The organism is Pseudoalteromonas sp. AS84, from assembly GCF_038900255.1.
Lineage (GTDB): Bacteria > Pseudomonadota > Gammaproteobacteria > Enterobacterales > Alteromonadaceae > Pseudoalteromonas.
In genome coordinates this window covers 1-115,343 of sequence record NZ_JBBMQY010000011.1, presented here as the reverse complement: position 1 = coordinate 115,343, position 115,343 = coordinate 1, and the positions used below count along the sequence as shown (strand labels likewise).

At 40.3% G+C, this 115,343-nt stretch carries 96 protein-coding genes (1 of these 96 running past the window's edge); 50 read left to right on the top strand and 46 right to left on the bottom strand.

The genetic code is table 11. The features are described from left to right. The 6 genes in view from WNY79_RS12840 to cyaY are tightly spaced (at most 35 nt apart) and all read right to left on the bottom strand, a layout consistent with a single transcriptional unit that may run on beyond the window. Positions 1 to 1,021 carry the 5' portion of a heme biosynthesis HemY N-terminal domain-containing protein gene (locus tag WNY79_RS12840; RefSeq protein ID WP_342876040.1) on the bottom strand. Its footprint begins 89 nt before the window's first position, so the window shows 1,021 of its 1,110 coding nt (coding positions 1–1,021); it begins with the start codon at positions 1,019 to 1,021; its stop codon lies beyond the left edge, outside the window. Beyond that, the gene (locus WNY79_RS12835; RefSeq protein WP_342876039.1) at positions 1,018 to 2,859 is read right to left on the bottom strand and encodes a uroporphyrinogen-III synthase; all 1,842 of its coding nucleotides are present in this window, start codon (positions 2,857 to 2,859) and stop codon (positions 1,018 to 1,020) included. The genes WNY79_RS12840 and WNY79_RS12835 overlap by 4 nt, the downstream gene beginning before the upstream one ends. Further along, entirely contained in the window at positions 2,860 to 3,798 is a 939-nt protein-coding gene (gene hemC, locus WNY79_RS12830; protein ID WP_024598828.1) for a hydroxymethylbilane synthase, read from the bottom strand. A 35-nt stretch (positions 3,799 to 3,833) separates the two neighbouring features. Further along, positions 3,834 to 4,811 carry a DUF2914 domain-containing protein gene (locus tag WNY79_RS12825; RefSeq protein WP_342876038.1) on the bottom strand — a complete coding sequence of 326 codons (978 nt, stop codon included), beginning with the start codon at positions 4,809 to 4,811 and terminating at the stop codon, positions 3,834 to 3,836. A 22-nt stretch (positions 4,812 to 4,833) separates the two neighbouring features. Then, positions 4,834 to 5,490, bottom strand: coding sequence for a dienelactone hydrolase family protein (locus tag WNY79_RS12820; protein WP_101217675.1), 657 nt, complete (start codon positions 5,488 to 5,490; stop codon positions 4,834 to 4,836). Next, positions 5,487 to 5,810: an iron donor protein CyaY gene (cyaY, locus tag WNY79_RS12815; RefSeq protein WP_002960979.1), complete on the bottom strand. Its 324-nt coding sequence runs from the start codon at positions 5,808 to 5,810 to the stop codon at positions 5,487 to 5,489. Before cyaY ends, WNY79_RS12820 begins: the two co-directional genes overlap by 4 nt. A 168-nt stretch (positions 5,811 to 5,978) precedes the next feature. Between cyaY and WNY79_RS12810 the strand changes: the two genes are divergently transcribed. The 8 genes from WNY79_RS12810 (at position 5,979) to WNY79_RS12775 (ending at position 12,097) form a co-directional block, all read left to right on the top strand. Continuing rightward, positions 5,979 to 6,173, top strand: coding sequence for a lipoprotein (locus WNY79_RS12810; protein ID WP_076925567.1), 195 nt, complete (start codon positions 5,979 to 5,981; stop codon positions 6,171 to 6,173). Next, positions 6,174 to 7,427 carry a diaminopimelate decarboxylase gene (lysA, locus tag WNY79_RS12805; protein WP_342876037.1) on the top strand — a complete coding sequence of 418 codons (1,254 nt, stop codon included), beginning with the start codon at positions 6,174 to 6,176 and terminating at the stop codon, positions 7,425 to 7,427. A 64-nt stretch (positions 7,428 to 7,491) separates the two neighbouring features. Then, positions 7,492 to 8,322: a diaminopimelate epimerase gene (gene dapF / locus WNY79_RS12800; protein WP_024589649.1), complete on the top strand. Its 831-nt coding sequence runs from the start codon at positions 7,492 to 7,494 to the stop codon at positions 8,320 to 8,322. Next, on the top strand, positions 8,319 to 8,930 hold the full coding sequence (locus WNY79_RS12795) for a DUF484 family protein (protein ID WP_024598822.1): 612 nt from the start codon (positions 8,319 to 8,321) through the stop codon (positions 8,928 to 8,930). Before dapF ends, WNY79_RS12795 begins: the two co-directional genes overlap by 4 nt. After that, positions 8,927 to 9,871 (top strand): tyrosine recombinase XerC, encoded by a 945-nt coding sequence (locus WNY79_RS12790; protein ID WP_294114292.1) that lies wholly within the window; start codon positions 8,927 to 8,929, stop codon positions 9,869 to 9,871. Before WNY79_RS12795 ends, WNY79_RS12790 begins: the two co-directional genes overlap by 4 nt. A gap of 8 nt (positions 9,872 to 9,879) precedes the next feature. After that, the gene (locus WNY79_RS12785; RefSeq protein WP_342876036.1) at positions 9,880 to 10,587 is read left to right on the top strand and encodes an HAD-IA family hydrolase; all 708 of its coding nucleotides are present in this window, start codon (positions 9,880 to 9,882) and stop codon (positions 10,585 to 10,587) included. Between the two features lie 28 nt (positions 10,588 to 10,615). Further along, positions 10,616 to 11,719 carry a retroviral-like aspartic protease family protein gene (locus tag WNY79_RS12780; protein ID WP_342876035.1) on the top strand — a complete coding sequence of 368 codons (1,104 nt, stop codon included), beginning with the start codon at positions 10,616 to 10,618 and terminating at the stop codon, positions 11,717 to 11,719. Between the two features lie 21 nt (positions 11,720 to 11,740). Beyond that, positions 11,741 to 12,097: a HopJ type III effector protein gene (locus tag WNY79_RS12775; RefSeq protein ID WP_182721006.1), complete on the top strand. Its 357-nt coding sequence runs from the start codon at positions 11,741 to 11,743 to the stop codon at positions 12,095 to 12,097. A gap of 9 nt (positions 12,098 to 12,106) precedes the next feature. On the opposite strand, the gene WNY79_RS12770 is transcribed toward WNY79_RS12775, so the two are convergent. Both WNY79_RS12770 and WNY79_RS12765 read right to left on the bottom strand, forming a co-directional pair. Then, on the bottom strand, positions 12,107 to 12,514 hold the full coding sequence (locus tag WNY79_RS12770; protein WP_342876034.1) for a GNAT family N-acetyltransferase: 408 nt from the start codon (positions 12,512 to 12,514) through the stop codon (positions 12,107 to 12,109). A gap of 41 nt (positions 12,515 to 12,555) precedes the next feature. Continuing rightward, positions 12,556 to 12,861 carry a DUF6482 family protein gene (locus WNY79_RS12765; protein WP_076925562.1) on the bottom strand — a complete coding sequence of 102 codons (306 nt, stop codon included), beginning with the start codon at positions 12,859 to 12,861 and terminating at the stop codon, positions 12,556 to 12,558. Positions 12,862 to 12,951: 90 nt separating this feature from the next. On the opposite strand from WNY79_RS12765, the gene WNY79_RS12760 reads away from it, so the two are divergent. The 3 genes from WNY79_RS12760 to WNY79_RS12750 all read left to right on the top strand — a co-directional run bounded on the left by WNY79_RS12760 (position 12,952) and on the right by WNY79_RS12750 (position 15,354). Further along, positions 12,952 to 13,650, top strand: coding sequence for a pseudouridine synthase (locus WNY79_RS12760; protein ID WP_342876033.1), 699 nt, complete (start codon positions 12,952 to 12,954; stop codon positions 13,648 to 13,650). Positions 13,651 to 13,758: 108 nt separating this feature from the next. Further along, positions 13,759 to 14,133, top strand: a complete 375-nt coding sequence (locus WNY79_RS12755; RefSeq protein WP_007377323.1) for a BlaI/MecI/CopY family transcriptional regulator — start codon at positions 13,759 to 13,761, stop codon at positions 14,131 to 14,133. A gap of 9 nt (positions 14,134 to 14,142) precedes the next feature. Next, positions 14,143 to 15,354, top strand: a complete 1,212-nt coding sequence (locus tag WNY79_RS12750; protein ID WP_342876032.1) for a TonB family protein — start codon at positions 14,143 to 14,145, stop codon at positions 15,352 to 15,354. Between the two features lie 74 nt (positions 15,355 to 15,428). Here WNY79_RS12750 and WNY79_RS12745 read toward each other — a convergent pair whose 3' ends face one another. Then, positions 15,429 to 15,812 (bottom strand): MAPEG family protein, encoded by a 384-nt coding sequence (locus WNY79_RS12745; protein WP_342876031.1) that lies wholly within the window; start codon positions 15,810 to 15,812, stop codon positions 15,429 to 15,431. 238 nt (positions 15,813 to 16,050) lie between these two features. On the opposite strand from WNY79_RS12745, the gene WNY79_RS12740 reads away from it, so the two are divergent. Continuing rightward, positions 16,051 to 16,920 (top strand): DMT family transporter, encoded by an 870-nt coding sequence (locus WNY79_RS12740; RefSeq protein ID WP_342876030.1) that lies wholly within the window; start codon positions 16,051 to 16,053, stop codon positions 16,918 to 16,920. A gap of 338 nt (positions 16,921 to 17,258) precedes the next feature. Here WNY79_RS12740 and WNY79_RS12735 read toward each other — a convergent pair whose 3' ends face one another. The 7 genes from WNY79_RS12735 to WNY79_RS12705 form a co-directional block, all read right to left on the bottom strand. Next, entirely contained in the window at positions 17,259 to 18,524 is a 1,266-nt protein-coding gene (locus WNY79_RS12735) for an ATP-binding protein (protein WP_342876029.1), read from the bottom strand. A gap of 77 nt (positions 18,525 to 18,601) precedes the next feature. Continuing rightward, positions 18,602 to 19,315: a response regulator transcription factor gene (locus tag WNY79_RS12730; RefSeq protein ID WP_342876028.1), complete on the bottom strand. Its 714-nt coding sequence runs from the start codon at positions 19,313 to 19,315 to the stop codon at positions 18,602 to 18,604. A gap of 93 nt (positions 19,316 to 19,408) precedes the next feature. Beyond that, the gene (locus WNY79_RS12725) at positions 19,409 to 20,458 is read right to left on the bottom strand and encodes a hypothetical protein (RefSeq protein WP_342876027.1); all 1,050 of its coding nucleotides are present in this window, start codon (positions 20,456 to 20,458) and stop codon (positions 19,409 to 19,411) included. A 369-nt stretch (positions 20,459 to 20,827) separates the two neighbouring features. Then, on the bottom strand, positions 20,828 to 21,145 hold the full coding sequence (locus WNY79_RS12720) for a multidrug efflux SMR transporter (protein WP_076925559.1): 318 nt from the start codon (positions 21,143 to 21,145) through the stop codon (positions 20,828 to 20,830). Continuing rightward, positions 21,145 to 22,677 (bottom strand): bifunctional GNAT family N-acetyltransferase/carbon-nitrogen hydrolase family protein, encoded by a 1,533-nt coding sequence (locus tag WNY79_RS12715; protein ID WP_342876026.1) that lies wholly within the window; start codon positions 22,675 to 22,677, stop codon positions 21,145 to 21,147. The genes WNY79_RS12720 and WNY79_RS12715 overlap by 1 nt, the downstream gene beginning before the upstream one ends. 88 nt (positions 22,678 to 22,765) lie before the next feature. After that, positions 22,766 to 23,614 carry an MBL fold metallo-hydrolase gene (locus tag WNY79_RS12710; protein WP_342876025.1) on the bottom strand — a complete coding sequence of 283 codons (849 nt, stop codon included), beginning with the start codon at positions 23,612 to 23,614 and terminating at the stop codon, positions 22,766 to 22,768. A 58-nt stretch (positions 23,615 to 23,672) separates the two neighbouring features. After that, entirely contained in the window at positions 23,673 to 25,958 is a 2,286-nt protein-coding gene (locus tag WNY79_RS12705; RefSeq protein ID WP_342876024.1) for a penicillin acylase family protein, read from the bottom strand. A gap of 157 nt (positions 25,959 to 26,115) precedes the next feature. Between WNY79_RS12705 and ycaO the strand changes: the two genes are divergently transcribed. The 7 genes from ycaO to folX all read left to right on the top strand — a co-directional run bounded on the left by ycaO (position 26,116) and on the right by folX (position 34,795). Continuing rightward, positions 26,116 to 27,876 (top strand): 30S ribosomal protein S12 methylthiotransferase accessory factor YcaO, encoded by a 1,761-nt coding sequence (gene ycaO, locus WNY79_RS12700; RefSeq protein ID WP_342876023.1) that lies wholly within the window; start codon positions 26,116 to 26,118, stop codon positions 27,874 to 27,876. A gap of 107 nt (positions 27,877 to 27,983) precedes the next feature. Then, positions 27,984 to 31,343, top strand: coding sequence for an ATP-binding protein (locus tag WNY79_RS12695; RefSeq protein ID WP_342876022.1), 3,360 nt, complete (start codon positions 27,984 to 27,986; stop codon positions 31,341 to 31,343). A gap of 43 nt (positions 31,344 to 31,386) precedes the next feature. Further along, a complete protein-coding gene (locus WNY79_RS12690; protein WP_024598806.1) occupies positions 31,387 to 32,016 on the top strand; it encodes a YceH family protein in 630 nt (209 codons plus the stop codon). A gap of 68 nt (positions 32,017 to 32,084) precedes the next feature. Further along, positions 32,085 to 32,915 (top strand): ammonia-dependent NAD(+) synthetase, encoded by an 831-nt coding sequence (nadE, locus tag WNY79_RS12685; protein ID WP_342876021.1) that lies wholly within the window; start codon positions 32,085 to 32,087, stop codon positions 32,913 to 32,915. Between the two features lie 222 nt (positions 32,916 to 33,137). Then, complete coding sequence (gene folM / locus WNY79_RS12680) at positions 33,138 to 33,857, top strand: dihydromonapterin reductase (protein ID WP_342876020.1); 720 nt, start codon at positions 33,138 to 33,140, stop codon at positions 33,855 to 33,857. Between the two features lie 22 nt (positions 33,858 to 33,879). Then, on the top strand, positions 33,880 to 34,434 hold the full coding sequence (gene folE, locus WNY79_RS12675) for a GTP cyclohydrolase I FolE (protein WP_024598803.1): 555 nt from the start codon (positions 33,880 to 33,882) through the stop codon (positions 34,432 to 34,434). 4 nt (positions 34,435 to 34,438) lie between these two features. Beyond that, positions 34,439 to 34,795: a dihydroneopterin triphosphate 2'-epimerase gene (gene folX, locus WNY79_RS12670; RefSeq protein WP_007377309.1), complete on the top strand. Its 357-nt coding sequence runs from the start codon at positions 34,439 to 34,441 to the stop codon at positions 34,793 to 34,795. Between the two features lie 16 nt (positions 34,796 to 34,811). On the opposite strand, the gene WNY79_RS12665 is transcribed toward folX, so the two are convergent. Both WNY79_RS12665 and WNY79_RS12660 read right to left on the bottom strand, forming a co-directional pair. Continuing rightward, positions 34,812 to 35,246, bottom strand: a complete 435-nt coding sequence (locus WNY79_RS12665; protein WP_342876019.1) for a YqaA family protein — start codon at positions 35,244 to 35,246, stop codon at positions 34,812 to 34,814. 135 nt (positions 35,247 to 35,381) lie between these two features. Next, the gene (locus tag WNY79_RS12660) at positions 35,382 to 35,747 is read right to left on the bottom strand and encodes a DUF4870 domain-containing protein (RefSeq protein ID WP_024598801.1); all 366 of its coding nucleotides are present in this window, start codon (positions 35,745 to 35,747) and stop codon (positions 35,382 to 35,384) included. 185 nt (positions 35,748 to 35,932) lie between these two features. Between WNY79_RS12660 and WNY79_RS12655 the strand changes: the two genes are divergently transcribed. The 4 genes from WNY79_RS12655 (at position 35,933) to WNY79_RS12640 (ending at position 39,665) form a co-directional block, all read left to right on the top strand. Further along, entirely contained in the window at positions 35,933 to 36,634 is a 702-nt protein-coding gene (locus tag WNY79_RS12655; RefSeq protein WP_170072739.1) for a spondin domain-containing protein, read from the top strand. A 10-nt stretch (positions 36,635 to 36,644) separates the two neighbouring features. Next, positions 36,645 to 37,379, top strand: a complete 735-nt coding sequence (locus WNY79_RS12650) for a spondin domain-containing protein (RefSeq protein WP_024598799.1) — start codon at positions 36,645 to 36,647, stop codon at positions 37,377 to 37,379. 62 nt (positions 37,380 to 37,441) lie between these two features. Further along, positions 37,442 to 38,167: a response regulator transcription factor gene (locus WNY79_RS12645; protein ID WP_007580488.1), complete on the top strand. Its 726-nt coding sequence runs from the start codon at positions 37,442 to 37,444 to the stop codon at positions 38,165 to 38,167. Between the two features lie 10 nt (positions 38,168 to 38,177). Then, positions 38,178 to 39,665, top strand: coding sequence for a HAMP domain-containing sensor histidine kinase (locus tag WNY79_RS12640; protein WP_170072738.1), 1,488 nt, complete (start codon positions 38,178 to 38,180; stop codon positions 39,663 to 39,665). Between the two features lie 43 nt (positions 39,666 to 39,708). On the opposite strand, the gene WNY79_RS12635 is transcribed toward WNY79_RS12640, so the two are convergent. Both WNY79_RS12635 and WNY79_RS12630 read right to left on the bottom strand, forming a co-directional pair. After that, on the bottom strand, positions 39,709 to 41,883 hold the full coding sequence (locus WNY79_RS12635) for a S9 family peptidase (RefSeq protein ID WP_342876018.1): 2,175 nt from the start codon (positions 41,881 to 41,883) through the stop codon (positions 39,709 to 39,711). Between the two features lie 204 nt (positions 41,884 to 42,087). After that, a complete protein-coding gene (locus tag WNY79_RS12630; RefSeq protein WP_342876017.1) occupies positions 42,088 to 45,561 on the bottom strand; it encodes a S8 family serine peptidase in 3,474 nt (1,157 codons plus the stop codon). A gap of 235 nt (positions 45,562 to 45,796) precedes the next feature. Here WNY79_RS12630 and WNY79_RS12625 point away from each other — a divergent pair, with 235 nt between their 5' ends. Both WNY79_RS12625 and WNY79_RS12620 read left to right on the top strand, forming a co-directional pair. Further along, entirely contained in the window at positions 45,797 to 46,267 is a 471-nt protein-coding gene (locus WNY79_RS12625; RefSeq protein WP_024589627.1) for a DUF2721 domain-containing protein, read from the top strand. Positions 46,268 to 46,359: 92 nt separating this feature from the next. Further along, entirely contained in the window at positions 46,360 to 46,812 is a 453-nt protein-coding gene (locus WNY79_RS12620; RefSeq protein ID WP_007580483.1) for a cytochrome c, read from the top strand. A 256-nt stretch (positions 46,813 to 47,068) separates the two neighbouring features. Here the strand turns inward: WNY79_RS12620 and WNY79_RS12615 are convergent, their stop codons facing one another. After that, positions 47,069 to 50,191, bottom strand: a complete 3,123-nt coding sequence (locus WNY79_RS12615) for an efflux RND transporter permease subunit (protein WP_342876016.1) — start codon at positions 50,189 to 50,191, stop codon at positions 47,069 to 47,071. 12 nt (positions 50,192 to 50,203) lie between these two features. Next, positions 50,204 to 51,382, bottom strand: coding sequence for an efflux RND transporter periplasmic adaptor subunit (locus tag WNY79_RS12610; protein ID WP_024598792.1), 1,179 nt, complete (start codon positions 51,380 to 51,382; stop codon positions 50,204 to 50,206). 288 nt (positions 51,383 to 51,670) lie between these two features. On the opposite strand from WNY79_RS12610, the gene WNY79_RS12605 reads away from it, so the two are divergent. Further along, on the top strand, positions 51,671 to 54,178 hold the full coding sequence (locus WNY79_RS12605) for a zinc-dependent metalloprotease (RefSeq protein WP_342876015.1): 2,508 nt from the start codon (positions 51,671 to 51,673) through the stop codon (positions 54,176 to 54,178). A 69-nt stretch (positions 54,179 to 54,247) separates the two neighbouring features. Here the strand turns inward: WNY79_RS12605 and WNY79_RS12600 are convergent, their stop codons facing one another. The 4 genes from WNY79_RS12600 to WNY79_RS12585 all read right to left on the bottom strand — a co-directional run bounded on the left by WNY79_RS12600 (position 54,248) and on the right by WNY79_RS12585 (position 57,035). Beyond that, positions 54,248 to 55,036: a PhzF family phenazine biosynthesis protein gene (locus WNY79_RS12600; protein ID WP_342876014.1), complete on the bottom strand. Its 789-nt coding sequence runs from the start codon at positions 55,034 to 55,036 to the stop codon at positions 54,248 to 54,250. Positions 55,037 to 55,055: 19 nt separating this feature from the next. Continuing rightward, the gene (locus WNY79_RS12595) at positions 55,056 to 55,529 is read right to left on the bottom strand and encodes a pilin (protein WP_342876013.1); all 474 of its coding nucleotides are present in this window, start codon (positions 55,527 to 55,529) and stop codon (positions 55,056 to 55,058) included. After that, positions 55,526 to 56,350, bottom strand: a complete 825-nt coding sequence (locus tag WNY79_RS12590; RefSeq protein WP_342876012.1) for a hypothetical protein — start codon at positions 56,348 to 56,350, stop codon at positions 55,526 to 55,528. The genes WNY79_RS12595 and WNY79_RS12590 overlap by 4 nt, the downstream gene beginning before the upstream one ends. Before the next feature lie 70 nt (positions 56,351 to 56,420). Further along, the gene (locus WNY79_RS12585) at positions 56,421 to 57,035 is read right to left on the bottom strand and encodes a PQ-loop repeat-containing protein (RefSeq protein WP_342876048.1); all 615 of its coding nucleotides are present in this window, start codon (positions 57,033 to 57,035) and stop codon (positions 56,421 to 56,423) included. 287 nt (positions 57,036 to 57,322) lie between these two features. Here WNY79_RS12585 and WNY79_RS12580 point away from each other — a divergent pair, with 287 nt between their 5' ends. Next, complete coding sequence (locus WNY79_RS12580; RefSeq protein ID WP_342876011.1) at positions 57,323 to 58,456, top strand: PepSY-associated TM helix domain-containing protein; 1,134 nt, start codon at positions 57,323 to 57,325, stop codon at positions 58,454 to 58,456. Between the two features lie 220 nt (positions 58,457 to 58,676). On the opposite strand, the gene WNY79_RS12575 is transcribed toward WNY79_RS12580, so the two are convergent. Continuing rightward, on the bottom strand, positions 58,677 to 59,396 hold the full coding sequence (locus WNY79_RS12575; protein WP_342876010.1) for a DUF6445 family protein: 720 nt from the start codon (positions 59,394 to 59,396) through the stop codon (positions 58,677 to 58,679). A gap of 309 nt (positions 59,397 to 59,705) precedes the next feature. Here WNY79_RS12575 and WNY79_RS12570 point away from each other — a divergent pair, with 309 nt between their 5' ends. Beyond that, on the top strand, positions 59,706 to 60,866 hold the full coding sequence (locus WNY79_RS12570; RefSeq protein WP_170072727.1) for a tetratricopeptide repeat protein: 1,161 nt from the start codon (positions 59,706 to 59,708) through the stop codon (positions 60,864 to 60,866). A 16-nt stretch (positions 60,867 to 60,882) separates the two neighbouring features. Here the strand turns inward: WNY79_RS12570 and WNY79_RS12565 are convergent, their stop codons facing one another. From WNY79_RS12565 to WNY79_RS12550, 4 genes are all read right to left on the bottom strand, one after another. Then, positions 60,883 to 63,699: a hypothetical protein gene (locus WNY79_RS12565; protein ID WP_342876009.1), complete on the bottom strand. Its 2,817-nt coding sequence runs from the start codon at positions 63,697 to 63,699 to the stop codon at positions 60,883 to 60,885. Positions 63,700 to 63,821: 122 nt separating this feature from the next. Then, entirely contained in the window at positions 63,822 to 65,369 is a 1,548-nt protein-coding gene (locus tag WNY79_RS12560) for a PH domain-containing protein (RefSeq protein ID WP_342876008.1), read from the bottom strand. Next, entirely contained in the window at positions 65,362 to 65,895 is a 534-nt protein-coding gene (locus WNY79_RS12555) for a PH domain-containing protein (protein WP_342876007.1), read from the bottom strand. The genes WNY79_RS12560 and WNY79_RS12555 overlap by 8 nt, the downstream gene beginning before the upstream one ends. Positions 65,896 to 65,924: 29 nt before the next feature. After that, on the bottom strand, positions 65,925 to 66,773 hold the full coding sequence (locus WNY79_RS12550) for a D-hexose-6-phosphate mutarotase (protein ID WP_076925537.1): 849 nt from the start codon (positions 66,771 to 66,773) through the stop codon (positions 65,925 to 65,927). A gap of 427 nt (positions 66,774 to 67,200) precedes the next feature. Between WNY79_RS12550 and WNY79_RS12545 the strand changes: the two genes are divergently transcribed. The 10 genes from WNY79_RS12545 to WNY79_RS12500 all read left to right on the top strand — a co-directional run bounded on the left by WNY79_RS12545 (position 67,201) and on the right by WNY79_RS12500 (position 80,343). Continuing rightward, on the top strand, positions 67,201 to 67,683 hold the full coding sequence (locus WNY79_RS12545) for a MarR family transcriptional regulator (protein ID WP_024598783.1): 483 nt from the start codon (positions 67,201 to 67,203) through the stop codon (positions 67,681 to 67,683). Positions 67,684 to 67,782: 99 nt separating this feature from the next. Beyond that, positions 67,783 to 69,108, top strand: a complete 1,326-nt coding sequence (locus WNY79_RS12540) for a carbohydrate porin (protein WP_342876006.1) — start codon at positions 67,783 to 67,785, stop codon at positions 69,106 to 69,108. 128 nt (positions 69,109 to 69,236) lie between these two features. Continuing rightward, positions 69,237 to 69,632 (top strand): YbaN family protein, encoded by a 396-nt coding sequence (locus WNY79_RS12535; protein ID WP_076925536.1) that lies wholly within the window; start codon positions 69,237 to 69,239, stop codon positions 69,630 to 69,632. Between the two features lie 122 nt (positions 69,633 to 69,754). After that, positions 69,755 to 70,387, top strand: coding sequence for a PepSY-associated TM helix domain-containing protein (locus WNY79_RS12530; protein WP_342876005.1), 633 nt, complete (start codon positions 69,755 to 69,757; stop codon positions 70,385 to 70,387). Next, on the top strand, positions 70,387 to 70,896 hold the full coding sequence (locus WNY79_RS12525) for a DUF2271 domain-containing protein (protein WP_342876004.1): 510 nt from the start codon (positions 70,387 to 70,389) through the stop codon (positions 70,894 to 70,896). Before WNY79_RS12530 ends, WNY79_RS12525 begins: the two co-directional genes overlap by 1 nt. A gap of 34 nt (positions 70,897 to 70,930) precedes the next feature. Continuing rightward, complete coding sequence (locus WNY79_RS12520; RefSeq protein WP_170072720.1) at positions 70,931 to 71,776, top strand: DUF4198 domain-containing protein; 846 nt, start codon at positions 70,931 to 70,933, stop codon at positions 71,774 to 71,776. A gap of 268 nt (positions 71,777 to 72,044) precedes the next feature. Then, positions 72,045 to 74,576, top strand: a complete 2,532-nt coding sequence (locus WNY79_RS12515) for a TonB-dependent receptor (protein WP_342876003.1) — start codon at positions 72,045 to 72,047, stop codon at positions 74,574 to 74,576. 204 nt (positions 74,577 to 74,780) lie between these two features. Then, entirely contained in the window at positions 74,781 to 75,674 is an 894-nt protein-coding gene (locus WNY79_RS12510; RefSeq protein WP_342876002.1) for a hypothetical protein, read from the top strand. 220 nt (positions 75,675 to 75,894) lie between these two features. After that, the gene (locus WNY79_RS12505; RefSeq protein WP_342876001.1) at positions 75,895 to 78,291 is read left to right on the top strand and encodes a PKD domain-containing protein; all 2,397 of its coding nucleotides are present in this window, start codon (positions 75,895 to 75,897) and stop codon (positions 78,289 to 78,291) included. Positions 78,292 to 78,453: 162 nt separating this feature from the next. Continuing rightward, the gene (locus WNY79_RS12500) at positions 78,454 to 80,343 is read left to right on the top strand and encodes a monovalent cation:proton antiporter-2 (CPA2) family protein (protein ID WP_170072716.1); all 1,890 of its coding nucleotides are present in this window, start codon (positions 78,454 to 78,456) and stop codon (positions 80,341 to 80,343) included. An 83-nt stretch (positions 80,344 to 80,426) separates the two neighbouring features. Here the strand turns inward: WNY79_RS12500 and WNY79_RS12495 are convergent, their stop codons facing one another. From WNY79_RS12495 to WNY79_RS12455, 9 genes are all read right to left on the bottom strand, one after another. Continuing rightward, on the bottom strand, positions 80,427 to 80,735 hold the full coding sequence (locus WNY79_RS12495; protein WP_342876000.1) for a hypothetical protein: 309 nt from the start codon (positions 80,733 to 80,735) through the stop codon (positions 80,427 to 80,429). Positions 80,736 to 80,739: 4 nt separating this feature from the next. Continuing rightward, positions 80,740 to 81,102, bottom strand: coding sequence for a hypothetical protein (locus WNY79_RS12490; RefSeq protein ID WP_024594894.1), 363 nt, complete (start codon positions 81,100 to 81,102; stop codon positions 80,740 to 80,742). Positions 81,103 to 81,435: 333 nt separating this feature from the next. Continuing rightward, positions 81,436 to 82,149 (bottom strand): hypothetical protein, encoded by a 714-nt coding sequence (locus tag WNY79_RS12485; protein ID WP_342875999.1) that lies wholly within the window; start codon positions 82,147 to 82,149, stop codon positions 81,436 to 81,438. A 138-nt stretch (positions 82,150 to 82,287) separates the two neighbouring features. Next, positions 82,288 to 84,078: an alkaline phosphatase gene (locus WNY79_RS12480; RefSeq protein WP_342875998.1), complete on the bottom strand. Its 1,791-nt coding sequence runs from the start codon at positions 84,076 to 84,078 to the stop codon at positions 82,288 to 82,290. Between the two features lie 11 nt (positions 84,079 to 84,089). Continuing rightward, positions 84,090 to 85,679, bottom strand: coding sequence for an alkaline phosphatase (locus WNY79_RS12475; protein ID WP_342875997.1), 1,590 nt, complete (start codon positions 85,677 to 85,679; stop codon positions 84,090 to 84,092). 209 nt (positions 85,680 to 85,888) lie between these two features. Continuing rightward, complete coding sequence (locus WNY79_RS12470; RefSeq protein ID WP_342875996.1) at positions 85,889 to 88,324, bottom strand: TonB-dependent receptor; 2,436 nt, start codon at positions 88,322 to 88,324, stop codon at positions 85,889 to 85,891. A gap of 208 nt (positions 88,325 to 88,532) precedes the next feature. Beyond that, positions 88,533 to 90,272, bottom strand: coding sequence for a solute:sodium symporter family transporter (locus WNY79_RS12465; RefSeq protein WP_197174109.1), 1,740 nt, complete (start codon positions 90,270 to 90,272; stop codon positions 88,533 to 88,535). 101 nt (positions 90,273 to 90,373) lie between these two features. Next, a complete protein-coding gene (locus tag WNY79_RS12460) occupies positions 90,374 to 92,434 on the bottom strand; it encodes an alpha-xylosidase (protein WP_342875995.1) in 2,061 nt (686 codons plus the stop codon). Positions 92,435 to 92,541: 107 nt separating this feature from the next. Continuing rightward, on the bottom strand, positions 92,542 to 93,309 hold the full coding sequence (locus tag WNY79_RS12455; protein ID WP_342875994.1) for a sulfite exporter TauE/SafE family protein: 768 nt from the start codon (positions 93,307 to 93,309) through the stop codon (positions 92,542 to 92,544). A 180-nt stretch (positions 93,310 to 93,489) separates the two neighbouring features. On the opposite strand from WNY79_RS12455, the gene WNY79_RS12450 reads away from it, so the two are divergent. From WNY79_RS12450 to WNY79_RS12415, 8 genes are all read left to right on the top strand, one after another. Continuing rightward, positions 93,490 to 94,239 (top strand): GntR family transcriptional regulator, encoded by a 750-nt coding sequence (locus WNY79_RS12450; protein WP_342875993.1) that lies wholly within the window; start codon positions 93,490 to 93,492, stop codon positions 94,237 to 94,239. 215 nt (positions 94,240 to 94,454) lie between these two features. Beyond that, entirely contained in the window at positions 94,455 to 95,417 is a 963-nt protein-coding gene (locus WNY79_RS12445) for an aldo/keto reductase (RefSeq protein ID WP_342875992.1), read from the top strand. 9 nt (positions 95,418 to 95,426) lie between these two features. Further along, on the top strand, positions 95,427 to 96,422 hold the full coding sequence (locus WNY79_RS12440; protein WP_342875991.1) for a TauD/TfdA family dioxygenase: 996 nt from the start codon (positions 95,427 to 95,429) through the stop codon (positions 96,420 to 96,422). Further along, complete coding sequence (locus WNY79_RS12435) at positions 96,422 to 97,426, top strand: YeiH family protein (protein ID WP_342875990.1); 1,005 nt, start codon at positions 96,422 to 96,424, stop codon at positions 97,424 to 97,426. Before WNY79_RS12440 ends, WNY79_RS12435 begins: the two co-directional genes overlap by 1 nt. Before the next feature lie 425 nt (positions 97,427 to 97,851). After that, complete coding sequence (locus tag WNY79_RS12430) at positions 97,852 to 98,061, top strand: cold-shock protein (protein ID WP_024595869.1); 210 nt, start codon at positions 97,852 to 97,854, stop codon at positions 98,059 to 98,061. Positions 98,062 to 98,247: 186 nt separating this feature from the next. Continuing rightward, the gene (locus tag WNY79_RS12425; protein ID WP_007580429.1) at positions 98,248 to 98,457 is read left to right on the top strand and encodes a cold-shock protein; all 210 of its coding nucleotides are present in this window, start codon (positions 98,248 to 98,250) and stop codon (positions 98,455 to 98,457) included. 231 nt (positions 98,458 to 98,688) lie between these two features. Then, a complete protein-coding gene (locus WNY79_RS12420; RefSeq protein WP_002963088.1) occupies positions 98,689 to 98,937 on the top strand; it encodes a DUF3297 family protein in 249 nt (82 codons plus the stop codon). A gap of 216 nt (positions 98,938 to 99,153) precedes the next feature. Next, positions 99,154 to 100,056 (top strand): homocysteine S-methyltransferase family protein, encoded by a 903-nt coding sequence (locus WNY79_RS12415; protein WP_342876047.1) that lies wholly within the window; start codon positions 99,154 to 99,156, stop codon positions 100,054 to 100,056. A 168-nt stretch (positions 100,057 to 100,224) separates the two neighbouring features. Here the strand turns inward: WNY79_RS12415 and WNY79_RS12410 are convergent, their stop codons facing one another. Both WNY79_RS12410 and WNY79_RS12405 read right to left on the bottom strand, forming a co-directional pair. After that, a complete protein-coding gene (locus WNY79_RS12410; protein ID WP_342875989.1) occupies positions 100,225 to 101,076 on the bottom strand; it encodes an alpha/beta hydrolase-fold protein in 852 nt (283 codons plus the stop codon). 126 nt (positions 101,077 to 101,202) lie between these two features. After that, on the bottom strand, positions 101,203 to 101,619 hold the full coding sequence (locus tag WNY79_RS12405; protein WP_342875988.1) for a MerC domain-containing protein: 417 nt from the start codon (positions 101,617 to 101,619) through the stop codon (positions 101,203 to 101,205). 141 nt (positions 101,620 to 101,760) lie between these two features. Between WNY79_RS12405 and WNY79_RS12400 the strand changes: the two genes are divergently transcribed. The 3 genes from WNY79_RS12400 (at position 101,761) to WNY79_RS12390 (ending at position 108,985) form a co-directional block, all read left to right on the top strand. Beyond that, complete coding sequence (locus WNY79_RS12400; protein ID WP_342875987.1) at positions 101,761 to 104,163, top strand: TonB-dependent receptor; 2,403 nt, start codon at positions 101,761 to 101,763, stop codon at positions 104,161 to 104,163. Between the two features lie 32 nt (positions 104,164 to 104,195). Continuing rightward, entirely contained in the window at positions 104,196 to 105,596 is a 1,401-nt protein-coding gene (locus WNY79_RS12395) for a 5-methyltetrahydrofolate--homocysteine methyltransferase (RefSeq protein ID WP_342875986.1), read from the top strand. A gap of 155 nt (positions 105,597 to 105,751) precedes the next feature. Beyond that, entirely contained in the window at positions 105,752 to 108,985 is a 3,234-nt protein-coding gene (locus WNY79_RS12390) for a S41 family peptidase (protein ID WP_342875985.1), read from the top strand. 86 nt (positions 108,986 to 109,071) lie between these two features. Here WNY79_RS12390 and WNY79_RS12385 read toward each other — a convergent pair whose 3' ends face one another. The 4 genes from WNY79_RS12385 to WNY79_RS12370 form a co-directional block, all read right to left on the bottom strand. Continuing rightward, complete coding sequence (locus WNY79_RS12385) at positions 109,072 to 110,373, bottom strand: DEAD/DEAH box helicase (RefSeq protein WP_342875984.1); 1,302 nt, start codon at positions 110,371 to 110,373, stop codon at positions 109,072 to 109,074. A gap of 208 nt (positions 110,374 to 110,581) precedes the next feature. Beyond that, entirely contained in the window at positions 110,582 to 111,769 is a 1,188-nt protein-coding gene (locus WNY79_RS12380; RefSeq protein WP_342875983.1) for an alpha/beta hydrolase-fold protein, read from the bottom strand. A gap of 111 nt (positions 111,770 to 111,880) precedes the next feature. Next, on the bottom strand, positions 111,881 to 113,701 hold the full coding sequence (gene glmS, locus WNY79_RS12375; protein WP_024597898.1) for a glutamine--fructose-6-phosphate transaminase (isomerizing): 1,821 nt from the start codon (positions 113,699 to 113,701) through the stop codon (positions 111,881 to 111,883). A 40-nt stretch (positions 113,702 to 113,741) separates the two neighbouring features. Further along, positions 113,742 to 114,506: a DeoR family transcriptional regulator gene (locus tag WNY79_RS12370; protein WP_024597897.1), complete on the bottom strand. Its 765-nt coding sequence runs from the start codon at positions 114,504 to 114,506 to the stop codon at positions 113,742 to 113,744. A gap of 159 nt (positions 114,507 to 114,665) precedes the next feature. Here WNY79_RS12370 and WNY79_RS12365 point away from each other — a divergent pair, with 159 nt between their 5' ends. After that, the gene (locus WNY79_RS12365; RefSeq protein ID WP_342875982.1) at positions 114,666 to 115,193 is read left to right on the top strand and encodes a sugar O-acetyltransferase; all 528 of its coding nucleotides are present in this window, start codon (positions 114,666 to 114,668) and stop codon (positions 115,191 to 115,193) included. Positions 115,194 to 115,343 lie beyond the last annotated feature (150 nt).

Genomic DNA, 115,343 nt, shown 5'->3' with positions numbered 1-115,343 from the left:
TATTCAGTGCTTTATCAAAAATCCTAGCTGCTAAGTCATAATCACCTTGCGCGTTGGCCAGGCAAGCCAATGCAAGTAATAATGAGTTATTTGAATCATCCTTTTTAAGACGATCTTGGATGCTTACTTGCAGTTTAGCTACATCGGCAGACGTCGCTTTACTTAATATATTAGCCAGTTGCGCATGCTGTTCGTTGTGTTTAACCATTTTAATTAGGTCACCCTCAATAACAGCCAATTGACCTACTTGCGCCATTTGCATTAAATAAGCAGTGTGGGCATGAACTTGCAGTTTTTTAGGTAGCTGTTTATATTTTTCACTCAGTTGACCTGCATCTAACGCATTAAAGTAAGCACTAAATAACTGCGTCCACTGTGCATCAGTAAGTGCTTTTTTGCGTAGTAAACGCGGTAAAAACTCTTCAAGCGCACTAAAGTGTTGTTGCTGTACCAATACTTCTGCATAAAGTTTTAACTCAAGTGCGGTGGCTTTTTTAGCTTCTGCGCTAATACGCATTTGTGATTCAATCGCGCTACTGTCGCCACTTGCCAACCATAGCTTTGCTACTTTTAATTGATGTTCTGGGCTTATTTCAAATAAACGCTCAAGTGCTTTATCTGTTTGATTATTAGCAAGCGCTGCTTTTGCAAGTAATGCTAAGCGAATATCTTCAAACTTATCTGGTACGCTATTACCCGATAGAGCCTTTTCTACGTGCTCGTAATCATCATTAATAGCACTCCACAGAGCCTGCTCAATAGCTGCTTGTTTGCGCTCTTGGCTACGTGCAAAAAAGCCATGCTTAGTATTATGATAAATCGATAATAAATAACGAATTAATTTATATGTTAAATATAAAACAACAGCGGTAATGACTGCCATTATACAAAACGATACTATCGTGCCTTCTATCGTCGTGTTGTTAAATGAAATAAGTACATAACCTTTTTCATCTAGCACAAATGGAGTAACCGCTAGTACGACAACAATAGCTACAATTAAAATAATTAGCCCTATCATTGCGCCCACTCCTTAACCTTTTGTGTACTGTTTAAGGTTACTTTTGGATTAAAGTTAAGCTGCTCTTTTTCAAGTTTAGACAACGCTTTAAGTACCGTTTTAGTTGTATCATCGTCTTGCTTAAAGTACTCACCAACTAAACGTTTTGCTTCACTTAAGGCGCTAAAGAAAATACTCGCCTGCTTACTCATAAGTGCATCTTGTGCCTGAGTTATATTAAGCTTTATACGTTGATTTAATAAATGGCGCTCTTGATCCGTAAGTAATGGCTCAATGGAAACACCTTCGTGCTGGCGAATAGTAATAAAGCTATCCACAATTTTATTCCAACTATTACTCAGGTTTTGCTGCCAATCACTCACGTCATCACTTAAAGCGTTTTCATCTATTGCAGCCGCTTCTTCTGGCAAGTTAACCGCATTAAAAGCTAAGTTATCAACACTAGTTAACACACTATTTAACTGTAAATAAATAGCCTCTGTTGCTATAGGTTTAAGGCTATCAAGTGTTTGTATGTCTTGCATAATAGCTTGGCGAACTTCAACTGTTCCTGGATGTTCGCTAAGTAATGCATCTAAGCGCTTTAAAACAGCACTAGTGCCTTGGTAATCTTTTTCAGCCCATAGTTTAAATTCAGCCATACGCTGCAAACTGGTCACTTCTTGTGGATTTAAAGACGAACCTTGTTGCTGCGCTTTTTGCAAAGCTGCTTTTAGTTCTTGCTGATTTTGAGTTGCACTTTCACTGAGTGCTGCGGCAACTTTTTTCTCACTATTAAATAGCGCTTGCTGCAAATTAGATTGTGCTGACTTAAGTGCTTGCAGCTCTTGGGCGAGTGACTTATTTTGCTCACTCAACTCATTCGCGGCCAGGTTTTGAGCCTTACCCGCATTTAATTTTTGATAAAACTCGTAACCCACGCCTGAGGCCACAATTAGCGAAATAAGAAGTGCAAGCACTGCAACTTTGCTAACTTTTTGTTTATTTTTATTTGCAGTGTTTTTAGCGGCTGCTGGCTCTTGCTTAGCTGATTTAGCTGAGGCCGTGTTAGCTATTGTTGGTGTGGCTTTTTCTGCCGTAACTGGCTTTGACTGTTCGCTCATGTTGCTACCTTGCTGATTTATGCAGGTAAACATAGCATTATCGCTTGCCCCTGCTGCAATGTGTATATTAGCCGAACTTACCTGTTGCAACTTTAAATAAGCGGCTATCCGCTCGCTTGCAACATAAAATCGGCACTGTTGTAACCATTGTAGTTGGTGTGCAGTAAGGCTTTTAAATATAGCATCAACTGCTGCATTACTTGTTATGACTATACCGTGTACATTCTGGCTTTTCCAGTGGTCTGTCCAGTTAGGAGTAATACTCTCTGTGGGTTCACGCTTATACACAATACAATTATTTAAAAAAGCACCGCGCTCTTTCAGCGTTTTAGCTAACTCAGGGCGGCCACCTTGCCCCTTAACTAACACTATATTACTGCCATCAACCTCGGCGAGTGATTTAAGCGCAAGTAACCCTTCTGAATCATACTGCTTCGGTACTGCTGCGCGCACACCAAATTGCTCATATATAATGTCGGCTGTTTGTTGTCCAACTGCATAAAACTGCGCTTTGGTATTTATATCGGGTTTTAATTGCGAAAGTGCACTGACTGCATCTTGCGATATAAATATTATTTTATCTGCATTTAACAGCGGACTAAGTTCAGTGCTGGAGGGTGTTAAATGCGTTATTTTTAATACCGGAAATAAAGACGCCTGATAACCCGCTTGCTCTAATTGCTGTGCAAGGGCTGCGCCTTTTCCTTCGGGCCGAGTTATCAGAATATGTGTCATTTATGCGTCTCTATAAACTTCAGCTAATATTTTGTCTGCGCCTTGAGCTAATAATTTTTTAGCAAGCTCAATACCTAGTTCTTCTGCATCATTTACATGACCTGTTACTTCGTCACGTAAAATTTCGCTGCCATCAACAGCACCAACTAAACCACGCAAATGTACCTGCTCGCCATCAACTAATGCATAAGCACCAATAGGAACTTGGCAACCACCTTCTAAATAGCGGTTCATTGAACGTTCTGCGTTTACGCGAATACGTGTTTGGGTATGCTCAAGTGGTGCAAGTAATGCTTTTGTTACTTCATCATCAATACGGCATTCAATACCTACAGCACCTTGACCATTTGCCGGTAATGACACTTCTGGCTCAATGTAGTCAGCAATACGCGACTCCATTTTCAAACGAATAAGCCCTGCAGCCGCTAAAATAATAGCATCATATTGGCCGTCATCTAATTTACCTAAACGCGTATTTACATTACCGCGCAAATCACGAATATCTAAATCAGGGCGAAGTGCTTTAATTTGGCACTGACGGCGTAAGCTAGAAGTACCCACAATGGCGCCCTGTGGTAGCTCGTTTAAATTAGCAAAATTGTTTGATACAAACGCATCACGCGGATCTTCACGCTCACAAATAGTATACAGCTCTAATCCTTCTGGGAACTCTACTGGCACGTCCTTCATAGAATGTACGGCAATATCAGCTCGGCCATCTAACATTGCTTGCTCTAGCTCTTTAACAAATAAGCCTTTACCGCCTATTTTTGCCAATGGCGTATCTAAAATTATATCCCCTTGCGTCGACATTGGGACTAATTCTACGCGCACATCTGCATGAAAACGCTCAAGCTCTGCTTTCACAAATTCGGCCTGCCAAAGTGCTAAGGCGCTTTTGCGCGTTGCAATGCGTACTAATTTTGTTTTTTCTATCATAGGGGTATCCAATTAATTACTGCGTTTAGCTAGCTTTATTCAGCTAAAATTCTAAATTCTTTTTGGGCAATTAAATTGCCTTGCTCATCAACTACATCAACACGCCAATGGCCTGTTTGTGAGTCCATGATATTTTTTGTTGAGTACGTTCTGTAGCGAGGCGAAGTAACATCAAGTGTAATTTCAGCCATAATTTCACCTTCAAACGACCAAATATGCTTAACTTGCTGGCCTTGAAGATTTTTAATCTCGCTAAAAAACGATAGTCCTTCATCAAACTGACTTAATCTAATATCAGCAGCAAACACATTAGTAGGTTCACGCTTACTTACTTTGCGAGTCAGTACTGCACGGCTAATTTTACCTGTGTCTATTTGCGCGCCCAATGCCACACTTGCCACTTGTGCTGTTGGTGAAAAACCTTCAGTGCCACTCAATGCACCATCATCACTTTCTAAATCTAAAAGTAACTCTGTTTGATTAGCAGGTTCAGCTACGTTTTGAGCTTCTTCGGTTTCTTCTTGTAGATCATTATCAAGGTCTGAGTTTAACTCAGTATTAATACTCTCACTTTGATCAATCACAATATCGTTGTTAGCTAGTAAAACTGTATCAGTATTTACAGGATCCGCTTTAGCCGGTGCATTAATTGATATGTTTTGCTCAACCTCATTTTGCTCAGCTGACAACGGTTCAATCCGAGCTTGCATTACCTCTGCAGGCTCATTAGGGCTATTGTTTACTGATGATTGAGGCTCAACATCGGTAACTTCAACGCTTGCCTGGTTTTGAGCGTTACTACTAAAGCTTAAAAATTGTTCCTGCTCATTTGGATGCTCACCTTGCTCTGCACTGGCTGACGTTGTTAAGCCATACACAACTGCTGCAGAGGTCATTAATACCAACATAGCAATACTCACAATACGACGCCAATTCCACTCGTAGCTTACCGTTGGTACACTCTCTTGTAGTTCGCGTTTAACATTTGCTTTAATAACTATTTTTTGACTCATATTGACCTCAGCGGTTCCAAAATTAGCTTAAACGAGCAATTAACCATTGGCGAATAGCTTGCAATTCTTCTGCGCAAACTTGGTGAGCCATTGGATATTCTTGCCAGCTTACATCCATGTTATGTGCTGTTAATACTTCAAACGCACTTTTACCCGCACTATGCGGTACAACGTTATCTTGGCTGCCATGAGCCATAAATACATTTAAATCGGTATGCTTTGCTTCATCAGCAAATTTTTGCGGCACACACATATAAGTAGAAAGCGCCATAACACCCCCAAGCTTTTGCTCAAAGCGCGGCGCTAAATGCAGAGACACAACACCACCTTGAGAAAAACCAGCTAAAATAATTTTATTAGCAGGTATGCCATTAGCAATTTCTTTATTAATTAACTCTTCTACCTTTGCAGCCGAATCCCTTACGCCTTGTTCATCGGCACGCTTATCTAATTCTATAGATTTAATATCGTACCAAGAGCGCATTTCCATGCCACCATTTATGGTGACCGGTTGTACTGGTGCATGCGGAAAAACAAACCGTATACCAAGCTCACTTGGTAAATTAAGCTGCGGAGCTACTGGTGCAAAACCATCCCCAGAGTCACCTAAACCATGTAACCAAATAACCGTTGCTTTGTGCTCACTTTGGGCTGCATATTCTACAAATTCTAAACTCATAGTGATGATTGCCACTTAACTTCTTGGCCTGCTTGACGAGTTGAGGCTTCATTTATAAATGCCCAAAATTCAGCGCCAGAGCGGTTATCAATCCATAACCCATCACGCATTTCAAAATGATGTCCGTTAAACTTAGTCGCAACCCATACTTGATGAAGAGGTGCTTGCTTGTTAATCACTATTTTACTTTTATCAGGAAAAATAATTTCTAAAATACCTTGTGCCGATTCGTAATCTAAATCAGCTTCGCAATCATCAACTTGCTCTTCAATAGTGAACATAAGAGCTTCGGCTAATTGGTGATATTCGTGTTCAGTCATTGTTATTTCCTTTGCAGGCGAGCCGCCTAATATTGGGTACGTTTTAGCTTTGAATTAGCTTTAAAAATGTGCAGCTAGTGTAACAGGAATAAAATCATCCGCGAATAGCTGCATTTTTTAGATATTCTGTTACTCTGCGATTATAAAGCCAGCAACCGTATTAATCTAATGAAAGCGACACATACCTTACAATTAAAAAAACTATTAATAAGCACTGTACTGTTAAGCGCCTTAGCTGGCTGCGGACAAAGCGGTCCGTTATATTTACCAGAGCAACAAACAGAGCAAAACCAACCTCAAAATACAGCTCAGCCAGTCACTACTGCTGAACAAGCCAAAACATTGCAAAGTCAGGAGCAATAAATGGATTATTTTAACTACAAAAACAACCAATTATTTGCCGAAGACGTAAGTGTGGCAAGCATAGCGCAGCAATACGGTACGCCGTGTTATGTGTACTCGCGTGCTACATTTGAGCGCCATTACTTAGCGTTTGCTAACGCCACTAAAAATCATAAAAGCTTGGTATGCTACGCAGTAAAAGCAAACTCAAATATTGCCGTGCTTAATATATTAGCGCGCCTAGGATCGGGTTTCGATATTGTATCCAAAGGCGAACTTGCACGTGTAATTAAAGCGGGAGGCGATGCTTCTAAAGTGGTTTTTTCAGGCGTGGCTAAAACAGCCGACGAAATAGCTTACGCATTAAAATTGGGGATTAAATGTTTTAATGTAGAGTCGGCCTCTGAGCTTGAGCGTATTTCTGAAGTGGCTTGCGAGCTTAACCTAGAAGCGCCTATCTCTATTCGCGTAAACCCAGACATAGATGCAAAAACACATCCGTATATTTCTACTGGTTTGAAAGAAAATAAATTTGGTATTGATATTCAGACGGCTATAAGTGTTTATCAACAAGCAGCTGCTTTACCGGGCTTAAAAATTATTGGTGTTGATTGCCATATTGGCTCTCAATTAACTGAAGTAAGACCATTTTTAGAAGCCCTTGATAAATTAATGGCGCTTATTGATGAGCTAAAAACTAATGGTATTGAGCTAACTCACTTAGATATTGGTGGTGGTTTAGGCGTACCATATAACAACGAGCAACCACCGCACCCAAGTGAATATGCAGCGCAAGTTACCGAGCGCTTAGCTAACTATAAACACCTTGAACTAATTTTTGAACCAGGGCGCGCTATTGCAGCTAACGCAGGTATTTTAGTTACTCAAGTTGAATTTATTAAACAAAACCAAGACAAATTTTTTGCCATTGTAGATGCAGGTATGAACGACATGCTTCGCCCTGCGCTTTATCAAGCGTGGCAAAAAATTATTCCGGTATCAGTTCGCGACGACGAAACACCTACTCACAACTTTGATATTGTGGGCCCTGTGTGCGAAACCGGCGACTTTTTAGGAAAAGATCGTGAGCTAGCGCTTAAACAAGGCGACTTACTCGCACAGCGAAGTGCGGGTGCATATGGCTTTACCATGAGTTCAAACTACAACTCGCGCCCGCGTGTTGCAGAAATAATGGTAGATGGTCAGCAGCATCATCTTATTCGTGAACGCGAAACTATTGAAAGCCTTTATCAAGGTGAGAAAGTTTTACCATAAACGTTTTTGTCTACTAGCAGCTCTGTGGCATGATTAGCACAGAGCAAAACCGAATTAGAGCGCTATGTTAGTTAATTTTTCCAAAATGCACGGCTTAGGCAACGACTTTGTTGTGATTGATAACATTACACAAAATGTTTTTTTGTCGCGAGATCAAATCAAAAAATTGGCAGATCGCCATTTTGGCATTGGCTTTGACCAATTGCTGATGGTTGAAGCGCCGTACTCTCCCGATCTCGACTTTCATTATCGAATATTTAATGCCGACGGTACCGAAGTAGAACAATGTGGTAACGGCGCACGCTGCTTTGCACGCTTTGTACGCATGAAAGGCCTTACTAACAAGCATAAAATTACTGTGTCGACCAAGTCGGGCAACTTAACTCTCTACATTGAAAAAGACGGTCAAGTAACCGTTAACATGGGTCATCCTAATTTTGAGCCAAGTAAAATTCCGTTAAAAGCCAGCAAACGCGAGCTTACTTATATTATTAGAACCGAAGAACACACTGTATTTAGTGGCGCGGTATCTATGGGTAACCCGCATTGTGTGCTAGAGGTTGACGACGTAACCACCGCACAAGTTGATATATTGGGTCCATTACTTGAAAACCATGAACGTTTTCCACAAAAAGCGAACATTGGCTTTATGCAGGTTGTATCGCAAGAACATATTAAATTAAGAGTGTGGGAGCGCGGCGTTAACGAAACCCTAGCTTGTGGCACAGGTGCGTGTGCAGCAATGGTTATTGGTCATATGCAAAATAAGTTATCAACAACCGTTCAAGTAGATTTACCAGGCGGTAGCTTACAAGTACGTTGGAGTGGTGAAGGTCATCCTGTACGTATGACAGGCCCCGCAGAGCATGTGTTCGACGGGCAAGTAGCGCTATGAGCGAGCTAAGTAAAGAACAGGTTATTGCTTACTTACAACAACATCCTGATTTTCTAGTTCATCATCCTGAGCTGCTTGCACAACTTGAGCTGCAACAACAAGCTCAAGGTGCAACGTCGCTAGTACATATTCAGCAACGCCAATTACGCGAGCACAACACGCTTTTAAAAAGCCAAATAGACGCTATGAGCAAGCATGCAACGCAAAACGAGCTTGTATATCGTTTGTTTAGCCAGTGCCATCGCCAGCTTTGGAATCATGACAATTTTGACACTCTTGCAAATAATCTACGTAATATAATCTGCTCAAGTGAAGATGTTAACGACTGCAAACTAGTAAAATATAACCCCGAGTACGGCGAGCTTATTGCGCATCGCCTTACCCATTCAGGGCATTATTTAGGACGTATTAATCAGCAAGAGCGCGAACAATTATTTAGTGAAGATACACAATCTGCCGCAATTTATTTAATTGGCGACACTAAGCACCCTATCGCTATTTTGGCGTTTGGTAGCAGTAACGTAAACCATTTTGAGCCCGCTCAAGATAATCTTTTTGTACTCGACTTTATAAACGCATTACATCTGCGGTTGCAAAAACTAGCATGAGTGACGATGCGCCTAATACCACTGAGTTAAGCGACAACTGGCGCACACCCATAACGCTATTTAGCGATTATTTAAAGTTTGAAAAACAATATTCAGCGCACACAGTTAACCAATACGTAAGCCAACTTGGCTTTGCTGCCCTTTATTTTAGCAAATTGTGTGACGACTGGTTTGGCGTGCAAGGCGAGCATATTCGCCGCTACAGCATGGCGCTGCGCTCAAAACAATTAAGTGGCCGTACAATTAGCTTAAAGCTCAGTTGTATTCGCAGCTTGTATAAGTTTTTAAAAGCAAAAAATATTGCCGAGCAATCGCACTACCATAATCCGGCAATAGGTATAAAAGGCCCTAAGTTTGCAAAGCCTCTACCTAAAAATCTCGATGTAGATCAAATGGCACGCTTACTCGAAATACCCGACGACGAACCTCTCGCAATTAGAGATAAAGCGATGATGGAGTTGATGTATTCATCAGGGCTGCGTATAAGCGAGTTAGTTGGCGCTAACATGCAAGATATTAGCGCTGCCAATGGCGAAATTTTAGTGCGTGGTAAAGGCAATAAAGAGCGGTTAATTCCGGTGGGTAAAAAAGCGTTAGACGCACTAAAAAAATGGCTCACAATACGCCCTCAGTTTGCAAAGCCCGATGAAATAGCCGTATTTTTAAGTAGCCAAAAAAACCGTATTTCGATTCGCCAAGTGCGTCTGCGTATGCAAGAGTGGGGAATGAAACAAGGTATTAGCTCGCAAGTTCACCCGCATAAGCTACGCCATTCGTTTGCGTCACATATTTTGGAATCATCTGGTGATTTACGCGCCGTGCAAGAGTTATTAGGGCACAGTAGTTTGTCGGCTACACAAGTGTATACGCATTTAGATTTTCAACATTTAGCCAAGGTGTACGACAACACCCATCCTCGCGCAAAAAAACGAACTGATTAGGAAGTAATATGATCCGATTTAATCGTGCTATTAAGCCATTTTCTGTCATGAGCTTTGATTTAGACGACACGCTATACAGCAACCATCCTATTATAAAAGCAGCCGTTAAAGCCCAGCAAAATTATTTAAACGCAGTACCACGCTACCAAGAACAAGGTCCAAAGTACTGGCAACTATGCCGTAACGAAGCCGTATTACAATCACCAGAACTTGCCGATAACGTCACTAAATGGCGCCAACATACACTGCGTTTAGCGCTTTCCAAGTTAAATTTAAACGTCGATGATGTAGAGCTTCATGCAGATGCAGCGTATAACGCCTTTGCCGATGCACGTAGCAACATAGTGGTTAGCGATGACATACTTAACCTGCTGGATAACTTGGCAAAACATTTCACTCTTATTGCAATTACTAACGGTAACGTAGAAATTGAACGCTTTAATTTACACAATAAATTTGAGCTAGTACTGCAAGCGGGTATGCACGGTAAAGCAAAACCGCATACCACTTTATTTGATAAAGCAGCCGCACATTTAAACGTTGCTAAAAGCGATATTTTACATATTGGTGATAGCCTAGATACCGACGTGCAAGGCGCAAATAATGCCGGTTGCCAATCGGTATGGTTAAACGACCAAGGCGCTAATTATAGCTATAAAGGGCTGGCTGATATTGAAATAGCCAATATTCATGCATTAACGCACTTTATTAAATAATACCAATTGCATTAAATAAGAGGTAATAATGAGCCACTATGCCAAGCTAATCACCTTACTATTAATTGGCTCACTTAGCCTTAACGCTTATTTATTATGGCCGCAGCCCGCGTTAACTAAAGTACAAAAAACGCAAAGTACCCAGCAAAGTGTATTACCTAAACAACAAAATACGTTACTAAATACAGCAAAGCAGCAATTTAAACAACACCAATTTGAAGCCGCACTTAATAGCTATCAACAGTTAAAAAACAGCAATCCAGAAAGTGCAAAAAAACTCTATTCATCGTGGCTAGTACAGCTTAAAACATGGCTAAATAGCAATTTATTACTCAGCGAGTCATTTCTCAATGCGCTATTAAATAACAGCCCTTATAACGTAGAATTACTTAACTTTCAGGTTGAGTATTTAATAAGTAGCGAGCAAACACAAAACGCCATTATTGCTTTATTTGAGTTGTTTCCGTTGCTATCTGCTGATCAGCAAAGCAATGCAAATACACGCTTAAATACGCTCACTCAAAACGAATTACACACATTAACTGAGCAACAAAATTGGCAAGCTATTATTGAGCAAACACAAATTTGGCTTGATTATAAAAGCGATAACGCACAGCTTTTATACCCGCTTGCGTACGCCTATTATCAGCAAGGCGATTTAATTAGCGCACAAGCAACGCTTGATCGAATGCCAAACCAGCACAATCTAAAAAGCCAAGTGCAAACACTGCAAGCGATGATCAATAAAGCACAATCGCAAGACGACTTCGTTGCTTTAACGCCTTACGGCGCACATTACTTAATAAACACCGAAATAAATAATAATCTATCGACCGAACTAATGATTGATACTGGCGCAAGCGTGACCTCGCTACCTACAAGTATAATTGAGCAAATTTCGCCACAACCTTTATATTTAGGCGATGTAACGGTAAATACAGCTAACGGTCAAATTATTGTAAAGCGTTATCAAATTGAATCGTTTAAAGTGGGCTCGCAAATTATTTATGGTTTTGAAGTGTTGAGTATTGAAAACACCCGCGGGCAAGGTTTGCTAGGAATGAACTTTCTATCGCGATTTAAATTCAATATAAATCAGCAAACAGATGAGCTAGAGTTGAGCGCTAAATAATTAAAAACCCAAAGGTAACACATGACACTAAATGACTATTTAAAAACCCTTGCAGAAAACCCAAAAAGCATTCAATTTACCGATACAATGGCGGTGATTGAAGCAAATTACGACTTTACTGCATGTGGCTTTAATAACCATGGATTACTTAGCGCTGCGAGTGAGAACAACGGATCGTGTAAAATTTTTGCGTTTGCTAAATTAAACGACTTAAGTAAACAAAATACGTTGGATTGTTTTGGTAAGTTTTACCGAGAAGACGTGCTGCAAAACCCTAAAGGGGATGATCACATGAACATTCGCACGTTTATGTTAGCACCAGAGGCAACACCTTTTTTAGGTGTTACCTTTGAAGGCGAGCCATTAAAAGAAAAATAGCCAGCAAAATTAAAGTGGCTTTTCCATAAAGTAACGCGTACCTGAGCGTGGGTAATTATTAAGTTGATACTTAACACTATAACCGCGCTTTTCATAAAAGGGTTTTGCTTGAAAATCAAGTGTATCAAGCTGAGCAGTTGTTGCACCTAATTCAATAGCAGCTTGCTCAAGTGCCGTTAGCAACTTATCTGCAAGCCCCTTACCTTGCGCACTATCGCTACACCAAAGCCAACTAACCATCAGCCAATTTCCAAACACACACCCACTAATACCGGCAACAAGCTCATCTTGCTCATCAGTAAATTTATAGCCTAATGGCACTCTTTGCGCATCAAAATGCTGGGCGTTAAATTCAACTATTTTACCACGTAGTATAGAGCTTAATACGTCGGAGTGATCTGCTTGTAATTGGTACATATTGCGCTTCTTAAAAAGTGAATGTTAGCAAACTCATACCATCAATACAGATTATTTTTACCATAAGGTACTTCAAGCATATTGCTGCCGGTTTTTTCTGGCTGACCGCACATTTCGTCATAAGCACTAGTTTGCCTTAATATCATCTGTGCATATGCTATTTTGTCAAAACGCTTTTGAACATGCAGTGGGCTTAGCGCTCTTAAAAACTCACCACTGTCTTCTGTTACATAATATTCAACGTTATTAATCATTACCGATACTTGATAAAGCGCCATATCTAACGAGTGAACAATGACTTTTTGTAGCGGCTCATGCTTCTTTAACTGTGAAAATTTAATACCCATAATTTTTGCCTTAATTAAATTTAACAGTATCGATACGCAGCTTTGCTATAATCGCGATCAAATTTTTATTAGCCGCTGGCATCACACGTTATGAGCACAAAAATCCGACTCGCTAAATATATTGCCCATGCGGGTATTTGTTCTCGTAAACAAGCATCGCGTTTAATTGATGAAGGTGTTGTAACTGTAAATAATCGCCCAGCGAATCATATTGATCACGTTGATGAGCAAGACACTGTAATAGTTAACGGGCAAGAAATTGAAGGCGTAGCAGATTTAGTTTATTTTGCGTATCACAAACCAGTGGGTATTGATTGCAAATTAAATATTGATGATCCAGCCAGCCTTATTCACCATTTGCCTACACTCACCCGTGTTTACCCTATTGGTCGATTAGATAAAGACTCTCGTGGTTTGCTTATTTTGACCAACGATGGGGATTTTTGTAACCAACTAATACATCCTGATTTCCACCAGCCTAAACATTATTTAGTCACCGTAAATAAGCCTTTAGACGATGCTTTTTGTGACAAAATGGCAGCAGGCGTACCCGTTGATAAATACATAACCCTACCTTGTGAGGTAAGTAAAATAGCCAGTAACCAGTTTAGTATTGTTTTAAAGCAGGGGCTAAACAGGCAAATACGTAAAATGGCGCATTACTGCGGATACAAAGTTATTGATTTATATAGAGCGCAATTTAGTGACCTTGCACTAGAAAGTTTAAACCTCCCTGAAGGGCAATATATTCGCATTAATAAAGCTGATATTTTAAAAGCCCACAGCTAACCTCCTGCCTATTAGGTTAAATAACACGCTAAAAAGTTAAAAAATAAACTTGCAATTAAAGATTACAGGTGTAGTCTTTAATTAAAGATTACATTTGTAGGCAATAGCATGATTGAGTTATCAAAAGCAGAGTTTGACGTGCTCGACGCACTTTGGATTAACTACCCCGCCACCGCGAGCCAAATAATTGAGCGCTTAAGCGACGATAAGCAATGGCACGAAAAAACCATTAAAACGCTACTAGGTCGACTAGTAAAAAAAGGCGCACTTACATTTGAAAAAGAAGGTCGCCAATATATTTATACTCCCTGTATGGAGCGCGCCGACTACACCCTAAAAGAAAGCCAAAACTTTATTGAGCGATTTTTTAGTGGGCGTATTGCGCCACTTGTAAGTGGCTTTGCTAAATCGGAGCAGCTTTCTCAGCAAGATATAAACGAGCTTAAAAAAGTTATAGATGACTGGGAAAAAAACCAAAAGTAAGGGATTAACATGGTTATTCAAACTGGTTTTAATTGGTTGATTGAGCAGCAATTACTATTAAGTATTTTGTTTTGTGGATTTATTTTACTCGAGCGATTTGGTTTAAAAGCCCTTGGCTCACGGTTTGTATATAAATTAGCATGGCTATTACCTGCAGCATTGGTTATTGCTAATTTACCAAATGCGGTTAAACCACTGCAAAGTAGCAATATTAGCCATTATTTAATCACCCCTAACCAGCCCTTTGCACATGGAATGGGTATTAGCTGGGCGCTCATGTATCTACTTATTACCGCAGGGTTATTAATAGCTAGTTTTATTACACATACCCGTTTTGTTAAAAGCCTGCAGTTAACTGAGTTAACCCAATTTGAAGGCACTCTTACCGCTGGTGTTAATGCCTATACCAGCCAATATGTGGCCACGCCAATGGTGATCGGGATTTTAAACAGCAAGCTAGTGTTACCGAGTAACTATAATGCGCAATTCGATAAAGCCACATTAGCGCTTATTTTAGAGCACGAAAACGTACACATTAAACGCAAAGACAACCTAACAAACGCACTTATATTACTGCCTACTATTTTACTTTGGTTTAACCCACTAGCTTGGGCTTGTTACGCAAGCATGCGCCGTCTACAAGAGCTGACTTGTGATGAACGGGTACTTGCCAATAAAACCACACAACAACACATTTTATACAGCAAAGCCTTAATAAGCTGTGCGGCAAATGCGCCCACAGGACTTATGGCTTATTCACACTACGGAGATAAAAAAACGATGTTACAACGACTTACTAATATAAAACACAGCGGGGAGCGTTCAAAGTTTGCTAAAGGTGGCTTATTACTTGTAGCCGCAAGCATGCTAAGCGGCTTAGCAATTGCAAAGCAACCAGAAGTAAATAAAACGCAAGAGGAACATATTTCACCAACAATACGCATTGAACCTGCTTACCCAATAAAAGCAGCTCAACAAGGGATCAGCGGCTCTGTTGTATTAAAATACGATATTGCAGCAAACGGTAAAACAAAAAACATTAGTGTTATTCAATCTAAACCTAAAGATGTTTTTGATAAATCAGCGAAAGAGGCACTAGCAAAATGGAAATATAAAGCATCTGATTCAGGTTTTGAAGATGTACTTGTACAACTAGATTTTGCGATTAATAGTGAAGTGGCACCTACCGATTTAATTGAGCGAATTAAAGTATCGCATTAACGCCACCGGGTTGTTCAAGACTACAAAGCAAGCGCCCTTTTAGGCTGCTTGCTTTGTGGTTTTACGCTATAAAGTTATAAACTCACCACAATCATGGTAATGGCCGTACCCAAACCAATAAACCACACTAATGAGCGAATTATATCTAGGTTCATATAGTAAAATACGCAATACAAAATACGCGACACAATATGCGTAACCGCTAACATTTCGGTCACTGCACCTACAGAGTTAGTGCCCAGTACAACTGCAATAGCGACAGCAAAAACAGCAAGCGATTCAAAACAGTTTTGATGAGCAGCGAGCGCCCGCGCACCAAAGCCAGTTAATTTTATTTGTTGCGCCCTTGGGTGTTTATTGTCGTATCGACCTAATTTTGCCATTGCTATAGCAACCGGCACTTTTGCAAAGTAAGGCATTAATACCGCAAGTAATGCACATACAACTAATGTTGTCATAATTTATCCTTTTAATGTTTCGGATAATTTAGCATAAGCGCAATAAAAAAGCCGCCAGATACGTTTATGACAAACTCTGGCGGCTAACAATAACATCAGACCTACTATAGCTAAATTTATCCTCAAATCCGTGCGACATAATGTCGCAGATGATGAATATTCAACATCACGGTTAATGAATCGCTTTACTTCACAAAGCTTGCTAACTTTACTGCCTTACATTTTAACGATGACAATCATGACTTGGATATTTTTCACTTTTTTAGCCGCTTTCATGCAAGCATGGCGTAATGCCCTGCAAAGTAAATTAAGTAACGATGTGAGTGTTGCTGGCGTAACCCTCTCCCGCTTTATTATTGCAGGCCCTATTGCTGCCGTGTATTTATATGGTTTGTATCAATATCAAGATACCACCATGCCTACGTTTAATAATGCCTTTTGGGGATTTATTGTAGGCGCGAGCGTTATGCAAATACTTGCTACCGGTTTAATGGTTAAGTTGTTTAAAATGAATAATTACGCTGTAGGTGCTGGTCTTGCCAAAAGCGAGGCGTTAGTAGCTGCCATTTTAGGTGTATTATTTTTTGGCTCGGCACTTTCTTTGCTTGGTTGGCTTGGTGTGTTTTTTGGCGCTATTGCCGTATTGCTGCTCAGCGGCATAACAAGCGTTAAACACTTTAATGCTAAAACTGCATTACTAGGCCTTGCTTGTGGTACTTGCTTTGCACTTACCTCACTGTGGGTACGAGAAGCGAGTTTAAATTCAGGGTTACTATTCCCACATTCTGCCGCTTGGGTTTTACTGTTTGTAATCAGCCTACAAACGCTAATACTACTTGGCTATTTATTATTAAAAGAGCCGCAAACACTCAGTAAACTGTGGCAATATAAAGGTATTACAACAGCCGTTAGTATTTTTAGCTGTGTAGGCTCAATTGGTTGGTTTAGTGCAATGAGCTTGCAGCACGTGGCGTATGTTAAAACGCTTGGACAGGTGGAAGTGTTTTTTACGATGCTAATTGCTGTGCTTTGGCTAAAACAACCACCAAAACACCAGGAAAGCGCAGGGCTATTATTGATTGCAGTGGCTGCCATATTGGTTATGTAAACTTGCAAAGCCTTCACCAGGCAGCTTTTTACTCAGGATAGTAGCCTTTTCAAACTTAGCAGGTGAAACGCCGCCTGTGCGTAGCTAGCACTTTTTTGTACTGTAAAACTTATCTATAAAATATTTCAGCTTTCGTATATTCGCGTGGCGAATATATTTTATGCTTAATTATTCGTTTTTTAATTGTTGTAAAAAAGCTTTCAGCACCCGCATTATCATGACAGCTCCCTGCACGGCTTCATCGAAAATACAAGATTATGTTTTCTCATGAAGATGAGGTAGCCAGCGCTAACTTATTGACTACCTTGATCATTATACTACTGTACAACTGCTGAGCATTATCCCAATTCGAATATAAGCGTAAACTTAGCTCCCCCATAACTACTATTCGACAATAAAATATTCGCCCCGTGAAGATCAACTATTTCTTTTACAATAGACAAACCGAGCCCAAATCCTGCCCTGTCTGAATGAACTTCTTGTCGAAAATATGGTTGAAAAACCCGTTCGCTATTTTCCTTTTTTATTCCCTGCCCATCATCTTCTATAAAGATATTAATATTTTTATTTTGTTTTTGGACGGTTATATATATATTATCTTTGCCATATTTGTCGGCATTTATCACTAGGTTTCTTATTGCTCTTGACAATAAAGAGCCATCCGCAATTAGATTACAGGGTGACTCAATTTTGAGGTGGATTTTACTCTTGCACTCCTGTTGAAAATTTTCGCAATTTAATGCTAAAAAATCCCCTACCTCAATTGATTTCTGTTCTAACTTTAGTTCTGCTCTTTCCATTTGAGCATATTGCAGTAACTCTTCTACCATTTCTTCCATAACAAAAATCTGTTTCTCTAGACCACTAAAATGCTCTTGTGACGATTTATCTATTATTTTGCTTAATAGCTCTATATATAAGTGCATTTTAAATAGAGGGGAGCGAATTTCATGTGCAAGAGAAAGGGCTAGTCGCCTATGACTACTTAACAGTCGCTCTAATCTTTCAGCCATATCGTTTAAAGAAGAATTTAGTCTTCCCACTCTCAGAGAGCTTTTCGTAGGCACTCTTGCAAAAAGTTCCCCTTCGCTGATATTCACTACAGTTGCTTCAATTAATCTCAGCTTTCGATGTAAATTAAAAAACCAAATAAAGCAGCAAAGTGCAACCATAAAAACCAAAGTAAGAACAATATAATTATCTAACTTATGTGTTAATTGAATCAATTCATTTGATTCATCTTCACGCATTCTATAATACTGTTCGCCAGAAAAGACTTTAAAGTAATCATAAAATTCATCGTCAACCCAGACATCTTGAGATGTTAATTCATTACGAATGTTAGGAGGAATAGCAGATTTCGATATGGGTTCAATAATAACTTTGTTACGTTCAGCGATTAATTGCAGGAGATGCTCTTGTTTATCTTCTGATATGTGTTTTTCTAGCTCATTTAGTAAGATAACTTCTGCGGAAAAGTTATCAGCATCAATAATATTGTATACATCAACATACAAGTAGGTATTTAATATATGTAACATTATAAAAAATAAATACAATGTAAACAGTAAACCAAAATACAAAGGTAAAAATAGTCTAGCCATGATAAAAACTTTTCAAGTTAGCGAAGTATAGTTCTCAAAGAGAACTTAGATAGCTTCTAAATAAATTAGATGTGTGATTACCAAAAATCAGGAACGAACATATAACCTTTACCACGCACAGTAATTATCCCTTGTGGTCTAGAAGCATTATCTTTCAGCTTCTTTCTTATTTGAGAGACTTTATTATCAATCGATCGATCCAGTCCATCATAGTCTATGTTTCTTAAAGATTTAATTAATTCTTCTCGGCTGATTACTTGCTCTGAGTTTTCGACAAGGTGCCATAACAATGAAAATTCAGACGGGGTTAAATGAATTAACTGATTATCTAATTTACACCGTTTGAGTTGGTTACTTAGCCATAACGCCCCATAGGTCCGCTCTTTATTAGAAGGTTGAATTAGGATTTTTTCTTGAATAGAGGCTTTTCGAGAAAGTAAGTTTTTAATTTTTGCCAAAAGAACTCGCGGTAAAACGGGTTTTTGCATGAAATCATCAATTCCCATTTCAAGTGCCGCAACCTGATCCATATCATCTGCACTTGCAGTGAGCATCAAAATTATACCCTTAAATTGTTTTCTTAACTGAACTCCTATGGTTAAACCGTCAACTTTAGGTAACATCAAATCCAATATAACCATATCAGGGTCATGAGTAAGAATAACTTCTACGGCGTTCTCCCCAGAATTAAGAGCTATTACATTAAAACCATACCCTGATAAATAGTTTGTTAGTAAATGAGAAAGCTCCTCATCATCTTCTATTAAGAGTATTTTTGAAGAAAAGTTCATAGCGCTCAAAGTATCGTATATGATTAGCAAACTTTGAGTATAACAAATACCGAAAAGTTAGTAAGGGGATAACATCCCCTCTAAGTACTTTATTTAATCATCTTTGAGTAAGTATTTACTCATTTCTTCATCAGACATTTCATGAATACTATCAAAAGGAGCAGCATTAATAGTAAAGAAATAAAACTCAGGTCCTAATTCATCACCTAACATTTCACGGAAATAAGTTAATTGTGATTTGTGAGCAGGGTCATCTTCGCTCAACTGGTCAGCCGTTTTGCCAGATTCACAACACCAAGAATGCACGCCAACTATAGCACCGCTTTCATATACACGTTGATAACCAGATGCAAATAAATCTACACCTCCAGAATATATTCTAGAACCTTTCTCTACTTTTGTTGTTAACTGAGCATTACGGATCAACCTTCCTGTATGTGAGTTAATATCATCATCAACAGAGCCAGTAATAGTTTGTAAGAGTAACGTTGTAACTTCAGGGTTATTATTTACAAGATCTTGAATCTGTATGTAAGTCTTTGTGCCTAATTCACCTTTTACTGTTGCAATAGTTCCTTCTATTGCTAATGTTGTACTACCACTCGAAACTACAGAATCATTAATAACAAGGCGAACACTGTAATCTTGTTGAGCAGTATTATTAAGTCTACCAGTATAAATGGCATTATCATCATCAAATTCAATCGATATGTCATAGCCAAACAAATATGCGTCCACTTCCTCTTGAGCAGCCCCTAGATCTCCAGTCCCAGTTTCTATTACATAGAGGTGAGCCAAGGGTACCCCTTCAATAAAGTCAAAGCCAAAAGACAAAAAACCTTTTTCATAGCTGGCATATACAACTTTCCCCTTTACATCAGTAGAATGAACCGATATATCATATTGCACGCCATCAATTTGCAGCTCTAATTGATCATACTTATATTTAAACTCTTCAACATATTCCGCAACGTCATCAGGATGAAGGTTATAAACTGCTTCAGGTTGAGTAATTGTTGTTGAGCTATCTGTAGGATCTGATGCCGTTGTAATCGGCTCACTCTTAGTACTGTTACTTCCACCACAAGCAACTAAAGCTATGGCAAGTACAATTGGGCAAATATATTTCAAAATTGTGTTCATGGTATCTCCAGTTCAGTTTCTTAAGCTGGAGTAAGTGTATTGGAAACCAACAATTACTAATATCACTTATATGTCTTGCAAATGTATGTAAAAAACTTACATTCTGTACGGTGAATTATTCATTAATTGCTCTAGATTTCTGAATCCATAAATTTGACAATGAAGTATTAATCACTTGATACGATCGCACTGTCCTACTAACTTAGATGGTTAAACGACTCAACTTTCTTTTAACTTTTATAACGATTTAGCCTGTTGATAAGGCTAAACTTTAAGATTAGGTTGGTTATGTTGCTAGGTTAAAAGTATCAAAAAGCGCAGGCTTTTATACCTGCGCTGTTATAATTTTTATAGTTTTAATAACTGATTCTAAGAGCTGATTTTTAGCGTTATCACACCACTAATAATCATTAATACTCCCGCAATACGACCAAACGTAGCGGCATCGTTATAAAACAATATACCCACTAAAAACGTACCGGCGGCGCCAATACCTGTCCACACGGCGTATGAGGTGCCCATTGATATTTGCTTTTGGGCAAGCCACAACATAAAACCACTCGCGACTAAAAATGCCACCGCTATTGCGATACCCTGCCAGCGAGTATCTGGGTTTTGCGACACCTTTAAACCTATCGGCCAGCCAATTTCAAGTAAACCGGCAATAACCAAATAAATCCACGCCATTAAACATCTCTCTTTTTCAAAATTACGTCGTATAAGTCTTCGCGGCGATCTTTTAAGTTGCGCACAGTACCTTCGCTATGAAGAATTTTTAGTTTATCCATATCAAGGTCGCTAAATAATAACATTTCGGTATTAGGTGTGGCTTCATTTAATGTTGCATCGTGCGGGAACGAAAAGTCCGATGGCGTTAATACTGCCGATTGAGAGTACTGTACATCGAGGCTTTCTACTTGTGGTAAGTTACCCACCGAGCCTGCAATAACCACATAACATTCGTTCTCGATTGCGCGAGCTTGTGCACAGTGGCGAACACGTAAGTAGCTATTTTTAGTGTCTGTCCAAAATGGGACGAACAAAATATCTAACCCTTGTTTTGCTAATATGCGCGATAATTCAGGGAACTCAACGTCATAACAAATTTGAATACCTACGCGCCCGGCATCGGTTTCAAATACAGCAATTTTATCGCCGCCCTGAATAACCCAATCGTTTTGCTCATGCGGGGTAATATGTATTTTACGTTGCTCGTCTATTTTACCGCTGCGGTGACATAAATAACTCACGTTATAAATTTTATCATCTTCGGCAAGTGGCATAGAGCCGGTAATAATATTGGCGTTGTATTCTATTGCCATGCGCGACATTGCGTTTTTAAACGTCTCTGTATATTCCGCTAAATAACGAATCGCTTCAGTTTGGTTGCTTTGATTTCCTAAACCCATTAGTGGTGCGTTAAAAAACTCAGGGAATAATATAAAGTCACTTTTGTAGTCAGATACGGTATCTACAAAGTATTCAACCTGCTTTAGCATTTCTTCAACCGATTCAACGCAGCGCATTTGCCATTGCACAGCACCTACACGCACTATTGATTTAGTTGACTCAAGTACCGTGTCGGTTGGTTCATACATAATGTTATTCCACTCAAGTAAAGTGGCGTAACCAACTGACTCTTGATCCTCTGGTAAGTACTTTTTAAGTAAACGCTTTACCTGAAAATCGTTAGATAACTGAAAACTTAAAATAGGATCGTACAACTCTCTCTGATCTACTTTTGCAATATATTCCATTGGCGTCATTTCACTACTGTGATTAAAATAACGTGGAATACGCCCACCCGCTAAAATAGCGCGTAGGTTATATTGGCGGCACAGTTCTTTACGGGCATCATAAAGGCGACGACCTAAGCGCATGCCTCTGTGAGTTTCGCTAATAGCAACATCTAAGCCGTATAGCGCATCGCCGTCGGTATCGCTAAATACACGGTCGTGGCCATCTGCAATATCTTCGTAGGTATGCGGGTTTGAAAAGCGTGTGTAATCAACTTGCACGCTCAGCGCTAAGCCCACCAGCACGCCGTCATCTACAATACCTATTTGTCCTTCAGGAAATTGGTCTATTAATCTAAAAATGGTATGACTTGGCCACGCACCACCTAAGTCGGGATACGCTTGATCCATCAAGGTTTTAATTTGCGGATATTGCTCTCTGGTTAAGTTACAAATTTCAAGATGGGTTTTTTCTGCCGACATACACAACTCCTTTAGGCATAAGAAAATAAAAGCCGAATGCACTTTAAAATACATTCAGCTTTGTATCATGTTTTTTACTTTAGATGTACTACTTTAAGCTGCGGTAAAAGAGTGTGGTTACTTTCTCTTTTGGTAACCAGCCTGCGTATTCAAGACCAAGTTCTGCCAATGGATCGGCTTTAAGTACTTGCTCTAAGCTTGCATTATTTTGCATTGCTTTTAGCATCACATCTTTCGCGCTTTGAACTAACTTACCATACGCTATTAGTCCTGAACGGTCACTTACCTTACCGTGCCCTGGTATTACTTTAGTGTTGTCGTCAATTTGTTTAACTACGTCATCTACTGCAGCTAAAATACCATCAACACTGCCGCCGCTATCTACATCAACAAACGGTAAGCTGCCAAAATTAAAGTAAATGTCGCCCATGTGCACTATGTTGTCGTTACTGAAAAAGATAACTGAATCGCCATCGGTATGTGCATGTTCGTAATGCACTACATGGGCGTGTTCGTTATTAAAATGCAGTTTTAAATCGTGACCAAAACTAATACGCGGTAAAAAGTCTGAATCAGCACCATGCTGCTCTTCTAGACGTTTATGTACATTGTCGTGTGCTATAACGTGCGCACCCGCTTTAGCAAAGTTTTCGTTGCCACCGGTGTGATCGCCATGATGATGCGTATTAATAACAAACTCTGCGCTGCCTGGTTTTAAATCGCTAATCGTTTTTTTTATATCATCTGATAACTTGGCAAACTGATCATCAATAATATAAATGCCATCATCGCCTACACTTGCTGCAATATTACCGCCTTGCCCAAATAGTACGTATACATGGTCACTTAATTTTTGTGCTGTTACTGGGCCATCATCGGCTTGCGCTATAGTGCTTAGTAATAAACTTGTTATTAATGCGGGTAGTATTTTTTTCATTTTAGTTCTCTGTTGTTTTATTAGTGATTATATAGAACGTGTTTAGCTATACTTTAGTTCATCGCGTAGGCTCTATTACTATTTGATGTATTAATTCTTGAGGTAATAAAGGCGTATGTTTGCCCTCTACATAGTCACTAAAACCCGCTCTATAAAATTCAGATAACGGATGCCCCGATTGCCCTCCCGGAATAGCTAAAATTGCACGTTCTAAATGACCTGGTTGAGCAATAAAGCGCTGCGATGCGCCAAAACTACGCCCTTGTACGGCGGGCATGTAACTATCGCCAAAACCTTGTGCTGTAGGCATATTTAAAAACTTAGCAAGTAAGGGAATTTGCTTTGCAAACGGATGCTCTATCACTAACTCATTTACCTTGCCCCACTGCCAACCTTGTACGTTATTACCAAATTGCTCAGTAAGTTTAGTAACGGTTTGATTAAATGCACCGTGTAATTGTGCATCCCAGCTCTTAAATTGTGGGTTTAACCATGTGTCGGGTTTGTTGTTAATAAGCTGCCAAACTGCGGGCTCTAAATCTCGTTTTACGTATTTAAGCGTGCCTTGCTGTTTATTTAATTGGCTTTCAATATTACTAAATAAAATATTAATCACTTCATCGCGGTAGCGCTTAACTAAGGTATACCCTATGGAGGTTGAACACGCACATTGCTGCCAATTTTCGAGCGCTGTTATATATTGCTGATTTTTGGTTTGATCGGTTTTTAATTGCTTTAATAGCAAAGCATGCCAAGGCATTAAAAAGCGAGCTTGGTTATCGAGCTGTAGTGCGTAAAAGTCGCTCTCTGCAAATGTTTGTTTTTCAAATAATCTATCGCGAATTTGGCTCGAACGTGCACCGAGTGCATAGCCACCATTACCAAAACGGGTATTATCTTCAGCCGACACCACGCGAGAATTACCAGTCCATAATCGACCGCTTTGTGGGTTTTTTACAAATGGGCGTTGTAACTCGCTTTGCTGCCAAAGCGCTGAGTAGTCATCGGCATTTACGCCAAGCTCACTTGGCGCTTTACGCGCTGGTATACCGCCCATATGCTTCCACGCTGCGCTGCCTCGGCTGTCGACCACCATTAGATTTTGCACCGGTATTCCCACATCGCTTGCTACAGCAAGTGCATCATCTACTGTTTTGGCTTGCTCTAATTTTAAGAGTTGCATATTAACGGCGTAGGGCTGATGTGCCGCCCAGCTCAATGCATAAGGTTTTTCGTTAATGTATTTTACAGGACCGTATTCGCTAAGCGTTAATGAGTAGCTTTCAACCTCCCCATCGGGTAATGCAATAGGCTCATCCACTTGCCATGTTTTACTGTTATCGTTTAATGCAATCCAATCGGCGGTATCTAAATAGCCATTAGTAAACCCCCATGCAATATTATTGTTAGTGCCCACTACAATGGCGGGCGCTCCGGGCAGCGATACACCGGTTACCTGAGTTTGCTCACCATTTTGTATATAATTTAATTGCGCTCTGTACCAAATTACAGGTACTGCCATCGACAAGTGCATATCATCCGACACCATACCCGCACCTGTTTTAGTAAGCGCCCCCGTAACTGCCCAGTTATTACTGCCGCGCTCTTGGTTAGCTTCAATATTTTTAACTGTATGCTGTGTTTGAGTGGGTAAAATAGGTATGCCGCCGTTATAAGTTGCTAATTTGCTGCCATCAAGTGCGGCTTGGTATTTGCTCGGTTGCGTTAAAAAATCAACCATTTGCTTACCATACGCTTGCTCAATTTGAATGAGTGCTTGGTCACGCTTAAATGTGGCACTTTGCAAATCAAGGTACATGCTAAATATAACTAATAGGCTGTCTTCGCTTTGCCATGGTTTTTGTTTTGCACCCGTTAGTAAATATTCAAAGCTTGAATACCCTACTTGCGCTAAGCCTTCGTTTACACCTTGAGCGTAACTTTTAAGTAATTGCTTATCTGCATCAGGCAGCGTTCGTAAAATAATTTGGCTGCGTTTACGTAATTGATGAAAACGCATTTCCTTATCGAGCCCCAGCGCCGCTTCACCAAATAATTCACTTAGCTCGCCTGCAGCGTTGCGCCTTAATAAATCCATTTGAAAAAAGCGGTCTTGCCCATGCGCATAACCTAAACCATAGGCGGCGTCGTTTCGGCTATTTGCGTTTATTACTGCTTGCCCTAGTGCATCGCGCGAAATTTTTACAGGCTCTACTACTGCGTTACTACGTCCGTTTCCATCAAGGGCGGGTAAACTTAAAGTAAGTACACCATAAACAACGGCGGTACTTGCCAGTCCTAAAATCACAATTAATAACAACAAGCGTTTGATTACTTTAAACATCAACCTTTCCTTTGCACGTTTTTGACCAAGCGTTAAGGGCATATAATAACCATAGTTTTATTAAATAATAATGTTCTTGCTCGCAAAGGGTGAAATAAACATCAAAATCCACGATAATGTCGGCTCCACACATCGTGCAGAACTAGTTGAGTAAAATATGACTGAAAAAACATTTATCAAAGGTAAAGACCGCGACCTAGAATCGTCAATCTCTACCATGCAAAACAAGCTTAAAGCCCTAAACATTAATGTTGAAGAAGCGCTTTGGCTTAACCCTGTAGCTAACTGTTATTCGGTTCATATAAAAGACAGTGATTGCGGTGTTATGTTTACCAATGGTAAAGGCGCAACCGACAAAGCCTCTATTGCCTCAGCGCTAGGTGAATACTTTGAGCGTTTAAGCTGTAACTACTTTTTTGCAGACTTTTATTTAGGTGAAGAATTTGCCAATGGCGAGTTTACTCATTACCCAACCGAAAAATGGTTTAAAGTTGAAGGCGATGAAGTACCACAAGGCATTATGGACGAGAGCTTATGGGATTACTTTGACCCAGAGCGCGAACTTACCGCATCACACCTTTTTGATTTTAACTCAGGCAATATTGATCGTGGCATTTGTACCCTGCCGTACACGCGTCAACGCGATAACCAAGACGTATACATTCCAGTAAATGTTATTGGTAATATTTTTGTATCTAACGGTATGAGTGCAGGTAACACAAAATTTGAAGCACGCGTACAAGGTTTATCAGAAGTATTTGAACGCGCTATTAAAAACCGCATCATCGCCGAAGGTATTTGTTTACCAATCGTGCCTGAAGATGTTGTTAAGCAATACCCTAAAATTCACGAAGCGTGTGAAGAACTTCGCAGCCATGGCTTTCATTTACGTATTGCCGATGCATCACTTGGTGGCAAATACCCTGTAATGAGCGTAACGCTTATTAACCCAACAGATGGTTCAGTATTTGCCTCTTTTGGTGCTCATCCTTCATTTGAAGTTGCGCTTGAACGTACCGTTACCGAGTTACTACAAGGTCGCCGTTTAGATCAACTAGATGTATTTCAACCAGCAACATTTGATAACGATGAAGTAGCAACACCAGAGAACATTGAACTGCACTTTATTGATTCAAGTGGTTTGATTTCACATGATTTTTTCCGTGCAAAACCTGACTTTGAATTTGTACACTGGGACTTTAGCGGCACAACAGAGCAAGAATATAATTTCTGTACTGACCTAATTCACAGCATGGATCATGATATCTACATCATGGATTACACGCACCTAAACGTATATGCATGTCGTATTTTAGTACCGGGCATGTCAGACATTTACCCTGTTGATGAACTAATTTGGCGTAATAACAATGAAGGCGCTAAATTCCGCGAAACATTCCTATCGCTTGATCAGTACGATGCCGAGCAATGGATGGAGATTTACGACAGCCTTGAAGAAGCCGGTCACAGCGATATTATTCGCGCCGCAGAATTTATTGGTTTAGCAACTGATGCCGACACGCCATGGCACACACTACGTATAGGTGAGCTTAAAGCGCACCTTTGCTTAGCTGCAGGCAGTGAAGAGGCAATCGATTGGGTAGATTGGATACTTCATACAGGCCAAGTAAATGAAGATGCAATGCGTCATTTTCGCTGCTTAAAAGCTATTTTAGAAATAAAATATGATGACGAGCGCCAATACGCTGATTACCAAGATGCGTTAGGCTTAATGTTTGGCGCTAATAACGTAACGCTCGCTATTGAAATTGCCGAAGGTGAAAAACAATTTAACGGTTTAACTTTCCCTGGTTTATCGCTTGAAGGCTTTAAAAAGCATGCGGCACTACTTGATGGTTACCGCAAGCTACATGAAGCAAAGCAAAATCATTGGGCGCGTGAAGTTAGCGATAGCTAAACTACTAATTATAAAAATAAAACGGCGCATTTGTTAATGCGCCGTTTTCATTTATGCCATAAATTAGCTATAGTTAATTTGCCTAAATTAACGCCACGATGTAGCTAATGCCACCGTCTACTAATAACAAAACAAATGTTCATAACTTTAAGCTGACCTTTTGGTTATCGCTTACGCTAACTGTACTAGTTGGTGTCGTTCTTGATCGTATTAACTATAATCGTGTAAAAGATGCACATAGATTACAGATACTCTCTGAAGTAAGTACCTATCGTGCTCAATTAGAATCTATTTTAGTTTCTAATATCCAACTAGTTCGAGGCTTAGGGGTTGCCGTCGCAGCACAGCCTAATTTACAGCAAAAACAATTTGAACAAATTGCTCAACCGCTATTTAAAACCTCAAATGAGCTTCGTAATATTGGTGGCGCTCCCGATATGGTAATTCGCATGACTTACCCCTTAAAAGGTAATGAAAAAGCACTCGGTTTAAACTTCTTAGAAGAAAAAAACCAACGCGCTGATGCAATTAGAGCCCGCGATACAAATACCATAGTTATGGCTGGTCCATTAAAATTAATTCAAGGTGACATTGCACTTATTGCCCGAGTTCCTGTTTACGTACCTCCAGAGAATCGCTTTTGGGGATTACTCTCAGTTGTTCTTAATATTGATAAAGTCTACAAAAATTCGGGTATTTATGAGCTCGAAAAAGAGTATAACGTCGCTTTACAAGGCAGACATGGGCTAGGCAAAAAAGGGGAGTTTTTTTATGGTGATCAAAATATAACAGATCAAGACCCCCTTGAGTTTACATTAAGCTTTCAAGGTGGGAATTGGCAACTTTATGTTGCACCTAAAATAGGTTGGAGCCCCCCAAACTCAGCTGTATGGCCACTTCGGTTATCGATTATTATTATTTGCGGGTTATTAATTTGGGCCTTTTTATTCTTTTTAAAAATGCTTAATCGTCAGCAACAAAATGAAAAAATGCTTGAAGCAATGAGTGATCTAGCTCAAATTGGGGCTTGGTCATTTAATTTAGAAAACAAGCAAATTTATTGGTCAGACATGACCAAAAAAATATTTAAATACTCACTAGATACACAACCTGAGTGGCCAAGTGATTTAGGTTATTTTAAAGAAGGTGAAAGCCGAAAAAAAATAGCCGGGTTAATTGAACGTGCTATAAAGTTTGGTGAAAGTTACGAAGTAGAACTTGAAGTTATTAACGCTGAAAATAAAACTATATGGGTACTCGCGCACGGTGAAGTGGAGCGAAAGAATGGCCGAAGCATTCGTATCTTTGGATCATTGCAAAATATTGATACCCGTAAAAAAATTGAATTAGAAAGCAATAAAGTTGCACTGCATAATGAAATACTCGCGTCGCTAACCGTTAATAAACTCATATTAAACGGACAACTAAGTCAATCTAAAGACATAATCACACAATCGATTTGCCAAGCATTTGACGTTAAACGTGCCAGCATTTGGTTTTTTAATGAAGATAAGAGTCAATTAAATCCGTTTGCTGTACATAGCAAGCACTTACAAAGCGACACAATAGAGTCTGTCTGGCTAAGGAAACATGCCAAAAACTTTTTTAATACCATTGATCATCAAGCTGTATTTAACGCGCCTGATACACTAAACAATCCTGTTTTAGCGCCTTTAAAAGCGCACTATTTAAACCCTTTAGAAATTCAAGCTATGTTATGCGTGGTTATTCCTGCAGGTAGTGGAGCACTGGGTGTTGTATGTGCCGAACAATGTCAATCGCCAAAGGTATGGTCACGTAACGAAGAGAGCTTTTTAATTGCCGTCGCAGCGCTTATTGGCAGTTTATACTCAAGCCAAAAACGTATTGAAACTGAGCAGCAACTCGTTACCGCCAAAGAAACTGCTGAACAAGCGGTTGAAGCTAAAAGTGAATTTTTAGCGAGTATGAGTCACGAAATTCGCACCCCCATGAATGGGGTTTTAGGTATGCTTAATATAATTAAGCAAACTCAATTAGATCTGCAGCAAAAGCATCATATCGAACTTGCTCAGTCATCAGCTCAATCTTTACTTAATATAATTAACGACATATTAGACTTTTCTAAAATTGAAGCCGGTAAACTCGATATTGAAAACGTGCAATTTAATCTGCCACGGTTATTAGGAGAAGTGGTTGAGTCATTTGCTTTAAAAGTAGAGCAAAACAATACAAAACTTATTTTAGATGCCACTCAAATTACAGTTAGCGAAATAATTAGTGACCCTAACCGCTTACGCCAAATTTTGAATAACTTAATTGGCAACGCCGTTAAATTTACTATTGATGGCGAAGTCGTTATTACTGCCAAAGTGGATGAAACAACTGATGGCTCATTCCTACAATGTTCGATTATTGATACTGGCATTGGTATTGACCCTAAAAAACAAGCGTCGCTATTTGATTCGTTTACACAAGCAGATACCTCAACTACACGCCAGTTTGGTGGAACAGGGCTTGGCCTTGCCATAGTAAAACAACTGTGTGAGCTAATGAACGGAGAAGTAAGCGTAAATAGTATGCAAGGTGAAGGAAGTACATTTTCTTTCACAATACAAATACAGCCTCGCTTAAGCAAAGAACAAGATTTACCGAGTCATTTAATTAAAAACAAACATATTTTAATTATTGATGAGTGCTCGTTAAATGCAAATACAGCCAGCAAACAACTCACGGTATGGGGTGCAAAGGTCAATTGCTTACGTGACTATCTCGAGGTTGATGATTATTTAAATAATGTAACCACCCACCCTGAAGCTATTTTAGTTGATTACTACTTTTTTGAAAAAGCGCCGCAAACGCATATAACTGCGCTTAAAAACTTTATAAATATGCATAGTTGCAAGTTAGTTCTTATGGCGCCAATGAGTTATTCACCTGAGGAGTCTAAAGTAGGTATGGAAGTCGACTGTATGATTTTCAAACCACTCACACCTTCTGATTTGTTTGACTCACTCACGAACGATAAATACATTGAACAACAGCAGCAACAAGCACAGCTGCAAAACAAGCTAACTAAAGCACCGGTACTCGATTCACCAGAGCCACAACTACTACTCGTTGAAGACAATAAAATAAACCAAGTAGTTGCCTCGGCGCTATTAAAGCAAGCAGGTGTGATTTTTGATATTGCTGAAAATGGGCTTGAGGCAATTGTAAAACTCAATGCAAAACAAGGTAAGCCATATAAGCTAGTTTTAATGGATTGCCAAATGCCCGAAATGGATGGCTACCAAGCCACTAAAGCCATTAGAGAAGGCGATGCGGGTAAGGGTAATGAAAATATTACTATTATTGCACTTACAGCCAATGCCATGCAGGGCGATAAAGAAAAATGCCTAGCAGCAGGCATGAACGACTATTTAAGTAAGCCGCTCGATTTAGCTGCCCTAAAACCTAAACTCCAGCAATGGCTTGGTATCCAATAAAGGTGTAAGCTAATAAAATACGCTTACTAATTTGAGATTATTTATGCAGTTATCAGCAAATCAACAACGTATTCTTGGTTGCTTACTAGAAAAACAAAGCACAACGCCAGAGCATTATCCGCTATCGTTAAACGCTCTAGTGAACGCATGTAACCAAAAGTCTAATCGCGACCCTGTGTTAAATCTTACAGATAGTGACGTGCAAAACGCACTTGATGAACTAATAGACATGCGTTTGGTAACTATAGATGAAGGGCTTTCTGGTCGCGTAAATAAATACGACCACCGCTTTTGCAACACTGAGTTTAGTAACCTGCAATTTTCTGCTCAGCAACGTGCCATTGTTTGTTTGTTACTTTTACGCGGCGCCCAAACCCCTGGTGAATTAAGAACCCGCAGCGCTAGGCTTGCTGATTTTAATAACGTAAATGAAGTAGAAACAGCACTCAATAAACTGATTGAAAGCGAGTACACGCGTAAATTAGAGCGAGAAGCTGGTAAACGCGACAGCCGATACATTCATTTATTTGGCGAACAACGAAATAATCCCGCTGATGCCTTTGTTGCTCTACCAAGCGAAGTAATTAAAGACAAAGAGTTGAGTGATTTACTTGCAGAAGTAGAAGAATTAAAAGTAGAGCTTCGCAGAATAAAAGCTCATTTAAAACTTTAATTAATTAAAACTAAATCACATAATAAGTTTATTGCGTATCACATATTAAATTTTATAAGGAGCTGGCAATGCGCGCCGAAATTATGGCTGAAATGAAGGTTCAGTCAACGATTGATGAAAATGCTGAGATAACTCGTCGAGTTGCTTTTATTAAAGCACGTTTAGTAGCTGCTCACTCACGATCATTAATACTGGGTATTAGTGGTGGTGTTGACTCATCAACTTGCGGTCGCTTATGTCAACTTGCCGTAAACGAACTAAATAAAGAGCAAAACACAAACAAGTATCAGTTTATTGCTGTGCGCCTACCTTACGGCATACAAGCCGATGAAGACGAAGCGCAACTAGCTGTTGATTTCATTCAACCAAGTAAACGTATGACCGTAAACGTACAACCTGCTGCTGATGCACTGCATGAGCAAGCGATAGCTGCCGTAGTTGGCTGTGGTGAAGCACTGCCTGAGCAAGCGCAAGTAGACTTTATTAAAGGTAATGTTAAAGCGCGCCAACGTATGGTTGCTCAATACGAAATAGCCGGTTTTTGCCAAGGTTTAGTAGTAGGTACCGATCATAGTGCTGAAAACATTACTGGTTTTTATACTAAATTTGGTGACGGCGCGTGCGATTTAGCTCCGCTATTTGGTTTATCAAAACGCCAAGTGCGTGCACTTGCTACTGCGCTCGGTGCTCCAGCTTTATTAGTAGATAAAGCACCTACAGCTGATTTAGAAAGTGACCGCCCAGGCTTAACAGATGAAGAAGCACTTGGTTTGAGCTATGAGCAAATTGATGACTTTTTAGAAGGTAAATCTGTTTCTAAAGATGTTGAACAAAAGCTTGTAAGTATTTACACGCGTACACAACATAAGCGCCAACCAATTCCAACAATTTACGATTAATGTTTAGTAAATAAGAAAAGCAATTAACCCTTTGAGGATTAATTGCTTTTTTGATCGACAGACTAATAAACTGCGTATATTTTAATAAATTAACGCTTTGAATTTTATAATACCTATTGCGTTAAATTAGTGATCTATTATAGCCCTAAGAAAATAACGATAGATCGATCTTGTTTTAATAATATTGGTATAAGTTACCCGCCAAAGAGAACACTGCCTTATATGACATCGCCCATCTTAATTACCGGTGCAGGACAACGTATTGGTTTAGCACTTGCTCAGCATTATATAGCTCAAGGGCAAGCTGTTGTTATTACGTATCGTACTCGCCACGACGCTGTTGATGCATTAGAGCAACAAGGTGCTGTGTGTATTTATGCCGACTTTAGTACCGATGACGGTATAAGTGCATTTATAAATACGCTTAAAGAGCATACAACATCGCTACGCGCTGTTGTTCACAATGCATCAAGCTGGGACTGCGAAGCCAACAATCCTGACTTTGCAGTACTGTTTGATAACATGATGCGTATACATGCTAAAACACCGTATTTAATTAATTTAATGTGCGCTGAGCTGCTTTTAAACTATCAACAAAGTGCTAAAGCACCTGCTGATATAATTCACCTTACTGATTATGTAGTCGAAACAGGTAGCCCTAAGCACTTAGCTTATGCAGCAAGTAAAGCGGCACTCGATAACTTAACTAAATCGTTCAGCGCTAAATATGCACCAAATATAAAGGTAAACTCGGTTGCTCCATCACTCATTATTTTTAATGAACATGATGACGAGCAATATAGAGCTAAAACCCTTAAAAAATCATTAATGGGCATTGAACCCGGATGCCAAGAAATTATCAATAGTATTGATTTACTATTACAAAGCCACTACATCACAGGGCGCTCCTTGCCTGTTGATGGCGGACGCCATTTAAAGTAGAACACACTAGACTGAGAAACTTATGCATGACGAGTTAAAAGAAAGTTACCAAAAAATAATTACTGCTGTAGGTGAAGATGCTAACCGCGAAGGTTTACTTGATACGCCAAAACGTGCCGCAAAAGCAATGGAATATTTAACACAAGGGTATCGCCAAACGCTTGATGAGATAACCAATAAAGCAGTATTTACGTCTGATGCTGACGATATGGTTTTAGTGCAAGACATAGAGCTTTACTCTATGTGTGAACATCATTTACTACCTTTTATTGGTCGTTGCCATATTGCTTATATTCCAAACGGTAAAGTATTAGGCTTGTCTAAATTTGCACGTATTGTTGATATGTTTTCACGTCGCTTTCAAATTCAAGAGCAGTTAACGCATCAAATCGCTAAAGCAGTCGAAGAAGTTACTGGCGCTAAAGGCGTTGGCGTTATTGTTGAGGCAAAACACATGTGTATGATGATGCGTGGTGTAGAAAAGCAAAATTCAAGCATGCGTACATCAGTAATGTTAGGTAACTTTAGAAGCGATCCTAAAACACGTAACGAATTTTTGCAGCTTATAAAAGGTTAACCCTATGGCTAATGCAATTATTAACGTTACTAATTTGCGCCTGCGTACATTTATCGGCTTTAACCCCGATGAGCGTGAGAAAAAGCAAGATGTAGTGATCAATCTAGAAATTCATTACCCTGCTGATGACGCGTGTAAAACAGATGAAGTAGACCAAGCACTTAATTATAAAGTGATCACGAAAGAAGTAATTAGCTTAGTAGAACAAGGCCACTTTTTACTGCTCGAAAAATTAGTGGCTGAAATTCTTGCGGTTTGTCACTCACACCCAAGTGTTCATTACGCTAAAGCACGTGTTGATAAACCACATGCACTGCGTTTTGCCGACTCAGTGTCGTTAACGCTCGATTGGGCTAAATAAGGCCTTAAAAATTTATTTAAAAAAGCTTTTCGAATCCTACGGCAAGGGCGATAACCGCTAAATAGCGCGCGCCTTTGCCTAGTGTTACTAGTAATAAAAATATACTAAAGCGTACTTTAAATATTCCCCCAATCACCGTTAATGGGTCTCCTACAACGGGTAACCAAGCAAACAACAAACTATACACACCGTATTTATTAAATTGCTTTTGTGCGCTATCAAGCCCTTTTTCCGATACCGGAAACCATTTTTTATCTTTAAAACGTAATACCTGCGTGCCTAACCAGTAATTAACACAGCTTCCTAACACGTTTCCAAGCGTTGCGACGCACCACATAAGCCATAAGTTAACTTTACCTTGGGCAATCATTCCCACCATTATCACCTCAGAAGAGCTGGGCAATAATGTGGCAGATATAAATGCGCTAATAAATAACGTGAGATAAAGCATAATGCCCTTATGGCTAAACGTAAAAACCCAGCCTATAGCTGGGTTTATAATACCAATTTTATTAAAAACATAATCATTCTAGCGTATTAAATAACTCACTAATTTATTCAATTGGTATAAAAATAAACTGTATGTTTATTTTATCAAATTTAAGCTCAGCGGGTAATTAAACTCTTTACCTTCGTTAGCTTTAATACTTGCTAGCACTACCATCACAAACGAAAATATTGCCACTATAGGTAGTAATATTAAGCCTATCGCTACAAACATCAGTAAAAAACAAACTACATATGCAATTGCCATCGTTATTTGAAAGTTAAGCGCCTTTTTACCGTGCACGTCAACAACTGGCATTTCATCTCTTTTAATTAACCACACAATTAATGGCCCAATAATTGAGCCGAACGGCATAACAAAACCTGCCAGTGCACTTAAATGACATAACATAGCCCACATGCGCTCATCTTTATTAACTGGTTCAACCTGTTGATTTTCTTCCATAACACGCTCCTTTTTGTTTTATGTATGTTGCCTCTTAACTAAACAAATGTCTACTAATCAACCAACGTATTTACCTTTAAAAATCACAGCGTGAAATCTTGTGATAAAAAAGTGATAAGTTTGTGAGAGTTTCTGGAGACGATTATTCAATACTTAGCTCGAATCATCACTTACAGGAAATAATAATGAAAGCTTCTACATTAACAATCGCAATTCTTTTAGCGGCAGCTAGCCAATCGACTGTGGCCGCAGAACTAGACTTAAAAGTTACTAACCTAACCAAGGGTATTCACTTTACCCCGTTATTAATTACAGCACACAACAACGAAGACACACTATTTGAAGTAGCAACAGAAGCTTCTACAGCATTACAAACAATGGCTGAAGGCGGCAATATTGCAGAGCTAGTTTCACAAGCTACTGCTGCAGGTAGTGACATGGCTGCAAATCCAGCTGAAGGTTTACTTGCACCAGCCGCATCTACAACGGCAACACTGACAACAACCGACGGTAACGAGTACTTATCTTTAACTGCAATGATGCTGCCAACTAATGATGGCTTTGTAGGTTTAAACAGCTGGAAAATTCCAACAGAAGCAGGCACTTACACAATTAATTTAAATGCTTACGATGCAGGCACAGAACAAAACAATGAGCTTGTAGTTGAGGGCTCTGGGGCTCCAGGTACTCCGGGTATTCCTGCGGCTCCAGGTGGCGACGCTGGCACTGGCGGTACAGGTATATTAAGTGGTGATACAAATACAAGTATCCATATTCACCCTGGTAGCTTAGGTGATGACGATTTAGAAGCGGGCAATAGCGATTTAAGTAATACAGTACACAGATGGTTAAACCCAGTGGCACAATTAACCGTTACAGTTAAGTAGGAGCATGACTATGTTATCTGCTAACAACCTTAAAAAAAGTCTACTAGTGCTTGCACTTGCAACCACACTTGCAGCGTGTAGCGATAATGATAACGACCCAGTGGTTGAAGAGCCGGTCGTTGTTGAACCTATTGTTGTAGAACCTGTAATCAATGAGTTTACTATTACTTTTAGTAATTTAACCGCAGGGCAACCTTTGTCACCACTCTCTGTCATTGCTTTTGAAGATGAAGCACCTTGGACATTCGGTACAACAGCCTCTGTTGGTTTAGAAATGCTTGCAGAAAGCGGCGCAAATGAAGAATACCTAAGTTACGAAAGTGCACTTGCTGCTGTTTCAGCTGAAGGAGGCATTGGTCCTGGTGAGACAACCACAGTAATCATCTCTGTTGAAGACCAAGAAACGCTTAATTTGTCATTTGCTGCAATGCTTGGGAATACAAATGACACATTTACCGGTCTTAGTCTTGTAGATGTATCTTCATTAGAAGTAGGTGACTCGCTAATGAGTACAACCGTTGCTTATGATGCTGGTACGGAAGCAAATACAGAAACAGCTGAAACTGTGCCAGGTCCTGCCGCTAGCGGCGAAGGGTTTAACGAAATACGTGACGATACTGCCGATATAATAACAATGCACCCAGGCATTGTTTCAAATCAAGATGGATTATCAACATCAGCACTCGGTGTTGAACATAAGTTTGATAACCCGGTATCGAAAATAGTAATTACGCGCACGCAGTAACGTTCCAGCTTGTAATGGGGAAGTAAGGGAGCACGGATGCCCCCCTTTTTACGAGGTAATACATGCGTCACGAAAAAATATTAGTAGTAGAAGATGACAGAGAAATAGGTAAGTTAATTACCACGCAGCTAACGTCGCTTAACTTACATGTTGATCATGTTGTAAGCGCAGAGCTTGCCTTAAAAAAAATAGCCAAGCATCCCTACGGACTTATTTTACTAGATATAAACTTACCGCAAATGGATGGTTTGAGTTTGTGCCGAAAAATAAAAGAGCATTACCCTACTACCTCCGTTATTTTACTCACCGCGCTTAGTAGCGATATGGACAGAGTTATTGGCCTTGAAATGGGCGCTGATGATTATATTTGTAAGCCATTTTTTGCACGCGAATTACAAGCCAGAGTAAAAACCCAATTACGCCACAGAGCACAGCTACTCGCTAGCCAAAATAACGACAACTCTCCCGTTGATAGCGAACAAACACTAAATGTAGGCTCACTCAATATAGAATTTAGTTCGCACCAAGTGTATTTAGGCAAACAAGCCCTTAACCTTACAGCCACCGAATTTGATTTACTCGTTTACTTTGCACGCCATCCTAATCATGTTTTTAGTCGCCAACAATTACTCGATAAAGTATGGGGATATCAACACAGTGGTTACGAGCACACGGTTAATTCACATATAAACCGCTTACGTGCCAAGCTAGAAGAACACCAACAAGCGCCTATCATCGAAACAGTTTGGGGTGTTGGTTACAAACTAAACCCTAGCCAACTCAATTAAGACACCTATTATGAAATTATCTTTGTATCAAAAATTAGCTATATCGCTCGTCGTAATTTTTTGTTTTATTTGTGCCCTAGTTTACGGTTGGAGCAAGCAATTAGAACTGACTTCAAAGCACCATGCAGAACAAAACCTGCACTTAGCGTTAGCGGAGCATTTAGTACAAGATAACCCATTAATAAAAGAAGGTGTTTACGACTATAAAGCGCTTGAAAATCTTTTTCATACCTTAATGTTATTAGGCCCAGCGTTTGAATTCTATTTTGTAGACGAAACCGGAAAAATTCTTACTTACTCAGCAAAGCCGGGTAAAGTTAAACGCACGCATATTAGTTTAACGCCTTTAAAAAGGCTGATTAACGACCCAAGCGCTGCACCTATTTATGGTGATAATCCTCGTAATAAAGAGCAACAAAAGATATTTTCAGCCGCGCCAGTATTTAATCACGATAAGTTACAAGGTTATTTATATGTAATTATTGGTGGTGAGGCTTACGACACCTCACTAAGCACTGTAAAAAATAATGATAAGTTATGGCTAGCCGCTTTATGGCTTGGCTCTGCACTCGCATTTTTATTTATTGCGATGCTAATTTTGCTACGCTTTTTTACCAACCCAATTCAGCGCTTAGCACGCGATGTTAGTAATATTGAAGCCGCTAACTACAGCCTTACCGACACCAAGCTAAGTAACTATTCAACGCAAAAAAGTAACGAAGTGCATAGTTTAGGGCGAAGTATTCAAGCCATGTTAACGCGTATTAACGAGCAGTTTAAAGCCCTTGAGCAAGGCGATAAACAACGCAAAGAGTTGCTAACTCATCTATCGCACGACCTACGTACACCACTTGCCTCCTTGCAGGGGTTTTTAGAAGTATTAAATCAGTCGGGCGAACAATTAAGTAAAAAAGAGCAGCAAGAGTACTTACAAGTTTCACTTAATAATTGCGGGCAATTAAAGCTACTCATAGAGCAAATATTTGAGCTTGCTCACTTAGAAAATGGCGAAATAAGTATAAATAAAGAAACCTTTAATTTAGGTGAGCTAATTTACGATTGCATCGCAAAATTCAGTTTAGCCGTTGATAAAAAAGGTATTAGTTTATCGGTAGAGCCCGCAATTTGTGATTTTCCTGTGGTTGCCGATATAGCTAAATTAGAGCGTGTGCTAAGTAACTTAATTGATAATGCAATTAGGCATACCCCTCGCGGCGGCAGCATTGCCGTACATGTAAAACGCAGTGACGATAATCAACTATTTGTGCATGTATCCGATACTGGTGTAGGCATAAAAGAAGATGAGCTGAATGCTATTTTTGACCCGCACTACCAAGCAAGCAACTCAAATAAAGAAGGGCGCCAGCAAGGTGGTTTAGGATTGGCTATTTGCAGAGGTCTATTAAAACTGATGGATAGCGAAATTTACGTACAAAGTGAAATTGGTAAAGGCACTATGTTTAGCTTTAACTTGCCACAAAAAAAGGTGCTTTCTTAAAAAGCACCTTACATTTTTTATTTATTTTAAATATATAAATTAATTACTTTTTAATACCCGCTAAATCAAGCATAAATGCATAGTTTAGCGCGGTATCTTCTAAGCGTTTAAAGCGACCCGATGCGCCGCCATGCCCTGCTTCCATATCTATTTTAAACAATAACTTATTGTCATCAGTTTTATAGTCACGCAGCTTAGCAACCCATTTTGCAGGTTCAAAGTATTGAACTTGTGAGTCGTGCAGGCCCGTCGTTACTAGCATATTAGGATACGCTTGCTTAGATACTTGGTCGTATGGCGAATAAGACAGCATGTAATCGTAATACGCCTTTTCGTTTGGGTTACCCCATTCACCGTATTCATTTGTTGTAAGCGGAATACTTGCATCAAGCATCGTTGTAACTACATCTACAAACGGTACCGCAGCAACCATGCCTTTATAAAGCTCAGGCGCTTGGTTTGCCACTGCGCCCATTAGTAAGCCACCAGCACTGCCGCCTAACGCAAATATTTCATCTTTTGCGCCATACTTTTGAGAAACCAATGCTTTAGTTACGTCAACGAAGTCGTTAAACGTATTCTTTTTAGTGAGTAGCTTACCATCTTCGTACCAAGGACGACCTAACATTTGCGAGCCACGAACATGAGCAATTGCAAATACAAAGCCACGGTCTAACAAGCTCAAACGTGAGCTTGAGAACGTTGGATCCATGGTTGCACCGTACGACCCATAACCATATTGCAGTAGCGGGTTAGCGCCATCTTTTTTAAACGTATCTTTACGGTAAACTAAGCTTACTGGTACTTTAATGCCATCGCGTGCTGTTACAAAAATACGCTCTGAAGCGTAATTGTCAGCATCAAAATCACCTAATACAACCTGTTGCTTAAGAAGCGTTTTATCGCCAGTCGTTAAATCTACATCGTACGATGAGCTTGGAGTGGTCATGCTTGTGTAGTAAACACGTAGCGTGCTGCTATCTATATCGTTATTGCCATAAGTACCAATTGTATAAGCGCTGTCGTTAAAGCTCAGCGGTAACTCTTTACCCGTTTTTAAATTACGCGCAATCAACTTTGATTGGCCCATTTCACGTTCTTGATAAACTAAGTAGTCATTAAATAAATCAATGCCTTCGAGCTTAATATTATCGCGCGCTGGGATCACACTTTGCCAATTTGCTTTGTCGCTTGCTTTATCAATATCAACTTTCATCAGCTGAAAATTTACAGCATCTAAGTTAGTTACAATGTAGTAAGTATTCCCTAGTTTAGAAATCCCATATTCAAGCCCTGCTTCGCGTTCAATTAAGCGTTTAGGCATTGCTTTGGTATCATCAGCACTTAATACCGATACGCCTGATGCGGCCGTACTGCTGTGCCAAATATAAATTTCTGACTCATCTTTGCTTTTACTCATACCCATGTAGTAACTGGTATCAGTCTCTTCGTATATTAGCTCGTCATCAGCTTGCGGTGTACCTAATGTATGACGATAAACTTGGTAACCTAGTAGAGTTTGTAAATCTTTTTTAATGTAGTAAACCGTTTTGTTATCGCTTGCCCACACAATGCCACCGTTAGTGCCTTCAAGTGTGTCTTCGAGTAATTTACCGGTAGTTAAGTCTTTTATTTTTATGCTATAAATACGACGGCTAACAGTATCTTCGCCATAAGCCATTAAATTGCCATTCGGGCTTACATCTAAGCCACTTACCGCATAATAATCATGACCTTTAGCAAGCTCATTTACATCTAAAATAACTTGCTGATCGGTACCTGCAAAATCGCTGCTGCGTAAGTAAGTAGTGTATTCGTTATCGCCACGTGTTTGCGTTGAGTAAAAATAATCACCGTTTTTAACTGGGACTGAATCATCGTCTTTTTGAATACGCCCTTTTAGCTCTTCAAACAATTCGCTTTGTAGCGTTTTAGTATGTGCAAGCATTGCATCAGTGTATGTATTTTCAGCTTCTAAATAGTTAATTACCTCTGGCGCTTTACGTTCATCATCACGCAGCCAATAGTAATCATCTATACGTGTATCACCATGAATAGTCATTTCATGTGGCACTTTTTTAGCAACCGGGGCAACAGCTTGGACTACTTGAACTGTTTTAACTTGTGTATTATTTTTTTGAGTTTCTTCTGGGGCTTGGTTACAGCCACTTAAAATAGCGAGTGATAGTGCAGCGAGTGCGAATGGGGTACGTTTCATCAGTCAAAGTCCTTGTTATATTTTTATTTTTTATTAAGTAATTAAGTAATTAAGTAATTAAGTAATTAAGTAATTAAGTAATTAAGTAATTAAGTAATTAAGTAATTAAATATACCTATAAATTAGAGTTTGTAGTTGTTTAGTTTGTGAAGCAATGTAAAAAGGGAGCCGAAGCTCCCTTTGTATAACTATTAAGTTATAAAGTTACTTTTGTTTACGACGGCGTATAAATGCAAATGGCGCTACTAGTAATGTTAACCATGCAAGTGAGCCAGATGAGCTCTTTTTGCTTTCTGGTACTACGGTCTCTACTACTGGCGGTACTACTTTTGTAATACTTATAGTAACTACAGCAGGAGCAGATACATTACCGCGTATATCAATGGCAACAACTTGAATTTCAGCTGATGAATCACCTGTTAATAATTCAGTGTTAGTTACAACTACTTGCCCATCGGCATCAATACCGAAACCTTGGTGAGTACTTGATTGCACGTAGTATTCTGATACACCTAAGTCTTGATCAGACTCAGTGATAGTTAGTGCACCAACAACTGTTCCGTTAACAGCATCTTCTGAAACACTAAACTCACCACCAACTAGCATTGGAGCCTCGATTGCAGGAAGCTCTAACTCAGCACTATTCATCACTTTAACAATATCTAAACCAGACGTTTGTGATAATGCAAATGGACCGCTTGCTTCAACAATTGCTTTTTCACCCGGTTTAAGTGAAGTAACTGCTTCACCAGTCTCCATAGAAGTAAGAGTTACATTTGGAGAGGCTCCAAATGTAGTTGAACCTTCAATGCTATCTGTCTGAGTGAATACACCTGTAACATATGAAGGATAACCTACAGATGCTTTAAAGTTCATGTTTTCACCAAGTAATGAACCATCAACATTTAGTAACTCACTACAAGTGGAGAATGTAATAGTATCTTCACCGGCTGAGTGATAAAGCGGAGTAACCCATGCTAGCGAATCGTTACCAGCGCCATCAGTTTCACCAATTACTGTACGGCTACGGCCAGGGAATGCAGTTTGACGACCACGGTCGTTATAGTTTTGCATAACTTGATCATAAACACCGTCGTTATCAGTATCAACTTCTAATCTGTAGCCTGCTTGGAATACATGCGTTAACGGATCTCGTAATTGAATTGATGACGTTACAAAAATACCAGAGTCACAAGAGCTATCTGCAAATGCAGAGAAAGTCGTCGCTAAAATATTAAACTCAGCTTCTTCTCGTGTTTTCTCTGTGCCTGTTGCAACAATGCTTTCTGCAAAAGGAGTAATGTCTGTTAGGCCGCTATTTTCAACAATAAGTGCCATTTCGTTATCAATGATTTGAGACGAAACGCTTAATTCTGTCGCAGCTTTTGGCATTGCATGATACACAACATGCAAATCGTGGTCTGTATCTGTACTTGCATCATTAAATACTAACGCACCATCAAACTCTATTGAAGTAAGTGCAGCGCTTCTTGCAGCAATATCGTCTGCACTAAATGGGTTTTCTAATTCCCACGCTGGTAGTTTTGTTGGATCAACAGTTAGCGTCACATCAAAGTTAATTGACTGACCTGCAGGGATTGTTACCGAGTCAGGGAAATCCCAGCTAATTGCAGCTGTATCGTCATCATTTTGATAGCGAGCTTCAGTGCGTAGCGCATACGTTTTAGCATCAGATGAGAAGTTCTTAACGGTCACTGTTTTAATTAGAGACTCTGTTCCAGCCATTGACACAAGGCCGAATGAAAGAGCCGCTTGTTTAGTATTAAACTGTGTATTATTAACCCATGCAGCTACTGGTAAGTTGACTGCTTTAGTTACGTCAACTAAGCCTGAACCAATCATACTAATTGGAGCTAATTCTGAGTCAGGGCTACTCGCTAAAGGCTCATTTGTTACATTTAAGTCAGCTGCATTCATTATTGTAGCTTTAATTTCAAATGCATTACGCTCAGGGTGTGCTTCACGAACCATCGCAACAGCACCGGCTGTAATAGGGCCTGAAAAAGATGTTCCAGATACAGGAGCTAGCTGATCCTGCGTGCCTGCTGCAGCAACTAATATACTAGTACCAGGGGCAGTAATTTCTGGTTTTAATAAACCATCCATCGAAGGGCCACGAGAAGAGAACGTAGCTACCGCACCTGCTGTAGTTTTAACTTTTACATCAATATCAAATGTTGCCGTATCGCCTGCAGCTAATTGAGCTTTTAAAGCAGCACCTGCAGCAAAATTAATGCCTACATTTTTAATAGTTACATCAGCGTCAAAACCACCCATAGGAGCCGGAGTGCCATCATCTGTATTATTTGCAATCAGTACAAACTCAGCACCTTTCTTCTGTGCACTAAGTACTTTAACTGTAAATGCACATGCACCACGGTCGATTAAAACCGCTTTACCAGTAAAATCAACATCATCAGCAAAATCAACACAACCATCTTGGTTTGTGTCAGGGTATATTAAATCAATATCTGCACCTGTAATTACAAAGTCAGTTTGCGGACCAAAGCCTGATGCTTGAATATTACCTTCAATACCAGCAACAGTACCTGTTGCAGTAACAACCGCAGTTGTAGGATGGGTCATTGCGCCTACTGATAACGCATTTGGTGTCGTGCTTGGACCACCAATGCGGAATGGATGATCACCATCATTACCGGCTGAAATAACCATATTCACACCTAAATCAACAGCACGTTGAATTAGGTATTGTGCACCACCACCAGTATATGTATCGCCAAACTCGCCACCCAACGACATGTTCATAACATCTACGCGGTCTGAAATATCACCATCGCCATTTGGATCCATTGCAGCTTCTAGTGCCGCAGCTTGAGCAGCACTTGGACAGCCACCACCACAAACAGAGTAAACATATAATTCAACATCAGGTGCAATACCATTCACTGAATTTGAAGAAGACGTACCATGGTTTGTTGGTTCATCCACATCAGGAATTACAACTTCAGGATCATTCTCGATCGGGTCTGCATCTTCATGAATAAAATCGTAACCGCCTTGTACAATACCTTGTGGCCAATTAACCGTTGTAGGATCAGCTTGAGCAGCATCGTATGCCTCAACTGTACCCTCACCACCAAATGCTTTGTGGGTATAGTCAATACCAGTATCTAGAACAGCCACACGCTGACCTTTACCAGTTACAATACCATCAACAATTAAAGGCTTAGCATTAATATATTCAGACGTTGCAGCTACATGTAATTCGTAGTCAAACATCGGTAATACTTTAGCCACTCGTGAATCTTTAGCTATTTTAGCTAAGGCTTCTGGTGTCGCCTGCACAATTAATGTTGGTGCTAATATTTTTGTTTTACCAATTATTTTTGCATCAAAGTCTAAGCTACTAAGCTCGTTGGCCATCGTGTTTTGAAGCAACTCAATGTTAGCAATCATTTCACGACTGCTTGACGCTTCATAAGTGCCAGAAGCCACAGCATCAACAGACGTTGTTGCACGTAAAACAATCATATGTGCTGAAGGCTGTTTTTGCTCAGATGCTAACTCTTTCACCTGTTCAGCAGCTTGAGGTGCTATTGTTGCATTAGGTAAAGTTGCGGCATTAACAAAAGTAGCAAGAAATGCACTTGATACAGCCGTAGCTATAGCAGTTTTTTTTATTATATTATTAGCCATGAGTTCCCCTTGGATAGGTTATGTATTATTGTATTTGTATTAATCAAAATGATTATATGCTCCGCTGAATATAAAACTTTCGGGGCAACCCAAGCAACACCTTGGTTACAAACACATGACAGCAAAACGTATAAACACAAAAAAAACACTTCAACAAATTGATTTAAAACAATAAAACCAAAAAATCATATTTGTGAACTAATGTAAACAACCCTAACTTTTTCTTGAGAATTAAATGAATAGCGAAGTAATTAACATTTTAACCATGGCTAAAGTGATTCAAACGGCCGTTGCTCCCGTATTTTTAATCACAGGTATAGCAGCAACTTTAGGTGTTTTATCTAATCGCTTAGCACGAATTACCGACAGAGCGCGCTTACTTGAGCGAAGATTAAAAGTAAATACAGATGACGATTTTAATAAGTCGCTAGCAACAGAGCTGCGCGCCTTATTAAAAAGATCTCGATGTATACATATTGCTTTTAGCTTAAGCGTATTAAGTGCCTTACTTGTATGTGCTGTGGTTATGTTTTTATTCTTGTCGCACATTCAATCAATTAACTTAAGCGTGACCATTGCTTGTTGTTTTGTAGCAGCAATGGCATTGCTTATATGTGCATTCATGTCGTTACTTGGTGAGGTATTCTTAGCAACTAGAAGCATGCGTCGCGGGATGATATTTGCAGATATTGATATAAACGATTAAGTTTTAGTTAAATCTATCGTATTCACTTGAATAAATACGATGTTAGATACAAGATACCGAATTAAGAATTACAATTTTCAACAGGGGCAAACATGAAATTAAAAAAAGTATTAGCAACAATAGCACTGGCAACGTGTGCATTTAGCGTATCGGCAAATTCTGCATTTAAAGAGCCAAGTGACGCGATTGAATACCGCCAAGCAGCGTTTTCAATGATCTCAGTACAAATTGGTGACATGGGCGCAATGCTAAAAGGTAAAGTACCTTTTGACGCAGAGCAATTTAAAATGCGTGCTAACAACGCTGCTGCACTTTCAAAAATGCCATGGGAAGCGTTTTACGAAGGGACAGATAAAGGCGACACAGCTGCACTTGCTGCTGTTTGGGCCGAAAATGCAACCTTTGTTGAAAAAGCGAATGCTTTTGCAGCAAATGCAGATAAGCTAGCGTTAGCTGCTCAATCGGGCGATAAAGCCGTAATTGGTAAAGCTTTTGGCGCATGGGCTAAAGGCTGTAAAGATTGTCATAAGCAATTTAAAGATTAATTATTGTTGTAGCCAGTTTAACAACAATAAATAGATACTAAAAAAGCACTGAGCGTTAATAACGGTCAGTGCTTTTTTTATGCTTTATATTTATACCAATTCGCTTAATTAAGTGATCTATTTTAAGGCTGGGAAAACGTGTTGATAGCTAGGCAAAAAATTCGCTATTTAGTTGTTCTAAATGAGAATTTTTTAACGTAGGTAGCGACACGTTTAGCCCCGTAAAATGATTAAGTATTATTGCGAATTGGTATTATTACGAGACTTTAGCAGCTCGGCCTTTAAATGGGCGCTTAAACATCGCACCAATATCACCCAAAATAATATATAAACACGGTACTAATATAAGCGTTATTAACGTTGCAAACATAACAGCAAAGCCAAGTGCTACCGCCATAGGTATTACAAACTTAGCCTGCAGGCTTGTTTCAAACATAATAGGTAATACACCAGCAAAGGTTGTTATAGACGTTAATAGTATTGCTCTAAAGCGAGCACAACCTGCTTCTATTACCGCATTTTTAACGCTAACGCCTTCGCGGCGAACTTGGTTTACATAATCGGTCATTACAAGTGAATCATTTATAACAACACCTGCTGCGGCAATTAAGCCAAATCCCGACATTAAGCTCATATCTAAATCAAACCAGTAATGACCCCAAATAGCCCCGGTTAAACTAAACGGAATAACCGACATTACAATAAGCGGTTGTGAATAGCTTTTAAGCGGCACAGCTAGCAGTATGTATACTAAAATCATTCCGCCAATAAAAAACATTATTTGCTCATTAGCTTGAGCTTGCTGCTCTTCTATTGCGCCACCAAGCTCTGATTTAACACTTGGGAATTCTTCTATTAGCTGTGGCAGTAAGTTTTCTTTTACTTGCTTAACCACTTCACCCGGCTCAATTTGCTCTTCATCAATATTGCCATAAACATATACGGTACGGTAGCCACCTTCGCGGCGTATATAGCTAATACCTGGCGTTTCGGTTAATTCTACTACATCACCAAGAAGTACTTCTCGCCCTTGCGGGGTAGTAACCACGGTGTGTTTAAGTGATGAAAATGCCTCACGAGTCAGTTTAGGGTAGCGTACCATTACGCGTACTTCTTCGCCGTTTCGGATTACGCGCTGCGCTTCGCCACCATAAAAACTGGCTCCAACTTGATTTGCAATACCTGCTAAATCTAAGCCTAAATCGTAAGCAACAGGTTTAAGGCTCATTTGCACTTCTTTGCTCGCAGGATCTATGGTTGAGCTAATATCAAACAACCCTTTTTGCTGTTGAAGTAATTGAATAAAACGACGACCCGCTTGATTTAAAGTATCTATATCTGAGCCATACAGTAAATAGCCAAACTCGCCGCCGCCATTACCACCGCCGCCACCAACATCGTCTTGAATAGTTAACGACTTAATACCAGCAATAGTCGGCATAGCCTCACGCCATCGGCGAGAAAGCTCAAATGCATTGTATGGACGTGAATCTTCGTCAACTAATGGAGCTAGTAACTGCGACTCAGTTCTGCCTTGGTTAAATACCAATACATCACGAATAATTTTTTGGCCAAATTCACGTTCTGTTTCTTCATCGACTCTAAGTACCATAGCTTCTATTTCGCGAATAGCGGCAATGGTTTGTAAATCAGAAACGTTGTCGTTCATTTCAACTTGTATTTGTGGAAAGTCATGCGGCACTTTAGGAGTTGGAACTGTACGTACTTTATTAGACGTAATAAGTGCAATACTGATTATAAACATTGCAATAAAAGCAAACAAAACAGTCCAGCGCCAATCAACACACTTAGCAATAAAACGTTTATATGGACCATTTACGAAACCAAAAAAGCGTGTATTGAAGCGATCGCGCCAACCACCTTTTTTGATCGGCGAAAAGTGCGTATGAGCAATGTGAGCTGGCAGTATCAGCTTTGATTCAATCAAACTAAATACTAAACACAGCATTACTACAACGGCTATACCATAAAAGAAGGCACTTTCTGGCCCGCTCGACATTGTGAATGGTGCAAATACAGCAATCGTTGTTAACACACCAAAGGTTGCAGGGGTCGCGACTCGGTTAGCGCCACGCACAACATTTTCTACACCACCGCCGCTTTTTTCAACTTCGGTGTAGGCAGCTTCCCCTATCACGATGGCATCATCCACCACGATGCCGAGCACCATTATAAAAGCGAATAACGAAATAATATTAATGCTAATGCCAAACAGTGGCATCATCATCATAGCCCCTAAAAAACAAACAGGTAAGCCAATCATTACCCAAAGCGCTAGTTTAAAACGCAAGAATAACGACAACATAATTGCCACCAAAATGGCACCTTGAAACAGGTTAGCTTTCATCATATCAAGGCGAGCATTTAGGTAGTATGTCATGTCCATTAATGGCTCTAACCGAATACCCGGCGGCAACTGCTTATTTTTTTGATCAATAAACGCTTTAACCGAATCCGCAACGGGAATCATGTTTTGTTCTTGCGTTGCTTTAACCGATAAATACACCGCGTTTTCACCGTTAAACTTAAAGTAGCGCTCACCTTCAGTAAATTGATCTTTAATTACGGCAATATCTTGCAGTAAAACTTTAGCGCCATACTCACCAATTTTTACCGGAATTTGTCTAAATTCATCACCTGAGTAAAACTGGTTTTCGACGCGAACAGAAATAACGCCTGCGTCTGTTTTTAGCTGCCCAGCAGAGAAGTTAGCTGAGTAACGGCGTACCGCATTCATCACATCACTAAGGGTTAAATTATATTGGCGAAGCGTATCGGGCTCTATTTCAATAGCAATTTCATCAAGCGGTACATCGTTTACCACTAACGACACGTTAGATAACTGTAGTAACTCATCCTCTATTTGGTTTGCTATAGGCTTAAGCTCTGTAAGTGGTAAATCAGCAACGAGTGTCATGCCTATTACATCTTGCCTAAACTCAACCTGACTTATGGTGACCGGTTCCATACCAGCCGGAAAAGTGGCAATGCCATCAACGCGTAGCTTTACCTTATCAAGTACATCGGTAAGCTCTGCATCGGTGTTTATTTCTAGGCTTGCTGTACCGCCATTTCTAAATGCGCGATACACGCCTTTTTTAATTTCGGTTATATCTTTAAGTGACTCTTCAACTTTTATGAGAATACTTTCTTCTATTTCCTGAGGAGAAGCACCGGGGTAATTAGCCTCAATATTAATGTAGTTAATCTCTACATTAGGAAACATTTGACGCTGAATCGTAAAGTAACTTATAGCCCCCATAATAATGATAAAAAACATCATTAAATTAGCGGCTACTGAATTATTAGCAAAGTAGGCAATTAACCCTGTTTGTTTTTGTTGTATTGACTCGCTCATAACTATTACACCCTACAGCTGTTGCGTGTTTGAAGTGCTCGTTTCTGAGCTTTCTGGTTTTGCAGCTACACCTGCAATTTTAACCTGCATTCCTTTTTGCGGGTATTCAGGTAAAGTAATAACGAGTTTGTCATCGGCATTTAAACCACTGCTAATATAAAAATACTCACCCTCTTCACGAATAACCGTTACTTTGCGAGGCTCTAGTTCTTGATTTTCGTTTACTACCCACACAGTTTGATTGTTAACCAAAGCTTGCGGTAAACGGTAAATATTATTAAGCATTGCACCTGCAAAATTTACCTGTACGTAGCTGCCAAACTTAATGGCTGGTTGTATGTTTTTAAGACCGTATGGGTCTTCTATACGTACTACTAAACTGCTCATACGTGTAGCGTTATCAACAATCCCTAAGTCACGGTCAATTACACCTTCACGGGTGAAGCTGTTTAGGCCCTTTTGAATAATCGTTGCGGTAATACCTTTAATACGCTCTGGCAAAAAAACGCTATCGAACCCTGCTATAGGAATAATCACTTCAGCAGTTTCAATATTATTGAGTTCAGCAACTTGCGAACCCATAGTGACAAATTGACCCACACCTACATTTCGGCTAATAACCAATGCATCGTAAGGGGCTGTTACTTCACAATTATCTAAGTCACGTTGTGCACGTTTTAATGCAGCTTGCGCCGACTTTACAGACGCCTGCGCACTTAGCACTTGAGGCTTACGTAAAAATAAGTCGGTACGCGCTTTACTTGGAAAACGCTTTGCTTCGTCTTCGGCTACTTGGGCTTGGGCTTGTTCTTCAATTAAGCCTGCCTGTGCGCGAGCTATTTCGGCCTCAGCAACAAGTACTGCTGCTTCATAGTTATCTTTTTCGATAGTAAACAACGTCTCACCGCGAGCAACGATTCCACCGGCTACAAAATTAGGATGCCAACTTAGCACTTCACCCGACACCTGCGCCGAGAGTTGTGTATTTTCAAGTGGCTTTACTTCACCGTAGCTATTAATAATAACTTGATGATCGTTTGCAGCCACTGGCTCAACTTGCACTGTTGGACGAGTATCAATTACTTCTTTTTTTTCTGGCTCTTGTGCAATGGCATTTATTCCCATAAAGCCAACAACACCAACAACTAGTGCTACAAATGGAAAAACCCATCTAAGTGAATTTGTTTGCATATCCGATTATCCCCAAAATTCTATTAACGTCATAATACCAGAGCCATATGAAACATTAAGGTGACATTTGTAAGCAACTGTTGCAAATGCATATGAAACACCGATTTTCCGGGTTATAAAAAATAACTTTGCATGCAGTTCATCTCATTCGTTATATTTTGTTACAAACTTTTATTTATTAATATCAGTTAATTAGCGTTGTACACTTAAATTTCGTCGCGAAGATGTGCGAAATCAAATTAATTTACGTACAGTCCAATTAAATTAACAAATATTAAAAGTCTCAAAATGAAATTAACGACCATCACCCTTGCGCTTAGCTTAGCGTTTGGCAGCCATGCATTTGCAGCCGATAAAAAAGACGAAAAAGAGCCAAAAACACTTAGCGAAATGATCAAAGGACAAACCGAATTTGCCGGTATATTTAACCTTTATCAAGACGAAAAAACCGGTAAGCACCTTATGGTGATTAACGAGTCCCAACTTAATACGCCGTTTGTATATTTTGCGCATACCGTTGATGGCGTTACAGATGCAGGCCATTATCGTGGTTCGTACCGCGAAACTAAGTTAATTGAATTTAGAAAATACTTTGATCGTATCGATATCATTAGCAAAACACCTCGCTACAAATTTGACGAAAACAGTGCAATTTCAAAAGCGAGTGATGCCAATATTAGTGAAGCGGTACTTGCGAGCATTAAAATAGAAAAAGAAGAAGACGGTAAAATAGCATTCAACGTAAATAAGTTATTTTTAAGCGAAGCACTTCATAAAGTATCACCTACGCCAAATCCAGCTGATAAAAACGCTAAAAAGCGCTTTAAAGTAGGCAAGCTAGACGATAAAAAATCACGCATTATTAAACAGCGCCCATACCCTAATAACTTAGACGTGGTTGTTGATTATGTATTTACTAACCCAAGCCCAACGGTACGCGGCTCAAATGCAGTAAGCGACCCACGTAGTGTATCGGTAAAAGTTCAACACTCGTTTGTTGCCCTACCTAGCAATAACTACGCACCACGTATGGATGATGCGCGCATTGGTTATTTTACTAATCAATTTGATCAAATGACATCTACCGATTGGGCACCTTATGAAGATGTTATAAAACGCTGGGATCTACAAAAGAAAGACCCTAGTGCAGCACTTTCAGAGCCAGTAAAACCAATTACTTGGTGGATAGAAAACACCACACCAATTGAGTGGCGCGATACTATTAGTGATGCTGTTTTAACATGGAATACTTCTTTTGAAAAAGCCGGTTTTGAAAATGCCTTAGAGGTAAAAGTACAACCAGATGATGCAGATTGGGATGCGGGCGATATTAATTACAACGTACTGCGTTGGACTTCGTCACCTAAGCCTCCATTTGGCGGATACGGACCTGCACTTGCTAACCCATTAACAGGCGAAATACTGGGCTCAGACATTATGCTTGAGTTTGTATTTATGAAAAACCGTTGGATTTACGACACACTTTTCACTCAAGGAACAATGAGCCACGGTGAAACAACACATACCGGCGAGTTAAATTGTTCACTAGGGCATGAAATTCAACAAAATCTAATGCTTGCCAAAGGCCTTGCTAGCGGCGGAAAAATTGAAGATAAAGAAATGCTTCGCCAAGGTCTAACACAATTGGTACTTCACGAAGTAGGCCATACTTTAGGTCTTAACCACAATATGAAATCATCTATTTTGTGGGATGAAAAAGAAGTACACGACAAAAACAAAACCCAAGGCATAGTAACCGGCTCTGTTATGGATTATGCACCGGCTAACATTGCCCCAATTGGTGTGCAGCAAGGTGATATTTTTCAAACAAAACCAGGTCCTTACGATGATTGGGCAATTAACTATGGCTACAGCGTAGCGCTTGAAGATGAAGCTGCTGAACAAGCTAGACTTGAAAAAATACTTGCTCGTTCAAGTGAACATGCCCTTGCCTTTGGTAACGACGCAGACGATATGCGCGCACCAGGTCGCCATATCGATCCACGTGTAATGATTGGTGATTTGTCATCAAACCCTGCGGCCTATGGCGCAGATCGTATGGCGCTAATTAATAAATTATTTACTGAGCTAAAAGATAAAGCAACAGTTAAAGGTGAGTCTTACCAACAGCTTGTTACCTCTGCTAACAGCTTATTTGGTCAGTACCGAGCTCAAGCGGGTGTTGTTTCTCGCCAGATTGGTGGTGTGTACGTTGAGCGTGCTGTAGTGGGTGATGCAAACGCAGATAAACCATTTACACCTGTATCGCTTGAGCGCCAAACACAAGCGATGGATATACTCGCAAAGTTTGTATTTGCACCAGACGTACTACAAAACATGCAACCTCTTTATAGCTACTTACAGCTGCAACGTCGTGGCTTTAATCACTATGGCAAAAATGAAGACCCTAAAGCACACCAAATGATTTTAGGGATGCAAAAATCTGTACTTGCACAGCTATTACACCCAGCCGTATTACTGCGTATTTCTGATACTGCGTTGTACGGTAATAAATATAGCCTAACTCAGTTTATGCAAGATTTAACCGCTAATATTTTTGTGAAAAGCAAAGACGCAAATTCTATTAGTCACAACTTACAAATTGAGTATGTTAATCAGCTAATCGCAATTGCAGGTCTTGGCAAAGCAAGTAAATACGATAACTTAGCTAAAACAGCTGCGTTATATCAGCTAACTCAAATAGCCGATACCAGTGTTGCTTGGGGTGCAGATACAGCAACTAAAGCACATAAAAAATATATTGACCGCTTAATAGCAAAAGCGCTAGAAGCGTAAAATAACTCTACTAATTGAGTAAACCAAGGCCACGTTTAACGTGGCCTTTTTTATAACCTAATTCACAGATCAAATATAAATAGTGCCTTTTAAATACCTTACAGCATGCCCTGTTAAGGTAACGGTTGTATCACCCACTTCACATAGTAAATGCCCGCCTCTGCTTGAAGCTTGATAAGCACTTAACGTAGTTTTATCCAACTGCTGCGCCCAGTAAGGTGCCAAGCCAGTATGAATAGAACCTGTTACGTAATCCTCATCGCCACCGCTTGCAGGCCAAAAATAACGAGATATAAAATCATATTCAGTACTTGGAGCAGTGGCCACTACATCAAGTGGATAAAGCGTTTTTAAAAGCTCTGAGCTAGTTTTTAATTCAAGTATTTGGTCACCGCTTTCATAAATAACAAAGTAGGCTTGGCGATTTTTAAGCACTTTACTCGGTTGTATAGACAGGCCGTCAAGCAGTTGCTGCGGCACATTTTGCACTTCAACCGGTGCTTGTTTTGGAAAGGTCATTGCAAAGCTGCCATCAGCGTTTTTATTAACGATTAGCTCGCCCACCGCATCAGCAATAAAGCGAATTTGCGATATATTATGCTCTTCACATAAAACATAGGCCGCCGCAAGTGTGGCGTGACCACAAAAATCGATTTCCATTAACGGCGAAAACCAGCGAATAACAAAACTTCCATCGTTTTGCAGGCAGGTAAAAGCAGTTTCAGATACGTTATTTTCAGCGCCAATCTTTAGCATTAAATCGTCGCTTAACCACGATTCTAGTGGGATCACTGCCGCATAGTTACCTTTAAATAACTCATTCGTAAACGCATCTATTTGATGAATAGCTAATTGCACTTTAATCCCCTAAATTATTTTATATACATGCTGAAGGTAAAATTTCTTTTGGTACTGTTGTCTTATTTTCACCAATAGCTTGCATGCCAGTTACCGGTTCATCAAACCCACATAACCATGCAATTGGGCTTATAGGGCTTCCTGTTACAACGGCGGGTCTGAATGTTAAAACTGTATTTTGCAAAAGCTGTGAGGCTTTATTACCCAAGCTAATATGAATAGCACCATTATCGACTGTGATGCCCGTCACTCGATTACCAATCAAAAATTTACTTGCAGGTACACCCGCTTGCTCATTACTTGCTGGAAAGCGCCTGTTTTCAAGATAATAAACCGTAACGTCTTCGCGAATAACAGCAGCCATTGCAAATGGGTCAACAAGTTCTGCTCGTTGCATATACTTACTATATTGAGGTAGCGCAACAGCAGCTAAAATACCAATAATAGACACCACTACCATCAACTCTATTAACGTAAATCCTTTCGTTTTCATAGTACTTCTCCTAGCATAAATATTGGTTGGTAAGCCGCTTTAACAAACAGGTAAATAGAAACAACAATGACCAAACCATAAACAATAACGAGCTTATTTATATAGCTTTTAATATGCGCATTAAGTAATTTTAGCTGCTGCTTTAATAACGCTTTAAATTCTTCTTGGGTTTCTAAACCTAGCAGCTCGCATTTAGCTAAATGCTCGGTTTGGGGTGTAGAAGCTTTAATACCCTTTTTATGATTACTTGGAAATAATAGCGTGGTAATTAAAGAGTTATACTCATTAATTAATTGACGAGGAATAAGAAATTTAAATAAACCTGAAAAAGGCTTTAGCTCTATGAGAGTACTTGCATTTTTGAGCTTTAAAATAACGGTAAAAATAATACTCAGCAATAAAACGAGTAAGATGATTGGCACATACCAGTAAGTAAAATAATCATCAAATACATGATTTAAAGAAACAGTGTGCTTGCTATATATCTCTACAAAAGAAGGCACAACAAAAGACTGATACAACAAAGAGGATAAAACATAAATAACAAATACAATGGTTAAGTAACTAAGCCAGCCCTTGTGCTCAAACTTAAATTCGTTAACTAACTCTGGCAAGCATTGATAATACGCAGCTTGCTTTTGCGATGTTGCTTCATCTTGAGATGCAATTTGCATCACCATATTATGCGCTAATTTACTATGCGACCCGCTATTGGCATACATATTTAAATGGGACTGTGTACTTAGCTCATCTTTTTGCTCTGTACTTAGTGTTTTAGAGCTATTAACACGGCAAATATAGCCAAACTGATTCCAATTCATACTTTATCCCTTTATTTGATAAAGTAATTTGCCATAAATTAGGCTAAATAGGAACTTAAGTAGCTTGTTTTTAAGCCATTACAGGTCGCATTCTATAATATTGCATACAACCAAATTGCACAGCATTGGTAAGCAATAGCATAATAAACATAAGTAAGTGCGCCGTGCTTGGAGCAACTGTTGTAAGCTCAACAGCTAAGCCGCAAATACCAGCAATAAACTGCAAGCTAAAGTAGCGCGCGCTTAAATTACTTACATTACCCGTACGCAATGTTTTATAGGTTTGTGGCATAACACGTACCGAACTCATCACCAGGCCAACATACGTTAAGGCGCTTAATACCATTGCAGTATCGAGGGTTGAATTCAAAAGCAGTGAAAAAGGCAGTAACGAAAAGCCTAGCATAGTAACCAACTGCACCCGTTCTCGTTTGGCTGCGTTATAACGTGCAAAAAAATACAAAATAAGTCCGCTTAGCGCGCCTGTTACTATAAATGGTAACGCAATATAAAAGCGTTCAAAATAAATATTGTAGGTTATAAAGTAAAGACTTTGTGCTAACCCAAACGTCATCATCAATAGTGATAAACCTGAGACACTACGGTTTTTTCGAATTTTGTTTAGTAATGGTAAAAAACTAAAAACCAAAATAAATGAAGACAATATAGGCAAATAATGCGCCAAAACAACCTCGCTCGTTACATAAATGTTAATTAAATATGAAAATAAAAACATTTAATAAACATCTGTTTTAAAAGGCTTTTACTATGAGCGCGGCATTGTAGAGCCGCGTAGATTTAACTCAACTAAATAAGACATTCTTATTTTAGGTACTGGCAAGCTAGGTATACAAAAACCGTAGAATTAAGTTAACAGTTTACCTATTTAATAGAAAGTCCACTCACAAACTATTAAATAAAAATGATAGTTGTTATCATGCGCAAGTCATTAGCTGCTATATAAAACTATTTATGAGAAAAACTCTTTTTAAAATACACAGTTGGATCGCCCTCATAGCCATCATTCCGTTGATTGTTATTAGTATTACAGGGAGCGTATTAGTTTTTAAAAGTGAGATAGATGGCCTACTTATGCCAAGCAGCCACTTTGTTGTAAAAGCACTGCCAGAGCGCATGCCAATCGACAAGTTAATTGCAAAAACAGAGCATGCTTACCCTGAATATGTAGTAGGTAGTTGGGAAATATTTAACAATGATACTGCTGATCGGGTTTACTTAGTAAAACGCGGCACAGAGCAATGGTATAAGTTTCATTTAAACCAATATACAGGTGACATTTTATCTGAACCTGTTGGTACCAGCCATTATTTTACCGATTGGTTTTTAGAACTGCATTACACCTTTTTACTTAACGACTTTAAAAATCTACCAGGGCAAACAGGTACTGTATTAGGCTTCTTTTTTGCATTGTTTCTATTGGTATTAGGTGTAACTGGGCTTGTTATTTATCGTAAATTTTGGCAGCGTCTATTTAGTGTGCGCTGGCGTGCAACACTGCAAATAGTACTTAGCGACATTCATAAAATGACGGGGGTTATAGGATCTCCCATCATTATTATTTTAGCTATCACAGGTGGCTACTTTAACTGGGCGGTGTGGTATCACGAAGTTATTGAACACGCTGAAGAAGAGCACTTTGTACTAACCAAAAACTTACACAGCAGCGATATTTCTTTTCAACACATACTTGATGACAGTAAAAAACAAATACCCACTTTTAACGGTACGTTTTTAGTTATGCCACTCGAGCCTGACGAAAATATTACTTTATTTGGCGAAGTAGACACAAGCAACCCGCTTGCAAGCGAATACGCTAATACAGTTAGTTACGACAAGCAAACAGGCGAACATTTAACTAACTGGGATATTCGCGAAGTAGGCATTGGCTGGCAAGTAATTGATAGTTTTAGAAAACTTCATTTTGGCTACTTTGCAGGGCTAATAAGTAAAATACTGTGGTGCGTAATTGGTTTGAGCCCAGTGTGGCTAGCAGGTACTGGTTTTTACTTATGGTTTACTCGCCGAAAACGTAAAAAACAATCACAAAAAAACCGTTTTAATAAACGCCAAGTCACTAACGTTTAAAAATAATAGCTTATGATTCATTTAATAATAAGCTACTTATAAATTATAAAAACAGCACTCTACATATTATTTATAGAAGAGAGTGCGCAATAATACTTAATCATTTTGAGGGAGTAAACCTAACGCTAGTTGCATTAAAAACGTCTCATTTAGAACAACTAAGTAACGAAATTCTTGCCTTACTATCGACAAGGTTTTTCTGCCTAAAAAGAATTATTAATTAATCTTCGCACATCCAAAAAAATGTTATCGCCAGCCTTTTAGTATTTAAATCATCTCCAAAATACTCAGATGCACTGTGAACAATACTACCTTTAAATATAATTAAACGATTAAAGCGATTCTCAATATCTATGTCTTTATACCATGCGCTATATGGAAGGCTACTTACATTAAGTGCATCAACAAGGTTAGCATAAGGAGGATCGACAATATTTCCTCCTGCTGCTTCGTTTGCATATTTTAAACGATAAAAAGAGGTACCGGCAGAGATAATTGGATCAGGGTTTAAATACAAAACAGCAGCGTATCTACATAAATAACGATTATCTACATGAGGCCTAGAAGCCCCTTCTTCAGCCCCCACTAAAATTGCAGTATTGGTATCAACTACAACCTTATTGGAATCAGCAACCCATAATTTATTTTTTTTGATAACTGACTTAACATATTTTTCTATTTTTTTAAGCTGTTTACTATTTAGAGCATTAGGAGTGCGCATTCCAGGCCAAAGTTCTTTGGTATACGGCTTACCGTACTTCCAAACCTCTTTTTTTAAACATGAAGAACGAATAGCCATTGCTTCTTCATGTTTAAAAAACTCATCAACAACCCAATAGTTACTACCTAGTTCTGGCTTTTCATACCTTAAACCAGGTGCGTCGGAGGGGACGCTTGGAAGTACAACGCTCTTGGGAACTTTCTGGTGCTTAAATGACATTGTCAAAATACTTATTTTATTAAAACAGCTCAGAATATAACATTTACTTAACAGTCATTTAAAGTGAATAATAAAACTCTACTTAGCGCATACCCAAAGCTACTACCGTTATTTTGCCTACAGCTCTGTATTAGGGCATAGTTTATTAGTGTTTCATTATAAAACTATGGTCACATTAGTATTTAAGCCAAAATTTTATACATCGTAAATTTAGCATTAGTCCATTTATAAAATTTTTAGAAAAAACATCTATAACATTGATTAAAAACCCACCACATTGTAATGTAAAAATTAACAAAGGAGTGGGTTATGATATTTATCAAAATAGTTATTAGTATTACCTTTTTATTTTTAATTGGATGTAACACAACCAAGGTTCAGCAAGTAGAACAACAAGTAGGACTTGAACAACTATTAAACCATTCTTTGTTTAATGAACTCGACACACCTTCTGAGCACAGTATTTTTGAGTTACCGGATGCTGAAAAAGAAATGTTTTTAGCTTACGCCGAAAACCAAAAGCTATCCCAAATCCGTGATGACCGCATAATTTACAACTACCTCGAAAGCCAGATAGCTAACTTTAAATACCATGGCGATACACTTACTTCAGCTCAAACCTTAAAGCGTTCGCAAGGTAATTGCATTAGTTTAGCCATTTTAACGCAAAGCTACGCACAAGCTCTTGGGTTAGAAACAAGCTTTCAAGAAGTTACAAGTAAGCCCATATACGCAAAAGAAAATAATGTTGTTTATGTCGCTAATCACTTTAGAACAAAAGTATATGCTCCGAAAGTAGAGAAAAAAGATGATAATATTATTGAGTTTTTCAGAGCGGGTACCTTAATTGATTACTTCCCTACCCGTCGCAGTTTTTATTCAAGCAGCGCAGACTATAACGATTTAGTTTCTAAGTTTTATAGTAATTTAGCTGCCATAGCATTGGCAGACAAACAGCTTGATATTGCTTACTCTCTTATTTTACAAGCGAATAAATTTACACCAAATGATGCAGAGCTATTTAACATAGCTGGCATTTTACATCGCCGAGCTGGTGATTTACAAAGCGCTAAAAACATCTATCAAACAGCACTTAGTAATAACGAAATAAGCATTAATTTAATCAGCAACTATCAGCTTTTAGCTAAAAAGTTAGGCGACAAAGAGCTTGTTAAAGAGCTCACCTCACAATTAGTTAATAAAGAAAAAGACCCATACGAATTACTAGTGATCGCTAAAAACAACTTACAAGCTGGCCACGCTCATCAAGCTAAAGCACACCTTGAGCAAGCGATTACTAAAGCGCCTTACATTGCTGAGCTATACTTGGAACTCGCAAAAGTTCGCTATCAACAAGGTAATGTTAAACAAACACAAACCCTACTTGAAAAAGCAATTAAACTAGAGCGTGATAACCAAAAACTCGATGTATATCAAGCTAAGTTACTATCCTTGCAAATGGATAAGTAACTTAGCCAATTAATATTTATAACGAATAATAAAAGCTCAGCCAAGCACGCATTTCATCTTCAAAACTGTCGCCTTCTACTCGCGACAGTCCCATATTAAATGTTAAATCATTTACGCCTGCAGGCCCCATTCCAAAACTAAAATCGCCTTGGTATTTTAAGCCGTAGCTTTGTGCGTATACGGTGTCGTCGAGTTGATGTTGCTTATAATAAAGCCACGGCATGCCTTCTTTAAAGCTAAAGCCGCCACCGTAACCTTGATAGCGCTTTGCAGTTGCACTGTAAAAAGGCAGCTCAGATGAAAGTACATATTCACTATTTTGCTGCTGATTAATAAGATTTGAGCTAAAGCCACCTAATGCAAGACTCCTGTCATCACGTTGTTTTTGATCAAAGTTTGCATAAAGAGGAATACCAAACGCTTTACCAAAAAGTTTGGCGGCTAAATCGTAACCTTGCCAACTATTGCTCTTACTACTGCCATCGTACCAACTCGCATAAAGGCTTTGACCTATTGCAAAATCTTGACGATCATATTGCCAATTTTGAGCAATGCCTAAACGCGTCCAATTTTTATGGCTTTGCCTATAATCAGTGTAATTGTAGGCAAGCTCTGGCGTTAAACTTAACTGCCCAAATTTAACGGGGTAACTTATTGCGGCAAAACCACCACGGGCATCCATGTCTGCACTTAGACTTTGCTCATACTGGCGCGATGTATCTAAATCATAGTCAAACAGTGCAAGTTTCAGTTTTACATCAAGCGCATTATATTTTGCCTGCACATAACCACCGTGCAGTGCCCCATCATGTAAATCAGTGCTATATCCCGCTTGCAAGTCGAGCTGCTTTAATAAGTCGCTACTTTTAATGCTTAAATCTAACAAACTGGTAGAAGCCGAATAATACTGAGAACCAATTGCGAAAGTAGCGTGCTGGTCGAGTACGTTGTAATTTGTTTGCTCTATAGTTTCGTGCTTATATATTTTAGCTTTTGGAAGTGTATGTTCGTTTACTATTAGCAACGGTGCTTTTTTGTTAGCCGCAAATTCAGTAACTACAGTGCTATTTATAGCTTTTGGCAGTCTTTTTACATTTGGTCCATCTGCGATTATCGAAAAATAAAGCAGCGAGCCATCAGCCATTTCAATTGGGTGGGCAACGGCATCTTGCCCTTGAGTTAACTTGGTGAGTGTTTTACTCTCTATGTTGTAGTTATAAATATCGGTGGCGCTATTTAAACCTGCAACAAAGTAAAGTGACTCGCCATTATGACTAAAGCTCGGCTGACTTAAATATTGATACCCGTTTGGCATAGGTACTAATTGCTGCTGATTGCCGCCTACACCTTGTATATACAATTGCCAGTTTTCATTTAATGACGTTGATAAATAAGCTAATTTAGTTTCATCAGGACTGAGTATTGGATAATCGTAAGTTGTCTCAAGGCTTTTTGTAAATAATGGTGTGGTGGTTTGCGTATTGAGATCAACCTTTACTAATTCAGAGTAGCCATCTCTTATTTGCTCGCCATACAAGGTTTCACCGTTACTGGTTACGCTAAATCGTCGTATACCAGCAAGTTCGGTAAGTTGTGTAATATTTCCAGTGTCAGTGTTATAGCTAAATATGTCAGACACTTTGTTATAAATACCCGACTCTTCATTGCTGTACGCATTGAAATACAACGTTGTGCTATTTACCCATTGAGGATTTGCAATACCGGCTCGGTTAATTTGATTAAGCACTTGTTTTTGTTCGCGCTTAAACACACTGGGCGCTGTATCTGGAATATCTTGTGCATCGTTTTCGAGTAGCTCTTTTTGCGCTTTAGTAAACTCTTCTTGCGCTTTAATGTTGTCATCCGTGCTATAAATTATAAGCTTGGTATTACTCTCTATATCTCGCTCAACAATCGCAATCTTACTACCATCTTTTGAAAGTGCTGGGTTACTTGCATATAAGTTAAGCTCAAGCCAAAGTTCACTATTAAGTAACGGCTCCCCTTGCTCTATTTGCATTGCTTTATAGGTATATTCAGCTATAAATCGGCGATATAGCTTGGCTGCACTTTGCCCAAACACACCGCTAAATGCCTCATCAAAATTCCGCGTTTTTACGCCTTGCATTCGCGTCCAAACACTATCGAGTGTTTGTTCTGAATAGTTTTTCTCTAACCAATTTAAAAAGCGACTACCCATTAAATACGCCATTGAGCCGCCCATAAAGCCCTGCTCGCCATTTAACTGCCCATAGGTTGGCAGTGCGCCCTGTTGAGCAAATTCTCGCAGTATTGACTCTGAGTAGTTATCAAACAAACGCCCACGACCCGTCATTTTAGACTCAATCAATGTGGCATAACCTTCGGCTACCCAGCGCGGCGTATCACTGTAGGTTAAGTCGTATAAATCCCATATGCCACGTACTTTTTGCTGCCAGTGATTGCGTGTAGGCTGTGCTAAGTGCACTAAGTGAATATATTCATGCAACACAAGCAACTGCTGCCAGCCAGAGCTGTTTGATATAACTGTGTCGGATTGTGGTGGGGTTGTAAAAAGTGCCATTACAGGGTTACTTGAGGTAGGTAGCGCAAAGCCGTTTGCTGCATTTAGGGGATCAAACACCACTACCTCAACTGTTTTATCAAGTGCTCTGTTTTGCTGCTCAAGCACTTTGGTGCGTACTATTTCAAGCTCTGTTGCAGTTGATTTAGCAAAATCAGCATGCTCAATACTGTAGTGAATATTAAAATGTTCGGTATGAATAGTTTGCCAATCGGCTGCAAAGCTTGGTGCAGCTAGTAATAAAGCTGATGCGATGAGTGTTTTTTTCATGAGCGTCCCTAAAAGAATTCCTTAATACCATCTAGGGTATTATTAAATGTCTTTCATGGGCAGTAAGAAAGTGTAATAAAACATGTGCAAATGTGTATTTACACATGTTTTATTAGGGGAGTTTACATCCAGCTGCGAGTATCTGACTCAATCTGCTTAATTGTAAAATCAATAATAAAGTCAGCATCTTGCTGCTTTATGTAGGGCATAAATGCAAACCCTGAAGCAAGTTGTATATACAGGCTTTTTAAGCCTGATTTTCTCATTAAGTAGGTACTTATACTGCGTGCGCTTTGTGCTTTATAAAGCTCAAACACACGGTAATGAACCCCAATCATACCTTTGCGTACAACCATGTAAAATCGGCCATTATCCTCATGCATGTAATAACCATAACGCTGATACGATAAAGTTACCAAGCCAGAAAACACCACCAAAACACCAAGGCTTATCAAAGTATTAATATCAGCAATAAAACAAAAGCCAAACACTAATCCACTGGGTAACAGTGAATAAAAGCCTAAATTTTTATACAAAAGCGCTCGCTCTGCGCGCTTAAAAGCGAGTTTTTTACTATTAAACCAAGGGTAAATCCATTGGCATACACTATCAACTTGTTCGCTATTTAATACAGGTAATACTAAGGTTTGTTTATTTTTTTTAGCCGCAACACCGGCTGCTATTCCGCCGCTACTTGCTTGTAAACACTCAACGGTAAATCGCTTTAATAATCGCCCCATTAGATTTTGCTTAATAACAATAGATTGCACTTTATCCATGCTCATCGAAAGCTGATGGCGCTCTAACAAGCCAGCAATACGTTTAAACTTTTGACCTTTAAAATAAAGCTCAAAGTTGTAAAAACGAATAAGCGACATAGTCACCGATAGCATCACAGCAGCCAAAACTAACAAAATAATTAAGGTGATCATTGCAAAGGTAGCAGCACTGGCCAGCATACCCAGCTCTTGCCGATAAAAGCCTTCTACTTTGGTAATAATTTGCTTCTCTAAAAAATCAACAATCAGGTTTATAAAAGGGGCAAGAGCAGCGATTGCTAAAATAGCCATATTCGACATTAAACCAAATTTAGCTATTTCTTTATTGCTAATACTTAGCTTGTTTTCGATAGTGTCTGTTTCGCTTTGTTCAGTATTTTGTATTTCTTCTTGTTGCAGCGCTTTAAAATCAAATATTTGTTTACGCATTTGCTGTGCGTAATCTTTAGTGACGCCTGGTAAAACAACTTCTTGTGACACACTGCCAGCAGCATCAAAAATACAATTAACTAAATTTACAGGGGTAAAATAAAATGGCTCGGCAATATTAACGTTTTGCACACGGCCAAATTTAAGCGTAAGTCGCTCTTTTTTAAATACACCTTTGTTAAGCAATATTTCGTTGTCGCTACTAATACAAAACTTAAAATTTAAATAATATAAAAATGAGTAAACAAATAATAAAACCAGTCCAATACCGCCTGCCACCTGCGCCCAAAACAACTTATTTTCTACTTGAGTAACAAACACTACAAACATAGGTAGTAAGTTTAAAAGGCCATCTTTTACAAAGCGCACACTAAAGTGCACAACAAAATATAAAAGTGCCCAAGGCGATACTTTTTGCCAGTAAATAGGACTGACTTGATCTTCGATAGCTGTATTACTCATCGACTAAAGTTGCCTGAGGTGTTGTGTCGTCTTGACGGTAGTTTTGTACAAATTGGCGCATATTTTTACAATCATCATGGGTTAATCCACTAATTTGTAAATCGGCACTTACACCGCCAGCGCTAAATAATTTAATGCTCGCAAGGCTGAGTTTTCGCTCTATTGGTCCTTGGTGTATTTCCATATGCTGTACACGTGCTAAAGGTAATACTGTCACTTGTTGCCAAATAACGCCTTTTTTAAAAGCAATGTCATGATTTCGCACTGCAAAACCTCGCAACCTCACACTTATCATGTTGTACAGCATAGATACGGCCACTAAAATAGGCATACCAATTAGCAAATACGTTTGTGCATTATTAGCAAAGGCTTCATTAAAATAACAAACCGCAATCAGCGCACCAATTAGCGGTATATAAAACAGAAGCGAGCTAAGCTGTGTATGTAATAAGGCTTTATCAGCCAATGGCTTAAAGCTAATATCACTATGCTTTGGTAAATCCATTATTTGTTGATTGTTAAACACTATTTATCCCTATTACTGCTTTTAATTAATTACCAACTAATGGTGGTTATTAAGGTGTGGCTTTGTTTTGGCTCAAGCGTTACTTTATCTGTCAATACGTTAGCAGCCTCTAAGCAGAGCATCGTTTTATACTCATCGTCAGCAAAGTTAGATAAGCGTTTTGATTTTTCTATCCATGGGTTCCACAGTACACACGAACTTGAATTTTCGCGGCTCACATTAATAACACCCTCTGGCGTATTAATAGTTTGAATTGTATTTGCTTGTGTATAAACCATGTCGGTTTCGCGCTCAAAACTTACAACATCATTTTGTACAAATGGCCCTTCACCAAACTCAATATATTGCGCGCCTTGCAAACCATCAACATGGGTATTTGTAATGTCTGATGTAGGAAAATAGGTATGCAGCGCTTGAGTAAAGCTAAACGGCGTACTCCCTAAGTTAGTCGTAGTTAAGCGAACCTGTAATTTATCGCTTAATACAAACTCAACTTTTAATGCTGACTGATGTGGCCAATACGTCGTATTAACAAGCTTCATGGGTAGCTTTAAACTAACTGTAATTTGCTCATCAGATTCGTGTACTTCATCAGCTTGCCACACGCTTGTGCGCGCAAAACCATGGGCAGGCCACCCATCATTAGCGTGTGTACCAAACCATGGCCAACAAATAGGAATACCACCTCGAATACTTGCCCCTTCCTGATAGGTTTCGTCTTGTGATACCCATATAAGTGGCTTGTTATTTTTAGGGATATACTCGGTAATTTGCCCACCTTGCAAAAATATTTTTGCGTCGCACTTTGCACTAGCTATTTTAATAAACTCAAGACCGGTTTCGCTTTGCTCAATGCTAACTGATGGCGATAATTTCATACCTTCCCCTATAATACTGATACTAAAGATTTTTAATATTTGTACAGAAACAATAATGCATGCTTAAAGTATACGCTATTGATATTAAATATTGATTGCTGAATTTGTTCATTGCCGATTAATACATATACAGTAAACTCACAAACAATTACTTTGTACTAACAGCTGTAAATGAATAATACTAAAGTCTATACAATAAGACTTGCCAATTATTCACAACATACGTACTGTGCGCAACTTAATGCACACAAGATGCTAAGAAAATTTACTATAATTTAAACAACATAATTTTACATTAGTTACTGCTCTAACTATTAAAAACCAATAAAAGCGGCCTAATGTGCAATATATTGTTTGAATTCAATTTATTTGATGTGTAACATTTCGCGATTACGGCAAACTACCGCCCCATCGACGAGATAAGCAAATGCAAAAATATGACGAGTTATTGGTTTCTTTACGTAAAGTGATCCGCGCGATTGACTTACATTCTAAGCAGCTAAATAAAACTTCGGGTTTAACAGGCCCACAATTGCTTATAATGCAAGAAGTTAGAAAGACCGATGGAATAACGGCGAGCCGTATTGCTCAAAACGTAAATTTAAGCCCAGCAACGGTCACCAATATTCTCGACAGAATAGAAAGCAGAAACTTAGTAACACGCGTACGCAGTCAAATGGATAAACGCAGAGTGAGCTTATACCTCACCGAGAAAGGAAAAGAGTTACTTGATAAAGCACCTCAGCCATTGCAAGAACACTTTATTGAAAAGTTTTCTGCGCTTGCTGAGTGGGAACAGAGCCTTTTACTCTCATCAATGCAGCGTGTAGCCGCGATGATGGATGCAGATAAATTAGATGCATCGCCCCTTCTAGAAGTTGGTGCACTTACTCAAGCTCCTAAAGAATAAACAATAAAAAAAATACATAGTTTTGTACTTACTCTAAACGTAAGGCGTTTTTTGACGTCTTGAATTTTTTATTTTTTAATCACAAGCAGAGCGGCTATTATGACTAAACTCTCAAAATTAACACTAGCACTCGTTTTAGGTGGTGTTACAAGCACTTCTTATGCGTCTGATGATCTAGACACACTACAAAGCCAACTTAAACAGCTTAAGCAACAAATGCAGTTGCTTGAGAATAAGCTAGCTGATGAAAAAACAAAACAGCAACAAATTAACAAGCAACACGAACAACAAGTTGCAAACATCAGTAAAAAATCTGATCAAAAAGTGGTTGAAGTTGCCGCAGCAGAGCCTGAGAAAAAAGATGAAGGCATTAAAGTAGGTGGAGCAATACGCTTTAACTACAGCACCAACACATACGATGAAGATACCCAAGATCGCGGTGGCGATTTTGATTTTGATATTTTCCGTATAAATGTATCTGGTGAAATTAACGACATTTCACTTAACGGTGAAGTACGTTTTTACGATTACATGACCGTTGTTAAGTATGCTTACTTAGGTTACGAGTTTGCAGATGGCTGGGAAGGACAAGCAGGTATTGCACCCGTGCCTTTTGGTAATGGCCCATACAACTCACACAGCTACTTTTTCAGTACTAACTATTACGTAGGCCTAGAAGACGATTTTGATTTAGGTGTAGTAGTAAAACGTAAACTTAAAGATAACTGGAAATTAGACCTAGGCTTTTTCAAAAATGATGAGCTAGGCGGTGTGGACGGTGGCTCTTCAGATATTAACCATCGTTACTCTTACGACATTATTGGTAGTCGTTCTGCAGAAGAAGGTACATACGATGCACCGGGCTCTCGCATAGGCGAATACAATACGTTTGCCGGGCGAGCGACGTATCAAATTGAGCACAGCAAAAATATAACTACCGATGTGGGTGTATCACTATTAAGTGGTGGCTTACATGACGGTAACGACCGTGCAGGTAACTACGGTGCATGGGCATTTCATGTTGATAGCACAATTAACAACTGGAATATCCAATTTCAACACGGTGAATACGACTACGACCTAGACGACAGCAGCGACCGCTTTGTTGTTGGTGCGTATGCGTATTACGACACTGTATCTAGCGAAGCTACTATGACTAACTTTAACGTTGCTTATAATTACTCGCTTGATTGGGGGCCTGTTACCGACATTCAATTTTACAACGATTACGGCATTATTTATGACAAGTCTGACGATAGTGCAGATACATGGATGAACGTAACGGGTATGAGTGTTGCAGCAGGTGGCTTCTTTAGTTACTTCGACTTTATTCAAGCACGTAACCAGCCGTTTATTGGCGGAACAGTTATTGGGGATGGCGATACAGAACGTCGTTTCAACATAAACATCGGTTACTACTTCTAACCTGTTAACCGCATTTATTTTTTAAAAGGGCAAACTAAGTTTGCCCTTTTTTATTGATTTTAAGCTTCGAATTAATAGCTATTTAGCCTACAATTAGAGATACCATAACACGCCTAAAAAGAGCCTAAGTGAATATAAAAGCGGTGTTTATTTGTTATAAAAACTTATGGTTTAAAGCGCTTGGCTTAATACTTGTAGCCTTGGGTATTATTGGCATTGTGTTACCGGTCATGCCTACCACTATATTTTTTATTTTAGCGCTCACCTGCTTTACTCGCTCATCACCCGCGCTTGAACAATGGCTGTTAAACCACCCTCGTTACGGTGTAACTCTAAAGCAGTGGCAAGCCCATAAAGTAGTGCCTGTAAAAGCCAAATGCTACGCCGCCATTGGCATGTTAATTGGATTTATATTTTTACTGTACTCAGCCGCCCCTATTTGGGTTATTTGCCTCGTTGCAGTAGTAGAAGTATCGGTAATGATTTATCTTATTTTAAGACCTTCCTGCCCTCCTAAGCATTAAATGTTCATTTTTACCTGCATACACCTTTGTTTTAAAGTTTTTATGTAAAGATAAGTAAGTAAATTTGTAATAGCTAATGCAAATCATTATCATGTTGTAAATTTTATAATATCAAATGACTTATGGCGTTTATTAACAAGCGGGCTTTGTATAGTACAAGCCGTGCTCTACACATTTATATTTCTACAGCTTTGTTTTTTTTGCTTATTTTATTTTGTGTTAGCGGCATTGTGCTCAACCATATTGATTGGCTTAAAAACGATAAAAATAATGGTCAAGTAACGGCAATGATCCCAGCGGCTCTTGTTGATAAAGCAAATGCACAACTAGATACGCTGCCAACAATTTACCCAGAAATAGAAGCTTACTTAGCTGAGCAATATGCACTTACTAAAGTAAAAAGCATTGAATGGGAAAAAGAAGATGCGCTTGTCATGCTCGACTACCCGCTACCTGCTGGGTTTGCCTACGCAGAGCTTGATTTTACAACTGGCGAGCTAAATCTTGATTACCAAACAGGTGGATTTTTAAGCCTTATTGGCGACTTACATAAAGGTCGCCATAGCGGCGAAGTATGGAGCTGGGTAATTGATATATCTGCCGTACTGATGATTTTATTTGCCATTACCGGCATGATTATTTTATTTCAAAATAGAAAAAAACGCTTAGCAGGAATATGGATAACTGTACTAGGAGTAGCAACTCCACTGGTTATTTATTTATGTTGGGTTCCACAAATAAAAGGAGTGTCTTAATGGTTAAATTTAAATTATTTATAAGCGCCGCATTACTGCTCATCGCTGCGTTTTTTCAAACATCAGCGCATGCGCAAACACCACAGTTAGAGGTTGAATTAACGCTTCCCGACTTAGACGTACAACCGTATCACCGCCCATATGTTGCAGTTTGGCTTGAAACACCAGAGCGCAAACACGTTACAACGCTTGCACTTTGGGTGCAAAAAGCAGAATGGTTTAAAGACTTACGCCAGTGGTGGCGTAAAGCAGGCAAAACCGATATTAACTTTGACGGCATAAGTGGCGCCACTAAGCGCGCGGGTACTTACACTATAAATTGGCAAGGTAATGATTTAGACGGTAACCCAGTAAAACCAGGTAAATACTTACTAAATATTGAAGTTGTACGCGAAGAAGGCGGCAGAGATTACACCCGCGTTGAGCTCGATTTAACTAAATCAGGCAAGCTGACAATTGATGGTAAAAACGAGTTTTCTAAAAGCTTCGTCACTGTAAGCACTAAGTAGCTGCTACTTAATCATTTGAATTTAAGGAAATACAATGAAAATTAATTTATTAAAAACGGCATTAATCGGCGCATTGAGCTTATCTGCTTTAGTGTCAACTTCAGCAAGTGCACACGGACGTTGGTTACTACCTTCGCATACATCTTTATCAGGCGATAAAGCGCATTACGTAATGATTGACGCCAGTATTTCAAACGAAATTTTTGCACCAGACAAAGCCTTTAAACCTAAAGAAAAAGGCGCAGAGTACGACGATACGTTATTAATGGCACTTGCGCCTAATGGTGAGCCAGTATCTGAAACGATCCGTGCTTATTACTTAAAACGTAAAAGCTCAGCTGCGGTAAGCTTAACAGAGCAAGGAACTTACCACATTGCAATGACCCAAAAGCCAATGTACATGACCTTCTACAAAAATGAAGAAGGTAAGCGTAAGCGTGTATTTGGTAAAAAAACAGACGCTAAGTTACCTAGTAACGCTAAAGATGTAACTACAACAAAGGTTGTTTCAACAGTAGATACATTTGTAAGCCGAAATGGCACCACAAAGCCAGCACAGTTAGGTTTAGGCTTAGAGCTTAGTGGCCCAACGCATCCAAACGATTTATTTGTAGGTGAGCAAGCACGTTTTCAATTACTACAAGATGGTAAATCTGCTGGTGAAGGCATTGAAGTAAGCATTTTAAAAGGCGACACACGCTACCGTAACAACCGTGGCGAAGTAAAAGTAACGACCGATAAAGAAGGTATGTTTACAATTACATGGAAAGAACCAGGCCTATACCTAATAGAAACCTCTAACAAAGTTACAGTAAATGAAGAAGGCGTAGATGCAGGACGTTATGCATTATTTACTACACTTGAAGTTGCACCTGAATAATTTGAATTATTAAATTTAAAAAATTGAAAGGCCAAGCATTTGCTTGGCCTTTTTACGTCTTACTAACTTTTATCTAAAATCCCCTTGAATTCGCAACCATTCGACACAAGATTGCAACTACAACGATCCAAACGCCTATATCGCGCGTAAACAGTGACCTTATATGTTAACAACTTAGAATATCTTAGATAGTTTTTATCTTTGCACTAGGGTAGTCGCTTCTATATGATGCGCTCCTTTTCGACTAGCAGCTCTTGGGGAACAATTAATGACTTTTAAGCGTTTATCTGCAAATAAACTAGCACTTAGCTTGGCCGTTACCACTGCACTTAGCACACCTTACTCTATGGCTGTTGCCGCAGAGCAAGATAATCAAGCAGAAAAGAATATCGAAGTAATTTCGGTTACCGGTACTCGCAGAAGCTTACGAAGTATTGCCGAAAGTACGGTACCCGTAGACATTATTACCAGCGGTGATATGCAAAGTACGGGTCAGCTAGAAATAAGCCAAATACTAGCAAACCAAGTACCTAGCTTTAACTACCCAAGCGCCACTATGGGCGATGGTACTGACCATGCAAAACCAGCAGTTTTACGTGGTTTAGCACCCGATCACACATTAGTACTTATAAACGGTAAGCGCCGCCATGCAGGTGCACTATTAAACTTAGCGGGTGTTGTTGGTCGAGGCTCTACAGCTGTTGATTTGAACATGATTCCAACCTCTGCAATTAAACGTGTTGAAGTGCTACGTGACGGCGCAGCCGCACAGTACGGTTCTGATGCAATTGCTGGGGTAATTAACATTGTACTTAAAGATGCCTCAGAAGGCGGTAGCGTAAGTGTAACGTACGGTAAATACGATACTCAAATGGCTGGTGTATCTCAGCTAGAAAGTACCTATGCAGATGCAAACGGCGACTTAGCCTTTAATACCGGTGGCGACAGAGAAGTAAACGACGGTGCAACACGCACTGTTAGCGCAAACTCTGGTTTTGCGTTATCTGATAACGGCTTTGTAAACGTATCAATTGAGTACCGTGATAACGACTCAACGCAGCGCTCTGGCTTTGACCCACGCGAACAATACAGCCGCCTTGATGATGGCAGCCTAGACCCACGCGAATTTACTATCGATCGTTACAACCATCGTTTTGGTAAAGCGGAGCTTGAAGATTACGCGTTGTTTTACAACATGGGTTACGATTTAGATAACGGCTTAAACCTTTATTCATTTGGTAGCTACTCAAAGCGTGAAGGCAATTCTGGTGGTTTTTACCGCCGTGCAAAAGACAGCCGTAACGTTTTAGAAGTGTACCCAGATGGCTTTTTGCCACAAATTGAAACTGACGTACAAGATTACTCATTTGCATTGGGCTTACAAGGCGAAACAAACGACTGGACATGGGATGTAAGTACCAACTACGGCCGTAACGACTTTGGCTTCGGTGTTGTAAATAGTATAAACACATCACTAGGTGCCGACAGCCCAACCGAATTTGACAACGGTGCACTGGTTTACGATCAGTTTTTAGTAAACGCAACGGCCAATACCACACTTGATTTAGGTTTACCTGATGACGTATTTTTTACCGTAGGTACTGAATACCGCAACGAAAGCTACAAAATTGAAGAAGGCGAAGAAGCGTCTTACATCACTGCCCTTGATAGCGACGGTAACCCAATTGCAGCCGGTGGCGCGCAAGTACTTGCTGGCTTTGGACCAGAAAGTGCGACTGACGAAAGCCGTCATAACATCGCTTTATTTGTTGAGTTTGATACCTACTTAACAGAAAAATGGAACGTAGTTTTAGCGGGTCGTTATGAAGATTACAGCGACTTTGGTGACACGTTTACCTCTAAACTTGCCTCGCGTTTCAGCATTACTGAAAACCTATCACTGCGCGGAGCAATTAGCACAGGTTTCCGTGCACCATCTTTAGCGCAAAGCTCGTACCGCCAAATATCAACAGTACTTGAAAACAACCAACCATTTGAAGTGGGTTTATTCCCGACCGATTCAGCCGCAGCGCAAGCACTTGGTGCTCAGCCGTTAGATGCTGAAGAGTCAGTAAACGTTACAGCGGGCTTTATGTACACGCAAGGCAGCTTTAGCTTAACGGTTGATGCATACCGTATTGATATTGATGACCGTATTGTATTGTCTGAAAACTTAGAGGGCGATGCCGTAGTAGAAATACTACAAAATGCAGGTGAGCTAAATACCGAAAGCGTACGTTACTTTACCAACGCTATCGACTCACGCACGCAAGGTGTAGATATAGTTGCCACTTATAACCTAGATTTAGACAACTTAGGTGATTTACGCCTAAACGTAGCAGCTAACTTTAACGACACCGAAGTAACGCACGTAAACGACAACCCAGCACAGCTAAACTCACTAGGTGACGACTACGTAGTGTTTGCACGTCGTGAAGTAGGTCGCTTTGAAGAAGGCACGCCAGATAGCAAATGGAACCTATCAGCAGTGTGGAACTTTAACGAATGGCAAACTACCCTGCGTGCCACACGTTATGGTGAAGTCGCTGATATTTCAACTACAGCTGACCGCGATGAATACCTAGACCCTAAGTGGATCACCGACCTAGAAGTGGCATACCGTCCAGACGAATATTGGAAGTTTGCCGTTGGTGCAAACAACTTGTTCGATCAGTACCCACAAGCCACCGTGGATAACATTGGTTACTCTGACTTTGGCCAAATATTCCCGTACACACCGTATGCGCCTTACGGATTAGACGGACGTTTCTTATACGGTAATATTACTTACAGCTTTTAATTAGTTCCCTAATAAAAGCAGAGCAATTATAAAAGGATGCATCGCGCATCCTTTTATATTAATAATTAGTTATTTTAACCACTTATTAGTATTTCAACTTTCATAAAAAACCACCACCCCATATAAAACAACAGCTTACATTTCGGCCTCATTTTTGCTCTATATTGTTTATATAAATACAAACAAAAATACAAAGGACTAAACATGAGCTCATCAACACAATTAAGCATTGCAAAACCACTTTCGCTTATTGGCGGCATTTTATTATTAAGTGGCTGTGTATTTCATATATCGCCAAGCGTTGCCTCAGTAAAGCAAACTCAACAGCTATCACTGCCAAGCAATAATCTTGAATATTTAAACGTATTAAGCGGTGCGGGTAGCCTTGAAATAAAAGGCTCAAAAACAGCCACCAGCATTAGTGTTGATGCCACCATTTACACAGCCGATATTGAAGATGAGTACGAGCTAACGCTCGAGCAAGACGGTAAACAGGCAAAGCTTGTTTCCCAAAATAAAAGCCGTAATGGTATTAGCTTTTACAATGGTCAATCTCCACATATTGATTTAGTTGTTACTGTGCCAAGTAATCTAAATTTAGATATCGATGATGGCTCAGGCGACATTTTAATAAATGCTATGCAAAGCAATATTGATGTAAAAGACGGCTCAGGAGATTTAACGATAAGCGGTGCTAAAAACCTAACTGTTGACGATGGATCAGGTGAAGTAAACTTTGAAAACATCGCGGGTAATTTAGAGCTAACCGACGGCTCTGGCAGTATTCATATTAACAACGTAAGCGGCAATGCAACTATTGACGATGGTTCTGGTGAAATGCACGTGAGCAACATAAGCGGTTCACTAAACGTTGAAGATGGATCGGGTGATATAGTAATAAGCCATATAAGCGGTGCAGTTAATGTTGATGATAACTCTGGCGACCTGCTTATTGAGCATATTGGCTCAAACGTAACAATTGAAGACGGTTCGGGTAATATTCGCGTTAACCATGCAAAGGGGCTGACTATTACTGAGTCGGGCTCGGGCGATGTAAGTATCGATAATATTAGCGGTTCAGTAAAAGTAGCTGACTAACTCTATTTAACCGTTATTCAACTGCCCTTTAATGTACTTTATGCCCTATCAATCAGGGCATAAAACACTCCTCTCAATGAATAAATGATTCAAAAGTAGCACTGTTTCGCGTTAACTATTCCCCCAAATAATACAAAAGTACTTATTTGATTTATTTTTTTGCTTAATAGCTAATTTGGGTACATATTAATATTCAACTTTTTAAAAGGATATTGATATTATGAAATGGAAGTTATTAATTTTAATTACTGCTTTATTCACCCTCGTAGCATGTGGCTCTGGAGGATCAGACTCTAAAACAGTAACTAAACCGGTCAGCACTAACACAAAACCTATTGCGGTTATTACCACCGAACAATCGGGGTTTAAAGTAAATACCACCCTCGTTTTTAGGGCAGCACAAAGTAGCGACCCCGATGGCGATGCACTCACCTATCAATGGCAATTAACCAGCAAAAACGAACAAGTAGAAATACCGATTACGGTTAATAACGAAAGTACCGTTGAGTTTTCAGTATCTGAAGCACAAGAATACCAATTAGTATTAACCGTGAGTGACGGTAAGCTTTCCAGCACACCGGCACAAAAACAATTCACCGTTACTGCAAATACCCAACTAATAGCTAACGCAGGTAGCACACAAACCGTTAAGCAAGGTGATGTTGTGCTTTTAAATGCCGCGCAAAGTAGCACAACCAGCGGCGCCATTAATCAATACAAATGGCAATTTATTACCAAGCCCGTAGCAAGTAATACAACGCTTGAAAATGCGACTCAAGTTAAAAGCCAGTTTGTTGCCGACGAAATAGGCGATTTTAAAGTTGAGCTTACCGTTACTGATTCACAAGGTGATACAGCAAGCACTGTCGTACTCATAAAAAGTGAATCGCTTAATTCTAACTCATCGCCACAAGCGGTTATAAACGTAGAAAATAATACAATTGCCCCAAATGAAGTTGTTACGCTTTATGGTAACCAAAGTACTGATCCCGATAAAAACGATACGCTTAGTTATGCCTGGGCAATTACATCAAAACCCGAGGGCAGCACGCCGGCTCTTTCAAACATGCAAAATCATACCGCTGGGTTTTCAGCGTCAACAGCTGGAGATTACACGCTTTCACTCACTGTTACCGATCAACAAAACGAAAGCGATACCGCATCAGTTACTTTAACTGTTACCACAAGTAATAAAGCCCCCGTTGCAACACTTGAGTCCGAACGTGATATTACGTTAAACGAATCAACCACTTTGCAGTGCCAACAATGTAGCGACCCCGACGGAGATACGCTGAGCTATAACTGGCAGTTACAAGCTAAGCCTGTAAATAGTGCATCACAACTGACTAACAGCACATCAACAACACCTTCTATTGTTGCCGATAAAGAAGGCGACTACGTTGTAGTGCTTACAGTGTCTGATGGGCAATTAAGCTCAAACCAAGCAACCTCAGTACTGCATGCCAGTAGCAATAAAAAACCTATCACTTTGGTAACTTATGAAACCTCTATAACGATTGATGAACAAGTTTTACTTGATGCCTCACCTAGTTACGATCCAGAAGGCCAACCACTAAGCTACCAATGGGAAATCATTTCGTCGCAAGGCCAAGCAACGCTTAGCAGTAATACAATACCAAAACCAACGTTTAGCGCATCAGTAGAGGGGCAAGTGGTTATTTCGTTACGCACTAACGATGGCGTGCAGTACTCTGACACAAAAACCCTAACAATTGATGTAATACAAAACGCATTGCCAGTAATTAGCTTCACAGGGGAGCAATCACGCTACGATGTAGTGGGCAATGCAGTTAAATTTGATGTAAGCCAAAGTTACGACCCTGAGGGAACCACTCTCGATTACGCCTGGACACTATCAGCGCCTTCAGGCTCGAGCACCAGTTTAAGCAATACAAACCAAAGTATTACCGAATTTATCGCCGATATGACAGGTATTTACACGCTAACCGTTGTAGCAACTGATGCTGATGGATTTTCAAAAAGTGTGCAATTCTCAATTACAGTAACTAACTCTGCCCTACTTACCGGTCGTATTAAAGGACAACTCACTAATGTGCAAAAAGCGGCTATAAGCAATGCACAGCTAACAATTAATGGACAGCAGTACAGCACCAACACAAACGGCTTTTTTGATGAAGAGGTTAATTTAGCGCAAGGTGAAAAAATAACGATTACCACCGCAGACGAAAGACTCGCAACAGGGGTATATAACTCTGTAGCAATTACGCAAAGCAACTTTACTGTGGATATAGGCCAAAATAGCATGCCCGTTTTACAAGCTGTTGAGGTTTCGGTATTTGTATGTGCTGAGTTTTCAGGCCCCGACACCGTTAACTTACGCTTTAACATGGTAGATACACTTTTAGCGTCAGATAGCTTTCAATTTAGCTTTGATCAAACCAAACCACTTACTTTGCAAAAAAGCGGAAGTACTTACCTCGATAGCGAATTAGATATCGACCTACCTGCATCTGCCGAGTTTGAAGTAACAGTAATTGAAACAAACGTTGAAAATACAATCAGCTCAAACATTACTATTTACCATTCTGATTCAGGCCAACCAAGCTCAGCAATTATAAGTGTTTGTAATATTTAGTCTCCAACAAGCCCTTCAACATAAAGTGCTATTCTTAGCCCAGTAGTTATAACCATTAGTGTTATAACTACTGATAAATAAGCAACTTTGAGCCATATAATCCATTGTATTTTATAAGCAGCTAAGCCATTCTAAAAGCCTTGATGTTATTAGGATAAACGCGTGTTAGAAATTGCTTTAATTTACTTAGCAGCAGCCATTGTAGCTGTCCCTATTGCAAAACGAGTCGGACTGGGCTCAGTGTTAGGTTATTTAATTGCCGGCATACTCATTGGCCCTTATGCGCTGGGTGTTGTGGGCGATCAAACAGATGTAATGCACTTCGCTGAATTTGGCGTAGTAATGATGCTTTTTTTAGTGGGCCTTGAGCTACAACCTTCGCGTTTATGGACATTGCGCCACTCTATTTTAGGGCTTGGCGGCTTACAGGTTGTGCTATCGGCTGCGGCTATTTTTGCGTTTTGTTATTGGTTTTTTGCTATGCATTGGCAAACCGCACTCGCCATTGGTTTAATGTTGGCGCTCTCCTCTACCGCTATTGTACTGCAAAGCCTTGAAGAAAAAGGCTGGCTAAAGCAAGAAGCCGGACAAAACGCGTTTTCGGTATTGCTGTTTCAAGACATCGCCATTATTCCTATTTTAGCCCTATTGCCACTGCTCGCATTTGCCCCGCAAACTAGCACAAAAGAAATCAGCGATTCGATTATTGCGAGCTGGCCTGTATGGCAACAAGTATGTGTATCGGTTGCGGTTATTGCCGCTATTATTGCCGGCGGTAAATATGTATCGGCGCCGTTATTTAGATACATTGCCCAAACGCACATGCGCGAAATATTTACTATTTTTGCACTGTTTTTAGTGGTCGCTATTGCACTGGTTATGCAAAGTATTGGTTTATCGCCTGCTTTGGGGACTTTTTTAGCCGGCGTTGTACTTGCCGAGAGTGAGTTTAGACACGAATTAGAAGCCGATATAGAGCCTTTTAAAGGCTTACTTTTAGGATTGTTTTTTATAACTGTTGGCGCATCAATTAACTTTGAACTGCTATTTAACGAGTTTAGTACTGTTATAGGCTTAGTGGTTTTACTCATTGTGGTTAAAGCCTGCATTTTATTTGCCCTTGCCGTTACCTTTAAAATTAACAGTAAACAGCAATTATTATTTGCCTTAGCGCTTGCCCAAGGGGGTGAGTTTGCCTTTGTACTGTTAAGCGTAACCACCACCTTAAGTATTTTAACGCCCGAGCAAACCAGCCTTGTTACCTTAGTTGTGGCGGTATCAATGCTAATAGCGCCGTTATTACTTATGGTTTATGAGCAAATACAAAAACGCAGCAGCAGTGCTCTGCCTGAGTTTGATAAGCCAGAGCAAATTAGCACCGCTAAGCACGTAATTATTGCGGGCTACGGACGTTTTGGCCAAATTATGGGGCGTTTACTGCACGCGCAAGGCTACGAAATAACCGTACTTGATCACAGCCCTAGCCAAATAGAATTACTACGCCGTTTTGGCAATACCGTATTTTATGGCGATGCCGCACGCCAAGAACTCCTTGAAGCCGCAGGCGCGCACACCGCGCAAATGCTGGTAATTGCAATTGATAACCCCGATAAAACCATTGAGATAATTAAGCTCGCGCATAAAAACTACCCGCAGCTTAAAATAGTTGCTCGCGCAATCGACCGCCGCCATGCGTATCAGTTACTTAATTTAAAAGTAGATGCGTTTAACCGAGAAACAGTCGACTCGGCCATTAACCTTGCCGTAGAAGCTCTGGAGTTACTAGGTAACACTAAGCAAGATGCAGAACGTGCTGGTAAACTATTTAGAGACCACGACCGCGCTGCAGTACTGCAACTTGCTGCGTTATGGGGAGACGACGCTAGCTACGGCGTAGCCGTGCGCCAACGCATGGAAGATTTAAAACAAGTTCTGCAACAAGATAAACAAGCACAAAGCGATTTAAATACCTGCGACAGCGGCGATTGCGAAGACGGCCTAACAGAGCTAGCTGATAGACCCAAAAAGCCTGATGATGCTCATCTTGAGTAATTTAGGTAGTCGGGTTTGAGTTATTAGAGATAATGGTTTTGCCTCGTTTAGAGGCAAAACTTCTAAATAATTAACTTTGTATGTTACTCAACTTCAACGAATCCACCTTCGTCTCCTTTGAATTTTTCTTTATTTTTATTGCTCAACTCTTCAAGCTTTTTATCTCGCTCATCACTCATAGGCCAACCAGCATCTATTAAACCTAAAAAATATCCAAGGGAAACCCAACCAACAACCTTTATTGAGTCAGCTTTAAGCCACTTTTCACCATCCCAGTTAAGGTAATCGTAAGAACCGAACCCAGTTTTATAACTAGACGCAACAAAATATAAACCAGGCTGAACGGGATTTGAATTTTCGACCCAATCTACCGGCACATTCACTTTTTTCATTATTTTATTCTCCACACTTTTTCCTTGTGAATATAAACCAGTAGGCCACAGCCACAATAGCTGAACTATAAACATAGATTAATAACACCCCATGCTCTGATTTAGTGGCTAACAATACTATGAAAGTGGGTACTAAACTTAAAGGGAGTAAAAAACGAAGTTTGAATTTATTAAAATGTTGAAGCAACAAAGCTATCGGCAAACCATAAAAAAGAGTTAAAAATGCAGCTAAAAGCCACCCAACAAAAGCCATTATAATCCAAGTTTCAAAGCCTGTTGTAGAGACAACGTAACCAGTAGCAAGCGAATAACTATATAAAATTAGAAATGCCACTAATAGTGCAGGAAAAACTACAAATGGAGCCATACAACAAGCCTGTATGTTTTTTCGTGTCTTCTGACTAAATGTTTTCATGGTAAATTACTCAAAGAGGCTTTACTGCCTCTGTATAAAAAACTGATGAATGAATTTAAGTATTCTATCATTTCACTTTAGAAAGCATTTCAATGGACTTTTATTAGTATCAAATAGTGTAAGTTAATACCAACTATAAATATTATATAGCTGATGGTGTGTTTTATAAAATGGGAAAGTGTTTGCAGTATTACTTGGGCAGGAATGGCTTAAATTAATCTACTTGTAGCTCATAACCACCTGCCATTTTCAGCTATGAGCTACTACATTTAAAAACGCTAAAACCTAGTGATGATGTCCGCCTTGAATAGCCTCGCCCTGCTGATTATAAAAACCTGTTGCGCTGTGCTCAATAAAACCAAGGTTTATCATTTTAGCTAAAAACGGGTCGCCTTCGTTATCGCCAATGTCGGCGTAATCGGTGGTTTGAAAACGATCCCACTGTGCAAATTGAGCGGTAATTAATGGCATCTCAGTGTTTACATTATTAAGGCTTAGCAATGTAGTTGTTTTGTTTTTTTTATTACTAATAGTAAATGTTTTAACTAATTTTGAATGCGTAAAAAAGGCGAGGTTAAAGTCGTTGCCATTTTCGCTCAGTGTATAGTTTTTTACTTCATCGCAGCCTGTGCCTTGTGTGCTTACTAGGGTCATTTTTTCGATTAGGTGGTTATCCACCAGCTGGTTTTTAGCACTCCAATTTTGTACGCCGCGTACCTCAGATGGTTGGTACTCAATACCGCGTTGCTGGGCATTAAAGTAACGTATTGGTCGTATTTGATTATTAGCTAAGTGCTGCCAAAGCTCGGTTATTACTTCACTTTGATGCGCTACTTGCTGGTTGTTTCGCCAAAGGGTAAGTGACTCGCTACTTTGCTGCGCTTTATGGCTGTTGGTAATTTTATAATCCGCTTTTAAATACTTGGCATCAATATCACATTGCGAGGCAAAGCTACTTGTACTTACAAGCGTGGCAATTATTAATAACGCTTTTTTCATTTAGCTATCTCTTATTTATATTTCAAGTTTATGGCAATAACATAACGATTATAAATGTCAGTTTAATGACAAAACCCCGCACAGTATGCAGGGTTTTTTATTTAGATATATTTAACTAAATTTATAACTAGCCGGTATTTATTGCGCTAGTTTTTCGTCTGCTGTTTTTACAAAGTCAGCTGCAAAGTCCATTACATGGAATAAAAAGCTTTGCTCGTTTGTGCCTGTTACCAAGTGTGCACCTGGGCCCATTGCATAAACGCCAACATCTTCACCGGCATGTGTTTCTGAGCCAAGTGGTACTAACGACTCTTGGTGAAAACCCGGTGTTGTTGTATCAACATCGCTTAAATCAACACGCCCTGTTACCGGTGCGGCTAAGTAAGATGCATCGGCATTGGTTTCATCGCCTAAATCTCTATAACCTAAACCATTAGTGTAGCCAACAGTTGTATAAGGCATATCGTCGGCGGCGAGGCTTGGCTCAGTTTCGCCCACGGCAACCACTTTACCTAAAATTGGGTTACCGCGTTTAGGGTAACCGGCAATGGTAAATACATGGCTGTGATCGGCTGTTACAACTATTAATGTTTCTTCTGGGTTGGTGTTTTCCATCGCCACTTTAACGGCTTTAGCAAGCTCAATAGTGTCGTTTAACGCGTTATAAGCGTTACCCGCATGATGCGCGTGGTCAATTCGACCCGACTCAACCGTTAAGAAAAAACCTTGCTCGTTGTTATCAAGCACGTTTATTGCTTTTTCGGTCATTTGTGAAAGCGAAGGCTCGCCTGCAACATCGTTTGCGCGGTCAGCTTCGTACTGCATGTGGGACTCATTAAATAAGCCAAACACTTTAGTGGCGTCGTCACTTATTGCATCAAAACCGGTTTGATCCATTACGTAAGTACCATTTGGATATTGCGTTTTCCACTCTGCAGTTAAGTCGCGGTTATCGGTTCTATCCCCTTCAACAGCACTTACTGCATCGGCTGAGTTAAACGCAGCATCTTTTGGTAAAAAGTGACGACGACCGCCGCCCATTACTACGTCAATACCGTCTACATCAACACCACTAAAGCGTGCTTCTAGGTTGGCTTCAAAGTTAACCAGTTGCGATGCTATGTCTTCACACGTTGCGGCACTTTCTGGCATATCGGAGATATCTTCCCAGTTACGCTCTGCCGATTTAGCATACGTTGCAGCTGGGGTTGCGTGAGTAATACGCGCTGTAGAAATAATCCCTGTTGCTTTACCTGCAATTTCAGCAAGCTCTAATGAGGTAACTAGTTCGTGCCCTTTGCCTGATGCACAATTACCGCGTTCAACCGCTTCATCAATACCTAAAACGCCCGCGTCGGTTTTAACACCCGATGCCATTGCGGTCATAGTGCCTGCCGAATCTGGCGTTTGCGCATCTACGTTGTATGTTTTTACAAAGCCCGAAAAAGGCATCGTTTCAAAGCTTAACTGGTGCTCTTCACCCATTTCGCCTTCTAACTGACCCGCTAAAATACGTGCTGCGGTTATGGTAGAAATACCCATACCATCGCCCACAAATAAAATAACGTTTTTAGCTTTGCCTGATTCAGTAACAATGTTGCTACTGGCTGTTTGTGCAGCACCTAATTTTGTTTGTGCTTCACTAAACCATGCATTACTAGTAAGCGAGGCTAATTGCTCGTTTGTGAGCGACGTTGCAGGTGCATTACACACTAAATTAGTTGAGTTAACTTCGTCGCTGTCTAGCACGTCGTTATTATTGGTATCTGCGCCTACTTGAGTCTCTACACCGCCATTAATGCACTGCTCAGAGCCCACTGCAATAGCGTTATCTACTGCGATAATATTATTTTCATTTTTGTTATCGTCACTCGAGCAACCTGCTAGCGCGACCATTACTGCCAAAGAAAGTACCGTTAATTTGTTCATGTTAGCCGCCATTATTGCTGAGTTAGTTCAAGAGCTTGATTAATTAGATGAAACACTACGTTTTGTTCAATTACGCCTTGTGCTAGCTGAGCACCTGGACCTTTTGCATGCAGTGAAATATCTTCACCCGCGTGTGTTTCTGAGCCCATTGGTACAGTTGCTTCTTGGTGAAAACCTGGGGTTGTTGTATCAACGCCATTTAGCTCAACACGCCCTGCAACAGCAGCACTTGTGTAACTTGCATCCGCATCAGTCTCACTGCCCAAGTTTCTAAAACCTAAACCATTTGCGTAACCTACTGTGGTGTACGGCATATCGTCGGCAGCTAGGCTTGGTGTAGTTTCGCCTACTGCAACTACTTGACCCAAAATTGGATTGCCACGCTTAGGGTAGCCTGCAATAGTAAATACATGGCTGTGATCGGCGGTTACTAAAATAAGGGTTTCTTCAGGATTAGTGTTATCTACCGCTGCTTGCACGGCTTTAGCAAACTCAATGGTGTCGTTAAGCGCGTTGTATGCATTACCCGCATGGTGCGCGTGGTCAATTCGACCCGACTCAACCGTTAAGAAAAATCCGTTATCGTTTTTACCAAGCACTTCAATTGCTTTAGTAGTCATATCGGTAAGCGAAGGCTCGCCCGCTACATCGTTTGCGCGGTCAGCTTCGTATTGCATGTGGGATTCGTTAAATAAACCAAATACTTTAGTGGCGTCGTCTGCTATTGCATCAAAGCCTGTTTGATCCATCACGTACGTAGCATCTGGGTATTGTGTTTGCCACTCAGTTACTAAGTTGCGCTCGTCAGTACGGTCGCCTTCTATAGCGCTTACAGCATCTGTTGAGTTAGCTGTTTCGTCTTTTGGTAAAAAGTGACGACGACCGCCACCCATTACAAAATCCAGACCGTCTACGTCGGTACCTACAAATCGTGCTTCTAGGTTTTTTTCAAAGTTAACCAGTTGCGATGCAATGTCTTCACAGCCACCCGTTACGGCATCTTCTGGCATATCTGATACGTCTTCCCAGTTACGGTCAGCCGATTTAGCATACGTTGCAGCAGGAGTTGCATGAGTAATACGTGCTGTAGAAATAATACCGGTAGATAGCCCTTTAATTTCAGCCAATTCAGTCGCGGTAATTAGCTCATTACCTGCTACTGTTGAACACACGCCGCGTTCAATATCTTCATCTACACCAATAACGCCCACATCGGTTTTTACACCCGAAATAATAGCCGTCATCGTGCCTGCTGAATCGGGCGTTTGAGCATCTACGTTATACGTTTTAACTTGTGCAGAGTATGGGAATTCTTCAAAACTTAAATAACCTTCCTCGCCTAATTCGCCTGCTCGTTGACCTTTTAAAATACGCGCGGCGGTAAGAGTAGAAATACCCATGCCATCGCCCACAAATAAAATGACGTTTTTAGCTTTAGTGGCTTGTGTAGCCTGCGCTTGTGCTGTTTTTATTGTTAGTTTAGTTTGCGCAGCGCTATACCAGCTGCTGTCTGTTTGGCTTTGCGGTAGTACATCAGCATGGCTCACTGCGCTAAACGTTAACGTTAGCGCGATTGCCGCAGCGACTTTTTTAATTTTCATCCGTAATTCCCATTGTTTAGTGGTTATTTTTTTGAAATGTGTAAACACAAAAAAGATCAACCGCTGCACTATAGAAAACAGATGTGACTGATAAAGGTAATTTTGATGAAAGTAAAATGACTAAACTATTACAAAGATAAGTCACAAAAAAAGCGCAACGTGTAAAACGTTGCGCTTGTAGGGAAATTATTAAGAGAATTATTTAAATATTAAAAACGTGCTTTAAACGATACTCCAAAGTAGCGCTCAGCATCACGTGGTATTTGGTAACGGAAGTTATCGCCACTGTAGGTAGTTACGTAGCTTTCGTCGGTTAAGTTTTTAGCAATAAGCGACACTCTAAACGCGTCATCTTTAAACGATAAACCCACACTTGCATTTAAAATACCGTAATCTGGTAACAAAGCGGCTGGGTTAAATTCGCCTACGTTGTCTGGTAGGTCTGAGTATTGCTCGTCGGTGTAAATATAAGAGCCATTTATATGTACGTTAAAGCCATGGTCGGTTTCAATAAAGTAGTCAGCCGTTAGTGAGTATTTTAAATCTGGCGAAAATGGTACATCTAAACCTGAACGGTCAGTACATGAACCTGCGGCTACCTCTGCCGGACAATTAAACTCGTCAATTTCAGCTTTAATGTAAGCAACACCACCGGTAAGCGTTAGCGACTCTGTTGCAGCCCACATAAAGTCAACTTCAACACCTTGCGTACTTACATCACCCGCATTGGTTAAGCGCGTAATACAAGTGCCGTCTGAACAGTCAAAGTTGTTAGCTTGAAAGCCTTCAATTTCAGTTCTGAAAAGCGCCATGTTAAATACAAATTCGCGGCTTGCGTATTTGTAGCCTATTTCATAAGCGTCAGACTCTTCAGGTGCTATTTCGCGGCTGTCGGTGTCTGGGTTAAAGTTATAATAAATATTAAAACCAGGGCCTTTGTAACCTTGCGAGTAAGTGCCGTATATCATTTGGCCATCGCCTAAATCGTATTGCATACCTAAACGACCCGATACGTTGGTTTCTTCGGCTTTGCCTTCATCATCTGTATTAAGTGTTGCTGGGCGCACGCCTACACCGGTGCGGCCATACACATCATTACTTACACGGCGATGCGTGTACGACACTTCATCGTCGGTGTAACGAATACCAAATAATACGCGTAAATCTTCAGATAAATCGTAAGTACCATCGGCAAAAGCGGCCCAGTTATTAAATTCTGTGCTCATAAAAGCAGTGGCCGATACAATATCGTTTGCATTACAGCTAACGCCTAGGCCTTGTGTGTAACCTTCTAAATCAGCAAGCGCTGTATCAAGCTCAGCGCCCGATAAGTTATTTTGCGCGTAAAAAGCCATTGCGCTATCAAGTTGGCCACCATTATTTTGACAACTAGCATCGCGAGTAAAGTTACGTTGTGAATCCATGTTCCAATAAAATAAGCCAGCAACATAGTTAAATGGCCCAGCTAGGTTTGATGTAACTCTAAATTCTTGCGAAAACTGATCCCATTGCTGTGCACCTAAATCGTGTAATTGAAACGGCGCGTCAAATACCGGCTCGCTGCTGTCGCCAGCAATAGAGGTAAAGTCGCCTTCACGGTACTCTGTGTTATCCCACGAACGCTGTGCAGTAATTGAAGTATATGTATAGTCGCCAATTGTTTTATCAACCTGTACCGAAAACGCGCTATGTTCGTCAATTGTCCGCGACTCGTAATCGTGATCAACGCTGCGTTGGTCTAAATCAATATCGGCTACGCCATCAACAATACCGTTACTATTTGGTACTGATTTTGAATCTGGATTACGGCCACTTGGTAGTGCTTCTAAGTCGGCACAACAATCATCGTCAGCGTTATAAAATTCAGCAATAAATTTTACGCTTAAGTCATCCTCTGGCTCGTATTTAAATACAGCACGTGCACCTTCACGGTCGTAACCGTTTACTTTTTCGTTGTTGTAAACGTTATCAATGTAACCGTCAAATTTACCTTTAAATACCGTTAGGCTTGCCGCTAGGTCGTCGGTTAAACCGCCGCTTATAACGCCTTTAAAACGGTATTCGTTATCTTGATAAAACGAGGTTTCTACGCTGCCTGTTGTGTCGTACGAGGGATCTTTTGTTGTTATGTTTACCACACCTGCTGAGGCGTTTTTACCAAACAATGTACCTTGTGGCCCGCGTAATACTTCAATGCGGTCTACGTCGTATAAATCGGCAAATGCTTGACCCGAGCGGCCAAGCACCACGCCATCAACAACAGTTGCTACACTTGGCTCGGCAGCAATACTAAATGAAATAGTACCAATACCGCGCACTGTTAGCGCTGAGTTACGGGTTGTGGTGCCTTTTCTAAAGCTAACTGAAGGGACAAGTGACTGTAAGCCTTCCATGTTATTAGCAAAAGCTGAATTAATTTGATCGCTATTAAGTACCGATACCGCAACAGGTACTTCGTTTAAACTTTGCGTTCTTTTTTGTGAAGTAACGACTATTTTTTCAAACGTATCGTTTTTAGCTGTTTCTGTTTTTTGTTGTTCTTGTTCGGTTTGCTCTTGCTGCGCATGTACCTGCGCGCTAAGCGCTAAACCGGTTGTCATTGCTAACGTGACTGCCAAGCTTAAGACGGACTTTTTAGCTCTCATGTCATTCTCCATATTGTGCGTGTGTGCTGTGTGGTACCGCGCTAGCAATTGTGTGTGTTGCTAATAAAGCGGTGTCAGTGTGTGGTACTTTCCTTAAAGCTCTTATATCTTATATAAGAGCTTTAAATTTAAACAAACTATCTTACTAATGCAAACATTATGTGAATTAAATGTGATTTAAGTTTGGTATACAGAATATAGCCGCAGGTTATGCGGCGTTTTTAGCACCAATACGCGCTAAGCTATTTTCGTAACTAACCTGCCAACGACGTACACTCCACCAGCTAAGCACTAAGGCTGTAGACCATACAGCAGCTAAACTTGGTACAAAGTACACACTGGTTCCACCAACCAATCCGAGTGGCGAAAATAATATATATAAGCTAACAATCAAGCTTACTAATACAATTGCGCAAGGTAATGCGTATTTCCAAGGGTTAAGGTCTACCTCAGCTTTGCGTGTAAATTGCCATGGTGTTTTAAGTGGTTTGTAGTAACCAATACCCAGCATTATCGCCAATTCAATTAAGAACAAAATGGCGTAAATATGAATAAAGTTTATGTCTACATCCCATACAAATTTAAGCAAGGTGTAGGCAATAATATGGAATATAATCGCGACTTTAGCGCCCAGTGCAGGCACTTTTCGAGTAAACAAACCTACCAATACAATTGTGATGACCGGAATGTTGTAAAAGCCTGTAAACACACGAATTATGTGCCATAAACCTTCAGGCGCAAACATCAATAATGGCGCAGTTATAAACGACAATATGGCAATAACAATACTAGTAATTTTGGCTACTTTTATAAGTTGGCTGTCTGTTACCTTATTTTTTTTCATTGGCTTATAAACGTCTAAGCAAAATAAGGTTGCCGCGCTATTGAGCAGTGAATTAAATGAGCTAAATACAGCACCTAGCAATACGGCCAAAAAGAACCCAGATAAATACTGTGGAAGCACTTCTTTCACTAAATGTGGGTAAGCTAAATCGATAGTGGGTAGGCTTTCGTGTTTATAAAGATGGTAAGCAATAACGCCTGGGATCATCATCATAAACGGTACTAACACTTTAAAGTACCCTGAAAACAACACGCCTTTTTGCCCTTCTACTAAGTTTTTAGCGCCCAGCGTACGCTGGATCACGTACTGATTAGTACCCCAATAAAACAAATTAGCGAGGATCATACCTGTAAAAATAGTGCCAAATGGGACGGGATCATCCTCGCTACCAATAGCGTTGAGTTTTTCTGTATCGGTGTTTACAAGGGTGCTTAACCCTTCTGAAAAACTACCGTCGCCTAGTGCTATCAAACCTAGTGTGGGCACTAGAATACCAATAATTAATAACCCAACACCGTTAATGGTATCTGATACCGCAACCGCCTTTAAACCGCCAAAAACAGCGTATATAGCGCCAACTGAGCCCACTGTAATAATGGTCACAATCAGGCTTGCTTCGTAACTCATATTTAATAAGGTAGGAACATCAAATAGCCTAAGTACGGCTATTGATCCTGAGTACAAAACCGAAGGGATCGTTATAAAACAATACCCTACCATAAATAAGATCACCGTCATGCGGCGTACGGTATCGTCAAAACGATCTCGTAAAAATTCAGGCAAGGTAGAAAACGCACCCGCTAAATAACGAGGCAAAAAGATCAACGCCATAATGATGGTTGATACTCCTGCGGTTACTTCCCAAGCCATTGAGCTTAGGTTGTAACCATAGGCTGATCCATTGAGGCCAATTAGTTGCTCTGCTGATAAATTTGTGAGGATCATCGACCCTGCTATAAACGTACCCGTTAACCCACGACCCGCTAAAAAGTAGCCATCTTGGGTGTTAACTTCCCCTTTGGTTTTTTGGTACGAGATATATCCCACCAGCGCCATAAACGCCAAGCACGATAGCAGTGTCATGGTAATGTTCATACCTTCCATCTTGCGCCCCTTTTAGCTTACTTTACTCGGTAAAAAGTAAGCTAATATCTTTATTATTGTGTGTTGTATGTGTGTAGTGTGTGTTTTTATTAAGCCGAGATTTATTTAGGCCATGCTGTTAATTGGCTCATGTCTTGTTCTGTGTGTTGAACCTCTGGGCCAAGCATTAGGCTGTCGCCTTCGCGTACAAATACTGCCATTTCTTCAAGTGCGAGTGTGTGCTCGTAGTACTTACCACCTTCGTAAGATTGTTTATCAGGAAAGCGAATCCAGTTGCCTTGTGGTAAATAAAACTTCACTTTACCGTTTGGTACGACACACGGCACTACTAACAATTTTTCACCGCACATAAATTGCTGATCAAAACTATGCGCTAGCACATCATCAGGAAATGCTAAAACCATTGCACGCTGAATTGGTAAGCCAGTTTGCTGTGCTTGTATGGCACTTTGCTCTAAATAAGGAATAAGTTGGTAGCGCAATTTAAGTGCTGCAAATACCGCATCACTTGCTTGCTCTGTGTAAGACCAAGGTTCGCGAGGACCAATACCATGTAAGCGCATATGTGCGCTAAATACCGAGGCTTGTGCCCAGCGCACGTAAAGTTCTGCGTCGCGGGTGTCTTTGTAAAAACCACCAATGTCGGTTGCAAAAAATGGCCCGCCCGACATGCCCCACGCTAAACTGCCACGAATGCTTGCCGCTAAACCCTGCCAATCGGCCTGTGGGTCGCCGCCCCACTGTGCAGGAAAACGTTGGCTGCCAGTCCATGCTGAACGGCTAAACAAAAATGGCCCTGTTTTACAGTATTTTTCGGCTGCTTCGTAAACGCAGCGGTTATACAACATGCTGTAAACGTTGTGTAATCTTATGCCGCTGTCGCCACTGTGCGATACCATGTTTTCGTCTTCTAGCTGTTCGCCAAAGTCTGCTTTTATCATATCTACGCCCAGCTCAAACAATGGCTTATGCGATTCGAGCCAATATTCATAAGCATCAGGGTGCGTAAAATCTAAAATACCCGACTCTGGTAGTGGTGTAAGTACTTCGCCAAATGGGCTTAAATCCCACTCGTATTGATACGCTTTACCGGTGCGTTTATCTTTTATAAGCCAGCCATTTTCGGCCGCTTTAGCAAATAATGGGTTATTTACCGAGATCATCGGGTATTCCCATACGCAAATTTTAAAATCCATCGCTTTTAGTTCATCAAGCACTGGTTTTGGGTCGGCGTAGCGTGTTGGATCCCATTCAAATGCAAAGCGGGTGTCGGTGTCTTGCCATGCGCGGCCATCAAGAGTAATTACGTCGCACGGCATATTTTTAGCACGCGCTTCGCGGGCAACACTAAGTAATTCGTCAGCATCTTTGTAATACGCTTTTGATAAAATAACACCAAAGCTCCACTGCGGTGGCACCGGTGCAAAACCTGTTAGCTCACAGTAACGGTTAATGCTTTGGGCAGGTGTTTGTTCTTGATATAAAAATACATCTAGCGCGTCATCTTCAACTAAACATACATATGCGCGTTGCGACCACAGTGCGTAACCTACGCCATGAGTTACCGGCGCAGGTGTATGTACAAATAAGTTCCAGCCTTCTGGGCTCCATGCATACGGTGTGTTTTTATAAGACTTTTCGGCGTTAACGCCTAGCGCATCGTGGTTGTATGAACGAATAAGTTGGCCGCGTTTATCAAGCTTGCCCCATTTTTCGCCAAGACCATACACGGCCTCATCGTAGTTAAGCTCTAAGCTTAATATCCAGCCGTTATCAGTTTTAGCCAGTGGCGGTAAACGATGCTGGCGTACAAAGTGGCCATCGGTTGCTGATTGCTGCACTAGCTCATCGTTTTTATAAAGTTTGAAATGAAAAGGGTCGCAGTAAAACTCTAGGCGATATTCGCCACCACTTACACTGTAATCATTATTGTTTTTGCTAAGTGTGAGGGGGTATTCTGATGGGGTTGTGGTTAATATTTTAAACTGCTCGTCATGCGTGGTGCCTGCATTTAAACGTAAACCAAACTGGCTTATCGTTACGCTAATATCACCAAACTGAGTGGGCAAAACCAACACATTACCTTGTAACTTTGGCTGTGCGGTTAAGCGTGCTGGTTCTATTGCGTTCCAGTCTGGCTCACGTAATTCAAATGCATTCATGGGAGTTCCTTAACCAATTATTAGTCTTGTATAAGACACAAGTTAAATAATTGTAATCCCCATGTCAACGTAAATAAACTCAAGATGAATTATTTACATCGCAATTTTTAAAAAATGCCAGGTGCCGATGTAGCCACCAGCGATACGCCGCTCAGTCCTAGTAACGTAATAGCTATAATGCGTATCCATTTAGCGTCAACGTAAGGCGTTAATTTACGAGCAAAATGCGTAACTAACAACACTAAGGGAATAGCCGCTGCAATTAAAAACATAATGTCGAGCCCCGGCAAAGTACCAAATAAGGCGATACCTACACGTACTAGCCCGCCAATAGTAAATACCGCTAATAACGTACTGCGAATAGCTTCAATAGACCAATTTTGCTTATAACACTGAAACACAAGCGGCGGCCCTGAGGTTGAAAACAACCCACCAAGTAATCCACTCACCCCTCCAGCTATTAAAAACGAACGAGGGCGGCTTTGTTTATTAGCAGGATCGCGGCCAATCAGCATTAAAGCGCAGCACAGCAGAATACTTACACCTAAAATAAAGTTTAAATAGTGCGTTAAATGCGACGACATAAACTCAAGCAGCACAAAACCTATCAGCATTAACGGTATACCGGTATACAACATAAGTTTTAGCTCGGGTACTTTTACCGAACTGCGGTTTTTAACGACCACGGTTGTTGAATTAACTAACCCTAGCAAACTCACTAAAAATGTAGTTGCCGTAAGTGGCAATACATCAAGCAACGTAAAGCTTGCAACCACCAGCAACCCAAAGCCAAACCCGCTAAGAGTTTGCATTACAGTGGCAAGGCTTAGGCACAACGCCATAAGCAAAATGAGTTCAAAAGAAATACTGAGCACTTTTAATTTCCTAAGGGTGAGCTATTGTAGTGTAACGATTTGTTTTTAGGCATAATGTATATTTTGCGCCTATAAAACATTACAGCGGTAGTTCACGTTTAATTGAGCTAGCGCAAATATGCGTAAAAGGTTTCACCTATGATATAACTACAGGTGGATTAAATTTAATGGTAAATAATAATGAGTAATTCTATGTTTGATCACAAATTAAGTGGCCCAAGCTTGGCTTTTCAACCGCTTTACTTACAAGTGGCTGATTATATTAAACAGCTCATTGTTGAAAGACGCTGGGTACCTGGCGAAGCACTACCAAGCGAATTTCGCCTTGCTGAAGAATTTAACGTAAGCCAAGGTACGGTTCGTAAAGCACTTAATTTATTAACCGACAATAAAATAGTGACTCGTCGCCAAGGCGTTGGTACGTTTGTATCAGAGCATACCGCGCAAGATGCCTTATTTAGGTTTTTTCCGTTACAAGCCGACGGTAAAGGCGCTGATTTGCCAAAGGCTGAACTGCTATCGGTTGAGCTTTGTGCAGCGCCAATTGAAGTAACAGATGCGTTACAACTCAATAAAAAAGACAAAGTTACCAAGCTTGTTCGTAGACGTATTCTTGATAACGAATTTTGCATGAGCGAAACTATATACCTACCGCAAAGCTACTTTCCTGATATACATCAAAGTAGTGATATTCCGCATACATTGTACCATTACTATCAAACCAAATTTAACCAAACTGTACACAAAACCCAAGACAGTATTAAAGCTGTACTTGCTACAGCTGATGATGCCAAAATGCTTGCTATTAAAGCTGGCGACCCACTGCTGTTGGTATCACGAATTACCGAATCAATCGAAGGTAAGCTAATTGAATACCGCCAAAGCAAATGCCGTAGCGATCATTACCACTATCAAATTGAACTTGATTAATTAAAAGCGTGTTTAGTGCTAAAAACTCACTTTAGCGCATAATAATTAAATATTTTTTAAAGGCAGCAAACGCTGCCTTTTTGCTGCCTGTAGGTTTTTTAACCCACCCATTTACTACTTTGCTGTTAACACAGTATTGACACTGTTTGATTCGTATAATAACTTATGTCTTATACAAGACCTAAGTCATTATGCATTTTTAACAGGAATTCCCAATGAGTTCATTAAATAATATCCCTCCAGTAGGGTTCGGTTTATGGAAAGTAGCACAAGAAGATTGTGCGCAAACGGTATACCAAGCCATTAAGGCAGGTTACCGCCATCTTGATTGCGCATCAGACTACGGTAACGAAGAACAAGTAGGCGATGGCATAGCCCAAGCAATAAACGATGGTTTATGTACTCGCGAAGAATTATGGGTAACATCAAAACTGTGGAATACCTTTCATGCACCAGAGCATGTTGGCCTCGCGATTGATAAAACACTGAGTGATTTAAAGCTAGATTACCTAGACTTATACCTAATTCATTTTCCGATTGCGCAAACATTTGTGCCAATAGAAACCCGCTATCCACCAGAGTGGTTTGTTGACCCAGACGCGCAAAATCCACAAATGGAGCTGGCAAAAGTGCCGCTATATTTAACGTGGCAAGCAATGGAAGAGCAAGTACATAACAACAAAGCTAAACGCATTGGAGTATGTAATTACTCAAGCGCGCTGCTTCACGATTTAATGACCTACGCAAATATCAAACCCGCTATGTTGCAAATTGAGTCGCACCCTTATTTAACGCAAGAGCGATTAGTAAGATTAGCTAAGCAGTACGATATTCCGGTTACTGCGTTTTCACCACTGGGTGCGCTTTCATACCTTGAGCTAGAAATGGCTGATAAAACTGAATCAGTTCTTGAGCAAAGCGTTGTTAAAGCGGCTGCACACAATCATGGCAAAACGCCAGCACAAGTAGTTCTTCGTTGGGGCGTGCAGCGCGGCATAGCCATTATTCCAAAAACTTCAAAACTTGAACGCATGAAAGAAAACCTCGCACTGTTTGATTTTGAATTAACAGAGCAAGAAATGGCGCAAATTTCTGCGCTTAACAGTAATCGCCGATTTAACGACCCTGGGCACTTTTGTGAAGCTGCCTTTAACCGTTTTCACCCAATTTACGATTAGGAACATACAATGTCAGCTACCGAAATTAACTACGCCTCAGTGCCAACTCAATTAACATTCGATGATTCGGTTTTTCCGTGCATTGTGGTTAATAACAATAACGCCAGCACCGTTGAAGAAGCGGTAGCTTTCATTCGCGCGAATAAAAGTGAACTGGCTACAAAGCTTCGCAGCTCAGGTGCTGTGCTGTTTCGTGGCTTCCCGGTAAATAGCGCCGAAACCTTTGATACTTTTTCAGCAGGGTTTGATTACAACAATTTTACTTATAAAGAGTCACTGTCTAACGCGGTACGTATTAATTTTACCGAGCGTGTATTTACAGCCAACGAAGCGCCAAAAGATGTAGAAATATACTTACATCACGAAATGGCGCAAACGCCTATTTCGCCAAGTAAGTTATTCTTCTTTTGTAAATCGGCCGCAGAAGAAGGTGGTGCAACACCTCTTTGCCGGTCAGATAAGTTATTTAGCGCATTAAAAGAATACGACAGTAAACTTGCCCATGATTTTGAACACAAAGGCCTAAAATATACCACCTATATGCCAGCCGCTGACGATGCAACATCAGGCCAAGGTCGAAGCTGGAAAAGTACGCTAAGTGTAGAAACCAAAGACGAAGCACATAATAAATTAACCGAACTTGGTTACGAGTGGGAATGGCTTGAAGAGGGCTCACTAAAGGCCGTTACACCGGTACTGCCTGCTGTAGTAACTCTTGAAAACAATGTACAGGTTTTTTATAACCAACTGATTGCCGCTTACATGGGCTGGAAAGGTGTACGCGATAACCCATCAATTGCCATTACCTTTGGTGATGGTAGTGCCATTCCTAAAGCAGGACTTGATAAAATTGTTGAGCTTTCTAAAGTATTTACCTTTGATCTTGCATGGCAAGACGGTGACGTTGCTTTAGTTGATAACGAAATGGCTATGCATGGTCGTCGACCTTTTACAGGTGAACGTAAACGCCAAGTGTTAGTAGCACTTACCGCAGCAAAAGCGTAATGCAGCGTTTAAGTGGTAAATTAAGCAGTAAAATATCACCTTTATGGCAAGGCGCCAGCATTGCTGCAATGACTGGCCTTGCCGCTTTATTTTTGAGTGAGCATTACGGCGCGCCAGCCATGCTGTTTGCTTTGTTACTGGGTATGGCAGTCTCATTTTTGTATCAAAGCGATAGCCCTTGCGCCAAAGGTATCGACTTTACTGGCACCACGGTTTTGCGCGTCGGTATAGTACTGCTAGGCACACGCATAGCACTGGGAGATTTAGTAACACTGGGTTGGCAAACCGCACTTATGCTAGCGGGCGCTATATTTACTACTATTATTTTAGGCGTAGTACTAGCACGCGCATTTGGCTTACAAAAGCGCTTTGGTGCACTTACAGGTGGTTCGGTTGCTATTTGTGGAGCGTCTGCTGCGCTAGCTATCTCGTCTATTATGCCAAACAGCGAACATAAAGAACGCGACACTTTATTAACCGTTATTGGCGTAACAGCCATGTCGACTCTAGCTATGATCATCTACCCTATTGTGGTTAATTACCTTGAATTTGACGCGCATAATGCAGGCGTATTTTTAGGCGGCACAATACACGATGTAGCGCAGGTAGTGGGTGCTGGTTATTCGGTATCACCTGAGACCGGCGATATAGCAACCCTAACTAAGCTTGTGCGTGTTGCTATGCTACTACCCGTTGTGCTTATTATGATGGTTGTTATTAATCGCTCAAATAAAGAAAAACACGGAGAATTACCTAAAGTACCTGGTTTTTTAATTGGCTTTGTCATACTTATGATAATAAATAGCTGCTTTTCTCTTCCTACAATAGTGCTTGAAACCGCTAACGAACTTTCACAGTTCTTTTTAATTGCGGCTATTTCAGCCATAGGTATGAAAACTAATTTAGGAAAACTTACCGAAGTAGGCATGAAACCTATTGTTTTAATTGTTGCTGAAACACTTTGGATTGCATTATTAATACTTGGATTTGTAATTTGGAGCTAATGAATCAGATTATTTCAGATATATATTAAAATATTTAGTAGGTAATTAGGTCATATTTTAACCAATTAAAACCTGTATTTCACCTACTCTAAAACCGCGTACAAAAACAAGCATAAAGCTTTGATTATAATAGATTTATCTTTAATTCAGAAGTAAAAAAGTTCATCTCAACCATAACTAATTAGTTAAAAAACAAACAAACAAATAAAGCACTTACTCTAAAATAAATTTACAATAGGGCTTGGTATATAACTTAATTTACTGTTATCCTGCTTGCCATCGGGTTGACAGAAAACCCTATTTATTTGTAAGTACCACGTTGTTTTAGTAATAATCCTTCGCGTTATCCTCAGTTAAATGTATGTTTTCTTCCTGTTAAATTGCCTAATTTAAGGCGCACTTTTATTAATCCTTAGGATACTATTATGTCTACAACTACAACTGGTACAGTTAAATTTTTCAACGAAGCAAAAGGTTTTGGTTTCATCGAGCAAGAATCTGGTCCTGATGTTTTCGCACATTTCAGCGCAATCTCTGGCGACGGTTTCAAAACTCTAGCTGAAGGCCAACGTGTACAGTTTACTGTTACACAAGGTCAAAAAGGTCCACAAGCTGAAAACATCGTTAGCATCTAATTGCTTTCGTTAAAATGGGTTAGCAATAACCCATTTTGAATACTAGTTTGAAAGAAGTTTTGTTTTATTTGTTAGTACCCCGTTGTTTTAGTAATAATCCCACGCGATATCCTCAAGTTAACTATTTTTTCCGGCTCAATCGCCTCTTTTCAGGCACACTTATATTAATTTTTTAGGATACATATTATGTCTAATACAACTACTGGTTCAGTAAAATGGTTTAACGAAGCAAAAGGTTTTGGTTTTATCGAGCAAGAATCTGGCGCAGATGTTTTTGCACATTTCAGCGCAATCTCTGGCGACGGTTTCAAAACTTTAGCTGAAGGCCAACGTGTACAGTTTACTGTTACTCAAGGTCAAAAAGGCCCACAAGCCGAGAACATTGTTAGCATCTAATTGCTAAACAATTTAGTGGGTTAGAGATAACCCATTAATATATTTACCTTTATAATTATTTAGTCGAATATCTTCAAAACCTCCTCTGTAAATATTTTCCAAGCGCAATCTCATTTGTATACACAACTCATTAATTAGTACATTTTTAAACACATTTACTACTATCTCTCTTGAGCGAAAGCATTGTATTGCCTACAATAGCGCATACTTCATTCAATATAGAATATGACCATGAACGACACTACCGCAAAACCTGCTTTACCAGATCGCCTTTCTATCAACCCACGTAGCCCACATCATGTGGAAGAAGTTTTTGAACACGATATTGGTATCACGTTCAACGGCAAAGAGCGTTTTGATGTTGAAGAATACTGCATCAGTGAAGGTTGGATAAAGTTTGCATCTCCAAAAGGGCTTGATCGTCGCGGACAACCTCTTTTACTTACAAGAAAAGGCACTGTTGAAGCCTTTTATAAGTAAGCTAATCATACTTACTAAAAAGCGACACCTTATTAGGTAGTCGCTTTTTTTGTGCATTTTTATAACTCATTTAATAGGTTTAGCTTTATTCATGCTCAACCTGATGAAGTTTCATTATAATTATTTAAAAAGTATGTTTGAATAGCGCCATATAGTTTAGATATACAGAAACCCACAATGAATAAAGTAACTATTTTAGATATACAGAAACCCACAATGAATAAAGTAACTATTTTAGATGGCGGCATGGGACGTGAACTTAAGCGCATTGGCGCACCGTTTTCACAGCCACTTTGGAGCGCACAAGCATTAATAGAAGCCCCGCATTTTGTAACCCAAGCACACCAAGGTTTTATAGATGCCGGTGCTGAAATAATTACAGCTAACAGCTACGCCTGTGTGCCCTTTCATTTAGGTGAAGAGCTATATCAAGCTCAAGGCGCAGCCCTTGCACAGCAAGCTGCCGTTATTGCAAAAGAAGTAGCTCAAAATGCTAAACAAAATGTATTAGTAGCAGGTTCATTACCACCAGCATTTGGCTCTTACCGCCCTGAACTATTTGAAAGCGAACGCGCATTTACTATTTTAGATACGCTATACAAGGCGCAAGACGAACACGTAGATTTATGGATTGGCGAAACTATATCGAGTATTGAAGAAGCGCACGTTATGGCAAGCGTCCTTAAAGGCTCAAACAAGCCATGTTATTACGCATTTACTTTAACTGATGTGATAAGCGAGCAAGCGACACTTCGCTCTGGTGAGCTGGTAAGTGACGCAGTAACGGCTTTGCTTCAACAAAATGTTGCTGGTATTTTCTTTAACTGTTCAATACCTGAAGTTATAGAGCAAGCCTTTAGCGATACCAACGCAGTATTAGCCAAGCAAAATAAAAGTGTTGTTTTAGGGGCGTTTGCTAATGGCTTTACACCTATAGCACGCGATTACAAAGCCAACGAAGGCTCACAAGCGTATCGCGATATTACACCTTCAGAATATCTAGACTTTGCTAAAAAATGGCACAGCCAGGGCGCAAGCATTATTGGTGGCTGCTGTGGTATAGGCCCTGAGTTTATTGAAGTGCTGGTAAACTGGAAAAAGGAACTTGAAAGCGCCTAAGCTTTTAGTGCTTTTTAGGGCTTATTGGCTACACCAATCGTGTTAAGTTATTAGGCATTTATAGCGACAGATAAATAGCGTGATAACAAGGCATAAATATCGACATGTAGCTGTTCTACATGAGAAATTTATAACGCTGTTAGCGCTCTATTTAGCACGCTAGAATGATTAAATATTTAAGTCGATTGGTGTCATTCCCAACACCCAATCAAGCCCTTGTATTGCTGTAGTAGGAAATGCGGTTGCATGGCTCGCCCCTTCAATAACAACGCTTTTTAATTCAATATTGTCACTGCTAAGTGCATTAATTTTTTGCGTTAATAGCTTTGCCCCTGCCACTATATTTTGCCCTTCACCAAAGCTTGGCGTTTCCTTTGCCCCTACCGATATATAAACCTTTGTAGGCACTTTAGGCTTATGTGCTTGTAGCGCTAATACTGCATTGCTGTTAAACCAAACCGATGGGCTGCCAATAATATAATTGTTAAATAAATCGGGCATCGTAAATAAAATAGTGGCACCAAATAACCCGCCTAAAGAATTACCTATATAGGTTTTTTGTGTGCTACTTGCTCGGTAGTTACTTTGTATAAACGGCAGTACAGTATTTTTTAAAAACAGCGCGTGGTTTTGAGCGTTACCTGTTTGTTTTTTCCAGCTTTTAGCCTTATTTGGTGTGTAGTCTCTAACTCGGCTATTAGACCCTTTGGAGCCTTTTTCGTAGCTAATGGCCACAATAATAGCCTGCTGCATTTTACCGGTATTCATAGGAAACCGCGTAGCTCCCGCCACAATAGGAAACGTATACGGTGCATCGGTTAAATAAATAACTGGATATATTTTTTCAGGGTACTTTTTATATGACTTAGGGAGCTGAATAAAAACAGGATATACCCGATTGGTTGCGGGCTCAGTGAGCTCTATAACGCTGCTTCTAGGGATTTGGTAGGGGGTATTTGCGCTTAATTTAAAACACATAAAAGCGCAAAGTAACAGTAAGTATTTTAAAGCAGTATTCATTATATTAATTAACCTAAGCCAAGCGTAATAAACCAATATTGGATAATTACTTTAACTCACTTTTAGCTTTAGGCTATTAAAATTTAGAACAGTGCTACATGTTAGCTATTTGTAGCACTGAAAACGCTAAGCTACCTGATCAGATTCAGCGCTTGAACACGGGCAGTTATCGTCATTTTGTTTAAGGCATTGTTGATAATTAAACCAATGAGCTACAGCAATAAACGCTGAGCCTATTAAGGTTAGCGCTTTTTCGGCTATTTCATGCCCTAGCAATACCGCACATATCATAAAAGACAGCCCAATAACGCCGCAGGCCATGTAACGCTTACGCTTATGCTTTTTACAGCCTAGGCTCAATGCCAATAAACTGGTGGGTAATACTGCTGCAAGAATCCATAAATGAAATTGTTCACTATCTATTTGCAGTACAGCAAAGCTTGGCAATAGCGCTAAAATAACCGGGGTTGCAAAACAATGCACTGTACACATTAACGATAACCCAATCGCCATACGATCCATAACACTTTGACTCGACTTCATTATTTCCTCTACTAAATTAGTGCCTCTACTCAAAAGCGTTACTTTTAAGGAGACATTTTAGTAACAACAGTTAATTACCATTGATACATTATAACATTTCTCGCATAATTGATATAATATAACATCTAACAAGGTAGTCAAATGAAACCTAGATCACAATTAGCTGTTCTCATCGCAGCTTTATTGCCAGCAAGTGTACTGGCATCCACAATTGAAGGCGTTGTTTTAAACAATCAAGGTAAAATAGTTACCAACGCAACCATAGAGGTTGAAGGTTCAGACCTTCAAGTAACCACCGACGAAAACGGTAAGTTTGTTATTGCAGAGCTAAACAATGGCTTAAAAGAGCTTCATGTTGTGGCGCCAGGTTATGCGCATCTTCATCGCGATATAACAATAACGAATGATGAAACCCAATCGGTTACGTTTAATTTAAAGCGCTCGCCTATTGAAGTTATTGATATTGAAGCAACCCCTATTCATATGTCGGCAATGGAATCTGCCTCACCTGTTAGCGTTTTATCTGGCGAACAACTAAGACGACAACAAGCTGCAACACTTGGCGACAGCCTTGAAAAACTCCCAGGCGTTAATACTAACTTTCACGGTAAAGTAGCCAGTACACCAATTATTCGTGGTTTAAGCGGCCCGCGTGTACTCATAACTCAAAATGGCCTTGATGTAAGTGATGTGTCGCGCGTTGGCCCCGACCATTCTGTTGCATCAGAAGCGTCTACCGCACAACAAATTGAAGTATTACGCGGCCCAGCAACACTGTTCTATGGTAGCGGAGCGATTGGTGGTGTAGTTAATGTGGTAGATAGCCGCGTACCAACCGATAGCACAACACGCGGCGAGTGGAACGTAGAACATAACTCAGTAGATAACCAAAAAGTAGCCTCGTTTAATGCCACCACAGGCACAGACTCTGTGGCTTTTTACGCCGATGCATTTTGGCGTGAGGCCGACGACTACGAGGTGCCTGTAGCCGCAGATATAGATAGCGACGGTGAAGGCAATAGTGGCGATTACACTGTTGAAAACAGTAATGAAGAGTCTGACGGTTTTACTGTTGGCGCTAGCTACTTAATGGATAACGGCTTTATTGGCTTAGCAGTAGAGCAATTTAATCGTCAATACGGTATTCCGGGCCATACGCACGGCGATGAAGAAGTGGAAGAACACAGCGACGAAGAAGAGAGCGTATTTGCTGATTTAGAGCAAACTAAAGTGCAATTATTAGGTGAGTACAACCTAGATAATAAATGGCTAAACAAAGTAAACCTGCGCGTTGGCCATACCGACTACGAACACGCTGAAATTGAAGGTGGCGCTGTTGGCACTACCTTTAAAAACGAAACAAATGAATTACGTATAGACCTACTACATAACCAATTTAGCGAGTGGAATGGCGGCATTAGCTTTCATTACAAACAGAGCGATGTTGAAGCACAAGGTGAAGAGGCTTTTACGCCTCCATCAGAGACCGAAAGCTTTGCTGTAGCATTAATGGAAGAAAGGCACTTTGGTGATTTTTTAGTGCAAGTAGGTGGACGTATAGAGCGTGTAACAATTGAAGCTGGCAACGTATTACTGCCAAATATTGACGCTCACGCACACGATGAAGTAGAAGAAGCCGACGAGCATGACCACGAAGAAAGCGCAGAAACCACTCGTGTATTTGACGTAGAGCATGAATTTACACCAATCAGTTTATCGGCAGGCGTAGTGTGGGATTTTACACCTAACTATAATTTAGGGCTGTCGGTATCGCGATCTGAACGTGCGCCTTCTGCTTCTGAGTTGTTATCGTTTGGGCCGCACATTGGCACTGGCACTTACGAAGTAGGCGCACTATTTAATTTAGGTGAAGACGGTCATTTAGGTTTGTCTGATCAAGCAATTGACCTAGAAACAGCCAATAATATCGATTTAACTTTTCGTAAAACCCAAGGTGATGTTGGCTTTATTTTAAATGCCTTTTATAACCAAGTAGATAATTACTATTACCAAATAGACACCGGTTTATTCGCTGAAAGTGGCCACGACCATGGCGATGAAGAAGGCGCCGACGAACACGATCATTCATCAGAGCTACCTGTTTATTTATTTAAAACAGACGACGTAATTTTACACGGGTTTGAAGCGCAAATTGCGTGGCAGTTAACAGATGAATTTAAAGTAGATTTATTCTCAGATTACGTTCGTGCACGCCTAAAAGACGGCGGCGATTTACCCCGTACTCCACCGCTTCGTTTTGGTAGCGAACTAAGCTATCAAACAGATAAATTAAGTGCGCATATTCACGTTACTCGCTATCAAAAGCAAGACCGCACAGCCCCACAAGAAACAGCAACAGACGGCTACACATTGGTTGATGCAAGCATCTCTTACGACCTTTCAGTATTAAACCAAGATATGTCTGTGTACCTACGAGGCACCAACTTAACAGATACAGAAGCACGCGTGCACAGCTCGTTTGTAAAAGATATAGCGCCACGTCCAGGACGTAGTTTTGCGCTAGGTATTCGCGGTTATTTTTAAGCGTTAAAAAATTATAATTAAAGGAAATAAACATGAAAAAACTATATCAATTAAAGCTTATTGCACTGGCAATTAGTACTACATTTATCACAGCTTGTGGCGATGCCCAAACCAACATTGTAGAAAAAGATCCCATTGTTGTAGAGGACGAGCACGATCATGACGATGATGATCACGACCATGATGATGGCTACACAATTGATTCATTAGGCAGATTAGCTGTACTGGCAGGCGATAGCAACGAAGCCAGCTTTTATGACCTAGATGACAACGCTTTACTTGAAACATTTACCCTGACGAATGATTCAAACACGCTATCGTCATCACCTGATTTTCGTTATGCCGTTATTGCAAGCCGCGCACAAGATTACTTAGGCTTTATTGATGGTGGTTTATGGCGTGAAGACCATGGCGAGCATTTACACGACTACGAGCAAAGCCCAGCGGCTAGCAGTTATGAGCTAACAAGTGGCAGCCGACCTACTCACCTTGTAAAACATGACGGCCAATTAGCTGTTTTTTATGATGGTGATGCAGACTCAGGCACGGTTGCCTCTGTTGAAGTATTAACAGATAACGACATAACCAGCGCAACAGCAACACTTCCGGGTATTAGTTACGATATTAATATGCACGGCGTAGCAGAGCCTCGCGGTGAGCATTTATTATCAACACTTCGTCGTGATGACAGCGAAAGCACATCGGTTGCTAAAGTACTGCCAGACCAAGTAGGTGTTTATCACTTTCATGATGGTGAATATGAGCTAGAACAAACCTTAGAAGTTACGTGCCCTGATTTACACGGCGCGGCACAAAACCACGACTACGTGGCATTTGGCTGTAGTGATGGTGTGTTATTAGCCCACCAGCACGATGATGAATACGAAGCTGAAAAAATAGCGAACATTGCAGCCGTTGGCGATTTACGCATTGGTAGTATTTATGGCCACGAAGATAGCGAGACCTTTATTGGCGTAGCATCTGGCCATGGTGGCGGCGAAGCCGTAATTGTAACTATTAACCCAGCAACAGCACAAATGGAAGAACTAGAATGGCAACTAGCCGATGGCGCAAGTGCTGTGTCGTACTCTTTTTCTGCCCATGGCGAGCACTTTTTAATATTAGACAGCTTAGGTTTTTTAAATGTATTTAGCGCACACGACCATGATGGCGAAATGCATTGGGAGCTTGAAGGCCAAGTTGATATTACCGAGCAAGATGTATCAACCATGCCAGAGGGCATGAGCTTTAGCATGACAGTGGCGCAAAATGGTCAGTTTGCTTATGTAGCGGACCCTATTGCTCAGCACGTTGTGCAAGTACACCTTGAAGACTTAGAAATTGAAAGTGAGGTTGAGCTTACTTTTGCTCCTAGTGCAATTACTTGGCTTGGTATTGCGCAAGAGGAAGAAGAAGACGATCACGACCACTAATTTCACTCTTTAAAAAGAGTACTCCCTTGAAGGTTGGCGTTTTAATGCCAACCTTTTTTTATTCACATTTTGTAACAGACCTTTTATCGCAAGTGCATCGCTATTTATAACCTTATTGTTATGATGTAACAGCTATTAATATAGGATGTAATCCCATGAAAAAATTAACAACATTGGCGCTTGCCTTGGCTGCAGTTATTGCACCGAGCGTATCGGCCTATGAAACTAAAGACACTCGCTTACTACGCTTTCCTGATATTCATAACCAAAACGTGACCTTTGTTTACAGTGGCGATATTTATATTGCTAATACACAAACCGGCGAAAGCAAACGTTTAACCGACCATATTGGTTTTGAAACATTTCCTAAGTTTTCTCCTGATGGTAAGCGCATTGCATTTTCAGCCGAATATAACGGCAGTCGCCAAATTTATGTGATCAACAGCGATGGCTCAGGCCTTAAGCAGCTTACATACTACAACGATGTTGGCCCAATGCCGCCGCGTGGTGGCTTTGATTACCGCGTTTTAGATTGGACCGCCGATGGTAAAAATGTGGTGTTTAGAGCAAACCGCACACCATGGGGCAAACGTATGGGTCGCCCTTATATGGTCCCTGCCGACGGTGGCCTTGAGCAGCCTTTAGCTATTCCAGAAACTGGCGGCGGTATGCTCTCCCCAGATGGTAGCAAGTATGTTTATACGCCCATTGACCGTGAGTTTCGTACCTGGAAACGCACCCGTGGCGGCCGCGCGCAAGACGTATGGATTTACGATTTAGAAAATAACACCTCAGAGCAACTAACCACTAACCGTGCAACCGACCAGCAACCTACCTGGGTTGGCGACAACATTTATTTTGTATCTGACCGTGATTACACACTAAACCTTTACCAATACCGCAAAGGCAGCGAGCCTAAAAAGCTCACTAATTATAAAAACTTTGACGTACTTTGGCCCTCAGCAGGCCCTAATGCAATTGTGTATGAAAACGGCGGTTACTTATATCGCTTTGACGCAAAAACACAAAAAAGCACTAAGCTGAGCATTAATATTGCCGGTGTGCGCCAATACGCTATGCCGTATAGCAAAAATGTGAGCGACTTTATTGATTCTATGTCGATTTCTCACGATGGCAAACGTGCTGTATTTACAGCCCGTGGCGAGCTATTTAGTGTACCTGTTAAACAAGGCCCTACGCGTAACTTATCGTACACAGATAAGAGCCGTGAAATAGACGCAAGCTGGTCGCCAAATGGGCGTTACATTGCTTACATGAGCGATGAAAGCGGCGAGTACGAAATTTACTTAAAAGATCGCAGTGAAAACAATGCCATTAAGCAACTTACTAGCAATGGTACCATTTGGCGCTTTACGCCTATTTGGTCACCCGATAGCGCTAAGCTATTGTTTGCAGATAAAAACAACACACTTTGGTGGTTAGATGCAAAATCGGGCAAGCAACACAAAATTGATACTGGCATTTACGACGAAGACGGCATTACTCAGTATACGTGGTCGCCTAATAGCCAAGACATTGTGTATGTTAAAAATAACGAAAACCGTTATGCCTCACTGTGGCACTACAACCTTAAAAAAGAAAAGGTGACGCGCCTAACAGACGAAATGAGTAACGAGCAAAACCCAACCTTTTCGCCAGATGGCCAATACCTTTACTTCAGCTCTGAGCGCGACTTTAACCTTGCGTTTAGCAGCTACGAGTTTGACTACATGTTTAACCGCGCCACCCGTATTTATGCGGCCGCAGTAAACGACAGCGTTAAACCGCTTATCGCCTTACAAAGTGACGAAACCACGATTGTAAAAGATAAAGAAGACGAAAAAGAAGATGACAAAAAAGTTAAAAACGCACTGCAAAGTAGCGACTTTATGCAGCGTGTTACCGCGCTTAATGCACCAGCGGGCGATTACCGAGGCTTAACCGCAGTAAAAGACGGCGTGCTTACACTTGCCAATGGTGGTTTACAACTTATAGGCACCGAGCACGACAGTGAGCTAGAAACAGTCGCTAAAGGTGTTAGCAATTACACTATATCGAGCAACAGCGAACATCTGCTTGTACATACAAGCGGCGGTTATAGCTTAATTGAGCCTAAACCAAAGCAAGACCTAGACGCCAACAAGCTCGATTTAAGCAAAATGACGCTTAAAATTAACTCGCAAGCTGAGTGGCAACAAATGTACGTAGAAGGCTGGCGCACATTGCGTGACTGGTTCTACGACGAAAACCACCACGGTCAAGATTGGGATGCTATTTTAGCTAAATACCAACCTATGGCTGATGCTATTAGCCACCGTAGTGACCTTGATTACGTACTTAGCGAAATTGCTGGCGAAATTAACTCCGGCCATATTTACGTGCAATCGGGTGATATGCCAAAAGCCGAACGTAAAAACCACGGTTTATTAGGCGCTAAGCTTGCAAGCGATCCATCGGGTTACGTAAAAATAGAGCAAATTTTCAAAGGTGAAAACTGGCATGACGATTTCCGCTCACCGCTGGGGACTACAGGCGTAAAAGCACATAACGGCGATTATATTATTGCGGTAAATGGCCGCTCGGTTAAAGACGTTGCTAACTTTTACGAACTCCTTGAAAACACCCAAGGCGAGCAAGTAGAGCTAGTGCTAAACAGCAAACCGCGTAGCAAAGGTGCGTGGCAAGTAACAGTAAAACCGGTAGCCAGTGAGCAAGGTCTACGTTATTTAGATTGGGTTAACTCGCGTGCAGCCTACGTTAATAAGCTATCAAATGGACGTATTGGCTACGTACACCTGCCAAATACAGCGTATGAAGGTAACCGCGCCATGTTTAAAAATTACATGCCGCAAACAACCAAAGACGCCATGATTATTGATGACCGTTACAATGGCGGTGGCTATATTCCTGAGCATATGATCACCTGGCTTGCACGTAAACCACTTAACTATTGGAAACGCCGAGGCACCGAGCCGACTAAAACGCCACAGTTTGCACACGACGGTCCTAAAGCAATGCTAATAAACGGCTATTCAAGCTCAGGCGGTGACGCAATTCCTTACTACTTCCGCCAAGCGGGTTTAGGTAAGCTAATTGGTACGCGTACGTGGGGTGGCTTAATTGGTATTTCTGGCAACCCTGCTCTTGTAGATGGCGGGCAAGTCATTGCGGCTACATTCCGTATTTTAGATACTCAAGGTAACTGGATTATAGAAAACGAAGGCGTGGCTCCTGATATTAAAGTGGTTGATCGCCCAGAGCTTATTTATAAAGGCCAAGATCCATCAATAGAACGTGCTGTACAGGAGTTACTAAAGGAGCTTAAAGCAAACCCTAAGCAACCTTTAGTAGTGCCACCAGCACCATCTAAGTTTCAATTTGCTGTATAGCTAAATAAGCTAATACCAAAAAAAACCCTGCAAATTTGCAGGGTTTTTTAATGACTTGGATTTAATGACTCATATAGTGTTAAAGCTTATTTTTTTCTCCAGCCACTCCATACATCATCTATATCATCAGCTTTATTTTTTTTCTTTTTCTTGCCTGTACCTTCTGGTTTTGCCATTGGCTTTTCATTTTTAAGCGCATCAGCTGCATCAAGGTTAGCTTGGTTTACCGCAAAACCGGTTACTTCCTCGCGCTCTAAGCGTAGTTTGTTTTTCTTTTCGATTATTTTAAAGTGATGTAAATCTTCATAATCAATTAACGATAACGCTAAACCAACTTCACCAGCACGGCCGCTTCGGCCAATACGGTGCATATAATCAGAAGGGCTGCGTGGTAGGTTAAAGTTTATTACCACTGGCAGCTTCTCAATATCTAAACCACGTGCAGCAATATCGGTTGCGATAAGTACTTCGATTTCGCCCGCTTTAAATTTTTCTATTACGCGAGTACGCTCACTTTGGCCTTTATCGCCATGGAAAACTTGTGCATTAACACCGCGCTTTTCAAGTTTACTAGCTAAATGCTCACAGTCTTTTTTCGCGTTCACAAAAATCAGCGCTTGGCGCCATTTATGCGTTTTAATTAAATGTGCTAAAACTGTGGTTTTTTCACCTTTGTTTACGGTAAAAACACGCTGTACTAAGGTGCTTTCATCTTTGTTTTGTACTTGTATTTCAACTGGGTCGTTTAAAAGCTCTTGCGTTAATAGCTTAACTTGCTCAGGGAAAGTTGCTGAAAACAACATGGTTTGTTTTTTAGCAGGCATTAACGCTAAAAGCTCAGCAAGCTCTTCAGTAAAACCAAGGCTTAGCATGCGGTCGGCTTCATCAAGCACAAGTGTATTTAGTTTATCGAGCTTAATAGCATTGCTTGAGATTAAATCGAGTAAACGTCCTGGTGTTGCCACTATAATATCAGCACCGCCACGAAGAGCCTGCATTTGTGTATTAACCGATACACCACCAAACACAGCTACTGTTTTAATCGCGCCATTAAAGTTTGCAGAGTACGATTTAACACTATCGGCCACTTGCGTAGCAAGCTCACGGGTTGGTACCAAAATAAGCCCCGTTACAAAGTTACCTTTGCTCGCTGTTTTTTTAGAGCCCAGCTCTAAAAATAGCTTTTGTAGCATAGGCAAAGCAAATGTAGCTGTTTTACCTGAGCCAGTATTTGCCCCCGCAATTAAATCACTGCCCGCAAGCACACAAGGTATAGCCTTAGCTTGAATTGGAGTAGGCTGGGTATATTCCAAATCGGTTAAACGAGCTAATAGCTCTGGAATAAGGCCAAGTTCGGTAAACGTGCTAGGGCTTGTTGCTGAGGTCATAAAAATTGTGGGCTCATTGCTAAAAAAGTAGCCTGTAATTTTAGCGTATTTAGCGCTTATTAAGTAGGTATTAGTGATTTTAATGTTTTTTATAGGTAACAGCTGCGCGATTTAAGCTGCTAGTTACGAGGAAATTTAAGTATCACCGAAGGCGCTTCACACCTAAAGAAGCTTTCATAAAAAGCCAGCAACTAAGTTGACAATATTATTAGCTCTTACTCAGTTCTGCTTGCAACCTAGCTTTTGTTTCTTTTAAGTAATTTATATAAGGATATGAGTCGTTTGCAATCGCTAAAGCAGATTCAATCTGTTCAAGCGCTTGGCGAGTATCACCCTGCATTTCATAGCCATAAGATAAGGCTGAAAACGCATCGACTGATTTTGGGTGGTTTTTTATATTATACTTAAACACCTCAATAGCACGGGCAAATTGCTTGCTGCCCGTTAAGTTATAACCGAGTGATCTAACAGCGCGATCCGGTGGCGCAATCTGCTCGCCCCATTGTTGAGATAAGTTTTGATAATAAGCATCAATAGAGGCTACATCGTCAGTTAAATCACTTATGGGCATTTGTTTAGGCAAAAATAAGTTGTGATAGGCATTAAATGAACCAGCAACCGAAGTCAGGTTATGCGAGACACCATCAAACGCATCACTAAAGAAGCGTAGCTCTCGCACTTTATACGATTGCATAGCTTGCTGCAATTCATCGTACCTTTCGCGCATTATGCCAGCTTCTTCGCCGATATTGATGTAAACGTAACTGTTAAGCTTTTTCGTTTTAGCTATAAACGATTTTGTACTTTTTACCGATGCGCCATAGTTCCACCAAACCGCTGGGCTATACGCAATATGCGCTTGGAATAACTCAGGATTTGCCTGCAACGCATATAGCGTAAATACACCACCCGCAGATGCGCCAGCAATCACTTTATAATTATGCGTACGATAATTCTTATTAACTAAAGGAATGAGCTCTTGCTCAAAGAACGTCAAAAACTTTGCCGCGCCGCCCCCTTCACCTACCGGGCCTTGTGGCTCTTTATTCACTGTAGGATAGAAATCTCTGAGTCGATTAGTGCTTTCAATAGCGACAATAATAACCTCGGGCGCACGATTATCATTTTGTAAGCGCTCAATAACAGCACTGGCAAGCGGTATATTACCCGCGCCATCTAAGCGAAATATAACAGGATATACCTTGTTTGGCTCAGAATGATAGCTCTTAGGTAACTGAACGACAACTGTGCGTTCTTCGTTTAAAACAGCCGATTTAATAGTGTGCGTGTGCTGGGAGTAATCTGTACTTTGGTGTTTCGTATCCGATTGTGCAAAGACGCTGTGTGAACTAAAAATAAAAAAACTAACAAAACACAAAGCGGTGAGTAAGCGCATAACCAATCCTTTGATAATAATAACTTACTTAAATTAACAGAGTTTCAGGTACAAAAAAAGGCGCATTGAGCGCCTTTTTAGTTTTAACTAATAAATAATAACTTATTGATTTTACTCAACCGTAACCGATTTAGCCAAGTTACGTGGTTGGTCAACATCGGTACCTTTAATTACCGCTACGTAGTACGACAGTAACTGTAATGGCAGTGTGTAAACAATTGGCGCAATTATGTCGTCAGTGTGGTTTACGTTGATTACACGCATTGTGTCGTCTGACTCAAAGTGTGAATCTTTATCTGCGAATACATAAATAATGCCGCCACGTGCGCGTACTTCTTCTACGTTTGATTTAAGCTTTTCTAATAGCTCATTGTTTGGTGCTACAACAATAATTGGCATGTCGGCATCAATAAGTGCGAGAGGGCCATGTTTTAGCTCGCCCGCTGCGTAGGCTTCTGCATGAATATACGAAATTTCTTTAAGCTTAAGCGCACCTTCCATTGCAATTGGGTATTGTGAGCCACGACCTAAAAATAATGAATGGTGTTTGTCGGCAAACTCTTCTGCAAGGTCTGCAATGCCATCAGCGAGTAGCAATGTTTCTTCTAACTTAGCTGGAAGTACTTTAATTGCATTTACAATGGCGCTTTGATCAAGGCCTTTTTCTTGTGCGATAGATGCAGTAAGCATTAACAAACCAACTAGTTGCGTAGTAAATGCTTTAGTAGATGCTACGCCAATTTCAGCGCCCGCTTTAGTCATAAAGGCTAGGTCTGATTCGCGTACAAGCGATGAACCAGGTACGTTACAAATAGTCATTGAAGCCATGTAACCTTGCTCTTTAGCTAGGCGTAATGCAGCTAGCGTATCGGCAGTTTCACCCGATTGAGAAATAGTAACAAGTAGGCTATTTTCATGTACAAACGACTGACGGTATCTAAATTCAGAAGCTATTTCTACATTACAGCTAACACCCGCAAATTGCTCAAGCCAGTAACGTGCAACCATACCTGAATGGTAAGACGTACCACAGGCAATAATTTGCACGTGTTTTACATCTTTAAATATTTGCTGAGCGCTGTCGCCAAAGGCATCAATTGCTACGCGGTCGTCGTTTAAACGCCCTTCAAGCGTATTACGTACTGCAAGTGGTTGCTCGTAAATTTCTTTTAGCATGTAGTGACGGTAATCGCCTTTACCTGATGCATCTTGCGTAATGTTTGATTCAATCACTTCACGCTCAACTGCGTTGCCGTCTGCATCAAAAATTTCTACTGTGTCACGTGTAATACGCGCTACGTCGCCTTCTTCTAAAAAGATGAAGCTACGAGTAACTGGTAGTAGTGCTAACTGATCAGACGCAATAAAGTTTTCGCCAAGGCCTAAACCAATAACAAGAGGGCTACCTGAGCGCGCTACAATGATTTCGTTGTCGTTCGCTTTATCAAATACAACAGTACCAAACGCACCTTCAAACTGCTTAACAGCTGCTTGTACTGCTGCAAGTAACGTTGCGTGTTGCTTACGAAGCTTATGAATTAAGTGCACCATTACTTCGGTATCCGTTTCAGATAGGAACTCGTAGCCCTCTTCTTTAAGCGATGCGCGTAAGCTTGCGTGGTTTTCAATAATACCGTTGTGCACAAGTGCTAACTGGTTGTTTGATACATGTGGGTGAGCATTTGCTTCTGTAACGCTACCGTGTGTTGCCCAGCGTGTGTGTGCAATGCCTGTATGACCACTAACGCCGGCTTTTTCTAGCGCAGCTTCTACGTTAACCACTTTACCTACTGCTTTAACAGTATTAAGTGTGTTGCCATCAAGCAATGCTACGCCTGCTGAGTCGTAACCACGGTATTCAAGACGCTTAAGGCCTTCAACTAAAATTTTGTTTACTGGACGTTCTGCAACTGCCCCAACTATTCCACACATAGTGTCTCCATTAATTTTTTAAATACTTGCTACTCAGTAGCTACTGTATAATCTCTGCGCAAATTAGTTTTACACCACACGCCTCAATTGCTTTGCGTTTATCGTCTGCTAAGCCATTGTCGGTTATTAATGTGGTTACTATTTTCCACGGTAATTCTAAATTTGGTATTTTTCGGCCAATCTTATCTGATTCAACCATTACAATTACTTCACGAGCCGCTTCTGCCATTACTTGGCTCAAACCAACTAACTCATTAAAGGTTGTTGTGCCACGTTTTACATCTATACCATCAGCACCAATAAAGAGCTGATCGAAGTCGTAAGAGCATAATACATTTTCGGCAACTTGCCCCTGAAACGACTCAGAATGCGGATCCCAGGTTCCACCGGTCATCAAAAGTGTTGGCTCGTTCTCGAGTGCTAATAAACGACTAGCGACTTTAATCGCATTGGTCATAACAACGAGCCCACGTTTATTGGCAAGTTCAGGGATCATCGCTGCTGTAGTGCGTCCGCTATCAATAATAATGCGATTATGATCGTTTATAAGTGAGGCTGCCGCTTTTGCTATTGCTACTTTGCGCTTTGAATCTACTTCATCGCTAACAATTTCTTTAGGTAGTGCAATAGCACCACCGTAGCGGCGAAGTAATAAGCCACTTTTTTCAAGCGAGGTTAAATCTTTTCGAATGGTTACTTCTGATGTTTGAAACTGCTCAGCTAGCTTTTCAACAACTACTTCACCTAGTTCATTAACCTGAACCAGTATATTGTGACGACGCTGTTGTGTGTTTCGTTTAGTCATAAAGCTCGTGAATTAAGTTTCGTTTCGAAAGTTATGCGATTTTAAACGAAACAACCTAAATGGCAAGTGAATGAGTAAAAAAAACACAGTTTTATTCTAATAATAATAAAACTAAAAGTACGGTAAGCTATAACTAATTAAGTTATAAAGATAAATACAATGCAGTCATTTAACAGTATCAGTAAAGAATACTTAGCACAGCGAAAGCAAGCAGGTGAAACCTGCCGTTTATTTAATAAGAGCCCAAGTAAAGGCAACTTAAAACGTATCAAAGAGTTATTTTTAAAGTCGGGTGATGGTGTAATTATCGAATCAGGTTTTCATTGTGATTACGGTAATCAAATCGTTATTGGTGATCGTACTTTTATTAATATTAATTGCACACTTCTTGACTCGCCATTAGCCAATAACTCAATCACCATTGGTGATGACTGCTTAATAGGTCCGAACGTTCAGTTTTTAGCTGTATCACATGCTACTAATCCAGTAGAAAGGCTTAATAAAGAAAACTTTGCAGCACCTATCGCGTTAGGCAATAACGTATGGGTTGGCGCAGGTGTAATTGTTTTAGCGGGTGTAAGTATTGGTGAAAATAGTATTGTGGGTGCGGGTGCTGTGGTTACTAAAAATGTAGTGCCTAATACTGTAGTAGCGGGTAACCCAGCTCGTGAAGTAAGAACACTGTAGATATTCTCGATGTGATTTTAGCGTCAGGAGTCACTACGCTCGCCCGCCCTACGCGATGGATGTTAATGTGAGTGTCTATTAATTGCGCGCATTTTACTTTTCTGCAGACGTAAAAAAGCCCGAATCGTTAGATTCGGGCTTTCTACAATT

What these genes read in the sequence shown, in the direction of transcription:
- WNY79_RS12550 (WP_076925537.1), bottom strand. Translation starts at nt 66,773, where the DNA reads ATGAAATTATCGCCATCAGTTAGCATTGAGCAAAGCGAAACCGGTCTT.
- WNY79_RS12405 (WP_342875988.1), bottom strand. Translation starts at nt 101,619, where the DNA reads ATGAAGTCGAGTCAAAGTGTTATGGATCGTATGGCGATTGGGTTATCG.
- WNY79_RS12420 (WP_002963088.1), top strand. Translation starts at nt 98,689, where the DNA reads ATGAACGACACTACCGCAAAACCTGCTTTACCAGATCGCCTTTCTATC.
- WNY79_RS12720 (WP_076925559.1), bottom strand. Translation starts at nt 21,145, where the DNA reads ATGGCGTGGATTTATTTGGTTATTGCCGGTTTACTTGAAATTGGCTGG.
- WNY79_RS12445 (WP_342875992.1), top strand. Translation starts at nt 94,455, where the DNA reads ATGAGTTCATTAAATAATATCCCTCCAGTAGGGTTCGGTTTATGGAAA.
- hemC (WP_024598828.1), bottom strand. Translation starts at nt 3,798, where the DNA reads ATGATAGAAAAAACAAAATTAGTACGCATTGCAACGCGCAAAAGCGCC.
- WNY79_RS12710 (WP_342876025.1), bottom strand. Translation starts at nt 23,614, where the DNA reads ATGAAAAAAATACTACCCGCATTAATAACAAGTTTATTACTAAGCACT.
- WNY79_RS12725 (WP_342876027.1), bottom strand. Translation starts at nt 20,458, where the DNA reads ATGAACACAATTTTGAAATATATTTGCCCAATTGTACTTGCCATAGCT.
- nadE (WP_342876021.1), top strand. Translation starts at nt 32,085, where the DNA reads ATGCGCGCCGAAATTATGGCTGAAATGAAGGTTCAGTCAACGATTGAT.
- WNY79_RS12565 (WP_342876009.1), bottom strand. Translation starts at nt 63,699, where the DNA reads ATGAAAAAAACACTCATCGCATCAGCTTTATTACTAGCTGCACCAAGC.
- WNY79_RS12640 (WP_170072738.1), top strand. Translation starts at nt 38,178, where the DNA reads ATGAAATTATCTTTGTATCAAAAATTAGCTATATCGCTCGTCGTAATT.
- WNY79_RS12410 (WP_342875989.1), bottom strand. Translation starts at nt 101,076, where the DNA reads ATGAATACTGCTTTAAAATACTTACTGTTACTTTGCGCTTTTATGTGT.
- WNY79_RS12390 (WP_342875985.1), top strand. Translation starts at nt 105,752, where the DNA reads ATGAAAAAATTAACAACATTGGCGCTTGCCTTGGCTGCAGTTATTGCA.
- WNY79_RS12810 (WP_076925567.1), top strand. Translation starts at nt 5,979, where the DNA reads ATGAAAGCGACACATACCTTACAATTAAAAAAACTATTAATAAGCACT.
- WNY79_RS12745 (WP_342876031.1), bottom strand. Translation starts at nt 15,812, where the DNA reads ATGACAACATTAGTTGTATGTGCATTACTTGCGGTATTAATGCCTTAC.
- WNY79_RS12540 (WP_342876006.1), top strand. Translation starts at nt 67,783, where the DNA reads ATGACTAAACTCTCAAAATTAACACTAGCACTCGTTTTAGGTGGTGTT.
- WNY79_RS12475 (WP_342875997.1), bottom strand. Translation starts at nt 85,679, where the DNA reads ATGAAAATTAAAAAAGTCGCTGCGGCAATCGCGCTAACGTTAACGTTT.
- folM (WP_342876020.1), top strand. Translation starts at nt 33,138, where the DNA reads ATGACATCGCCCATCTTAATTACCGGTGCAGGACAACGTATTGGTTTA.
- WNY79_RS12730 (WP_342876028.1), bottom strand. Translation starts at nt 19,315, where the DNA reads ATGAACTTTTCTTCAAAAATACTCTTAATAGAAGATGATGAGGAGCTT.
- WNY79_RS12630 (WP_342876017.1), bottom strand. Translation starts at nt 45,561, where the DNA reads ATGGCTAATAATATAATAAAAAAAACTGCTATAGCTACGGCTGTATCA.
- WNY79_RS12740 (WP_342876030.1), top strand. Translation starts at nt 16,051, where the DNA reads ATGACTTGGATATTTTTCACTTTTTTAGCCGCTTTCATGCAAGCATGG.
- WNY79_RS12430 (WP_024595869.1), top strand. Translation starts at nt 97,852, where the DNA reads ATGTCTACAACTACAACTGGTACAGTTAAATTTTTCAACGAAGCAAAA.
- WNY79_RS12580 (WP_342876011.1), top strand. Translation starts at nt 57,323, where the DNA reads ATGAGAAAAACTCTTTTTAAAATACACAGTTGGATCGCCCTCATAGCC.
- WNY79_RS12365 (WP_342875982.1), top strand. Translation starts at nt 114,666, where the DNA reads ATGCAGTCATTTAACAGTATCAGTAAAGAATACTTAGCACAGCGAAAG.
- WNY79_RS12460 (WP_342875995.1), bottom strand. Translation starts at nt 92,434, where the DNA reads ATGAATGCATTTGAATTACGTGAGCCAGACTGGAACGCAATAGAACCA.
- WNY79_RS12480 (WP_342875998.1), bottom strand. Translation starts at nt 84,078, where the DNA reads ATGAACAAATTAACGGTACTTTCTTTGGCAGTAATGGTCGCGCTAGCA.
- WNY79_RS12395 (WP_342875986.1), top strand. Translation starts at nt 104,196, where the DNA reads ATGAAAAAACTATATCAATTAAAGCTTATTGCACTGGCAATTAGTACT.
- WNY79_RS12625 (WP_024589627.1), top strand. Translation starts at nt 45,797, where the DNA reads ATGAATAGCGAAGTAATTAACATTTTAACCATGGCTAAAGTGATTCAA.
- WNY79_RS12525 (WP_342876004.1), top strand. Translation starts at nt 70,387, where the DNA reads ATGGTTAAATTTAAATTATTTATAAGCGCCGCATTACTGCTCATCGCT.
- WNY79_RS12690 (WP_024598806.1), top strand. Translation starts at nt 31,387, where the DNA reads ATGCAGTTATCAGCAAATCAACAACGTATTCTTGGTTGCTTACTAGAA.
- WNY79_RS12665 (WP_342876019.1), bottom strand. Translation starts at nt 35,246, where the DNA reads ATGCTTTATCTCACGTTATTTATTAGCGCATTTATATCTGCCACATTA.
- WNY79_RS12385 (WP_342875984.1), bottom strand. Translation starts at nt 110,373, where the DNA reads ATGACCTCAGCAACAAGCCCTAGCACGTTTACCGAACTTGGCCTTATT.
- WNY79_RS12530 (WP_342876005.1), top strand. Translation starts at nt 69,755, where the DNA reads ATGGCGTTTATTAACAAGCGGGCTTTGTATAGTACAAGCCGTGCTCTA.
- WNY79_RS12655 (WP_170072739.1), top strand. Translation starts at nt 35,933, where the DNA reads ATGAAAGCTTCTACATTAACAATCGCAATTCTTTTAGCGGCAGCTAGC.
- WNY79_RS12620 (WP_007580483.1), top strand. Translation starts at nt 46,360, where the DNA reads ATGAAATTAAAAAAAGTATTAGCAACAATAGCACTGGCAACGTGTGCA.
- WNY79_RS12400 (WP_342875987.1), top strand. Translation starts at nt 101,761, where the DNA reads ATGAAACCTAGATCACAATTAGCTGTTCTCATCGCAGCTTTATTGCCA.
- WNY79_RS12770 (WP_342876034.1), bottom strand. Translation starts at nt 12,514, where the DNA reads ATGTACCAATTACAAGCAGATCACTCCGACGTATTAAGCTCTATACTA.
- WNY79_RS12760 (WP_342876033.1), top strand. Translation starts at nt 12,952, where the DNA reads ATGAGCACAAAAATCCGACTCGCTAAATATATTGCCCATGCGGGTATT.
- WNY79_RS12695 (WP_342876022.1), top strand. Translation starts at nt 27,984, where the DNA reads ATGCCACCGTCTACTAATAACAAAACAAATGTTCATAACTTTAAGCTG.
- WNY79_RS12495 (WP_342876000.1), bottom strand. Translation starts at nt 80,735, where the DNA reads ATGAAAAAAGTGAATGTGCCGGTAGATTGGGTCGAAAATTCAAATCCC.
- glmS (WP_024597898.1), bottom strand. Translation starts at nt 113,701, where the DNA reads ATGTGTGGAATAGTTGGGGCAGTTGCAGAACGTCCAGTAAACAAAATT.
- WNY79_RS12545 (WP_024598783.1), top strand. Translation starts at nt 67,201, where the DNA reads ATGCAAAAATATGACGAGTTATTGGTTTCTTTACGTAAAGTGATCCGC.
- WNY79_RS12490 (WP_024594894.1), bottom strand. Translation starts at nt 81,102, where the DNA reads ATGGCTCCATTTGTAGTTTTTCCTGCACTATTAGTGGCATTTCTAATT.
- WNY79_RS12615 (WP_342876016.1), bottom strand. Translation starts at nt 50,191, where the DNA reads ATGAGCGAGTCAATACAACAAAAACAAACAGGGTTAATTGCCTACTTT.
- dapF (WP_024589649.1), top strand. Translation starts at nt 7,492, where the DNA reads ATGTTAGTTAATTTTTCCAAAATGCACGGCTTAGGCAACGACTTTGTT.
- WNY79_RS12370 (WP_024597897.1), bottom strand. Translation starts at nt 114,506, where the DNA reads ATGACTAAACGAAACACACAACAGCGTCGTCACAATATACTGGTTCAG.
- WNY79_RS12470 (WP_342875996.1), bottom strand. Translation starts at nt 88,324, where the DNA reads ATGAGAGCTAAAAAGTCCGTCTTAAGCTTGGCAGTCACGTTAGCAATG.
- WNY79_RS12515 (WP_342876003.1), top strand. Translation starts at nt 72,045, where the DNA reads ATGACTTTTAAGCGTTTATCTGCAAATAAACTAGCACTTAGCTTGGCC.
- WNY79_RS12605 (WP_342876015.1), top strand. Translation starts at nt 51,671, where the DNA reads ATGAAATTAACGACCATCACCCTTGCGCTTAGCTTAGCGTTTGGCAGC.
- WNY79_RS12660 (WP_024598801.1), bottom strand. Translation starts at nt 35,747, where the DNA reads ATGGAAGAAAATCAACAGGTTGAACCAGTTAATAAAGATGAGCGCATG.
- WNY79_RS12440 (WP_342875991.1), top strand. Translation starts at nt 95,427, where the DNA reads ATGTCAGCTACCGAAATTAACTACGCCTCAGTGCCAACTCAATTAACA.
- WNY79_RS12435 (WP_342875990.1), top strand. Translation starts at nt 96,422, where the DNA reads ATGCAGCGTTTAAGTGGTAAATTAAGCAGTAAAATATCACCTTTATGG.
- WNY79_RS12570 (WP_170072727.1), top strand. Translation starts at nt 59,706, where the DNA reads ATGATATTTATCAAAATAGTTATTAGTATTACCTTTTTATTTTTAATT.
- WNY79_RS12590 (WP_342876012.1), bottom strand. Translation starts at nt 56,350, where the DNA reads ATGAATTGGAATCAGTTTGGCTATATTTGCCGTGTTAATAGCTCTAAA.
- WNY79_RS12790 (WP_294114292.1), top strand. Translation starts at nt 8,927, where the DNA reads ATGAGTGACGATGCGCCTAATACCACTGAGTTAAGCGACAACTGGCGC.
- WNY79_RS12795 (WP_024598822.1), top strand. Translation starts at nt 8,319, where the DNA reads ATGAGCGAGCTAAGTAAAGAACAGGTTATTGCTTACTTACAACAACAT.
- folE (WP_024598803.1), top strand. Translation starts at nt 33,880, where the DNA reads ATGCATGACGAGTTAAAAGAAAGTTACCAAAAAATAATTACTGCTGTA.
- WNY79_RS12735 (WP_342876029.1), bottom strand. Translation starts at nt 18,524, where the DNA reads ATGGCTAGACTATTTTTACCTTTGTATTTTGGTTTACTGTTTACATTG.
- WNY79_RS12820 (WP_101217675.1), bottom strand. Translation starts at nt 5,490, where the DNA reads ATGAGTTTAGAATTTGTAGAATATGCAGCCCAAAGTGAGCACAAAGCA.
- WNY79_RS12755 (WP_007377323.1), top strand. Translation starts at nt 13,759, where the DNA reads ATGATTGAGTTATCAAAAGCAGAGTTTGACGTGCTCGACGCACTTTGG.
- WNY79_RS12650 (WP_024598799.1), top strand. Translation starts at nt 36,645, where the DNA reads ATGTTATCTGCTAACAACCTTAAAAAAAGTCTACTAGTGCTTGCACTT.
- WNY79_RS12425 (WP_007580429.1), top strand. Translation starts at nt 98,248, where the DNA reads ATGTCTAATACAACTACTGGTTCAGTAAAATGGTTTAACGAAGCAAAA.
- WNY79_RS12645 (WP_007580488.1), top strand. Translation starts at nt 37,442, where the DNA reads ATGCGTCACGAAAAAATATTAGTAGTAGAAGATGACAGAGAAATAGGT.
- WNY79_RS12750 (WP_342876032.1), top strand. Translation starts at nt 14,143, where the DNA reads ATGGTTATTCAAACTGGTTTTAATTGGTTGATTGAGCAGCAATTACTA.
- WNY79_RS12610 (WP_024598792.1), bottom strand. Translation starts at nt 51,382, where the DNA reads ATGCAAACAAATTCACTTAGATGGGTTTTTCCATTTGTAGCACTAGTT.
- WNY79_RS12705 (WP_342876024.1), bottom strand. Translation starts at nt 25,958, where the DNA reads ATGTTTAAAGTAATCAAACGCTTGTTGTTATTAATTGTGATTTTAGGA.
- WNY79_RS12505 (WP_342876001.1), top strand. Translation starts at nt 75,895, where the DNA reads ATGAAATGGAAGTTATTAATTTTAATTACTGCTTTATTCACCCTCGTA.
- WNY79_RS12465 (WP_197174109.1), bottom strand. Translation starts at nt 90,272, where the DNA reads ATGGAAGGTATGAACATTACCATGACACTGCTATCGTGCTTGGCGTTT.
- WNY79_RS12765 (WP_076925562.1), bottom strand. Translation starts at nt 12,861, where the DNA reads ATGGGTATTAAATTTTCACAGTTAAAGAAGCATGAGCCGCTACAAAAA.
- folX (WP_007377309.1), top strand. Translation starts at nt 34,439, where the DNA reads ATGGCTAATGCAATTATTAACGTTACTAATTTGCGCCTGCGTACATTT.
- WNY79_RS12520 (WP_170072720.1), top strand. Translation starts at nt 70,931, where the DNA reads ATGAAAATTAATTTATTAAAAACGGCATTAATCGGCGCATTGAGCTTA.
- WNY79_RS12835 (WP_342876039.1), bottom strand. Translation starts at nt 2,859, where the DNA reads ATGACACATATTCTGATAACTCGGCCCGAAGGAAAAGGCGCAGCCCTT.
- WNY79_RS12635 (WP_342876018.1), bottom strand. Translation starts at nt 41,883, where the DNA reads ATGAAACGTACCCCATTCGCACTCGCTGCACTATCACTCGCTATTTTA.
- lysA (WP_342876037.1), top strand. Translation starts at nt 6,174, where the DNA reads ATGGATTATTTTAACTACAAAAACAACCAATTATTTGCCGAAGACGTA.
- WNY79_RS12510 (WP_342876002.1), top strand. Translation starts at nt 74,781, where the DNA reads ATGAGCTCATCAACACAATTAAGCATTGCAAAACCACTTTCGCTTATT.
- cyaY (WP_002960979.1), bottom strand. Translation starts at nt 5,810, where the DNA reads ATGACTGAACACGAATATCACCAATTAGCCGAAGCTCTTATGTTCACT.
- WNY79_RS12380 (WP_342875983.1), bottom strand. Translation starts at nt 111,769, where the DNA reads ATGCGCTTACTCACCGCTTTGTGTTTTGTTAGTTTTTTTATTTTTAGT.
- WNY79_RS12560 (WP_342876008.1), bottom strand. Translation starts at nt 65,369, where the DNA reads ATGAGTAATACAGCTATCGAAGATCAAGTCAGTCCTATTTACTGGCAA.
- WNY79_RS12785 (WP_342876036.1), top strand. Translation starts at nt 9,880, where the DNA reads ATGATCCGATTTAATCGTGCTATTAAGCCATTTTCTGTCATGAGCTTT.
- WNY79_RS12575 (WP_342876010.1), bottom strand. Translation starts at nt 59,396, where the DNA reads ATGTCATTTAAGCACCAGAAAGTTCCCAAGAGCGTTGTACTTCCAAGC.
- ycaO (WP_342876023.1), top strand. Translation starts at nt 26,116, where the DNA reads ATGACTGAAAAAACATTTATCAAAGGTAAAGACCGCGACCTAGAATCG.
- WNY79_RS12485 (WP_342875999.1), bottom strand. Translation starts at nt 82,149, where the DNA reads ATGAAAAAAGCGTTATTAATAATTGCCACGCTTGTAAGTACAAGTAGC.
- WNY79_RS12450 (WP_342875993.1), top strand. Translation starts at nt 93,490, where the DNA reads ATGAGTAATTCTATGTTTGATCACAAATTAAGTGGCCCAAGCTTGGCT.
- WNY79_RS12715 (WP_342876026.1), bottom strand. Translation starts at nt 22,677, where the DNA reads ATGTCGGCAGAAAAAACCCATCTTGAAATTTGTAACTTAACCAGAGAG.
- WNY79_RS12825 (WP_342876038.1), bottom strand. Translation starts at nt 4,811, where the DNA reads ATGAGTCAAAAAATAGTTATTAAAGCAAATGTTAAACGCGAACTACAA.
- WNY79_RS12780 (WP_342876035.1), top strand. Translation starts at nt 10,616, where the DNA reads ATGAGCCACTATGCCAAGCTAATCACCTTACTATTAATTGGCTCACTT.
- WNY79_RS12775 (WP_182721006.1), top strand. Translation starts at nt 11,741, where the DNA reads ATGACACTAAATGACTATTTAAAAACCCTTGCAGAAAACCCAAAAAGC.
- WNY79_RS12595 (WP_342876013.1), bottom strand. Translation starts at nt 55,529, where the DNA reads ATGAAAACGAAAGGATTTACGTTAATAGAGTTGATGGTAGTGGTGTCT.
- WNY79_RS12415 (WP_342876047.1), top strand. Translation starts at nt 99,154, where the DNA reads ATGAATAAAGTAACTATTTTAGATGGCGGCATGGGACGTGAACTTAAG.